General features: G+C 65.0%; 99 protein-coding genes, 1 tRNA gene, 1 other RNA gene and 1 pseudogene (1 of these 102 only partly in view). 61 read left to right on the plus strand and 41 right to left on the minus strand.

Translation table 11 applies throughout. The features are described from left to right. Positions 1–112: 112 nt before the first annotated feature. Both DX923_RS01540 and DX923_RS01545 read right to left on the minus strand, forming a co-directional pair. Complete coding sequence (locus tag DX923_RS01540; RefSeq protein ID WP_116112196.1) at positions 113–718, minus strand: CBS domain-containing protein; 606 nt, start codon at positions 716–718, stop codon at positions 113–115. A gap of 123 nt (positions 719–841) precedes the next feature. Further along, positions 842–1,606: a helix-turn-helix transcriptional regulator gene (locus DX923_RS01545; RefSeq protein WP_116112198.1), complete on the minus strand. Its 765-nt coding sequence runs from the start codon at positions 1,604–1,606 to the stop codon at positions 842–844. A 140-nt stretch (positions 1,607–1,746) separates the two neighbouring features. Between DX923_RS01545 and DX923_RS01550 the strand changes: the two genes are divergently transcribed. Then, complete coding sequence (locus DX923_RS01550; RefSeq protein ID WP_116112200.1) at positions 1,747–2,112, plus strand: DUF2249 domain-containing protein; 366 nt, start codon at positions 1,747–1,749, stop codon at positions 2,110–2,112. 33 nt (positions 2,113–2,145) lie between these two features. On the opposite strand, the gene DX923_RS01555 is transcribed toward DX923_RS01550, so the two are convergent. From DX923_RS01555 to DX923_RS01565, 3 genes are read right to left on the minus strand one after another with little or no spacing between them, the layout of a single operon-like run. Continuing rightward, entirely contained in the window at positions 2,146–2,772 is a 627-nt protein-coding gene (locus DX923_RS01555) for a response regulator (protein ID WP_116112201.1), read from the minus strand. Next, complete coding sequence (locus DX923_RS01560) at positions 2,769–4,058, minus strand: sensor histidine kinase (RefSeq protein ID WP_116112203.1); 1,290 nt, start codon at positions 4,056–4,058, stop codon at positions 2,769–2,771. Before DX923_RS01560 ends, DX923_RS01555 begins: the two co-directional genes overlap by 4 nt. A gap of 4 nt (positions 4,059–4,062) precedes the next feature. Further along, a complete protein-coding gene (locus DX923_RS01565) occupies positions 4,063–6,138 on the minus strand; it encodes an MMPL family transporter (protein ID WP_116112204.1) in 2,076 nt (691 codons plus the stop codon). 164 nt (positions 6,139–6,302) lie between these two features. Between DX923_RS01565 and DX923_RS01570 the strand changes: the two genes are divergently transcribed. After that, positions 6,303–7,220 carry a LysR family transcriptional regulator gene (locus tag DX923_RS01570; protein WP_116112206.1) on the plus strand — a complete coding sequence of 306 codons (918 nt, stop codon included), beginning with the start codon at positions 6,303–6,305 and terminating at the stop codon, positions 7,218–7,220. Positions 7,221–7,265: 45 nt separating this feature from the next. On the opposite strand, the gene DX923_RS01575 is transcribed toward DX923_RS01570, so the two are convergent. Next, entirely contained in the window at positions 7,266–8,045 is a 780-nt protein-coding gene (locus DX923_RS01575; RefSeq protein ID WP_162872703.1) for a hypothetical protein, read from the minus strand. Between the two features lie 441 nt (positions 8,046–8,486). Here DX923_RS01575 and DX923_RS01580 point away from each other — a divergent pair, with 441 nt between their 5' ends. Next, entirely contained in the window at positions 8,487–9,974 is a 1,488-nt protein-coding gene (locus tag DX923_RS01580; protein ID WP_116112209.1) for an alanine/glycine:cation symporter family protein, read from the plus strand. Positions 9,975–10,079: 105 nt separating this feature from the next. Here DX923_RS01580 and DX923_RS01585 read toward each other — a convergent pair whose 3' ends face one another. The 15 genes from DX923_RS01585 to DX923_RS01655 all read right to left on the minus strand — a co-directional run bounded on the left by DX923_RS01585 (position 10,080) and on the right by DX923_RS01655 (position 28,056). Next, positions 10,080–10,817: an aminotransferase class IV gene (locus DX923_RS01585; protein ID WP_116112210.1), complete on the minus strand. Its 738-nt coding sequence runs from the start codon at positions 10,815–10,817 to the stop codon at positions 10,080–10,082. Next, positions 10,811–12,904, minus strand: coding sequence for an aminodeoxychorismate synthase component I (gene pabB / locus DX923_RS01590; RefSeq protein WP_205413081.1), 2,094 nt, complete (start codon positions 12,902–12,904; stop codon positions 10,811–10,813). The genes DX923_RS01585 and pabB overlap by 7 nt, the downstream gene beginning before the upstream one ends. A gap of 157 nt (positions 12,905–13,061) precedes the next feature. Continuing rightward, positions 13,062–13,454 (minus strand): D-ribose pyranase, encoded by a 393-nt coding sequence (gene rbsD / locus DX923_RS01595; RefSeq protein WP_116116089.1) that lies wholly within the window; start codon positions 13,452–13,454, stop codon positions 13,062–13,064. Positions 13,455–13,515: 61 nt separating this feature from the next. Beyond that, positions 13,516–14,535, minus strand: a complete 1,020-nt coding sequence (locus tag DX923_RS01600) for a ribokinase (RefSeq protein WP_240322699.1) — start codon at positions 14,533–14,535, stop codon at positions 13,516–13,518. Continuing rightward, a complete protein-coding gene (locus DX923_RS01605; RefSeq protein WP_116112213.1) occupies positions 14,532–15,479 on the minus strand; it encodes a D-ribose ABC transporter substrate-binding protein in 948 nt (315 codons plus the stop codon). The genes DX923_RS01600 and DX923_RS01605 overlap by 4 nt, the downstream gene beginning before the upstream one ends. A 96-nt stretch (positions 15,480–15,575) precedes the next feature. Next, entirely contained in the window at positions 15,576–16,586 is a 1,011-nt protein-coding gene (locus DX923_RS01610; RefSeq protein WP_116112215.1) for an ABC transporter permease subunit, read from the minus strand. Then, positions 16,576–18,078 carry a sugar ABC transporter ATP-binding protein gene (locus tag DX923_RS01615; protein WP_116112217.1) on the minus strand — a complete coding sequence of 501 codons (1,503 nt, stop codon included), beginning with the start codon at positions 18,076–18,078 and terminating at the stop codon, positions 16,576–16,578. Before DX923_RS01615 ends, DX923_RS01610 begins: the two co-directional genes overlap by 11 nt. Beyond that, positions 18,075–19,097: a LacI family DNA-binding transcriptional regulator gene (locus DX923_RS01620; protein WP_116112218.1), complete on the minus strand. Its 1,023-nt coding sequence runs from the start codon at positions 19,095–19,097 to the stop codon at positions 18,075–18,077. Before DX923_RS01620 ends, DX923_RS01615 begins: the two co-directional genes overlap by 4 nt. A gap of 227 nt (positions 19,098–19,324) precedes the next feature. Then, positions 19,325–20,734 carry a hypothetical protein gene (locus DX923_RS01625; protein ID WP_116112220.1) on the minus strand — a complete coding sequence of 470 codons (1,410 nt, stop codon included), beginning with the start codon at positions 20,732–20,734 and terminating at the stop codon, positions 19,325–19,327. Positions 20,735–20,854: 120 nt separating this feature from the next. After that, positions 20,855–22,375: a triphosphoribosyl-dephospho-CoA synthase gene (locus DX923_RS01630; protein ID WP_116112222.1), complete on the minus strand. Its 1,521-nt coding sequence runs from the start codon at positions 22,373–22,375 to the stop codon at positions 20,855–20,857. Continuing rightward, on the minus strand, positions 22,372–23,937 hold the full coding sequence (gene citF, locus DX923_RS01635; protein ID WP_116112223.1) for a citrate lyase subunit alpha: 1,566 nt from the start codon (positions 23,935–23,937) through the stop codon (positions 22,372–22,374). The genes DX923_RS01630 and citF overlap by 4 nt, the downstream gene beginning before the upstream one ends. 6 nt (positions 23,938–23,943) lie before the next feature. Further along, positions 23,944–24,912, minus strand: coding sequence for an aldolase/citrate lyase family protein (locus DX923_RS01640; protein ID WP_205413082.1), 969 nt, complete (start codon positions 24,910–24,912; stop codon positions 23,944–23,946). Then, the gene (citD, locus tag DX923_RS01645) at positions 24,909–25,214 is read right to left on the minus strand and encodes a citrate lyase acyl carrier protein (RefSeq protein ID WP_116112225.1); all 306 of its coding nucleotides are present in this window, start codon (positions 25,212–25,214) and stop codon (positions 24,909–24,911) included. The genes DX923_RS01640 and citD overlap by 4 nt, the downstream gene beginning before the upstream one ends. A 95-nt stretch (positions 25,215–25,309) precedes the next feature. Further along, a complete protein-coding gene (gene citC / locus DX923_RS01650) occupies positions 25,310–26,467 on the minus strand; it encodes a [citrate (pro-3S)-lyase] ligase (RefSeq protein ID WP_116112226.1) in 1,158 nt (385 codons plus the stop codon). 137 nt (positions 26,468–26,604) lie between these two features. Continuing rightward, a complete protein-coding gene (locus DX923_RS01655; protein ID WP_162872704.1) occupies positions 26,605–28,056 on the minus strand; it encodes a purine-cytosine permease family protein in 1,452 nt (483 codons plus the stop codon). A gap of 393 nt (positions 28,057–28,449) precedes the next feature. Here DX923_RS01655 and DX923_RS01660 point away from each other — a divergent pair, with 393 nt between their 5' ends. After that, a complete protein-coding gene (locus tag DX923_RS01660) occupies positions 28,450–29,403 on the plus strand; it encodes a PfkB family carbohydrate kinase (protein ID WP_116112229.1) in 954 nt (317 codons plus the stop codon). Positions 29,404–29,422: 19 nt separating this feature from the next. Here DX923_RS01660 and DX923_RS01665 read toward each other — a convergent pair whose 3' ends face one another. Further along, entirely contained in the window at positions 29,423–29,992 is a 570-nt protein-coding gene (locus tag DX923_RS01665) for a LytR C-terminal domain-containing protein (protein WP_116112231.1), read from the minus strand. Positions 29,993–30,566: 574 nt separating this feature from the next. On the opposite strand from DX923_RS01665, the gene DX923_RS01670 reads away from it, so the two are divergent. Next, positions 30,567–31,526: a hypothetical protein gene (locus DX923_RS01670; RefSeq protein ID WP_116112232.1), complete on the plus strand. Its 960-nt coding sequence runs from the start codon at positions 30,567–30,569 to the stop codon at positions 31,524–31,526. A gap of 67 nt (positions 31,527–31,593) precedes the next feature. Here the strand turns inward: DX923_RS01670 and DX923_RS01675 are convergent. Beyond that, a tRNA-Ser gene (locus tag DX923_RS01675) sits at positions 31,594–31,683 on the minus strand. Positions 31,684–31,842: 159 nt separating this feature from the next. On the opposite strand from DX923_RS01675, the gene ffs reads away from it, so the two are divergent. Then, positions 31,843–31,939: signal recognition particle sRNA small type (gene ffs / locus DX923_RS01680), an RNA gene on the plus strand. A gap of 114 nt (positions 31,940–32,053) precedes the next feature. Here ffs and DX923_RS01685 read toward each other — a convergent pair. Together DX923_RS01685 and DX923_RS01690 are read right to left on the minus strand one after the other, a co-directional pair. Continuing rightward, entirely contained in the window at positions 32,054–33,457 is a 1,404-nt protein-coding gene (locus DX923_RS01685) for a GntP family permease (RefSeq protein WP_116112234.1), read from the minus strand. A 58-nt stretch (positions 33,458–33,515) separates the two neighbouring features. Further along, the gene (locus tag DX923_RS01690) at positions 33,516–34,031 is read right to left on the minus strand and encodes a gluconokinase (protein WP_116112236.1); all 516 of its coding nucleotides are present in this window, start codon (positions 34,029–34,031) and stop codon (positions 33,516–33,518) included. A 128-nt stretch (positions 34,032–34,159) separates the two neighbouring features. On the opposite strand from DX923_RS01690, the gene DX923_RS01695 reads away from it, so the two are divergent. The 3 genes from DX923_RS01695 to DX923_RS01705 all read left to right on the plus strand — a co-directional run bounded on the left by DX923_RS01695 (position 34,160) and on the right by DX923_RS01705 (position 36,892). Continuing rightward, positions 34,160–34,912 (plus strand): FadR/GntR family transcriptional regulator, encoded by a 753-nt coding sequence (locus DX923_RS01695; RefSeq protein WP_116116092.1) that lies wholly within the window; start codon positions 34,160–34,162, stop codon positions 34,910–34,912. Between the two features lie 103 nt (positions 34,913–35,015). Next, on the plus strand, positions 35,016–35,864 hold the full coding sequence (locus DX923_RS01700; RefSeq protein WP_240322700.1) for a response regulator transcription factor: 849 nt from the start codon (positions 35,016–35,018) through the stop codon (positions 35,862–35,864). Next, positions 35,861–36,892, plus strand: coding sequence for a sensor histidine kinase (locus DX923_RS01705; protein WP_116112239.1), 1,032 nt, complete (start codon positions 35,861–35,863; stop codon positions 36,890–36,892). The genes DX923_RS01700 and DX923_RS01705 overlap by 4 nt, the downstream gene beginning before the upstream one ends. 39 nt (positions 36,893–36,931) lie before the next feature. On the opposite strand, the gene DX923_RS01710 is transcribed toward DX923_RS01705, so the two are convergent. Continuing rightward, positions 36,932–38,500 carry a molybdopterin-dependent oxidoreductase gene (locus tag DX923_RS01710; RefSeq protein ID WP_116112241.1) on the minus strand — a complete coding sequence of 523 codons (1,569 nt, stop codon included), beginning with the start codon at positions 38,498–38,500 and terminating at the stop codon, positions 36,932–36,934. Between the two features lie 182 nt (positions 38,501–38,682). Between DX923_RS01710 and DX923_RS01715 the strand changes: the two genes are divergently transcribed. The 6 genes from DX923_RS01715 to DX923_RS01740 all read left to right on the plus strand — a co-directional run bounded on the left by DX923_RS01715 (position 38,683) and on the right by DX923_RS01740 (position 45,781). Continuing rightward, positions 38,683–41,109 carry a DNA polymerase III subunit gamma and tau gene (locus DX923_RS01715; RefSeq protein WP_116112242.1) on the plus strand — a complete coding sequence of 809 codons (2,427 nt, stop codon included), beginning with the start codon at positions 38,683–38,685 and terminating at the stop codon, positions 41,107–41,109. Between the two features lie 88 nt (positions 41,110–41,197). Next, entirely contained in the window at positions 41,198–41,884 is a 687-nt protein-coding gene (locus tag DX923_RS01720) for a lysophospholipid acyltransferase family protein (protein WP_116116093.1), read from the plus strand. Positions 41,885–41,970: 86 nt separating this feature from the next. Continuing rightward, positions 41,971–42,570 carry a recombination mediator RecR gene (gene recR / locus DX923_RS01725; RefSeq protein ID WP_116116094.1) on the plus strand — a complete coding sequence of 200 codons (600 nt, stop codon included), beginning with the start codon at positions 41,971–41,973 and terminating at the stop codon, positions 42,568–42,570. Between the two features lie 34 nt (positions 42,571–42,604). After that, on the plus strand, positions 42,605–43,207 hold the full coding sequence (locus DX923_RS01730; RefSeq protein WP_116112244.1) for a DUF5063 domain-containing protein: 603 nt from the start codon (positions 42,605–42,607) through the stop codon (positions 43,205–43,207). Between the two features lie 205 nt (positions 43,208–43,412). Next, a complete protein-coding gene (locus tag DX923_RS01735) occupies positions 43,413–44,699 on the plus strand; it encodes an aspartate kinase (protein WP_116112245.1) in 1,287 nt (428 codons plus the stop codon). Then, positions 44,696–45,781, plus strand: a complete 1,086-nt coding sequence (locus tag DX923_RS01740; protein WP_116112247.1) for an aspartate-semialdehyde dehydrogenase — start codon at positions 44,696–44,698, stop codon at positions 45,779–45,781. The genes DX923_RS01735 and DX923_RS01740 overlap by 4 nt, the downstream gene beginning before the upstream one ends. A 163-nt stretch (positions 45,782–45,944) precedes the next feature. Here the strand turns inward: DX923_RS01740 and DX923_RS16040 are convergent, their stop codons facing one another. Then, on the minus strand, positions 45,945–46,115 hold the full coding sequence (locus DX923_RS16040; RefSeq protein WP_162872707.1) for a hypothetical protein: 171 nt from the start codon (positions 46,113–46,115) through the stop codon (positions 45,945–45,947). A 331-nt stretch (positions 46,116–46,446) separates the two neighbouring features. On the opposite strand from DX923_RS16040, the gene DX923_RS16045 reads away from it, so the two are divergent. The 15 genes from DX923_RS16045 to DX923_RS16550 all read left to right on the plus strand — a co-directional run bounded on the left by DX923_RS16045 (position 46,447) and on the right by DX923_RS16550 (position 61,977). After that, positions 46,447–46,836, plus strand: coding sequence for a hypothetical protein (locus tag DX923_RS16045; RefSeq protein WP_162872708.1), 390 nt, complete (start codon positions 46,447–46,449; stop codon positions 46,834–46,836). Position 46,837: 1 nt separating this feature from the next. Continuing rightward, positions 46,838–47,131, plus strand: a complete 294-nt coding sequence (locus tag DX923_RS01745; RefSeq protein WP_162872709.1) for a transcriptional regulator — start codon at positions 46,838–46,840, stop codon at positions 47,129–47,131. A 750-nt stretch (positions 47,132–47,881) separates the two neighbouring features. Further along, complete coding sequence (locus tag DX923_RS01750) at positions 47,882–48,787, plus strand: ABC transporter ATP-binding protein (protein WP_116112250.1); 906 nt, start codon at positions 47,882–47,884, stop codon at positions 48,785–48,787. Then, positions 48,784–49,587, plus strand: a complete 804-nt coding sequence (locus DX923_RS01755; protein ID WP_116112252.1) for an ABC transporter permease subunit — start codon at positions 48,784–48,786, stop codon at positions 49,585–49,587. Before DX923_RS01750 ends, DX923_RS01755 begins: the two co-directional genes overlap by 4 nt. A gap of 121 nt (positions 49,588–49,708) precedes the next feature. Continuing rightward, positions 49,709–50,980, plus strand: a complete 1,272-nt coding sequence (locus DX923_RS01760; RefSeq protein WP_116112253.1) for a beta-ketoacyl-[acyl-carrier-protein] synthase family protein — start codon at positions 49,709–49,711, stop codon at positions 50,978–50,980. After that, positions 50,977–52,698 (plus strand): CoA-transferase, encoded by a 1,722-nt coding sequence (locus DX923_RS01765; RefSeq protein ID WP_116112255.1) that lies wholly within the window; start codon positions 50,977–50,979, stop codon positions 52,696–52,698. Before DX923_RS01760 ends, DX923_RS01765 begins: the two co-directional genes overlap by 4 nt. Beyond that, complete coding sequence (locus DX923_RS01770) at positions 52,698–53,711, plus strand: ketoacyl-ACP synthase III (RefSeq protein WP_116112256.1); 1,014 nt, start codon at positions 52,698–52,700, stop codon at positions 53,709–53,711. The genes DX923_RS01765 and DX923_RS01770 overlap by 1 nt, the downstream gene beginning before the upstream one ends. Beyond that, positions 53,704–54,684, plus strand: a complete 981-nt coding sequence (locus DX923_RS01775; RefSeq protein ID WP_205413083.1) for a 3-oxoacyl-[acyl-carrier-protein] synthase III C-terminal domain-containing protein — start codon at positions 53,704–53,706, stop codon at positions 54,682–54,684. Before DX923_RS01770 ends, DX923_RS01775 begins: the two co-directional genes overlap by 8 nt. Continuing rightward, entirely contained in the window at positions 54,677–55,468 is a 792-nt protein-coding gene (locus DX923_RS01780; protein WP_116112258.1) for an SDR family NAD(P)-dependent oxidoreductase, read from the plus strand. Before DX923_RS01775 ends, DX923_RS01780 begins: the two co-directional genes overlap by 8 nt. 37 nt (positions 55,469–55,505) lie before the next feature. Continuing rightward, entirely contained in the window at positions 55,506–56,282 is a 777-nt protein-coding gene (locus DX923_RS01785; protein WP_205413084.1) for an SDR family NAD(P)-dependent oxidoreductase, read from the plus strand. Further along, positions 56,279–57,592, plus strand: a complete 1,314-nt coding sequence (locus tag DX923_RS01790) for a beta-ketoacyl synthase N-terminal-like domain-containing protein (protein ID WP_116112261.1) — start codon at positions 56,279–56,281, stop codon at positions 57,590–57,592. Before DX923_RS01785 ends, DX923_RS01790 begins: the two co-directional genes overlap by 4 nt. 118 nt (positions 57,593–57,710) lie before the next feature. After that, on the plus strand, positions 57,711–58,850 hold the full coding sequence (locus tag DX923_RS01795; protein WP_162872710.1) for a beta-ketoacyl synthase N-terminal-like domain-containing protein: 1,140 nt from the start codon (positions 57,711–57,713) through the stop codon (positions 58,848–58,850). Next, a complete protein-coding gene (locus DX923_RS01800) occupies positions 58,847–60,292 on the plus strand; it encodes an SDR family oxidoreductase (protein ID WP_116112264.1) in 1,446 nt (481 codons plus the stop codon). Before DX923_RS01795 ends, DX923_RS01800 begins: the two co-directional genes overlap by 4 nt. Further along, entirely contained in the window at positions 60,289–61,059 is a 771-nt protein-coding gene (locus tag DX923_RS01805) for an SDR family oxidoreductase (RefSeq protein ID WP_162872711.1), read from the plus strand. The genes DX923_RS01800 and DX923_RS01805 overlap by 4 nt, the downstream gene beginning before the upstream one ends. A 78-nt stretch (positions 61,060–61,137) precedes the next feature. Beyond that, the gene (locus tag DX923_RS16550) at positions 61,138–61,977 is read left to right on the plus strand and encodes an enoyl-CoA hydratase/isomerase family protein (RefSeq protein WP_116112267.1); all 840 of its coding nucleotides are present in this window, start codon (positions 61,138–61,140) and stop codon (positions 61,975–61,977) included. A 58-nt stretch (positions 61,978–62,035) separates the two neighbouring features. Here the strand turns inward: DX923_RS16550 and DX923_RS16555 are convergent. Further along, positions 62,036–62,929: pseudogene (locus DX923_RS16555) on the minus strand (amidohydrolase family protein); the annotation flags it as partial. 2 nt (positions 62,930–62,931) lie between these two features. Beyond that, the gene (locus DX923_RS01820) at positions 62,932–63,690 is read right to left on the minus strand and encodes a crotonase/enoyl-CoA hydratase family protein (protein ID WP_116112271.1); all 759 of its coding nucleotides are present in this window, start codon (positions 63,688–63,690) and stop codon (positions 62,932–62,934) included. 258 nt (positions 63,691–63,948) lie between these two features. Here DX923_RS01820 and DX923_RS01825 point away from each other — a divergent pair, with 258 nt between their 5' ends. Beyond that, the gene (locus tag DX923_RS01825; RefSeq protein ID WP_116112273.1) at positions 63,949–64,740 is read left to right on the plus strand and encodes an alpha/beta fold hydrolase; all 792 of its coding nucleotides are present in this window, start codon (positions 63,949–63,951) and stop codon (positions 64,738–64,740) included. A gap of 217 nt (positions 64,741–64,957) precedes the next feature. After that, entirely contained in the window at positions 64,958–65,692 is a 735-nt protein-coding gene (locus DX923_RS01830; protein WP_116112274.1) for a metal-dependent hydrolase, read from the plus strand. Positions 65,693–65,710: 18 nt separating this feature from the next. Here the strand turns inward: DX923_RS01830 and DX923_RS01835 are convergent, their stop codons facing one another. Next, entirely contained in the window at positions 65,711–66,085 is a 375-nt protein-coding gene (locus DX923_RS01835; protein ID WP_116112276.1) for a hypothetical protein, read from the minus strand. A gap of 208 nt (positions 66,086–66,293) precedes the next feature. Here DX923_RS01835 and DX923_RS01845 point away from each other — a divergent pair, with 208 nt between their 5' ends. The 12 genes from DX923_RS01845 to DX923_RS01905 all read left to right on the plus strand — a co-directional run bounded on the left by DX923_RS01845 (position 66,294) and on the right by DX923_RS01905 (position 81,189). After that, positions 66,294–67,259, plus strand: a complete 966-nt coding sequence (locus DX923_RS01845) for a cobalamin biosynthesis protein (protein WP_116112279.1) — start codon at positions 66,294–66,296, stop codon at positions 67,257–67,259. Next, on the plus strand, positions 67,256–68,779 hold the full coding sequence (locus DX923_RS01850) for a cobyric acid synthase (protein ID WP_116112281.1): 1,524 nt from the start codon (positions 67,256–67,258) through the stop codon (positions 68,777–68,779). The genes DX923_RS01845 and DX923_RS01850 overlap by 4 nt, the downstream gene beginning before the upstream one ends. 265 nt (positions 68,780–69,044) lie before the next feature. Further along, positions 69,045–70,121, plus strand: a complete 1,077-nt coding sequence (locus tag DX923_RS01855; protein ID WP_116112282.1) for a hypothetical protein — start codon at positions 69,045–69,047, stop codon at positions 70,119–70,121. A 147-nt stretch (positions 70,122–70,268) separates the two neighbouring features. After that, positions 70,269–71,741, plus strand: coding sequence for a hypothetical protein (locus DX923_RS16900; protein ID WP_162872712.1), 1,473 nt, complete (start codon positions 70,269–70,271; stop codon positions 71,739–71,741). Positions 71,742–71,891: 150 nt separating this feature from the next. Beyond that, entirely contained in the window at positions 71,892–72,269 is a 378-nt protein-coding gene (locus DX923_RS01870) for a hypothetical protein (RefSeq protein WP_162872713.1), read from the plus strand. 45 nt (positions 72,270–72,314) lie between these two features. Continuing rightward, a complete protein-coding gene (locus tag DX923_RS01875; protein WP_205413085.1) occupies positions 72,315–73,643 on the plus strand; it encodes a S8 family serine peptidase in 1,329 nt (442 codons plus the stop codon). 46 nt (positions 73,644–73,689) lie between these two features. Continuing rightward, a complete protein-coding gene (locus DX923_RS01880; RefSeq protein WP_205413086.1) occupies positions 73,690–75,018 on the plus strand; it encodes a S8 family serine peptidase in 1,329 nt (442 codons plus the stop codon). Between the two features lie 218 nt (positions 75,019–75,236). Continuing rightward, positions 75,237–76,016, plus strand: coding sequence for a precorrin-2 C(20)-methyltransferase (cobI, locus tag DX923_RS01885; RefSeq protein ID WP_116112292.1), 780 nt, complete (start codon positions 75,237–75,239; stop codon positions 76,014–76,016). Next, positions 76,013–76,918 carry a precorrin-4 C(11)-methyltransferase gene (gene cobM / locus DX923_RS01890; protein WP_116112293.1) on the plus strand — a complete coding sequence of 302 codons (906 nt, stop codon included), beginning with the start codon at positions 76,013–76,015 and terminating at the stop codon, positions 76,916–76,918. Before cobI ends, cobM begins: the two co-directional genes overlap by 4 nt. Further along, positions 76,915–78,051 (plus strand): precorrin-6y C5,15-methyltransferase (decarboxylating) subunit CbiE, encoded by a 1,137-nt coding sequence (gene cbiE / locus DX923_RS16455; protein ID WP_205413087.1) that lies wholly within the window; start codon positions 76,915–76,917, stop codon positions 78,049–78,051. Before cobM ends, cbiE begins: the two co-directional genes overlap by 4 nt. After that, positions 78,048–79,946, plus strand: coding sequence for a precorrin-3B C(17)-methyltransferase (cobJ, locus tag DX923_RS01900; RefSeq protein WP_116112295.1), 1,899 nt, complete (start codon positions 78,048–78,050; stop codon positions 79,944–79,946). The genes cbiE and cobJ overlap by 4 nt, the downstream gene beginning before the upstream one ends. Next, positions 79,939–81,189, plus strand: coding sequence for a CbiX/SirB N-terminal domain-containing protein (locus DX923_RS01905; RefSeq protein ID WP_116112297.1), 1,251 nt, complete (start codon positions 79,939–79,941; stop codon positions 81,187–81,189). The genes cobJ and DX923_RS01905 overlap by 8 nt, the downstream gene beginning before the upstream one ends. An 87-nt stretch (positions 81,190–81,276) precedes the next feature. On the opposite strand, the gene DX923_RS01910 is transcribed toward DX923_RS01905, so the two are convergent. Together DX923_RS01910 and DX923_RS01920 are read right to left on the minus strand one after the other, a co-directional pair. After that, positions 81,277–81,936, minus strand: a complete 660-nt coding sequence (locus tag DX923_RS01910; RefSeq protein ID WP_116112298.1) for a precorrin-8X methylmutase — start codon at positions 81,934–81,936, stop codon at positions 81,277–81,279. A 482-nt stretch (positions 81,937–82,418) separates the two neighbouring features. Continuing rightward, complete coding sequence (locus DX923_RS01920) at positions 82,419–83,018, minus strand: CGNR zinc finger domain-containing protein (protein ID WP_240322701.1); 600 nt, start codon at positions 83,016–83,018, stop codon at positions 82,419–82,421. A 262-nt stretch (positions 83,019–83,280) separates the two neighbouring features. Between DX923_RS01920 and DX923_RS01925 the strand changes: the two genes are divergently transcribed. From DX923_RS01925 to DX923_RS01960, 8 genes are all read left to right on the plus strand, one after another. Then, on the plus strand, positions 83,281–83,976 hold the full coding sequence (locus DX923_RS01925) for an energy-coupling factor ABC transporter permease (protein ID WP_116112301.1): 696 nt from the start codon (positions 83,281–83,283) through the stop codon (positions 83,974–83,976). Further along, positions 83,969–84,337 carry an energy-coupling factor ABC transporter substrate-binding protein gene (locus tag DX923_RS01930; RefSeq protein WP_116112303.1) on the plus strand — a complete coding sequence of 123 codons (369 nt, stop codon included), beginning with the start codon at positions 83,969–83,971 and terminating at the stop codon, positions 84,335–84,337. Before DX923_RS01925 ends, DX923_RS01930 begins: the two co-directional genes overlap by 8 nt. After that, the gene (gene cbiQ, locus DX923_RS01935) at positions 84,338–85,177 is read left to right on the plus strand and encodes a cobalt ECF transporter T component CbiQ (RefSeq protein ID WP_205413088.1); all 840 of its coding nucleotides are present in this window, start codon (positions 84,338–84,340) and stop codon (positions 85,175–85,177) included. It abuts the gene before it with no gap. Further along, positions 85,156–85,995: an energy-coupling factor ABC transporter ATP-binding protein gene (locus DX923_RS01940; RefSeq protein ID WP_240322702.1), complete on the plus strand. Its 840-nt coding sequence runs from the start codon at positions 85,156–85,158 to the stop codon at positions 85,993–85,995. Before cbiQ ends, DX923_RS01940 begins: the two co-directional genes overlap by 22 nt. Further along, the gene (locus tag DX923_RS01945; protein WP_116112305.1) at positions 85,992–88,577 is read left to right on the plus strand and encodes a cobyrinate a,c-diamide synthase; all 2,586 of its coding nucleotides are present in this window, start codon (positions 85,992–85,994) and stop codon (positions 88,575–88,577) included. The genes DX923_RS01940 and DX923_RS01945 overlap by 4 nt, the downstream gene beginning before the upstream one ends. Before the next feature lie 109 nt (positions 88,578–88,686). Beyond that, positions 88,687–89,751 carry a FecCD family ABC transporter permease gene (locus tag DX923_RS01950; protein WP_116112307.1) on the plus strand — a complete coding sequence of 355 codons (1,065 nt, stop codon included), beginning with the start codon at positions 88,687–88,689 and terminating at the stop codon, positions 89,749–89,751. Then, the gene (locus tag DX923_RS01955; protein ID WP_116112308.1) at positions 89,748–90,563 is read left to right on the plus strand and encodes an ABC transporter ATP-binding protein; all 816 of its coding nucleotides are present in this window, start codon (positions 89,748–89,750) and stop codon (positions 90,561–90,563) included. The genes DX923_RS01950 and DX923_RS01955 overlap by 4 nt, the downstream gene beginning before the upstream one ends. Positions 90,564–90,604: 41 nt before the next feature. Continuing rightward, the gene (locus DX923_RS01960) at positions 90,605–91,603 is read left to right on the plus strand and encodes an ABC transporter substrate-binding protein (protein ID WP_116112310.1); all 999 of its coding nucleotides are present in this window, start codon (positions 90,605–90,607) and stop codon (positions 91,601–91,603) included. Positions 91,604–91,706: 103 nt separating this feature from the next. On the opposite strand, the gene DX923_RS01965 is transcribed toward DX923_RS01960, so the two are convergent. The 8 genes from DX923_RS01965 to amiA all read right to left on the minus strand — a co-directional run bounded on the left by DX923_RS01965 (position 91,707) and on the right by amiA (position 100,912). Further along, complete coding sequence (locus DX923_RS01965; protein WP_116112312.1) at positions 91,707–92,408, minus strand: CPBP family intramembrane glutamic endopeptidase; 702 nt, start codon at positions 92,406–92,408, stop codon at positions 91,707–91,709. Positions 92,409–92,677: 269 nt separating this feature from the next. Continuing rightward, complete coding sequence (locus DX923_RS01970; protein ID WP_116112314.1) at positions 92,678–94,393, minus strand: ATP-binding cassette domain-containing protein; 1,716 nt, start codon at positions 94,391–94,393, stop codon at positions 92,678–92,680. Then, complete coding sequence (locus DX923_RS01975) at positions 94,390–96,057, minus strand: ATP-binding cassette domain-containing protein (RefSeq protein ID WP_162872714.1); 1,668 nt, start codon at positions 96,055–96,057, stop codon at positions 94,390–94,392. The genes DX923_RS01970 and DX923_RS01975 overlap by 4 nt, the downstream gene beginning before the upstream one ends. A 22-nt stretch (positions 96,058–96,079) precedes the next feature. Further along, the gene (locus DX923_RS01980) at positions 96,080–97,435 is read right to left on the minus strand and encodes a hypothetical protein (protein ID WP_116112317.1); all 1,356 of its coding nucleotides are present in this window, start codon (positions 97,433–97,435) and stop codon (positions 96,080–96,082) included. Between the two features lie 70 nt (positions 97,436–97,505). Continuing rightward, positions 97,506–98,873 carry a YcaO-like family protein gene (locus DX923_RS01985; protein ID WP_205413089.1) on the minus strand — a complete coding sequence of 456 codons (1,368 nt, stop codon included), beginning with the start codon at positions 98,871–98,873 and terminating at the stop codon, positions 97,506–97,508. Further along, complete coding sequence (locus DX923_RS01990; RefSeq protein WP_162872715.1) at positions 98,873–99,979, minus strand: CocE/NonD family hydrolase; 1,107 nt, start codon at positions 99,977–99,979, stop codon at positions 98,873–98,875. Before DX923_RS01990 ends, DX923_RS01985 begins: the two co-directional genes overlap by 1 nt. Then, positions 99,976–100,701 carry a hypothetical protein gene (locus tag DX923_RS16055; RefSeq protein ID WP_162872716.1) on the minus strand — a complete coding sequence of 242 codons (726 nt, stop codon included), beginning with the start codon at positions 100,699–100,701 and terminating at the stop codon, positions 99,976–99,978. The genes DX923_RS01990 and DX923_RS16055 overlap by 4 nt, the downstream gene beginning before the upstream one ends. A 103-nt stretch (positions 100,702–100,804) precedes the next feature. Next, positions 100,805–100,912 carry a streptamidine family RiPP gene (amiA, locus tag DX923_RS16575; RefSeq protein ID WP_240322703.1) on the minus strand — a complete coding sequence of 36 codons (108 nt, stop codon included), beginning with the start codon at positions 100,910–100,912 and terminating at the stop codon, positions 100,805–100,807. A 119-nt stretch (positions 100,913–101,031) separates the two neighbouring features. Between amiA and DX923_RS01995 the strand changes: the two genes are divergently transcribed. Together DX923_RS01995 and DX923_RS02000 are read left to right on the plus strand one after the other, a co-directional pair. Next, complete coding sequence (locus DX923_RS01995; protein WP_116112322.1) at positions 101,032–102,291, plus strand: hypothetical protein; 1,260 nt, start codon at positions 101,032–101,034, stop codon at positions 102,289–102,291. A 1-nt stretch (position 102,292) separates the two neighbouring features. After that, a complete protein-coding gene (locus DX923_RS02000; RefSeq protein ID WP_116112323.1) occupies positions 102,293–104,191 on the plus strand; it encodes a prolyl oligopeptidase family serine peptidase in 1,899 nt (632 codons plus the stop codon). A gap of 16 nt (positions 104,192–104,207) precedes the next feature. Here DX923_RS02000 and ggt read toward each other — a convergent pair whose 3' ends face one another. Further along, positions 104,208–106,163, minus strand: coding sequence for a gamma-glutamyltransferase (gene ggt / locus DX923_RS02005; RefSeq protein ID WP_116112325.1), 1,956 nt, complete (start codon positions 106,161–106,163; stop codon positions 104,208–104,210). 302 nt (positions 106,164–106,465) lie between these two features. On the opposite strand from ggt, the gene DX923_RS02015 reads away from it, so the two are divergent. The 7 genes from DX923_RS02015 to ccmA all read left to right on the plus strand — a co-directional run. Further along, entirely contained in the window at positions 106,466–106,966 is a 501-nt protein-coding gene (locus DX923_RS02015; protein ID WP_205413090.1) for a hypothetical protein, read from the plus strand. A 553-nt stretch (positions 106,967–107,519) separates the two neighbouring features. Next, complete coding sequence (locus tag DX923_RS17090) at positions 107,520–107,678, plus strand: gallidermin/nisin family lantibiotic (RefSeq protein WP_116112331.1); 159 nt, start codon at positions 107,520–107,522, stop codon at positions 107,676–107,678. Positions 107,679–108,285: 607 nt separating this feature from the next. Then, positions 108,286–108,996, plus strand: a complete 711-nt coding sequence (locus DX923_RS02025; protein WP_116112333.1) for an ABC transporter ATP-binding protein — start codon at positions 108,286–108,288, stop codon at positions 108,994–108,996. Next, positions 108,993–110,519, plus strand: coding sequence for a hypothetical protein (locus DX923_RS16060; protein ID WP_162872717.1), 1,527 nt, complete (start codon positions 108,993–108,995; stop codon positions 110,517–110,519). The genes DX923_RS02025 and DX923_RS16060 overlap by 4 nt, the downstream gene beginning before the upstream one ends. A 174-nt stretch (positions 110,520–110,693) precedes the next feature. After that, positions 110,694–113,696, plus strand: coding sequence for a lantibiotic dehydratase (locus DX923_RS02030; protein WP_162872718.1), 3,003 nt, complete (start codon positions 110,694–110,696; stop codon positions 113,694–113,696). Positions 113,697–113,698: 2 nt separating this feature from the next. After that, entirely contained in the window at positions 113,699–115,021 is a 1,323-nt protein-coding gene (locus DX923_RS02035; RefSeq protein ID WP_116112334.1) for a lanthionine synthetase LanC family protein, read from the plus strand. Then, positions 115,015–115,343: the beginning of a heme ABC exporter ATP-binding protein CcmA gene (ccmA, locus tag DX923_RS02040; RefSeq protein ID WP_116112336.1), read on the plus strand. 553 nt of this gene lie beyond the right edge of the window; 329 of the gene's 882 nt are visible here — the first part of the coding sequence; the start codon lies at positions 115,015–115,017; its stop codon lies off the right edge, out of view. The genes DX923_RS02035 and ccmA overlap by 7 nt, the downstream gene beginning before the upstream one ends.

The following is a 115,343-nucleotide window of genomic DNA, read 5'->3' on the forward strand; positions in this document are numbered from 1 at the left end:
GGGGAGTCGTCGGCGCACGGAAAGGCTGACGAACCTCAATGAGGTTCAGCCTGGCTGAAGCTCACGAAATCCGGTGGCCGGGCGCCTACTGCGCCCAGCCACCGGAACCAGATCAGGAATTCGTGACGCCGTCCAGCACGACATGCACCCGACGCACACCCAACACCGACCGGGAGATGGCGACCGCGACATCGCGCTCCACGGCACTGCCCGCGCCACGGACCTCGACGACACCGTGCTCCACGGTGATCCGCCAGTGATCCTGCCCGTAGTCGTGGAAAGCCGACACCAACTCGTCCAGCAGGTCCTCATCGGACCGCCACAACGCACGCACCACGTCGCTACGGCTGACCACGCCCACCAAATCACCCTCACGGACCACCGGAAGACTCTTGAACGAGGTATGCGTGAACAGATCGATCAGATCGGACACATCAGCGCCCTCAGTGGTGGTCCGCGGGTCCGTCGTCATGATCTCCGCGACCGTCTTCGGCAACGGCTCGCTCTCGGCCAACGGAGTTGCATGAGCGCGAGCATCAGGCTCCACCGCACGACGCAGGACATCGATCTCGGAGAGGACACCGACGACCTTGTTGCCGGCGTCGACCACCGGCACCGCGGTGATACGGCGTTCGGCGAGGAGCTGGAGTGCCTCGTTGAGGTCAGCATCGGCGTGAATGCTGAAAGCCGGGGCGGTCATGATCTCGCGGACGAGCATCGGTGCGAACTCCTCGATCGGAAGGACAACTTTCGCGGACAGTCTCTCAGGAGCACCGTGCCACCGAATCGGGCGACCGTCCTGTCGACCGAACCCATCTCAGATAGAGGGCAGCTCCACGGCTCAGGACCGGGGAAGCCACGAACGACGCACCGGCTCCGGACGTGGCGGGGCCGGCGGACCCGCCGACGGATCCGGCGGGAACTCGATCAGACAACACCCCGGTAGCGCGAACGGAGTGAGCCGCATCGCCTGCGCGGCAGGCACCCCATGTGCCTCGTAGATCCCGGTCAACACGCCCTGGTGGAGCGAACAGACCACATCCTGATGCGCCCTGGCCGCGTTCAACAACGGACACTGGCGCAGACGCACCGTCCCATCCGGCGCATCCACGGGCGCATGCCCGTCCCGTGACAATGCAGCCCTGGCCGTCCGCTCGGCTTCGGCAAGCCCCTGGGCCTCCGCCGACACCGAGGAACGACCTTGCCGCACACCCGCAGCGAAAGCCCACCCCTTCGGATCCTCCTCGGTGGCCTCGACATGCGCCGCCATCGTCGTCGCCAACAAGCTGTACTCCCGGACCTGCGGACGCTGGGCGTCCAAGGGCTCTGCCCAGTACAGGATCGCGGGGCGTCCACGGCCCCGAGCCGGACCGCTCTCCCGATGGGCCAGCCCGGCCTGAACCAGGGCATCCAAATGCTCACGAACCGTATTCGGGTGCTGCCCGCACAATCTGGACAACCGAGCCACGGACGTCGGACGGGAACAGGCCCCCAGCCGTTCGAGAACGTGCGCTCGCGGGCCGGACAGCCGGGCGATCGGGTCGACCTTCGGGTTCGCCGGGCGAGGTCCCAAAGGTGCATCCGGCGAGGTGGCGTGCCCTTTCATCTCGGACCGCCTGGTTCCGTCGCGGAGGACGCGAGCTTCAGGGATGGCAGGAGAAACACTGATCTGACCCTTCTGACGGCACAGGTACGATCGCCGTACGGCGTAATGTCGTCGTGGTCACAGATTGAAGGGATATCACGATGTCCGATCCTGCTGCCAGCGCACACCAGGCCGGGGCCGAGGCTGCGGGATCGCACGGCGGGGGCTGTGGCAGCGAATCCCCGGGATGCGACGGCCAGGGTGGCTGTGGCAGCGGTGGCGGCTGCGGCGGGCATCTCGTCTATGTTCCCGAGTTGGACGCGCGGACCCTCGACCCGATGATCCGGCAGTCGGCGATCTTCGGGGTGCTGGTGGGCCTGCCGCCGGAGGAGTCCGTCACCGTGCTCACCGACCAGGACCCGACTCCGATCGCAGATCTGATGGAGGAACGCCTTCCAGGCGAGTACACCGTGGACACGGAGACCATTGAAGGCGATTGCTATCGCGTGACATTCACCCGGTCCTGAGTCGGTATCGCAACACAGGAACCGGCTGCTCGGTCAGCCGAGAAGCCCACGTTCCCTGGCCACGGTGACCGCCGCTGTGCGGTTGTCCACCCCGAGTTTGTCGAAGACATGCACCAGATGGGTCTTCACCGTGGCCTCGGAGATGAACAGGGAGCGGGCGATCGCCCGGTTCGACTTGCCGTCGGCCACCGCATTCAGCACCTGAACCTCCCGATCACTCAACGTGCTCTGTGGCCGTCGCAGCGCGGTGACCAGCCGTTCGGCGACCCCTGGGGCGAGGACGGTCTCTCCCCGGGCCGCGGCTTCCACGGCGGAGACGATGGCTTCCGGCGGGGCGTCCTTCAACAGGTACCCGGCGGCTCCGGCTTCGACGGCGCGCAGGATGTCGGCGTCGGTGTCATAGGTGGTCAGGATCAGGACCGCCGGAGGCTCGGAGTCTGCGGACAACCGCTCTGTCGTGGTGGCCCCGTCCATACCGGCACCCAGGCGCAGATCCATCAGGACGACATCGGGGTGGGTGCGGGAGACCAGGGCGAGAGCTTCTTCCCCGGATGCGGCCTGGCCCACGACGTCCACCCGATCGTCGGCGCCGAGCAGAGCGGCCAAACCCGCCCTCACCACGGGGTGGTCGTCCACCAGGATCACTCGTACCGCTGTCACCGTTCTTCCTTCCCGGATGGTGAGGGACCAGGGGACCCAGGCAAAGGGATCATCGCGGACAGCGCTGTCCCTTCGCCGGGCTCGGTCTCGACGACTACGGTGCCGTTGACATCGGCCAGGCGTTCTCGCATGGCGCGTAACCCGAAGCCGGAACCGTCAGGACGCCGGCTCTCCACGGTCCCCCGCCGAGCTTCCTCCAGGGCGAAGCCGATTCCGTCGTCGACCACGTCGAGTCCGGTGGATTCGGGAAGATAGCTCAGCGTGACCGCGACCCGGTCTGCGCGGGAATGCTGACGAACGTTGGCCAGCGCGCCTTGAGCGAAGCGCAGGAGCGCGATCTCGTGGCTGGCCGGAATGACCTGCACATTTCCGTCGACGGTGATTCCGGCCTCGATACCGCACTGTTCCTGGAAACGGGTGATGAGCCGTCTGAGAGCAGCAGGCAACGGGGTCTCCTCCAACGGAGCCGGAGTGAGGGCATGGACGACCCGGCGGGCCTCGTCGAGGTTCTCCACGGCCACGGTCTCGATCTGGGCGAGCAATGCCCGGCGCTGATCGACGTCCGGAGAGGACAGATCGCCCAGCCCGGCGCGGCTCAGCAGGATGATCGAAGAAAACCCTTGAGCGAGAGTGTCGTGGATGTCCCGGGCGAGACGTGCCCGTTCGGACAGAGCACCGGCCCGGCGCTGGGCTTGGGCGAGCTCGTCGTGCGCGGCCACGAGATCTTCCTGAGCGGAGACCAGGTCGGCCAGCAGACGGCGTCTCTCCTCCGATTCGGCGATGACCCGCTGGTAGCCGACAGCGATGCCGACCGCGACGAGAGCGCCCACAACAGGGCCGATGACCTGCCCCGGCCCGGCAGGGCCATCCGGTTGGGCGACAAGCACGGCAGCCATGATCGCGACCACAGCGGACAGCGCCCATCGAAGGGGAAGTACGTGCATGGCCAGCAGATAGAGGGCGAAAGCCACCCAGGAGAACTCACGGGAGAAGACCAGGAGACCCACCCAGCTGGTGACCAGGACGAAGAACCAGCCCGGCACGCACCAGACCGGCAACGGCCTGAGACGTGCCCGACGGCTCAGCGGAACACCGAGGACGTACCATCCGGACACGGCTGCCGCAGCGACGACCACCCACCAAGGGCGAGCTTCGTGGACGGCGCTGCGGATCACCGCCAAGGCCATCAGCAGGGCGAAGAGCGCATGCTGTCCGGCGACGAGGGCTCTTGCCGCGCCGGTTCGCTCATGTCCGGTTTCCACGGTGCTCCGGCTCAGCCCACCCATGGGGTCACGCTAGCCGTCCAGGCCGCCACATGGAGTCACCTACCAGTGCGAACAGCGCCGGGACCACGATGGTGCGGACGAACAGGGTGTCGATCAGCACGCCCAGCCCGACGACAAGACCCAGCTGACCGAGCACCACCAGGGGCAGCATGCCCAGGGCGGCGAAGACCGCGGCGAGGACCAAACCGGCGCTGGTGATGACGACCCCGGTGGCGGAGACGGCCCGGACCGTGCCGGTCACGGTGCCGTGGACCGTGGCCTCGTGACGAATGCGATGGGCCAGGAAGATCGTGTAATCGATACCGAGAGCCACCAGGAAGAGGAAAGCCAGTAGCGGCAGATGGGCGTCGAGCGCGGGGAAGGCGAACAGGTGGGTGCCCACGAAGGTGCCGGCACCGATGGCTGCCAGCGCACTGAGCACGTTGACCAGGGTGAGCAGTAGGGGCGCCACCAGCGATTGCAGCAGCGCGACCAGGACGACGAGAGCCACGAGGAGAATCAGCGGGGCGACGAGGAGCAGATCCCGGCGCCCGGTGTCTCGGGAGTCGAGCTCGGTGGCGGTGGGTCCACCGACCAGAGCCTGAGCAGCGGGAAGGGCGCGGGAGGTTTCTCGCAGGGCACGTACGGCGCTGAAAGCCTCCTCGGTGTCAGGGGCTGCGGTGCCCACGGCGGACAGCCGGACGAGCTGACCGTCGACGGAGGTACCTGTCGGGGTGACTCGGACGATGCCGGGGACCTGCTTCAGGGCTGCAGTGAGCTCTGCAGCTGCCTCGGCACGGGCGACGACGGTATGCGGCTGAGATTCTCCGGCGGGAAAATGCGCAGACAGAGTGCTCAGCCCGTTCGCGGACTCGGAGGTGACCCGGAACTTCTCGGCTTGGCTGAGCCCGATCCGGGTGCCGATCATCCCCGTGGTCAGGACGGCGAGGACAGCCAGAGAGGCGAGTAGGACGGCGAGTGGCCGACGTACGACCGCGGCCGCGGTCCGCTCGAAGAGGCCAGGACGGGCATCGCAGGAAGGCACCTCGGCCGGAACAGGCCGGGGGACGAGCGGCCAGAAAGCGGCCCGGCCGACGACTGCCAGCGCAGGCGGCAGGACGAAGAGCACCGCAGGTAGCGCGAGAGCGAGCCCGACAGCGGAAGCCATCCCGAGCCCCCGGGTCGCGGGCAGGCTTGCCAGAGCCAAGCAGAGCAGGGCCAGGACGACGGTCACATTGCTGGCGACGATGGCGCCCACCCCGGCCCGCCAGGCCGTGGTCAGCGCCTCCCGGTGGTCTTCGGTCCGGCGCAGCTCTTCCCGATAACGGGAGATCAGCAGGAGCGCATAGTTGGTCCCGGCTCCGAAGACGAGGACGGACAGGATGCCTGCGTCGAACTGCCATCCGAACTGACTGCCCAGCCGAGCCGCTGCTCCCGCCGCAGCCTGATCGGCCAGCCCGACGACGGTCAGGGGCAGTAGTAGAAGCACCGGGGAGCGGTAGGTGAGGAGCAGGAGAAGCGCGACGACACCGATGGTGACCATGAGCAGCCGCAGATCGGCACCGGCGAAGGCCCCGGCGATATCGGCGCCGAAGGCCGGCCCGCCGGTGATCTGGACCTGGAGCCCTTCGGGAGTGGCATCGCGGGCGTCCTGGCGGAGGCGTTCGACGGACTCTCGCATAGTGGTGTTGTGCGCGGCTCGTTCCACGGGGACGAGGACGATGGCAGCTTTGCCGTCCTGGCTGGGGATGGGGCCGCGCGCGGGATGCGCACTGCTGCGGGTGAGTTTCTCGACGAGCCGAGCACCGGCTGCCTGGTCTTCAGCGGTGAGGGTACCTGCGTCGGTGCGGGTCGTGACGGCGATGACGGTGGCGAGACGGGCATCGGCGAAGCGCTCGCGTAGCGCGTCCACTTGGGCTGATTCGGCAGTGTCGGGGACCTGTCGGGAGGGAGTCTCGTTGGTGGCGCCGCGTAGTGCCCCGACGAGGGAGATCAGGGCGAGGAGAGTGACCAACGCCGAGATCCACGCTCCGCGACGGGTCAGTGCCGGGTGAACGCGGTGGCGGTCTCGGGTGGGGGCGGGATCAGGTGCGGACGACATTTTTCCTCGCTGGACAGGTCGATGTGGGTGACCTGTCCAGAACACCTTCCCGCGGGGGCCGGCACATCGCCCGCGTGGTTCTCCGGGGGTCCATCGTTCGATGGATGGGGAGGACTTGCCGACGGGGCCGCGATCTGCACTCCTGCGGAGGATAAGATTTTCTGATGCTCGATCCGGTGAAGTTACGCACTCTTGTCGACATCGCGGCGCTGGGCAGTATCGCGGCTGCGGCCAAGGAATCGGGGATCACCGCATCGGCGGCATCGCAGCACATCACCGCACTGGAAGAGCGGCTGGGGACTCCGCTGTTGGAGCGTCTCCCGCGATCGACCCGGTTGACCGCAGCAGGAGCCGCCCTGGCCCGGGCGGCCTTGCCGATCCTCGATGGTTTGGACGATGCGATCCGGCTGGTCGATGACATCGCTGGGACCAGGGCCGGGCGGATCCGCTTGGGCACCTTCGCCTCGGCGGCGAACAGCTTGGTGCTGCCTGCGGTGAGCGCTTTCCTCGAGGAGCATCAGGGGGCGAGTGTCGACATCACGGAGGTGGAGCCGGGGGATATCGTCGGCGCGGTGCTCCATGGAGGGGTCGATCTGGCGGTCACTCACCGGTATGCGTTCGCCCCGGACTATCCGACCGCAGGGCTCTCGCGTTCGGAGCTCTTCCGTGATCCGCTGCTCCTGGCTGTTCCGGGCGCGCACCGGCTTGCTGGGGCGGTGCAGTGCACGGTGGCTGACACGGTGGGCGAGGCCTGGGTGGCGCCGCGTCCCCGCGAGGGTTTCCAGGCGGTGCTGACCCACCTGGGGCGGCGGGCCCGGTTCACCCCGGATATCCGGCATCGTGCGGACAGTTATGAACTCGCTCGGGAACTGGTGGCCTCGGGGCTGGGGGTCAGTTTGATCCCGCAGCTGGCGGCCGTGCCGACACCGGGGGTGGTTTATCTGGAGTTGACGGACGAGGACCTGTGCCGGCAGGTCGATCTGATTCAGCGTCGGTCGGATTCCAATCCGTCGTTGCCGGATCTGGTGGCGGCGATCATCAGGCGGGCGCAGGGCGGAGCGGCCTCCGAGACCGCCGGATGAGGACCTGGATCGATCAGACGTAGGGCATGCCTTCCCCGTGCTGGATCAGAAGGGCGTAGGCATGTGGTTCCGGCGCGGATGGGCTGTTCGGGTGGCATGTTGCTGCGGAAAGGCGACCAGGGCTCCTGGACGTCCGTCCAATGGAATATAGTTGCGTGAATAGACTTGATAAAGAAGAGGATTCGCTGCGTCGATGACGACCGCATAGCCCTGGGAGAGGTGAAGCTCGGTGACCCGCCACAAGAAGGAGATCCCGCCAGTACCGGACTCGGCAGCCAGGTGCCCCACCAGGTAGACGCCATTGATGCGGATGCGTGAGTCTGCTGCCTGGTAGTGCGCAGCGGTCTCCCAGTCGTCGTCGACATCGGTGGAATTGCCGCGGATCTGATCGCGGAGGTACTGGGCCTGATCCCGGCCTCGCATCGCGCTGGCCACGCCGAAGGCGATCGACAGACCGAAGACCACGGCGACACATCCCAGGGCGATCAGCGCCTGCGGACCGATCAACGCCGCGACCGTGGTGACACCCAAGGCCACCCAGGCCAGCGCGATACCGCGCCAAGGGGTGAGGATCGTGGCCATGCATCCCCCGTGGCGGTAGGTGTACACCTGGCCGAAATAGGTCAACAGGAGCCAGAAGCCCAGGCCCGGCAGCTCGGCCCAGGGGGTCGGACCGAGGAAGCTGCGGCCGTTGATGTCATAACGACGGGTTGCACCGAAGGCGCGTGCCATACGCAAGGCGTATGCGGCACGTCGTCCCAGCGCCCACCAGGGCAATGGTTCGACGGGCGCGGACGCACCCGGACGACGGTGTGGATTAGCCACGGAGAATCGTTCCCCCAAGCGGACGGTGACATGACCGGGCCATGTTAGTAGTGCCTTGCTCGAGGTCTGGACCGAGCGCCCTTACTTCTTCGTGCAATCCGTTGGCCGGTGCTGCCTGACGCCAGCGAGGAGATTCTCTCCCGAGCGGAGAAGTTCTTGTGCTGACAGGATTCTGGGGCGCACCGATGCGAGCATCCATAACCCGCTGAGTCCGCGTGTGCTCTCGTCCAGGTCGGTTTTCTCCGGGGCCGCTTCTCGAAGTTTTTTCGGTTTTGGGTATCTCTGGTCGAGAAACGTAGATCCCTTTCAAATCAGCTTTTTTGGCCGGGCTTACGAGGCTAATGCAGCCCGGGTGGGTCCTGCTGTGGTCAACGGCATCCGCTGCGAGCCTTAGTCTTCCCCCTACCCCTTAAATTTCGACCGAACCTTGGAGGTGCCCCCATGCAAGCCGTGGTCGACTTCCTCAACGAGTGGCTCACCTGGCTCCTCGTCGTGGTCCTGCCGTGCGCAGGCATCTACTTCACCATCGTCACCCGCGGTGTGCAGTTCCGGCATCTAGGAAATATGTGGCGCATCATCTTCTCCAGCCGCGGTAATGCCGGGGCCGGGGGGATCAGCTCCTTCCAAGCCTTCGCGATGAGCTTGGCCAGCCGGGTGGGCACCGGAAATATCGTCGGAGTCGCCATCGCCCTGACCTTGGGCGGCCCCGGAGCCATCTTCTGGATGTGGGTGATGGCCATGCTCGGAATGGCTACCGCCTGCGTCGAGGCGACGCTCGCCCAGCTCTTCAAGGTCCCACACAACGACGGCACCTTCCGTGGCGGCCCGGCCTACTACATTCAGCGAGGCCTGAAATCCCGCGTCTTCGGCACCTTCTTCGCTGCCATCTTCATCTTCACCTTCGGGTTCAGCTTCAACGGAGTGCAGGCCAACACGATCGCCGATGTCACTTCCTCCACCTGGGGGCTGGACAAGTTCAACGTGGCCATCGGCCTGACCGTGCTCACCGCCGTCATCATCTTCGGTGGCATCAAGCAGGTCGCGAAGGTCACCGAATGGCTGGCCCCGATGATGGCTCTGCTCTACGTGCTCCTTGCGATCGCCGTACTGCTGGTGCGCATCACCGACGTACCCGGTGCCATCGGCTCCATCATCGCCGGAGCCTTCGGCTTCGATCAGGCGCTCTACGGAACCATGGGCGGCATCATCGCGGCCGTGCTCAACGGCGTGAAGCGCGGCATGTACTCCAACGAAGCCGGTATGGGTTCAGCGCCCAATGCCGCCGCAGCCGCTACCACCAGCCACCCAGCTCACCAGGGCCTCATCCAGTCGGCCGGTGTCTTCGTCGACACCATCATCGTCTGCACCGCCACCGCCCTGATGATCATCCTGGCCGGACCGTCGGTCTACGCACCCGGTGTCACCCAGAAATCCTCCGCCGCCACCCTCACCCAAGCGGCAGTGGTCTCCGAGCTGGGCTCCTGGGTCGCCCCGGTGATGGCAGTGCTGATCTTCGTCTTCGCCTTCTCCACCATCCTGGGTAACTACGCCTACACCGAGATCAACCAGGACTACATCGGTGGAGGACGCTGGGGGAACCTCGCCGTGCGTGTCCTCGTGGTCTGCGCCACGTTCTGGGGCGCCATGCAGAACCTCGGCGTCGTCTGGGACCTGGCCGATGTGGCGATGTCGCTCCTGGCCGTCATCAACCTGTCCGCGCTCTTCCTGCTCGGCAAATACGCTGCTGGAGCGTTGAAAGACTTCGAGAACCAGGACGGGCCGCTGATGCAACGCGTCTTCGACCTCGACGAGAACCAGTACGTTCCCGGCGGGATCCCCGGCGAGGTCTGGCACAGCCATCACGCGCAGAAAGTCGCGAACTCACCGCACGCCGCTGCTGAAGGCTCGGTTGAAGAGGGTCGTAGCTGACCTGAAGACCTGAGGAGAAGGGCCCCGTCAAGTGTCGGTGACGGGGCCCTTCCGTATCTTCGACGGGGCGTGCCAGATCCACGCCCAGGCCCGGACCGTCTCCGGTCAGCACGAAGGCAGCGGTGCCCACCCCGACCAGAGTGCAGCCGACAATTCGTCGAAACGCCGGGAGAACGTCGGCCGGTCGCTCTCGGCGCGCAAGCCCGCTCCGGCGCTTCCCGGTTCCGAGACCAGAAGCCGCACCTGGTCGAGAGAGTTCACGATCCACGTCTCGTGACTGGACAACAGCCTCGAGTCGAGTCGGCCGCGGCGAATAGGGATGCCCCGGCGTGCGCAGATGCCGAGCAAACGCTCCTCGGTGACGGAAGGCAGCCTGGGCAGGCTGTCGTCGCGGACACACAATGTGGATTCTTCCCACCACACCACTGCGGTGTACGCACCTTCCACCACGGTTCCGTCCGGAGCGAGGATCAAGGCTTCCTGTGCACCAGCAGCCGTGGCCTGTGCACGTAGGCCGGCCAAGAGGTCAAGATCAGGGCCTTTCACCTCCGGATGACGGCGAGGATCTCCCGCAGGGGCGCACCAGAAGGTCGCCGTCGGGGGCCGCACCGGTGAAGGGCGAACTGCTTGCCGGAAGGCCTTCGTCTCGGTGTCGAATTGAAGGCGAGGGAAGAAGTCACCGTGCGCCGGGAGCTGTAGCAGGAACTCCGACCAGGCTTCCTCGAAGGCCGACACAGCCAGGTCAGGGGCATGCCGCCGACAGGACGAGAGGAAGCGTGCTCGGTGAGCATCGAGCGCCGCGATGTGCCCGTCGACCACTCGCCACGACTCGACGATCAACATTCCGGACCAGCTTCCACCTGGACCGGACTGCCAGTCAGACCGGTCAACGGGCGGGCCTTCACCAGGATCTCCTCGTACTCCTCCAACGGGTCGGACAACGCCGTCACCGCACCGCCGACGCCATAACGGATCTCTTCCCCGACCACCGTCGCCGTCCGGATCGCGATGGACAGATCGACCTGGCCGGACAAGGAGAAGTAGCCGATCGCTCCTGAATAGACCCCCCGCGGCGCTCCCTCCAAGTCATCGATCAACGCCATCGTGCGAATTTTCGGAGCACCGGTCATCGACCCACCGGGAAAAGCGGCCCGGACGACCTCAACCCGATCTGTCTCCGGAGCGAGCCGACCACAGATCGTGCTGACCAGTTGATGCACTGTGGCATAGGTGCGCAACCCGAAGAGCTCACTCACCCGGGTGCTGCCCGGCACCGCCGTTCGGGCCAGATCATGCCTGACCAGGTCGACGACCATCAGGTTTTCTGCGCGGTCCTTGACGCTGGCCCCCAACTCCTGGAGAAGCTGCTCGTCCTGTTGCCTCGTCGTGCCCCGTGGACGGGTCCCTTTGATCGGCATGGAGATCACCGTTCCCTCCTCGTCGACCCGGAGGAAACACTCCGGCGAGGTGCTCAGGACATCCACCCCGGGCATCCGGAGGAAAGCGCCGTACGGGGCAGGGTTGTCCGAGCGCAAGCAGGAGTACATCGTTCTGGGATCCCGCCCGGCCAAAGCTGTGGTCAGCATCGTCGTCAGACAGATCTCCGAGGACTGGCCATCGGCGATCAACTCCTGGCACTGCTCGACCAAGGCCAGATAATCGGCCCGGGACACCCGGGGGCGCACGACGGAAGCCGCGTGCACAGCATGGTCACCGTCTTCGGTGGCGGCTTCGACCGAGGGGAGTACGCCCTCCTGGGTTGTACCTGTCAGCCATGCCTCGACTCCGTCGAGCCAGCTCTTCTGCTCGACGGCACACCCACCGTGCGACCACGCGACCAGATGCCAGGTACCGGTGTGATGGTCGAGGGCCACGAAACGGTCGGCGAAGATCATCGCCGCCTCCGGATGCCCATCGGCGGTACGTAGGCCCCCACCGCATTCGGCCTTCGTCTCGTACCCCAGGTAACCGACCCATCCGCCGACGAACGGGAAAGGCACCGGTGGCGCTGCCCAATCTCCTCGGGATGCCAGATCCTGCGAAAGCAGATCGAGGAAGCCTCCGGCGAGCACCCGCTCTCCGTCTCGTCCGGTGACTCGTACGCATCCACCACCCAGATCGTGCACAGCCACCGAGGCCAATGGACCCGACGCATCCCCTAGGAAGGACCAACGGGACTCGCCGATGTTGACCCCGGCCGTGGCACTCGAACTGTCCAACCAGAAGGAGATCGGAGAATCGGCGAAAAGCGCACGATGCATCTGCTCCGGGTCGGTGTCGCTGCAGATCGCTCGGTGTGCGAAATCCATCTGCCGCCATGGACGATGAACGCGGTTCCACTGCGTCGCCGCAGCCAGGAAATTGCCCACCAATTCCGTACCCACCTCGGTCCCCACCGACTCCGGATGGAATTGCACGCCCCACCAGGGGGCTCGTGGATGGCGTACTGCTTGCACCCCGCCGTCCGGGCCCCATGCCGTCGCCTCCAACGACTCAGGCAGCTCGACGATCTCCAGCGAGTGATAGCGGGTTGCGCGGAACGGACCGGACAACCCGGAGAACAGCCCCTGACCGTCATGGTCCACCTCGACGACCAGGCCGTGAGCGGGCTGAGCGGAACGTCCCACCCTTCCCCCCGCTGCGACTGCTATGGCCTGATGGCCCAGGCAGACCCCGAGGACAGGCAGCAGGTCTCCCTCCAGGATGTCGAGGCAGATACCGACATCCTCGGGGACATGCGGGCTCCCCGGACCGGGGGAGAGCACCACGGCGTCATACCGGTCCAGACGGGAGATGGCCTCCCGGTCACGGTTGGTCACCACGTCGACCCGGCAACCGGCCGCACGGAACAGATCGACCAGGTTGTACGTGAACGAATCGTCGTTGTCGACGACCAGGACGGACGACACCGAAGACGGGACGGACAGCACGGACCGGACTCCTTCACCCAGGGAAGACCCCAGGCTACGGCCCGACCACGTACCGCGCCTGCGACCCACCGGGTGCCGTGCCCGACAGGGAATCGGACACGGCACCCGACGGAAGGTCTCGGCCCGCAGCAGGAGCCCGGTGCCGAGTACCTTCAGTTCAGAAAGGAACCCCGCACTCCAGCACGACATTTGCATACGCGGTGCGTTCACCCGTCCGCACCGCGAAAGCTGTGCTGTTCAGGCCCTTCTTGAACTGCTCATGGGACACCTCGTGTCGTTCGCCCATCAGATCGGCGCGCTCTACGAACCAGGAAGCAGCCGGCGAATCCTCGCATTCCGAGGCGACGGTGTGGGACTGCACGACGATCTCGTCGAGCAATGCATCGAGCACCACTTGGAAACCCAGCTGCCCGCGACCCAACGCGAGATCCACCACGGGTAGGTCGCGGGGAAGAGGCAGACCGCAGTCGGCCACGACCACCCGATCGGTGTGCCCGAGCAACCCGATCAACCGGGAGAGCTCAGCGTGCTGGATGCCATCGCGTCTCATCGCGATTCCCTTTCGATTCGTCATCGTTCCCCGCCACGGCCGCTCGTCTCGTCTCCGAGGGTCAAGCGTCCGCCGGGGTGTCCATCGCCGTAGCTACGTTCCGCTGCTCCCAGCCGGGATAGGAGTCCTGAGCTCCTTCACGGGTGACAGCGCGGGCGGCGAAGATCGTGGCTGCTGAGGCGGCCGGCAAAGCGTCGTCCCCGGCAGACAACCGGGCTACGAAAGCTCCGACGAAAGCGTCACCGGCACCGGTCGTGTCAACGGCGTCGACCTTCGGCGCCGGGACGTTCACCGGCGCGTCATCTGTCTGGTCGACCCGGTGGATCAGCGCTCCGCGACTGCCCAGAGTCATCACGACCGAGCAGACACCTGCACCGACCAGCGCGGTCACGATCTCCTCAGGAGAGAGTTCCCCTTCGCCCAGGTCAAGCCCGAGTAGCTCAGCGGCGCCCCTGCCCTCGTGTTCGTTGACGATCAACGGGTCGGCCATCCGCAGGACATCCGCGGGGAAAGGCACCACCGGGGCCAGGTTCACCACAGTGCGTGCTCGGGCGGCGTGCGCCCGGCGTACCGCTTCAGCCGCGGTCTGTACCGGGACCTCCCCCTGAACCACCAGGATGTCGCCCTCGCCCAGCGGGTCCACTGCTGCCAGATCCGCCTCGTCCTGCGAATAATTGGCACCGGGGACGACGATGATCGAGTTCTCGCCGTCCGCGGACACCGTGATCAGCGCCAAACCGGTCGGTTCAGGTACCCGGCGCACCGCGGTGACATCGCACCCGCTGCGCCGCAGGCCGCTCAGCGCGACCTCGGCATGCCCGTCGTCACCGACCGCGCCGACCATCGACACCTGTGCGCCGGCCAGTGCGGCAGCGACCGCCTGATTGGCTCCCTTGCCGCCAGGCCTGGTGTCACCGCCCCGCCCCAGGAGAGTTTCTCCCGGGGCCGGATGGCGATCGACCCGTGCGAACAGGTCGACGTTCAACGAGCCGAGGACGACGACCTGTCCTTGCCGATCCACGTGCTCACCTTTCCGGTCGGTGCCGGACTGGCCCGGCTCGATGTGCGACGAAGAACTCACTTGAGGAATTCGTCCACGTTCGAGGTCTCCACGGTCTTCACCGGGACGGGCACGGTCTTGTCGACCTTCTCGCCTTTGGCGAGCTTCATCGCCAGGTCGATCGCCTTCTCGCCGAGCAGCTTCGGCTGCTGGGCAACGGTCGCCGCCATCGTCCCGGACTTCACTGCCTTGAGCCCGTCGGCAGTACCGTCGAATCCGACGACCTTCACCGCCGACCCGGCTTTTGCACCGAGCGCCTGAATGGCACCCAGAGCCATCTCGTCGTTCTCGGTGAAGATGCCGACGATATTCGGGTTGCTCTGCAGAAGGTTCGTGGTGACATTCAGGCCCTGCGTCCGGTCGAAGTTCGCCGGCTGTTTGGAAACGACCTTGATGTTCGGGAAGGCCTTGATGCCCTCTTCGAAGCCCTGCCCCCGGTCGCGGCTGGCCGAGGTGCCGGCTACTCCCTGGAGCACCAGGATCTCGCCCTTCTCGCCGATCGCCTTGGCCAACGCCTCGGCCGCCTGCTTGCCGCCTGCGACATTGTCGCTGCTCACCAGGCTGTTCACCTCGGCGCCGTTGACGCCACGGTCGGCGGCGACCACCGGCACCTTGGCATTGAGTACCGGCTTCACCGCCGCACCGGCAGCATCGGAGTCCACCGGGTTGATGATGACTGCCGAAGGTGTCTTGGTGACCGCATCGGACATCTGGTTGGCCTGGGTGGCGGCATCGTTCTGGGCGTCGACGACGTTCAGGGTCGCCCCGGCCTTCTTCGCCGCTTCCTGGGCACCGTCGCGGACATCGACGAAGAACGGGTTGTTCAAGGTCGACAGCGCGAGAGTGATGTTCTTCCCGTCCTTGCCTCCGGCGCTGGGGGACTCACGGTTGCAGGCGGTCATCGTGAGCGTCATCGAACCGATCAGGACAGAGACGGCGACGGTGCGGCGGGTGGTGAGCTTCATGGGGTTTTCTCCAGGGATTACTCGTCGTTGAGCGATAGGTGGGTGGTGCACTGTGCAGTGTGACCGGAGGGTGTGGGATCGTGCTGGGTTTTCCGGTCAACGTTTCTGACGGATGACATCGATCAGCACCGCCAGGGCGATGACTACTCCGATGACGACCTGCTGCCAGAAAGAGGTCACGTTGAGCAGGTTCAGTCCGTTACGGATCACGGCCAGGATCAGCGCGCCGACCAGCGTCCCGCTGGCTTTACCGGTGCCACCGGAGAGGCTGGCACCGCCGATGACGACGGCTGCGATCGCATCCAACTCGTATCCGGCGGCTGCCTGTGGCTGAGCAGAAGCCAACCGTCCGGCCAGGACAAGGCCGGCGAGACCGGCGAAGAGGCCCGAGAGGGCGTAGACGACGGCGGTCAGCCGGGCTACCGGGAGTCCGGCCAGACGCGCTGCTTCGGAGTTGCCACCCACCGCGAACAGGGAGAGCCCGAAGACAGTGCGGCGCAAGACGATCGAAGTGATGATCGCGGCGACGACCAGAATGATCACCGGAACCGGAACCGGGCCGAGGTTTCCCCCGAGCACTTTCACCGCGTCAGGCATCTCGATGGGCCGCCCACCTGAGATCACCAAGGTGAGACCTCTGGCGATGGACAACATGGCCAAAGTCGCGATGAAGGCCGGCAATTTCGCATAGGCCACCGCCAGACCGCAGATCGACCCGGCAAGCAGGCCGACCGCAGGACCGACGACCAGGGCCGTCCATCCCGGCCAGCCCGCAGAGGTGACTGCCCAGCCGGCAGTGATCGCGGAGAGCGCAGCCACCGAGCCGACCGACAGGTCGATTCCGGAGGTGATGATCACGAAGGTCAACCCGAAGGCCATGACGGCGACGACCGCCGCCTGCACACCTACGTTCAACAAGTTCTTCGTGGTCAGGAAGTCGGGGGTGGCGATGAACATCGCCACACAGACCGCAAAGAGGCCGACCAAGGCTCCGTTGTCAGACAGGAAGGCGCCGATGCGCGCCCACGGGGTGAGCGCCGCAGCCGAGGCCGCAGACTCTTTCGCCGGTGCGCCGGTGTCGGCGGTTGCGCTGGTCTCAGTAGACACGGGTGGACTCGACCTCCTTGACGGCCAGGGACATGACCGCGTCCTGCGTCGCCTCGTCAGCGGGCAGTTCGCCGACCAGACGGCCACGGGCCATGACGAGGACGCGGTCGCTCATGCTGATGACTTCGGGGAGCTCGCTCGAGGCGAGCAGGACAGCGCCACCGTTTGCGGTGACCTGGTTGATCAGTTCGTAGATCTCGACCTTGGCTCCGACGTCGACGCCTCGGGTCGGTTCGTCCAGGAGAAGCACCCGGGATCCGGCCATCAGCCACCGGCCGAAGACGACTTTCTGCTGGTTGCCTCCGGAGAGACTGACGACGGGTTGGCTCATCCCGGCGCGGCGCAGACGTAAGGAGTCGGCGATGCCATGGGCTCGTTGGGCCTGCCCGGACAGATCGGCGAGGGGGCCGCGTGCGCTGGAACGCAATGTGGCATATCCCAGGTTGTCGGTGATGGACGCGTTCAGGACGAGCCCGGAGGTCTTGCGGTCTTCGGGGACCAGGCCGACCCCGGCGCGGACAGCCGCGGCGACGTCATGGCGGGGCAGTGGCTGCCCTGCGACGGTGACGCTGCCGGAGTCGTATCGGTCGGCCCCGGCGATGGCGCGCAGGACCTCGGTACGCCCGGCGCCCATGAGTCCGGCGATGCCGACCACTTCACCGGCGCGCACGGTCAACGAGATGTCCTCGAAGAGGCCGACGCTGCTGAGTTCGGTGACCTCGAGCAGCGGGTCGCCGGGGGTAGCGGGGCGGCGGGGGTAGAGGGCGTCGATCTTGCGGCCGACCATGAGCCGGACCAGCTCGGCCTCGTCGGTGCTTCCGTCGACGGTGTCGACATAGGTGCCATCGCGGAGGACGGTGATCCGGTCGCCGATCTCGGCGATCTCGTCGAGATGGTGGCTGATGAAGACCATCGCCACTCCGGCCTGACGCAGCTCACGCACGATGTCGAACAGGATGTCGGTCTCTTTGCGGGTGAGCGCCGCGGTGGGCTCGTCCAGGACGAGGATGCGGGCGTTCTGGCTGAGTGCACGGGCGATCTCGACGAGCTGCTGCCGGGCGATGCCCAGGGTTCCGGCGGGGCGGTCCACGTCGATGTCCAGGCCGACCCGGTCGAGGGCGGCTCGGGCCAGACGGCGCATTTCCTTGCGGTCGATGAAGCCGCGGCTGCGCGGGGTACGTCCCAGGGTGATGTTCTCCGCGACGGAGAGCGTGGGCACCAGGTTGAGTTCCTGGTGGATGGTGGCGATGCCGAACTGTTCGGAGGTCGCCGTGTCGGGAATGCGCACGGTTTTTCCGTCGAGGAAGATTTCGCCCTCGCTGGGTTCGTGGACGCCGGCGATCATCTTGATCAGCGTCGACTTTCCGGCGCCGTTCTCGCCCAGGAGGACGTGGACCTCTCCAGCGCGGAGTTTCAGGTTCACGCCTTGGACTGCGCGGACGTGGCCGAAGGTCTTGCCGACGCCGCGTAACTCGAGTACGCAGTCGTTCACCGGTTGCCTCCTGCGGATTCTGCTTGGGCGATGTTCTTCTCCCCGCAGGAGGTCCGGGGGATGAGGTGCATGGGGACGACGACCGAGTCGACGGCATGACCGTCGGCTTGGGCCTGGAGGAGTTCGACGGCGACCTCGCCGAGTCGGCTGACGTCCTGGGCGATGACGGTGATCGCCGGGTCGACCAGGGAGAACCAGGGGATGTCGTCGACGCAGGCCAAGGCCATGTCGTCGCCGATGCTGATGCCCTCTTGCCGGAGCACCATGATGGCACCCAGGCCCATGAGGTTGTCGGCTGCGACGATGGCGTCGAGGTCTCCGCAGGAGAGGAGCTGTTCGGTGGCGGCCAGGCCGCTCTCGAGCTGGAAGTCGCCTTCGGCGATCCGGTTCGCGGGTAGTTCGATGCCGTGTTCGGCGAGTCGGCCGCGCAGGGCTTCGAGACGTTCTCGACCGGTGGAGGTGGTCTGAGGCCCGGCGACGACACCGATGCGGCGCCGCCCCAGGGCGACGACGTGGTCGACCAGTGCGGTCATCCCGCCGTGGTTGTCGCTGGTGACCGTGGGGACGCCGGGGATGCCGGGGTCGCGGTCGACCAGGACGGTGGGGACGGCTGCTGCGGTGCGGACGAGAGTTTCGCTGGCCGGCCCTTGGGGGACGGCGATGATGCCGTCGACGTGGTGTCCGGTGAGGACGTTGAGATAGCGGTCCTGTTGGCTGGTCTGCTCGTCGGCGCTGCCCATCATGACGGCGAGCCCGCGTTGGGCGGCGGCCTTGTCGACGTGGTAGGCGAGGTCGGTGAAGAAGGGGTTGCGGATATCGGGGACGAGGAGGCCGACTGCGCGGGTGCGTTGGGTGCGTAGACCGCGGGCGAGATTGTTGACCTGGTAGTCGAGTTTCCGTGCTGCTTCGATGACGCGTTCACGGGTGTCGGTCGATACAGGGCCGGAGTGGGTGAGGGCTCGGGACGCGGTGGCCGAGGAAACACCGGCTTCGCGGGCGACATCGCGGAGTGTGGCCATGTGCTGCACCTCCTTGTGCATGGGGCTCCGGGCTGGACGCGGTGGGCTGCCTTTTCCCGCACGTCAGGGGCATGCTGCGGAGGGCAGTCGAGGTGGAATCGTTTCCACTGAAATCGATTCCACATCTTGCCGGGCGGCGACAGCCACCGTCAAGGGACCTTTGGTGCGGTGTAGGTCACACACCTGGGCGTCCGACTGGATCCTCCCCGGTAGTTTGCCTGAAGTCTTTACTGACCGTTGGCACTACGGCTAATTCGGCGAGCGATGCGCAAAGCTATCTCACGATCTTGAGCGAAAATGTACGACAGCCCTTTCGTGATGTCGGCCCCTTGCGACGGCCGGGCCACCAGCACCTGCCCCTCTCCGGGGAAGAGGGTGACGAAGACCCAGTCCTGCGCCAGGGAGTCGTCCGGATCTGTCCGCCCCCAGATCATGCCCTCCGCGGGTGCTGCCGTCAGATCCGGTGACACCGTCGTGACCGCAGCGCCCGAACGCAGCATGGCTTCGATCGCCGCCAGCGCGCGCGTCGGTATCCCCTCGATGGTCGGCATCGACAGGTAGGCATCGGCGTAGTCGCCGACGGCACACACCCGATGATGCAACTCCAGAGCCAGGTCCAGGGCTTCTCCCACTGTCACCGTTCGCGGGGTGTACAGCTTCGCAGCTACTTCGTAGGCACTCAGTTCTTCGTCGGCCCGCCGTAACTCCGGACGATCCGCCAGCTGATCCAGGCCGGACATACTCTCCCGCTCGTAGAACGGACCGCTGAGCCAGTTCGCACCGCAGGTGATCGCCGCCCATTCGTCCACGGCCGTCGACACCCCGGAAACCAGTACTTGCGGGCGCCCGGCCGCTGCCCGGAGCCGCAGCAGCTGAGGCATCCGATCGCGATATTCCAGTGGGGTGGCGCTGTCGTAGACCAAGACGTCCGGAGCCAGCTCGCGAACGATCTCCTCCTCGGAAAGGGACTCTGTCAGAGCCAACTCGGGTACTGCTCCTACTTGGTCGGCCGGTACGACGAGGTCACGCCGCGACTCGGCTCCAGCGTCATGGCCTTCGGGGAAGGTCTCCCCGCCCCCGGCTTCGTCGGTCATTCCGTCCTCGACCAGGGCGGACAGCCCTGACAGAGACACCCTGATCTGTCGGTCGCGCAGTCGTTGCACCGCCGCATGGGCTGTCGTCAGGTCGAAATCGGGGTAGCCGATGTCGAAGCGTACGAAGGAACCTGTCGGCATCACGTCCAGGATGTCGTCGTAGAAGCCCTCTGTGGTCGGACGTAGCGGCAGATTGAACGTCAACGCCGGGATCTCGTGACCGGTGGTGCTGGCCTGGCTGATGACCTGAGCCAGGTGGCGCATCCGTGCCTCGAAAAGCGGCTCCAGCTCTGGGGAAGTCAGGATCTCGGCCCGGAACAACCTCGTCTCCTGAGCTGAGCAGGCTGCCGGGTGGCCGATCAGCCAAGCGACCACGTCGCGGCTCATCGCACGCACGATGGGGCGTAGATCACTCGCTGTCGGGTTCTTCCGGAACTCCTCGATCAGTTCCTCGGGAGAGCGCGAGGGAAGGGTGTAGGCGGCTGGCCCGGCATGTTTGACCGGAGGGTGCCGTACACGTTCGAGCCAGCGGAGTCGGGCCATCGTCCCTCCCCTTCGGGTCTTTCCTCTCCTCTTCGACTGTAAGGCGTGAACTGTCTTGATGCGCAGGGAAATATATGAATTTCACGGTACGGATCGACCACATCCGGGGAGTCCGGAAGATCACGAGGCCGCTCCGCAGGTACCGTCGGCAGTCGTCTTGTCCAGGTGAGCCAAGAAAAGCGTCACCCCCAGCAGATCCGCCACCCCGCCCGGCGAGAGACCCTCCGCGATCAACTCGTCGTCGAAAGTACGCATCGCGGCCTCGTGGCCAGGAGCCAGCGTGCCGCCGGATGCCAGCAGGCCCCTGGCCCGGTTCTGCACCAGCTCCACTGCGGCAGGGCCACCCCGCGCCACCAGATTGGTGTCCTCGTTGTGCGCCATCAACTCCAGCAGGGCTTGCCCGGCTGCCGCAGCCCGGTCGCCAGAGACCGCCCAGACCTGTTCGTACGCCGGTAGCGCATGCACACGCACCGTCACGAAACCACTCGCGGCCTCTCCCCGGGCCCCGGCCATTCCGTAGGCAGCCCGAGCCGTCAACCCATGTGTGGGGCAGGTCACGTCCGGGAGGTCGGCCAGGGTCGGGGCAGCTGTCGCCGACACCAGGGAACACACCGTATCTACGTCGACCGGGTGACCGGCCGCCTTCAACCAGCCGACCGCGGCGCACAGCAACCCGAAGGCGAAGATCGCACCCCGGTGGGTGTTCACCCCGCCGGTGACCTCCGCCATCCGGGCTTCGGCGCTCAGCCCTGCTGTACGGAGCCGAGGCAGCGCGTCAGGCAGCTCGCCTCCGGCGCGGGCCTGGTCGGTGCCGATCTGCTCGCACAGGGCCAGCCCCGGCACGGTCGCTGCCGCGCTGGCCTCGAACATCGGGACATCCATGTCGTGATGCGCACCGGTGTTACGCAGATCGACCAATCCTGGTTTCGGCGTGTGGTGCACCTCGGCCAGCAGACAGTCGTAGGCCAGCAGCGCCGCGGGAGAGACCTCGCCCAGCTCCCAACGGCCGACCAGCCGACGGGCAGCCGCCAATACCTGAGGCAGCGGATGTCGTGGTGATCGCGCGCATTCGGCTGATGGGCGCCCGCAGACCAGGCACTGTCGAGGAGGGACACCCCGGTCGGACCGGGAGAGCGGTATCGGGGCCGCCACATCGGGGGAGAGCACACCTGTTCGAGCGCCGACCGCCGGGGCGTCTGCGGAGGTGACCACGACGTCCAGATCCCACAGCCGTCCTACCGGATGGCTGTCCTCCAGCGCAGTGACAACAGCTTTGACCCGTGGGCCCGGGGCCTGAAGCGCCCACAGTGCCTCCGGCCCGGTCCGAGCCACCGGCGAGAGCACACGGTCGTGGACCGGCCACCCCTGATCAGCGCAGAGACGCTCCACGGCCCGGACGGCCTCGTCGAACACCGGCCCGACCCACGGCAGGGTCTTCACCGGCCCGGGAACCACCACCGACAACGAGAGCACACAGCCCGACGGCCGTTCTCCTGCAGGCAAGAGGACCTCCGCGGCCTGGTGCGCTCCGCGCAGGGAGCACACCACGGAGAGCAACCGGGACTGGTTGGCCGCCCGGGCGTCCCGGGCGGCCAACATCTCGGCCAGGTCGATCTCCTCGTACGGTCCGGCAGCCCTCACCGGCGTGTCAAGGCGTGCACCTGCCGGACCACGTCGATCACCGAGCCGTCCCGGTAACGGATCAGCCCGACGACCTTCTCGTCGAACTCGATCGGCCGGGGTTCACCGGTGATCGACAGGGAACGTTCGTGCAGTTCCTCGATCGTGTACACCGGGAGTCTGGCTGCACGCAGCCGCTCGGCGACCTCGGGACGGGCCGGATTGACCGCGATGCCGTGGTCGGTCACCAGGACTCCTACATTCGCCCCGGGAGTGACGACGGTGGTGACTCGCCGGACGACCGTGGGGATCCGTGAACGGATCAGCGGGGCCACGATGATCGACAGGTGTGAACCGGCGGCGGTGTCGCTGTGTCCGCCGGAAGCGCCCATCATCAGTCCGTCCGAACCGGTGATCACGTTGACATTGAAGTCGAGGTCGATCTCCAGGGCGGAGAGGATGACGACGTCCATCTCATCGACCGAGGCGCCCTTGGAGGTCAAGGAGGCGTACTGGTTCGTGGAGATCTCGTGGTGCATCGGGTTCTCTCGCAGGGAACGCGCCGCCTCGGAGTCGAAGCTCTGTGTGTCCAGGATCGCCCGGATCAGCCCCTTCTCGTGCAGGTCGACCATGGCACCGGTGATCCCGCCCAGGGCAAAACCTGCCGTGATCCCCTTGCGGCGCATCTTCGCCTCCAGGAAGCGGGCAGTGGCGGTGGCCGACCCACCGGACCCGGTCTGGATGGAGAAGCCGTCGTTGAAGAAGCCGCTGTGTTCGATGACATCGGCGCTCATCCGGCTGATCAGCAGCTCGCGAGGGTTGGAAGTGATCCGGGCTGCACCCACCGAGATCTTGCCCGGATCGCCGACCTCGTCGACCTGCACGACCAGATCGACCTGGTCCTGATGGATCGATGCGGGCAGGTGCGGGTACTCGACGATCTCCTCGGTGAGGAGCACCACCTGGTCGGCGTACCGGGCGTCGACCATGGCATAGCCGAGGCTGCCGCAGGAGCTGTGCCCGGAGATGCCATTGGCATTGCCCATCGAGTCGCATTGGCTGACCCCGAGGAAGGCCACGTCGATGTGCAGCTCCCCGGACTGGATGAGATTGACCCGTCCGCCGTGGGAGTGGATATGGATCGGTTCGTCCAGCAGTCCGCCGGAGATCTCCCGGGCCAGCTGCCCCCGCATCCCGGAGGTGTAGATCCGGCTGATGACCCCGGCGCGGATGAATTCGACCAGTCCGGCATGACAGTTGTTCAACGAGCTGGAGGCCAGGGTCAGATGACGCAGTCCCAGTTCGGCGAGGGCGCGTACGACCTGGAGGATGGTCTTGTCGCCCTCTCGGAAATGGTGGTGGAAGGAGATTGTCATGCCGTTCTCCAGCCCGGTCCTACGGATGGCCTCCGGCAGCGACTCGACGAGTTTCCGGGTGCGTTTGGCCTTCGCGTCGGACAAGTGCGGGGCCAGGGCGTCGAAGGTGGTGAAGGGGCGAAGTCCCTGCAAGAAGGGGGTCTCCCGGCCGGTCACCCGGGCCAGATTGTCCGCATAGGAGTCGACGGTGTGGATGTTGTCGTTCATGATCTCTCAGGCCCCTTCTTGCTGCCGTACACCTGACGCATCGGCGTACTGCACGGTTCTGCGCGCGGCTGCCACGATCGGGGCGTCGACCATTTTGCCGTTCAGGGAGACGACGCCCAGCCCTTGAGCCTCGGCGCGGGCAGCGGCCTCGATGACGAGGCGGGCGTGGTCGAGCTCCCGTTGGGTGGGGGCGTACGCATTGTGCAGCAGGTCGATCTGCCGCGGGTTGATCAGGGATTTTCCGTCGAAACCGAGCCGTTTGATCAGCTCTACTTCGGCGAGGAAACCCTGTTCGTCGGACAGGTCCGACCAGACGACGTCGTAGGCGCCGATACCGGCCACCCGGGCGGCGTGCAGCACTGCGCAACGGGCGTAGAACAGTTCGGTGCCGTCACCCCGGGTCGTCTGCATGTCGATGACGTAGTCGAAACCGGCCAGAGCGATGGAGTCCATCCGGGGGCTGGCGGTGGCGATGGAGACGGCATTGACCACACCGGAAGCCGATTCGATGGCCGCCATCAGTCTGGTCGACCCCACAGGGCGTCCGCAGTCGGCTTCGATGGCAGCGACCCGCTCCTCCAGTTCGACGATGTCCTGGGCGCATTCGGTCTTGGGCAGACGCACGATCTTTGCCCCGGCCCGGACGACGGCTTCCAGGTCGAGCAGCCCGTACGGGGTGTCCAAGGGGTTGATCCGGACCACGGTCTCCATCGCCCGGTAGACCGGATGGCTGAGCGAGTGGAAGACCATCAGCCGGGCGGAGTCCTTCTCCCGCAGCGCGACCCCGTCCTCCAGGTCGAACATGATCGCGTCGGGGGCGAAGACATAGGCTGTGGAGAGCATCGCGGCATTACTGCCAGGGATGAACAGCATGGACCGGTGGGGCTTGTCGGTGCGGATCGTGCGACGTCCTGAGTGGGGGGCCGTTCCTGCGGTGTAGGCGTGATGCTCACCGTGATGGCCCGAGGCGTTCACAGCCGACTCCAATCGACGTTCTCCGGGGCGCCGGAGCCGCGCAGACACGCTGCCTGGACCCGGGCTCGGATGGTGCAGTCCAGGGCGCCCTTGTCCTCGACGACGATGCGTCCGGACTCCACCCCCAGACGGGTGAGCGTGTCATCCACCACTTCTCGGATCGCGTCACCGAACTGGGCCATCACATTGGAGATCACCAGTACTTCGAGGGTGGCCTCGGTGTCCTCTCCAACCGGGGCCACCCGGACGATCACGTCGCTGGACTCCAAGGTCCCGGCGACGGCCTCGCGGTCGATGCGCATCGTTCCTCTCCTGCCTGACTGCATGGGTGACGGTGTGTACTGGGACTGGTCGACATGATGTCCACGGGCGGAGCGCCCGGTGGTCTCCTGGTCGTTCAGCCGACTCCTTGCCGGTCGAAGGCGCGGGCCAGCGCGGCCAGCGCGGTCTCGTGGACTTCGGCCCGTCCGGCGGTGCGGTTGGTGATCTCGGTGGCCCGGTCACGGTCGGCCGGGGTGCCGTAGCGCTCCACGATGAAGGCGTAGGTGGTCGGCGGGACGAGGTCGTGCAGCCCGTCCAGATCGCCGTTGATGATGCGGCGGCGCACCTCGGTGGCAGAGATGGCGTCACCGTCGTGGGCGCAGCGCGGGATCTCGACGACCTCGACCGGGGGGTGGTCGTCCTTCTCGCGTTCCAACCAGTAGTGCATGTCGGTGTTGTACCGCCGCGTGACCTGGCAGAAGGGCTCGGTGCCGACGTAACGGTGGGTGATACCCAGGGCTGGTGCGATGTGTTCGCGGAAGATCCGCAGGTCCACGGCGGTTGCGGCCATGTCGATGATGCCGCTGTCCTTGATGAAGTACGTCGGGAAGGTGGTCTTGCTGACGATGTATTGCGAGCCGGGGTGGACGTGGATGCGGTCGCGTTCGGGGAGGAGCGCAACTCCGGCGCGGACGAGAGCGAGCCGGTGGCGATAGGAGAAGAAGCTGGCGTCCTCACTGACGACGAAGACGTGGAGGTAGTCGCAGTCGGCGGCGGCCTGTTGCAGGAGGTACTGGTGCCCCAGGGTGAAGGGGTTGCAGTTGACCACGCAGGCGCCGACGCGGGGCTGCTCCCGTCGGTAGAAGCTGAGCTCCTCGGTCCATTTGCTGATCCCGAAGGGGGAGTTCTCCATCAGGACGACGGTGTCGGGGACCCGCACGATGGTGTGGAAACCGCAGCCGAGAAAGGCCTGTTCGTTGGCCGGTTTCGTGTAGAGGAACAGATGGCTGATCCCGCGGTCCAGTGCGGTGTACGTCAGCTCGGTGACCAAGTGCTCCAGGACTCCGATGCTGTGGTACCGCTCACGGACGGCCACACATTTGATGACATTTCCGGAGATGCCGCCGCAGGCGATGAGCTCGCCGTGGCTGTGGGCGACGCAGAAGATGTCGACGCTGGGATCGTGGTCCAGGCCTCTGTCGGCCAGAAGATCCCGGATGTGCGCCATCGCGCCCGGCTGCAGTGTCGGTACGACAGTGTCATAGGTGATGTCGTCGAGGTCCGTCTCGTCCACGGAAGCGCTTCTTCGGCGTTGGTCTCGTCAGCGGGGATGCGGCGGCCCGGGGTCGCCGTGTTGTACACCCGTAATGAGGGGTGTCTGGCTACTCCATGTTCTCAGCCTAGGCCGCAGTGGCGCCCGGCGGGCGGGGTTTAGCTCTGCCGGGCGTGGCTACCACCGAAGGCCGCCTCAAGGCGATGGCATGAACTGACTTGGTGAATGAGGAAACTGCCGAGAAATCCAATGCTCATCGCGATGAGGACGCCGGCGCCGGAACGCGCGAGATGTCCTTCTGGGTCGCCGAACCACGGCAGGAGGAATCCCAACACGGGCAGTGTTGGATTCGTCACCAGCCCCCAGCCCACCGTTGTTCCCAGTGCCATCAGTACCAGTGGGACCAGGCGGTTCCGGTGGGGCATCTCCTCCGGAGCGGTAGCGTCGGGATACTGGCCTTGTCGTTGGGCGAAGTCGGCGAGAAATACTCCGATCCAGGCAGCCAGCGGTACTCCCAGAGCGAGGAGAAAAGCTTGGAAGACGGTCAGGAAACCGGGCGCGAACCAGACCATGTAGGCGGAACCGGCCATCATCAGCGCCCCGTCCACGGCGACGGCCTGCCACCTCTTCAGTGGCAGACCCAGGTTGAGCAGGGTCAGTCCCGAGGAATAGATGTCCAGGATCGCCCCGGAGAGCAGGCCGAGCAGAGCTACCATCGCGAAAGGCAGGACGTACCAGGTGGGGAGAGCCCCGGTGAGTGCTCCGATCGGGTCGGAGGCGATGTGTCCGGCGAGTTGTCTGTCGGAGGCACTCAGAAAAAGTCCGGTCATCACCAACGCCAGGATCGGTAATGATCCTCCGAAGACGGTCACGGAGACCACTTTCTTCCCGGAGACCCGACGGGGAAGATAGCGGGAATAGTCTGCCGCGCAGCTAGCCCAGCTCAGGCCGAAACTGGTGAGGCAGAAGACGAACAGGCCGACCATGGCACTGACGGACGCCTCAGGGCGCTCCAGCACGACCTCGGGGTGGATGTGGTCGGCGACGAGGAACAGGTAGCCGATGGTCAGGACGCCGGTGGCCCAGGTGAGACCGGACTGTATTCGCATGATCGAGGGGAACCCGCGTATCCCTGAGGCCATCACGATGATCACCATCGTGACGAAGGTTGCCGCCATGGCGAGGGAGCCGTCGCCGGCGCCGATCCGTCGGGCCACAGTGCGGGCCATGAGCGTTCCGATGGAGATCAGGACGATCTCCCAGCCGATCAGCGAGAGGTAGGCCACTGCGGTGGGGACCAGGTTTCCCCAGGGGCCGAAGGCCGATCGGGAGAGGGTCATCGTCGGGGCCGAGCCGCGTTGTCCGGCCAGGGAGATCATCCCGACCAGGAGGAAGGAAGCGAGTACTCCGAGGAAGATGGCCAGAACGGATTGCCGCAGCGAACCACCGAAGGCGGACAGCCAGGCTCCGTAGCTCAACCCCAGGACGGAGGCATTCGCTGCGAACCAGGGGAAGAAGAGGTCGCCTGCGCGACCGTACCTTTCGTCCTCGGCGATCACATTGATGCCATTGCGCTCCACCCCGGACCGGGCGTTGCCGTTGGACGTCACCGCACTCCCTTTCGTCCAGGAACCGTCAGGAAGGCGTCCGATGTGACCGGAGAGAATTTTTCCCGAGGCTCAGGCCGAGGAGAGGTCTTCTCTCTCTACTGTGCCCGAGGGAATGCTGCACGGGAACGGGGCACGCAGAAGCTGAGGTGAAGTCTTTGCGCGACCTTTTGCGATGAGGGGTGCGCCTTGCCCATCGATCGGTGGACTTCGACGGGCAGCGCAGGGTTTCTCCTTGACATATGCGTGCACATGGGGCAAACGTGACCAACAAGTGGAGTTGAATGCTACTGAAGTCCAACGCATTCGAAAATTTTTAGTGTGTGACGCCTTGGTCGGACGCCGTCGCACGAGACCTATTTCTGCCATGCGTGGACTTCGGAGGAACGGAGTGTGATGAATATCAGACCACGACGGCTTGTCGTCGCCGGAAGCGTCATCGTTGACGTCATCATGCCGGTATCCCAGCTGCCTTCCCGAGGCGGTGACGTCATGGCTCGTAGTGCGACCGCCCAAGCCGGTGGTGGTTTCAACGTCCTGGCGGCTGCGGCGAGGCTCGGCCTGCCTGGGGCTCTGGCTGGTCGGATCGGCACCGGACCTTTCGCCGGAATCGTCGCTGCAGCGCTGATCGAGGAAGGGACTGCTGAACTGATCCCCCGAGTCGTCGGCGAGCAAGGTTTCTGTGTGGGGATGGTCGAGCCTGACGGTGAGCGCACCTTCGTCACCTCTGCCGGGGTCGAATCGGAACTGACTCGCGAGGAGCTCTCGCTGGTCCCCGTTCGTTCGGACGATGTGGTCTTCGTCTCCGGGTACGACCTGACCTACCCGGGTTCAGGTCCGGCCCTGGCGACTTGGCTCGCCGAAGACGTCGGCGATGACGCCTTGGTGGTCATCGACCCCGGGCCTTTGGTCGCGGAGATTCCTGAGGATGTGGCAGATGCTGCTTTCCGACGAGCGGACGTGCTCTCGCTGAACACCCGTGAGTTCTCCTTGCTCAGTGGAGAACTCTCCCCCGTCGTGGATCCCCATGACATCCGTCGCTCAGCGGCTGTGCTCGACCTGGTCCGCCCCGATGGTTTCCTTCTTCTGCGGGACGGGGCTCGCGGCAGTCATCTGATCCGTCCTGACCGGGAAAGTCTTCACTTCCCTGCGCCGGTGATCTCGGATGTGGTGGATACGACCGGGGCTGGGGACGCCTACACAGGAGCCTTTCTCGCTGAGATCGCGAGAGGGGAGAGCCTGGAGGGTGCGGCCCGGGTGGCGACGGTGGCTGCGGCGCTGTCGGTGCGTCAGCCGATCTCGGCGGCTGGGCCGACCAGGGAGGCATTGGAGGAGGTGCTTGCCGCCTGAATCGTGCCTGCTCTGCTCCTCAGCAGCCTCCGCTGCTCGGGCCGGGGCTGATGCTGCTGAACTTCTCGCCCAGGGCGATGTCGATCGTGTCATCGCTGCGGTTGTCCTGGACTTTCACCGCGCCGACGACCCTGCTGACCAGGAAATCCGCTTTGGCTTCCCCGGAAGCTCCGAAGCGGATCTCTGCGGATTCCTCGACCTTCTTGTTCGACGGGTCGTTGGAGACCTTACCCACCGAGAAGCCCTGGTCCTTCAAGATTTTCGCTGCTGTCCCGGCTAATCCTGGGCGTTTTGTCGCGTTGAAGACGTTGACCGTGACCTTCTTCGGCGTCATCGGGGTACAGGACGGTGAGGAAGGTGGCGCAGAAGGCGGCGCAGGTGAGCCCGATGGCTGGGCGGGTTCGGTGGCCTTCGAGGTCGGGGCTGCGGGCTGGGCCACGCTCTGCGAGGGGAACCATCCGTGGATGTAGGAGAACGCGGTGAGGAAGGCGATGAGGAGAACAGACCCCAGTGCAGCCAGAGCGATGATCGAACGGCGGCGCTGGCTAGTGGATGCGCTCGGATATCCACGTCCGTCGAGGTCGGTCACGATCTCCTCCTAGTTCCCCCCCTGAATCAATCCTGCCCCGGTGCAGATCTCCATCCTCGCCCATCGTCATTCCTCGGCGTGCCGGAGACCGGCGGACGCTCTCCGGGCGGGGAGCGTTGGTCGTTGCCGAAGGTCGTCAGGAAACGGAACAGGGGTGGCGACGCTTCACTGCGTAGGGTTCGCCGCGAACGAGGGGTGCGGTCGCGCGCAGCGAGAGGTGCCGGTGAGCCAGCTGCTATCCGTAGGGAGCCGTGGGGCTCGTCGCCGGTGCAACAGGGGCCGAGGTTCCTGTGCGGCCACCGTTTCTTCGAGAGAAAAAAGGTGTGTCTCACTGGGCTTCGACTTCTCTCACCGACATCTAGGACGAATTTCCTACGCGGTACGTGCCCGGATTCGGCAACGATTAGTCACGATTTCGTGAACGGAATGCTGCAGGGGCTGTCTGGCCACACCTTCTCCGAAGGAGATCTTACCGTCGGGTAAGACATTGACCAATTCTTCGATTTTCCCGTCGAGGAACACTTCTCATCCCTGGAAAAGTGGAAGGGGCGCCCAGGTGGCCGATGGGTCACGTATGAGCGAGCTGACCCCTCCTGCCCGCGATGTCCTGGCCGTCACCGTGGGCACCGGCGGCGTCCGGGCCAGACGTACTGGGACGACCGACGCCGCGGACTCCTTCGTCGAGGTCCCTGACGCCGCGGTCGACCCCGGAGATCTTTCTGACGCGGCTGCGCTCGTCGCTGCTGTCGCCGTCCTCACCGAGCGGGGTGGCCGGCCTCCGGAAGCAGTGACCTGGGCGGTGCACCCGGGCTGGCGTGGCGGGCCGACCCTCGACCTTCTCGCCGCCTTGCACGCCGTGGGCGCCCAGCGGACGGTCGTCGTCGACGAGAGTTATGCCGCCCACGTCGGGGCTTTCGGTGGTGTGCTGCCCGGTATCTGCCTCAACCTCGGTCCCACGGCTTCCGCGCTCGTCACGGATCTTGGCGACCGCTGGCATCTCCTTGACGGGTGGCCGGTTCCCTTGGGCGGGAGAGGATCCGGGGCGTGGATCGGTGCACAGGGATTGGCCGCAGCGTTATGTCACCGCGACGGAGTGCCCGACGGTTCGGAACGGCTGCTCGCGGCAGCCCGCGTGGAGTTCGGCGACGAGCGTGACTGGTCGAGGCTGCTCGCCGAGCACGGAGACCTCGCGCTCACCCGTTTCGCGCCGGTGGTCTGTGAGGTGGCCGCTGATGACGCGCTTGCCCGGGCCATCGTGACTGCTGCCGGTGAGCATCTCGCTGACCTGGTGGAGTCGGCGCGGACAGTTCTGCCTGACGGTCCGGTGGTGGCGGTAGGCGGCTTGCTGTACCTCGACGGGGTGCGGGTGGCCTTGGCCTCTGCGTTGGGTCGACGACGATTCTTCGTCATGCCGGCGCTCGGCGGCGCATTGGAGGGGGCCCGCCTGGTCGGGGAGCATCTGCTTGCCGGGGGTGTCCTGCCGCATCGTCCGCCCTATGTGGTGCTTGACGCGCAGGGGGAGTTGTCTTCTTGACCGGGGGAAGACGCGCCCTGGAAAAGCCAAGGGCTCCGGATCGCGGACGATCTCGGAGCCCTGAGACTGGCGGAGGATGCGGGATTTGAACCCGCGAGGGGTTTCATCCCCAACACGATTTCCAATCGTGCGCACTAGGCCACTATGCGAATCCTCCGTGGACGAGCGTACCCGACAGCTCCGCAGGAACCCAATCCGGCTGCCTGAAGTCAGGATCGCAGCTCATCGCCACCGACTCCCGATGCTGCCGAGCAGGGCAGGAAGATGTGCCGGCAACCGGGATTCGAATCGAGCGGTCCGCTGGACTACAGTGGAACCCGGCCCCCCGCGTGGTGGTACCTCACCGAACTCCCCCAGGGCAGGAATGCAGCAAGGGTAAGTGAGCTCTTCCAGGTACGCGGGGGGTCCTTTCGTACCCCGGGGCTTGCTCCGCTCTGCTGCCGGGCAAGGACGTCCAGCGTGGCGAAGGGCCCGCCCCAGGAGGACAGGCCCTTCGATCGACGTGCCGGTGTCGCACACCGGTTGGTTCACATCACCAGCGACAGCACCATCACGACGGCCAAACCGGATACCGAAATGATCGTCTCCATCAACGACCAGGTCTTGATGTTCTGCCCCACGTCCAGGCCGAAGTACTCCTTGACCAACCAGAAACCGGCGTCGTTGACGTGGCTGAAGAAGACCGAACCCGCACCGATCGCGAGAACCAGCAGAGCGGTCTCATTGCCGGTCATCGACGCAGCGACCGGAGCCATCACGCCGGCTGCGGTGATCGTCGCGACGGTAGCCGAACCGGTGGCCAGGCGGATGAAGACCGCCACGACCCAGGCCAGCAGGAGAGGGGAGAAGCTCGACCCCTGGATCCACTGCGCGAGCATCGTGCCGATCCCGGTGTCCACCAGGACCTGCTTGAAGCCGCCACCGGCGGCCACGATCAACAGGATCCCAGCGATCGGGCCGAGCGAGTCACCGATCGTCTTGCCCAGGGCGCTGCCGTTCATGCCCGAGCCGCGGCCCAGGGTCCACATCGAGACCAGCACCGTCAGCAGCAGGGCGATCAACGGGGCGCCCACGAAGTCCAGCGCCTGCCGGGTCACATCGCCCTTCGGGAGGAAGATGTCCGCCAACGACTTGCCCATCATCAGGACGACCGGGAGGAGCACGGTGATCAAGGTCGCCGCGAAGCCGGGGCGACGGACCTCCTTCGTGCCTTCTTCGCCCTCGGCGGGCTGACCGGACGGGCCGAGAAAGAGATCCGGGGCGCCCACCGGGACCCACTTCGCGGCGAAGGTCGCGAACAGCGGTCCGGACAGTGCGATCACCGGGAGGGAGACCAGGACACCCAGACCCAGGGTCAACCCCAGATTGGCTTTGAGTGCGTCCACGGCGACCAAAGGCCCCGGGTGCGGCGGCACGAAACCATGCATCGCAGAGAGGCCGGCCAATGCGGGGATCCCGATCTTCATCAGGGGTAGGCCGGACCGACGAGTCACCAGGAGGATCACCGGGATCAGCAGCACCAGACCGATCTCGAAGAACATGGGCAGGCCGATCACCGCGCCCACCAGGCCCATCGCCCAGGGCAGGGCTGCCGGGCTGGCCCGATCGATGATCGTGTCCACCAACTGGTCGGCGCCGCCGGAATCGGCGAGCAGCTTGCCGATCATGGCGCCCAGCGCGATCAGCAGCCCCACGCCGGCGACGGTCGAGCCGACACCTTTCGTGAAGCTGTCGGTGGTGGCCTGCATCGAGAGCCCGCCGATCAGGCCCACCAGAAGCGAACCGAGGGTCAGGCTGAGGAAGGGGTGCAGCTTGTATTTCGTGATCAAGACGACGAGGAGGGCGATGCCGATGAGAGCGGCGGCCACGAGTTGACCGGCTGGCGCCGTCACCTTCGCGGCATCAGCCGCGATGACGGTGAAGGATGACATGTCCGATTGCTCCTGAACTGGCTAAGGGAGGGGAGGAAGTGGTGGAGAGGGACGACACTCAGTGGTGCGTCGGCACCCGGACCGCGGCATCGGCGGCGGCGACGAGGTCGTCCACGTTCAGTGCCAGGTCGAGGGTGACGCCGTGTTCGTCGGCCGACAGGTGTTCCAAGGTCGCGTACTGCGAGTCGACGAGGGAAGCGGGCATGAAGTGGTCGGTGCGGGTGCACACGCGTTCGGTGACCACCTCGGCGTCCCCGGCCAGATGGACCAGGACGATCCCGGGGGCCTGGGCACGCAACATGTCGCGGTAGATGCGTTTGAGCGCGGAACAGGTGACAACTGCTCCGGTCTGGTGGTGTTCGGACAACCAGATGCCGATCGCGGCGAGCCAGGGCGCGCGGTCGGTGTCGTCAAGGGCATGTCCGGCGGCCATCTTGTCGATATTCGCCTGGGGATGGAATTCGTCGGCGTCGGCGAAGGGAACGGAGAGTTTTTCGGCCAGGGCCTGGCCGACGGTGCTCTTACCGGATCCGCACACACCCATGACGACGACGAGTGGGGCGTCGTTGCCCATATGGCCTCCTTGGTCAACCTTGACCGCTAGCGCGCTGTCGATGCCCCCTGAGGATGCGTCAAAAGTATGATCTTTGACAACTATGTGTCTCAATCAGATGTTGGCAAGTGGCCGTTATGCTTCCTGCCATGCTCCCCGTCAAGCCTCCGGGCGCCGGTGTCGGCTTGCACGAGTGGGTGCTCGGACATCTAGGTGCGGCAGTCGTATCCGGTGAGATCCCGGAAGGGACGATCCTGCGGATCGAAGAGCTCGAGGTGCGCTACGAGGTGTCTCGCACTGTGGCTCGTGAAGCCGTCAAAGTACTCGAATCGATGTCGCTGCTCGAGAGCCGCAGACGGGTAGGGATCCGTGTGCTGCCACGCGCGCGGTGGAATGTCTACGACCCACGTCTCATCCGATGGCGGTTGGAAAGCCCCGGGCGGATGGACCAGCTGATGTCGATCAGCCAGTTGCGCCGCGGACTCGAGCCGCTGGCCGCCAGGCTCGCAGCACTTCAGGCCACCGAGGAACAGGCTCGGGCCCTGTCGTCGGCGGCTGCCGGGATGGCGATGACCGCTCGCATCCCCGACCTGCTGGCCTATCTCGAATACGACATCGTCTTCCACGAGACCCTGCTCCAGGCGTCCGGCAACGAGATGCTCGTGGCCTTGGCACCTGTCGTCCGTGAGGTGCTCACCGGACGTACGCACCACCACTTGATGCCTGAGCAACCTGAGGCCGACGCCGTCCATCTCCACGGCCGTGTTGCCGCCGCCGTCGCCACCGGTGACGCGAACACCGCTGAGATCGCTATGCGCACCATCGTGGACGAAGCACTCGGCGCGATGATGGAGATCGCCGCGGTGGAGAGCGCGCGGAATGACGGGGCCGACCCCGGATAGATGTCCTCACGCGACCTGCCCGGGACGAGGAGTGCTATTCATCCGTCGTGTTCGTGAGGTCGTCAGAAGAGGAAGGTTCCTCTCATGTGATCCTGGACGAGTGGTGGAAACGACGTCGGGCGACCCTGGCCGTGAACTGATCCTGGTCGTCGACGACGATGCGACCGTGCGGGAGGTCGTCGTCGGTTACCTGCGCGCTGCGGGCTTCGACACCTGTGAAGCCGTCGACGGCCCGAATGCGTTGGAAAAGGTCAGAGCAGCCAAGCCGCACCTTCTCGTGCTCGACCTCAACCTTCCCGGGATGGACGGTCTGGAAGTCTTCCGCCGGCTACGGGCCGACATCGGAGCGACACCGGTGGTCATGCTCACCGCACGAGGTGAAGAACCTGACCGCGTCCTCGGCTTCGAGATCGGCGCAGATGATTACGTCACCAAACCCTTCAGCCCGCGCGAACTGGTGCTCCGCGTCCGCTCGGTCCTGCGCCGCACCACGGCGACCATTCACACCAAAGAACACACCGGACAAGAAGCCCGCGCCGGTCATGGCCCCGACGGTGGCCCCGCGGATTCAGGCATCTCGCCCGGGCCTGGCTGTGCCGCAACCACTCCCATGCGGGAGATCCGGCGCGATGGCGACCTCGTCGTCGATGTCACTGCTCGCCGAGCCACTCGGGGACGCACGACCCTGACGCTGACCATGCGGGAATTCGACCTCCTCGCCCATCTGGTCGCCCACCCCGGTGTGGCCTTCTCCCGGGAAGAACTGATGCGCCAGGTCTGGGGATGGGAACACGGCGACCAGTCCACCGTCACCGTTCATGTACGTCGGCTGCGCGAGAAGATCGAGACCGGTCCTCGCCCGACCCGGTTGGTCACCGTCTGGGGTGTCGGCTACCGGTGGGACTGTGCGCCACAGGCGAGTGAAGGCGACCCTGGGGCCGGAGCGGCATGACCTCCCAGATGCACTCGGTCAGTACGGCACTGGCCGCGACCCTCGTCGTCGGTCTCTTCGGGGCCTCAGCCACCGCGATGCTCGCCCGACGGTCAATGACTGCGGCAACCGTTGCCGCGCCCCTGGTCACCGTGCTCTGCGTCGCAGCCGGAGTGCTGACCGGAGCCCGCACCATGCTCTTCGACGAAGCGCGACTACACGCCCTGCTGTCGATGATCGGGGCGACGCTGCCAGCGGCTCTCCTCGTCGGTGTCCTCATCGCCGTCCGGGTCCGCGCCGTCGACCGGGCCCTGGCCGACCAGGAATCGCACCGTCGGGAAACCGCCGAAGCCGAACGGGCCAGGCGAGAGGTCGTCGCTGCGGTCTCCCACGACCTGCGCACCCCTCTCGCAGGGATCCGTGCCATGGCCGAAGCCCTCGAGGACAAAGTCGCGACCGACCCCGACGACTACGTGCGACGCATCCTGAAAGAGATCGATCGCACCACCGCAATGGTCGACGACCTCCTCGCCCTGACCAGCCTGCACGCGGGGACGAGCGCCACCGTCATCGACGAAGTCGACCTGACCGACCTGCTCTCGGACACCCTCGCCAGCGTCGGCCCGGCCGCTCGGGCCACCGGTGTACAGCTCCACGGGCAAGCCCCAGCGTCCCCGGAACCGTTGACCGTCCGCGGAGACATCCGGCAACTCTCCCGAGCCTGCCTGAACCTGGTGGTCAACGCCGTCCAGCACAGCACCACCGGAGGGATGGTCGTGATCTCCGCCCAGCGGGTCGCAGACCAGGTCGAGCTGACCGTCGAGGACAGCTGCGGAGGAATCGCCGAAGCCGACCTGCCACGGGTGTTCACCGCAGGCTGGCGGGGCACCAGCGCGCGAACCCCCGAGAGCGGCCCCTTCCGTTCCTCAGGAGCAGGCCTCGGCCTGGCGATCGTGCACGCCGTGGCCCAAGCCCACGGCGGCGATATCGGCGTGGCCAACATGTCGACCACCGGCTGCCGATTCACGCTGCGTCTGCCTGCTGGCTGACCCGCCACGAACGAGCCCCGCAACGATGGCCGAAACATTTCATTCGCAAAGGAACTCCACGACGTGCAGGCCGGTGGCGCCGTCCGGGACCACCGGAGCCGGATCGGCGATCTGCACCGCTCCCGTCGCGTCGACCGCTCGTACCTGAACCCGGTGCACTCCTCGGCCCAGTTCCACCGGCAACCGCCACTGCCGCCAGTAGTCCACTCCGACCTCGTCACCCAACTCGGCCTCCTGCCAAGGGCCCCCGTCGACCTGCGCCTGGACGCCGGCCACTCCACGATGGTTGGCCCACGCGACCCCTGCCAGAACGACCCGCCCTGCAGGGACAGCCGAACGTGCCCGTGGCGTGTCGATCCGGGAAGAGGTCTTCACCTCACCACGCTCAGACCAGCCCCGCTTCGTCCAATACGCCTGCTCCTCGGCGAAGGTCGACACCGACAACGATTGCAACCACTTGGTGGCACCGACATAGCCGTACAAGCCAGGAACCAACAGCCGTGCTGGAGCACCATGCTGACGGGTCAACGGTTCCCCGTCGAGCGCAATCGCGATCAACGCATCCCGCCCGTCCAGAAGCACCTCCAACGGAGTGCTGGCCGTGAAACCGTCCGCCGCCCGACTGAGCACCTGGTCGGCCCCACCCCGAGGACGGGCCCGCCGCAGCAGCGGCGCGACCTCGACCCCCAGCCACCGTCCACTACCGATCAATGAGCCACCGACCACATTGGACACACAAGCCAAAGTCATGTCCCGCTCGACCATCGGCAGTGCCGTCAACTGCTCCCACGTGAGGGAGAACGGCGCGTCCACCATCCCGTCGATCGCCAACCGCCAGTCACCAGGATCCACCCGAGGCGCCGCCAAAGCGATATCGATCCGGAAGAAATCGGACTGCGGGGTCTGCAGCGGAGCCACCCCCGGGGTATCCAGACCAGCCGGAAGTTTCGCCAACGGTTCAGCCGGCCGCGGCAAGGTCACCGGGGTCTGCGGGCCCGGCACCCCCGCCACGACGACCACCACCCCGGAAGCGGCCAGCACCGCCAAACCGCCCACCGTGAACGTCCGCCGGTCGATCCCCGACGGAGTCGACGGCTGCCGATCCCCCGGCCGTGCCGCCATCTCCGAAGAGACCCGCACCGAGGCAGACCTCGGCTCAGGGGAAGGATGCAGCAGGAAAACCGCCACGGCATAAGCCACCACGGTCAGCACGACAGCCGCCAACGACGGAATCAGCAGGAACGAAGCACCATCTGTGCGATAAAGATCCGCAGCTGCTCCGAGAGCACCCACCCCCACCAGAGCGACCAGCCCCCGCAACGGGGAGGACCGTCCGAGCAACCCGCACCCCCACGCCAGGACACCCACCCCGACCAGGACCACCCCGACCAGGACAGCCTTGTCCCACAGCCCGAAAGTGTCGATCGCCCAGTCCTTCAACCACGCCGGAACCAGATCGACAGCCACGGCACCCACCGCGGTCACCGGACCGCTCGTCGGATCCGTCACCGACGCAACGAACTGCCCAGCCGCGACACCGACTCCGGCAGCGACCAACCCGGCCAGGCCATCGACCCACGGCGGTGAAGACTCTGCAGTGGTGGACATCGGTTCCTTCCTCGTCCCGCGAACGACCCCTTCCCCACCAGGCTCCGCCCGGAGGACGTCACACACCATTGCGAAGTTCTTACGAAAGGCTGACGTCCGCCCGCCGACCCCGGACCGCTCGCCGATCGCAGCCATCACACGCAGGAGATGAGCCTGACGGCCCTGGCCGATAAGGTCACACCGTGAGCACCGCCCTGTACCGCCGCTACCGGCCCCAGACCTTCGCCGACGTCATCGGGCAGGAACATGTCACCGAGCCACTCATGCAGGCACTCCGGACAGGACGCACCGGACACGCCTATCTGTTCAGCGGGCCACGCGGCTGCGGAAAGACCACCAGCGCACGCATCCTCGCCCGATGCCTGAACTGCGAACAGGGCCCGACACCGACACCGTGCGAAGAATGCCCGTCCTGCGTCGCCCTGGCCGCCGGCGGCCCCGGCTCGGTCGACGTCATCGAAATCGACGCAGCCAGCCACGGAGGCGTCGACGACGCCCGCGACCTGCGTGAACGAGCCGCCTACGGGCCCGCGCAGTCCCGGTACAAGGTGTACATCATCGACGAAGCGCACATGGTCACCCCACAGGGCTTCAACGCCCTGCTGAAGATCGTCGAAGAACCACCAGCGCACGTGAAATTCGTCTTCGCGACGACCGAGCCGGAAAAAGTCATCGGCACGATCCGCAGCCGAACCCACCACTACCCCTTCCGGCTCGTGCCACCAGCCCGGCTGACCGACTACCTGGAGCATCTGTGCCACCAGGAAGCGGTGCCCGTAGAACCCGGCGTGCTCTCCTTCGTCGTGCGAGCAGGCGGCGGATCTGTCCGGGACTCACTGTCGGTGCTCGACCAACTCATCGCCGGCTCCGGAGAAAGCGGACTGACCTACGCCGGAGCAGCCGCACTCCTGGGATTCACCGAAGTAGAACTCCTGGACGCCGTGGTGGAGGCCTTCGCCGCCCAGGACGGAGGCGGCGTCTTCCGACAGATCGACAAAGTCGTCGAGACCGGCCAGGATCCCCGCAGGTTCGTCGAAGACCTCCTGGAACGCTTCCGCGACCTGATCATCGTCGCCGCCAGCACCGAAGGCGCCGAAGCCGTCCTCAGAGGCCTCCCCGAGGACCAGAGGCAACGGCTGCACCACCAGGCCACCTCCTTCGGCGCCGCGGAACTCTCCCGATGCGCAGACCTGGTGAACATCGGCCTGACCCAGATGAACGGCGTGACCTCACCTCGCCTCCAACTGGAACTGATCTGCGCGAGGCTGCTCCTGCCCGCCGTCTCCGGCGCAGAAGGACACGGCGCACGCCTGGACCGGATCGAACGACGACTCGACACGGCTGGGCCCCTGTCCACGGCACAGGCCGGCGCACCCCCCGCCGTTGCACCCACCGGCGACGTTCTCCCGCCGGATAACCCGCCGACCGGCCACAGTCCACGGACCTCCGCGGCCACCGGCGCGCGCGGCCGTGAAGCCTTGCGCCGCGCGCACGCCGCGATGCGTGGGGCAGACCAGCCGGCACCTGCGGCCTCTGCCCCGCCGGCGCAGGAGAGCACCCCGGCTCCGGAGCGTCCGGCGGCCTCGTCTCCAGTGGCAGCGCCTCCGGTGGTGGAGCGTCCGGCGGCGGAGCCTCCCGCGACCCCGGCACCATCCGTGCCACCTGCCGATGCCGCGCGCGCGCCGGGCGCGAACCGGCCAGATGTCTCCGGGCTCCGCCAACGCTGGCCCGATGTGCTCGCCGCGATCCTGCCCGTTCGCAAAGTGACCTGGGCCCTCCTGGCCGAGCATGCCCATGTCGCCGACGTCGACACCGAACGAGTCGTCCTCGGATTCGCCAACCCAGGCCTGGTGCGTGCCTTCCACCAGGGCGGACACGCCGATATGGTCGGCCAGGCCCTGAACCATGTCCTCGGCCTGCGCCTCCGGGCCGAAGGAACAGTGCTGTCGCCTCCTGGGGCGGCGGGAGGCCCCGGCCACGGCGGTGGCACACCAGGGCCTCGCAACGGACCCGGCGCGGCAGAGCCTCGTCACCGACCTGATCCGAAGAGCCGGGACACGCCGGCGGCACCTCCTGAGCCGCCCGCTCCGGACAACCGCGGACGGGGGCAGTCCGCACCCCCACCAGCTGATGGCGGCTGGCCGGACGACCGGGACATTCCCCCGGACGACGACGTGCCTCCGGACCCCTGGGAAGACCCCGGATACGAGCCGCCACCGCCACCGCCGGTGGACCGTTCGGCCGAGCACACGCCGGCGCCGGCCCAGGCACCCCCACCGGCCCAGGCACCCCCACCGGCCCAGGCACCTTCACCGGCCCAGAGTCCTTCGGTGGCACCAGAAGCACCGCTGACCGCCCGGGGGCCGGCTCCCGACAGCGGTCGGATGAGCGGTTACCAGCGAGCCAAAGCCGCGCTTCAACAAGCTGGAGGTAGTCGCGCTGCCCAGGACGTTCGACCTGGTATGGCTCAGGCTGCCCCCTCTTCTCCGGAGAACGAGGATCCCGGTATCAGCGATGACGACGAAACCGTCGAAGACATGACCTCCATCGGGCAACCGGTGATCGCCAGGGTCCTCGGCGGAGTCGTTATCGACGAGTACGAAGGCTGACCGGGCTTCCCCGCACTGGCTCGTGGGCTCCGGCCTGGACCGCCACGGCGGTGTGCTTTGTGCGCTTATGCCCGTAGGCTCGCTCCTCGTGGAAGGAACCAGGTTCTACGAGACAGGGCGCAAGATCGCCGGGCCGGTGCTGCGCGCCATACTGCGAGCCCAGGTGGAGGGGCAGCAGCACATTCCCACGACAGGGCCGGTGATCATCGCCGCCAATCATCTGTCCTTCTTCGACAGCATCATCCTTCCGGCCACGTCGCCACGTCCGATCACCTTCCTGGCGAAATCGGAGTACTTCACCGGTAGCGGGATCTCCGGGGCGTGGAATCGCTTCTTCTTCACCGCGGTCGGGGCGATTCCCGTGGATCGGGAGGAGATCAGGGCGGCGCAGAAGTCCCTCGATCTGGCTCTGGGGGTCCTGTCCGGACAGGGTGCTTTCGGGATCTACCCGGAAGGGACACGCTCGCGGGACGGCCGGCTGTACCGGGGACATTCGGGGATCGGTCATCTGGTGTTGGAGTCAGGTGCGCCGGTGGTGCCGGTGGGTTTGCGGGGCACCGACCGGATCCAACCGGTGGGGTCTTCCTTCCCCCGGCCGGCGAAGGTGGGGGTCCGCTTCGGTGAGGCCTTGTACCTGCAGGAAAAGTACGCGGGGATGCCGAAGGGGAAGGCCCGTCGGGAGATCGCGGACGAGGTGATGCGGGCGGTTCATGCCCTGAGCGGGCAGGAGTGGGCGGGGGAGTACAACGTGCGATCGACCACGGAGACCGACTGATCCGGTGAAGATGTTCGGCTCGTCCGGTCAGCGCGTCGTCGACTGGACGCTCAACCTTGTCGGTGCGGCGTCGTAGGCTGGTCGGTGTGTACGAGGGTGCGGTTCAGGATTTGATCGATGAGCTCGGGCGGCTGCCCGGGGTCGGCCCGAAGAGCGCCCAGAGGATCGCCTTCCATCTGTTGCAGGCCGACGAGGAGGACGTCCACCGGCTGGTGGACTCCTTGGTGCGGGTGAAGAAGCGGGTCCGTTTCTGTGTGCTCTGCGGAAATGTCGCCGAGGGCGAGAAATGCCGTATTTGCTCCGACGAGCGGCGCGACGACAGCGCGATCTGTGTGGTCGAAGAGCCGAAGGACGTGCTGGCGATCGAACGGACCCGGGAGTTCCGGGGGCGGTACCACGTGCTGGGCGGAGCGATCAATCCAATGGATGGCGTCGGGCCGGACCAGCTGCGTTTTTCTGAATTGTTCGCGCGTTTGTCGGACGGACGGGTCGAGGAAATCATCATCGCGACCGACCCGAATCTGGAGGGTGAGGCCACAGCTGCTTATCTTGCGCGGCTGTTGTCCCCCTTGAATGTGCGGGTCACTCGTTTGGCCTCAGGTCTTCCGGTCGGTGGGGATCTGGAATATGCCGATGAGGTGACTCTCGGTCGAGCTTTCGAAGGGAGGCGTCTGCTCAATGTCTGATTTTTCGTCGACATCAGAGGAATCGCGTTCTGAGGTGACTGAACCAGCTGGGCCGGTCGAGGAGCCGCCGATGGTCGAGGCGCTCGATGCCGACCTGGCGCTGCTGGGGGAGGAGACAGCCCAGGAGGCGCGTCAGTTCCTCGCCGTGGTGCGTCAGGTCGGGGCTGGTGAAGTTCCGGAGCAGGCGATTCCGTTGCTGCTGCTGGCCGTTTCGCAGATCTTGGTGACCGGGGCCCGCTTGGGCGCCATCAACGATGTCGTCCCGCTCGAACGTTTCGAACCCGACCTGGGGATCGATTTCGATGTGGAGAAGCTGCGGGATTCCTTGGCTGCTTTGTTCACCGGGCTCGACGACTATGCCGAGGTCGTGGACCCGCTGACCACGATGGAGCTGTCGACCGCAACGCTCTCCGGCGAGCTCGCCGAAGTAGCATCGGCGCTGGTCCACGGGCTGCGTCACTATGCGGACGGGCGGGTCAGCGAGGCCCTGTGGTGGTGGCAGTTCAGCTATCTCTCCGACTGGGGTGCCCGGGCCTCTGGGGCCTTGCGGGCCTTGCAGTCGATCCTGAGCCATATCCGGCTGGATGCGGACGAGGACACCGTCGCTGAGGCGGAGTTCGACGCTCTTCACCGGTGAGTCGGGCGGGTCGTCCCTCGTATGGGCAGATCCGGTCGGTTCCCGCAGGTGAACGGGGTGAGCTTTCCGGATGACGGAGCCGTGAATCGTTCGATCGTCGAGATGTCGATGTCAGCGTTTAAGACGGTCACTTCGAGTGCCTTTCAGGCGCACCGATAGACTTCACCTCGTCAACCGTCGCTCGAGAATGCAGGGAGCGAAAAGCGTGAGTCTTGTCGTCCAGAAGTACGGCGGTTCTTCCGTCGCCGACGCAGAATGCGTCAAACGCGTCGCCCGACGCATCGTGGAGACCAAACGGGCCGGACACGACGTGGTCGTCGTGGTCTCGGCGATGGGCGATACGACGGATGATCTGTTGGATCTCGCCGAAGAGGTCAGCCCCCTGCCACCGGCCCGTGAGCTGGACATGCTCCTGACCGCAGGAGAACGGATCTCCATGGCGGTCCTGGCCATGGCGATCGCGAACCTGGGCTATACCGCCCAGTCGTTCACCGGCAGCCAGGCCGGGGTCATCACCGACGAATCGCATGGCAAGGCCCGGATCATCGACATCACCCCGGGGCGGATCACCAAGGCCCTGGAAGAGGGCCACATCGCGATCGTCGCCGGGTTCCAAGGCGTCAGCCAGACGACGAAGAACATCACCACGCTGGGCCGTGGCGGGTCGGACACGACTGCCGTGGCCTTGGCCGCGGCGATGAATGCCGACGTCTGCGAGATCTACACCGACGTCGACGGTGTCTTCACCGCTGACCCCCGGGTCGTCCCGGCCGCACGTCAGATCAGTCGGCTCTCCACCGAGGAGATGCTGGAGCTGGCGGCCTGCGGGTCGAAGATCCTGCACCTGCGGTGCGTGGAGTACGCCCGCCGCTATCACATTCCGATCCACGTCCGTTCGTCCTTCTCCGCGAAGGAGGGGACGATGATCACCGACCACACGATCGAGCAGCCCGAACAGCAAGGAGTGGCCATGGAGGCTCCCCTCATCTCCGGTGTCGCACACGACCGCACCGAAGCGAAGGTCACGATCGTCGGTGTGCCCGACCAGCCCGGCTATGCGGCGAAGATCTTCGCCACGGTCGCCTCGGCCGAGGCCAATGTCGACATGATCGTGCAGAATGTGTCCTCCGTGGACACCGGCCGTACCGACATCTCCTTCACCCTGCCCCGCGTCGAGGTCGACCAGGTCGTCAAGGCGCTGGACAAGACCAAGGCCGAACTGGGCTACACCGGTCTGCTGTTCGACGACCACATCGGCAAGCTGTCGCTGATCGGTGCAGGGATGCGGACCAACTCCGGTGTCAGCGCCAAGCTCTTCAAGGCGTTGTCGGACGCCAACATCAATATCGAGATGATCTCCACCTCGGAGATCCGTATTTCCGTCATCACCAGCGACGAGGAACTCGACGATGCGGTGCGCGCCGTGCACACCGCTTTCGACCTGGACTCCTCCGAAGGTGAAGCGGTCGTTTATGGAGGAACCGGACGATGAGCACACTGACCGAACGCAGCAAGCCGACCCTCGCCGTGGTGGGGGCGACCGGTGCGGTGGGCAGCGTGATGCTGTCGATCCTCTCCTCCCGTGAGGACGTCTGGGGCGAGATCAAACTGGTGGCCTCGGCGCGGTCTGCGGGCAAGGTGCTCCAGGTGCGTGGCGAGGATGTCGTCGTGCAGGAGCTCACCCCTGAGGTCTTCGACGGGGTCGACGTCGCCATGTTCGACGTCCCCGACGAGGTGTCGGCGCAGTGGGCGTCGGTCGCGGTCGAGCGGGGTGCCGTGGTCGTCGACAACTCGGGCGCTTTCCGGATGGACCCGGAGATCCCCCTGGTCGTGCCGGAGGTGAACCCGGCGCAGGTGAAGAACCGGCCCAAGGGCATCATCGCCAACCCGAACTGCACCACCTTGACGATGATGGACGCCTTGGGCGCCCTGCACGCCGGGTGGGAGCTCACCGAACTGGTCGTTTCCTCCTACCAGGCGGCTTCCGGTGCCGGACAGCCCGGCGTCGACCGGCTGTACTCCGAGCTCGCAGCGGTATCCGGGCAGAATGTGGGCACCCAGACCGGGGACGTGCGTCGCCTGGTGGAGGGGCAGCTCGGAGCCGATTCGCCCTTCCCGGCTCCGTTAGCACTCAACGTCGTCCCGTGGGCAGGCTCACTGAAGGACGACGGCTGGAGCAGTGAGGAGCTGAAGGTTCGCAACGAATCCCGCAAGATCCTGGGCATCCCGGATCTGAAGGTCTCCGCGACCTGTGTGCGGGTGCCGGTCGTCACCACCCACTCCTTGGTGGTGCACGCCACCTTCCGCAAGGAGATCACCGTCGACGAGGCCCGCGAGGCTCTCGTGCAGGCACCGAGCGTGGTCGTCCTCGACGACCCGGAGCACCAGGAATGGCCGACGCCGGCCGATGTGGTCGGCAGCGACCCGACCTGGGTGGGCCGGATGCGTCAGGCCTTGGACTTCCCGAACACCTTGGAACTGTTCATCTGCGGTGACAACCTACGCAAGGGTGCCGCGCTGAACACGGCACAGATCGCCGAGCTGGTGTGCGCGGAGCTGACCGCCCGCGACTGAGCATGATGCGTGTCCCGGGATTTCTCTGACCCTGGGGGATATGCCGACGGCGTCGGAATCGCCACCTTCGGGTGATGGATTCCGACGCCGTCGGCATATCGGGGGCTGTCGCTGCGACTTCGTCTTCGGGCCGATGTGTGGCCTTGGGCACCGTGTGCAGAGATCAGCTGTGTGTATGGGCACCGGAGCGCGGACTGCGCACTCCGGTGCGTTCTTGGTGGGTGGCCCGGCGGGCGTGGACGCGTCGTTCCTGTTGACGAGCCGAATCGACTTTCGCCTGGAGACGTAGGCGTTCTTCTTCGTCGATGGGAGCAAGGCCTTCTTCGAGCATCATGGCGATCACCTCGTGTCGTACCCCTCGGGAATGAGTGGTGGGCGAGACGGAGGGGTCACAGCAGGTTGACATAAGTGAACGGGAAGAGTCCACAGAGACATGTGTCCAGGACAGCTCGGTAAAGATACGAGGTCGGGGCGGACGACACCCCCCATCCGCTACGGCGAGAGTGCCGGGCCCCGGGGGATTCGGCCGAGCGCCTGACCATGGGCGGGCCGACCATGACCGATCGTGGCAATAAGCGTCCTCTGGTCTCTCCGATGACCCCGTAGACAACTTTTTCTGAGCGATGCACTTGCCTAGTTGGCAACAGAATTGACAGCATGACGGAATGGACGCCCACGACGACTCGCTTCTCTTCGGGGAATTGGATGACTTGAGCGCAAGGAGGCATCCTTCCTCGGTGATCACGAAAACCCTCGGTGCGGCAAGCGTCGTGGCAGGCGCCATCGTGCTTGTCGGCGCTTATGCTATGGCTAGCCCTGTGTGGTTAGCCGGGTTCTGGATTCTCGAAACGCTGTGGGTTCTTTACTATTCCATGCGTTGCAATACCCCGCGGATTCGAGGTGTCCCCTTCTATTCGTATGTGGTCGGCAGTGTCGTGCTGGTCATCGTCGCTACGAGTGACTTCGGCAAGATTCCCTGGTTCGTGTTCGGGGGCGCTTCTGTTCTCTGCGTGGCGATGTTCACCGTCATGCTCGGTAGTCTGTGGAGGCGGTGATATGGACGAATTTGACAACCTCATTCACTCGCCCACCCGTCTGAGGATCATGGCACTGCTCTCAGGGACGAACTCGGCCAGCTTCGCTTACCTGCAAGACGTTTTAGGTATCACGCCGCAGAACCTATCCAAGAATCTCAAGATTCTGGCAGATCATGGATGCATTTTCTCCATGAAAAGACGCGGAGCCTACGGTCAAGAGACGATTGTTCATGCCACCGGCAAGGGGCTGGCCGCCTTTCAGAGACACAAGAGGTCTCTCCTGCGTCTTCTCACCGATCCCGAGAACGCATAAGCGAGAACACATAAGCGGGGGTGGCGAATAGCAGCATCTGCCACCCCCTGTCCCACACCCTGCTCAGCTGGCGAGGTCGAGCCTTCGGAAAGGAGGCTCTCATCCTGAACAAGCCGCTGGGCACTCTTCGCTGCCGCTCGATCGGTCCGCTGGGGGACATGGAGTGACGGTGGGTGAAGGCATGCTGCTTCATAGTCCATGAATATGACAGTGAAATATTTTGCCTATGAAAAGTGTGCCCTGCGTTGAAGTTGTCGCAGGTCGCATGGAATTGGTGTCCAATGATGAAGTTGCGACCAAATTATTAAATTAGATTAATGATAATATATCAGACATTTAGCTCATTCAAAGTTAAAGTACCCCTCCATTGAGAAAGAAATGATGTCATGTAGGATCGAGCATGTCGGAGCTTTTGGTGCGCTTTGGAGCGACCATCAAAGCTGTGCTTTTGTGCTGGAAAAAACTGGCCTGTAGTCGATGGATAAATTATATGGATCCCAGGCTTTCGTGCCGGGCGAGGAGGTAGTTCGACTTTTTCTTGAGAATAGTTCATATCAATGATGGCTGCTCGAGTGCTTATTCCAACGACCGTTTTGTGACCTCACCCAGGGCTCGACGAGCCCCCGCCGTGCAGCCGGAAGTCTGCGCCACATGGTCTGTATGAGCATTCGGCCGGACGAGAACCCTGCTCCCCGCTTCTGATGCCCTCCATCACGACGCCACGACCGTGGCGCAGGGAAAGGAGTACAGATGACCGGGGTCATCCACTGCGAGCGGGTCACGAAGGTCTTCGGCTCGTTCCAGGCCGTTCAGGACCTCGACCTCGTCGCCGAGCCGGGCGAGGTGATCGGCTACCTCGGCCCGAACGGTGCGGGGAAAAGCACGACCATTCGCATGCTGATGGGTCTGACCAGACCGACCGGCGGGACCGTGCACCTACTCGGCCAGAACCCGGCCGAGGTGCCAGCAGTGCGTGCCCAGGTCGGCTATTGCCCAGGTGAGCTGCGTCTCGACGACCGCCTCACCATCCGCGAGACCCTGGAGACCTGGTCCATGCTCCGGGGCGGGGTCGATCGTGCTCTGATGACCGATCTCATCGAACGGTTCGACATCGACCCCGGCAAGGTCGTGCACTCGCTCTCCACGGGGAACCGCCGGAAAGTCGGTCTGGTGGGCGCCTTCATGGTGCGCCCCGACGTACTCATCCTCGACGAGCCCACGAACGGGCTCGACCCGCTGATGCAGCGGGCCTTCGTCGAGACCCTGGGCGAGGCGGTGTGGGAGGGCGCGACCGTACTGCTCTCGTCCCACGTGCTTTCCGAGGTGGAACGGCTGGCCACCCGCTTGGTCATCCTCCGCCAGGGAAAGGTCGTGGCCGAGGGGTCCGTCGCCAGTTTTCGTGATCAGGCCCAGCAGATCGTCGAGAGCGTGGTCGGCCGTGCGCCTGATATCGCGGAGCTGAACTCCTTGGCCGGTGCCAGTGACGTGGAGATCGACGGTGACATGCTGCGCCTCGCCTGGCGCGGCCCGATGGACGGTCTCATCCAGGTGCTGAGTCGGTGTCAGGTACAGAAAATGCGAATCCATGAGCCGGATCTGGAGCGCTCCTTCATGGACTACTACCGCAATGACAGCAACGACGGAGGTGGCAAGTGAGCGGTTTCACGCATCTGCTGAAGCGTGCTCTGCAAGCGCAGCAACGGGATCTCCTGCTCTGGGGAGGCTCGGTGTTACTCCTCGTGGTCAGCGTCCTGGCAGTCTGGCCGCCACTGCGTGACTCCGGCTCCCTGGGCAGCCTCACCGCCGGGATGACACCGGAAATGGCCCAAGCCATGGGCTTGGACGGGTTCGGAACGGCCACCGGCTACCTCAAAGGAAACCTGTTCGCCGTGATCCTTCCCCTCCTGATCGGGTTCATGGGTATCTCGGGTATCTCGGGGCTCCTCTCCGGGGACGAACGCAGCGGGCGCCTCGAAATCCTTCTTTCACTTCCCGTCCGGCGCTGGACGGTGGCTCTCTCCCGCCTGTGCGCTGTCGTTGTCGTGCTGCTGCTGACCAGCCTTCCCATGGCGGCGTCCGTGATTCTCGGCGCGCGTTGGCTGGACATGGATGTCGACACCCGAGGAGTCCTGGCGGTGACGACGGCCATCTTCCTGCTGGGCTTCTTCCACGCCGCCCTGGCATTCCTCTGTGCCTGTGCCGGTGCCTCGAAGGGGGCCGTGAGCGGCACGGCAGGTGGCGTACTGGTCGCGGGATATGTGGTGCAGGCGGTTGTCGCTCTCGTCCCGGACCTGCGGTGGTCGGCGAAGCTCTCCCCCTGGGAGTGGGCATTGGGCGGGGACCCGCTCGTGAACGGATGGCAGGGGGCCGGGCTGCTGCTGTTGTTGCTGACCGGGGCGGCCTGTCTTGCCGTGGGCTGTTTGTTCATCGAGCGTCGCGATATCGCCAATGCGTGATCCGGCTGGTCGCCGGAAATAAAAACTGACCTATCAGTTCTCAATTCCTTCGTTTCTTTATTCGTCGGCAGTCGAATTGAGTTCATTTCGTGCTGCCTGTGGCAATGGTGAGGATTGTTGTATGGGAAAATTCTTTGAAGAATCTATTGCCATTACCGGTATCGGGCTTGTCCTGCCAGGGACGTCAAGTGTGGCGGACTTCTGGGAAAATGTGAGTCAGGGAAAGTCGCAGATAGGTGCGCTCACCCGGTTCAATGGCACAGCAGGTGGGTTGAACGTCCACGCGTCGGCCGAGATCCGGGACTTCGATCATCGCCATGACCTTCCCGATCTCCCTGAGAAACATGCAGCGAAATACAGTCGCGAAATTCTCATCTCGATGTCTGCGATTTCTTCTGCTCTCCACGATGCCGGCCACCGGGCCCAGACGATCGCCGGGCCACGGCTCTCCATCGTCCAGTCCTCCTCACGGGGGCCGCTGGAATGGTGGCGAGGAGCCATGTCCGGCGACGGCAGCCACGCTTTCGCCGACCGCGGCGCCATGTTCCGAGGCCTGGCCGGCTGCCCCGCCTCCCTCAGCGCGGTCCACCTGGGTGCGCAAGGGCTCGTGACCACGCTGTCCAGCGCCTGCGTCGGAGGGCATCATGCCCTCGGCCTGGCCATGGACCAGCTTCGTGCCGGACGAGCAGACGTCGTGTTGGCCGGCGGACACGAATTCCCCGTGCTGGCCGAAGTAGCCCACTGCTACACGGCGATGGGCCAGGGAGTGCTCTCCAGGCAACAGGACGAACCGCATCGGGCAGTCAAGCCGTACCACCGCGACCGCGACGGATTCGCCCTTGGAGAAGGAGCCATCACGCTCTGTCTCGAACGGGAAAGCGATGCCAGGGCGCGCGGCGCTCGGATCTACGGTCTGCTGCTCGCCCACGTCCCCATGAACGAAGCCAACCACGGTACGAGCATGGACCTCGAAGGACATGTCACCGCCGATGTGCTCTCCCGCGCACTCGAATCCTCAGGTCGAGCTGCTGACGAAGTGGGCTTCGTGTGCGGACACGGAACAGCCACCCGCTACAACGACCTCGCTGAAGTCCGGGCACTGCGCACCCTCTACTCCGGTCGCCTGTCCGGAGCGCTTCCGCCGCACGGCTCCAACAAGGCGATCTACGGACACACCTTCGGGATGGCCGGTGTACTCAATGTCACCGCCACAACACTGGCTCTACACCACGGCCTGCTCCCGAAGACCGCCAACCTCGACGTCGTCGACCCCGAATGCGACATCGACCACCTCGCTGACGGACCTCGGGCGACGAAGGCAGACCTCGCACTGTCGATGTCCTTCGCCTTCGGCAGCCAGACCTCCGTCATGTCCGTGGGATCGGCCGCATGAAAATGACACCGGAAAAACGAGACTCGACATTCATCGCCGACGGACCGGACGAACTGGTCAGCGCATTGGTGCGCCCCGGTGAACATGTCCACCTAGCCGCCACGATGTCCCGCCCCAATGCGCTCCAGCGGTCCCTCGCCCGGGTTTTTCGTGGACAAAGGAATCTGGTGGTGAGCACACCTGCAGTGCACTCCAGTGCCCACGCCCTCGCGCTCTCCGGATGTTGCCGGAAACTCATCACCGGTTTTCTCGGCGACACCTACCCGACGCCGCGTCCCAACAGCCTGTACCGAAATGTCCACCAAGGGATCCCCTTCGAGGTGGAGCTCTGGTCACTCCTGACCTACACCCAGCGGCTCATGGCCGGCGCTCTCGGACAACCGTTCGCCACGACAGGCTCCGACCTCCTCGGCACGAGCCTGGGCGCAGACAAGGAAGAACATCTCACCACCGTCGAGGTCGGCCCCGAAGGCCACACCGTGACCTTGATGACCCCGCTTCGTCCCGATATCGCGCTCTACCACGGCGTCTGCGCCGACCCAGAGGGCAATATCGCGATCTGCGCCCCCTACGGCGAGGGCCCCTGGGCGGCCTACGCGGCGAAGCGAGGTGTGATCGCCTCGGTGGAATACCTCGTCCCTCGTGGGGAACTGCCCGATATCGCCGATCACATCCTCATCCCCGCTTCACGCGTCATCGGGCTCTGCGAGGCACGCTACGGGGCCCACCCCAACTCGCTGCGCGCCAAAGGACTCGCCGGCGTCGAAACATATCTGGACGACTACGACCACCTACGTCACATCGTCGAGGCCTGCTCAACAGAAGCCGGAGCCCGACGCTGGTTCGACGAATGGGTCCTGGACGGAACACACCAGGAGTACGTGCGCAAACTTCAACAGACCGGAGCCGTCACCCGGATCGCTCTACCAGTCAGAACAACCGAACCACCGCCGAACGATGACACCGTCGAGATCAGCTCGATTCCTGCGGAACCGACCAAGCAGGAACGACTCGTGATCCTCGGTGCCCGGGCCATCAAAAGACTGGTGCTGGAACGAGGCTATGACACCGTCCTCGCCGGGATCGGCACCTCACACATCGCGGCCTGGGTCGCCTGCCAGCAGCTACGGGCCGACGGACATCCCGTCGTCTTCGCTGCCGAGCTCGGCCTCGTGGCCGACGAACCTTCGACGGGCGACGTCTTCCTCTTCAGCCAACGGCACGTCGCCAAGGCACAGATGCTCACCGGCATTCCGGAGATCCTCGGCGGACTCGTCGCAGCGAACGACCGATGCCTGGGCGTCCTCTCAGCCGCCGAGGTGGACCCGGAAGGCAATCTCAACACCGTCCTCCTGCCCGACGGGCGGTGGGTGACCGGCAGCGGAGGAGCCAATGACATCGCGTCGAGCTCCGACTGCGTCGTGATCGCACCCGCCTCACGTCGACGGTACGTCCGCGAACTCGCGCACACCACGAGCCCAGGAAAACGAGTGCAAACACTGGTTTCACACGTGGGCACATTCCACCGCAGGGAGGACGGGCGTTTCGCGCTCGCCTCCTGGCTACCCGAAGACCAGGCGGAGACCCCGGCCGACGCCATGGCCCGCCTCACCAGTTGGGACCCCGAGGACTTGCCGACCCCCTGGGACGAGGAACCCATCTCCGAAACAGAGCTCGCCTGCGTGCGTGCCATCGATCCGAAAGGGGACTACCGCTGATGAATCCCGAGACCTTCCACCGCCTGGGGCAAGTGCCGCACCTACCGCCGACTCATCTGAGCGGCATCGCGCACTACTTTCCCGGTGCGCCGGTGACCAACGACTACTTCACGAACCTGCCGGATCTCGGGATCGACGAAGCCTGGATCCAGGAACACACCGGAATCCACAGCCGGCACTGGCCGGACGAGACGGTCGAACGCCCGGTGGAGATGGCCGCACACGCCGTCGAACAGGCCTTGGAACGAGCACAGCTCGAACCGACCGATATCGACCTGGTGATCGGTACCACCTCGACCACGCGACCGAGGGTGAACCCCTCCTCCCTGACCAACCGTTACATGGACATCTCCCTGCCGTTGCAGGCCCAATGCGGCCTCACCCGGGCAGTGTGTTTCGACGTCGCCGCTGTCGCCTGCGCAGGCTTCCTCTACGGGAGCGCGGTGTCGATGTCCCTCCTGGCCTCTCTGGGCATGCGCAATGCTCTCGTGGTCTGCGCAGAGAATCCGCGCCCGATCCTCAACTTCGGATACCGCTACTCGACGCTCTTCGGTGCAGGCGCGGCAGCTGCTGTCTGGTCCGCCGGCGACGGCCCCGGGAAGCTCTGCGACGTCGTGCTCCACGCCGACGGAAAGTATTTCGGTGCCTTCGACATCGACGACAACGACAAGATGCTCATGAAGGGGAAGACCATCGGCGAGGTCGGCCCGGGACTGCTGGCAGCCGCGGCACAAGAACTCATGGAACGCAACGAGCTGACGCCGGACGACATCACCTGGTTCCTTCCCCACCAAGGCAACCTCAACATGATCGACGCCGTCTGCGACCTCGTGCAGATCCCGCGCAGCGTCACACTGACCAACATCCAGTCCCGGGGGAACACCTCCAGCGTGAGTATCCCGAGCTGCCTGTCGGAGAATCTCCAATCGGGCCAGGTCAAGCCCGGTGACACCGTCCTCACCGTCGGTATCGGCCGTGGACTGAGCTGGGGAGGGATGCTGTTCCGTGCCTGAGCAGCCAAAACCCGACGCGGGGATCTGGTCCCATGCAGGGATCCAGATCATCGGCTACGGGCACAACTACCCCGCTGAACTCGTCGTCAACGATCCCGGTGAAGCACTCCGTCCTGGATCGGTGGACCAGGCGGTCATCGGCGGCATCGACGTGCGCTCACGCTATGTCACCGCCGAGAACGAGACCCTCGTCGAACTGGCCGCAGGCGCAGCACAACGAGCCCTGGCCGATGCAGCGACGCGGCCTGAGGACGTCGGACTGGTCGTGCTGAGCAACTGGACAGACCGGCAGTTCGTCCCCGAACCCGCACCGGAGCTCGCGATGGTGCTCGGGATGCCTGGCGCATTCGCCTACAACACGTGCGGTGCCTGCACAGGTTTCATCCACGGCGTGCAACAGGCAGCTGCACTGCTGATGACTGGCGGATACGGTCAGACCGCGCTCGTGGTCAGCGCCGACCGGTTCTCCCGGCGCGTGAGACCCGGCAGCAAGGGAACCCTCATCGTCGGCGATGCCGCAGGCGCGGCAGTACTGCACACCGGAGGTGCCCCAGGAACCGGACTTCTTGACACCGTCATGTTCGCCAGCGGCCTGGACCGAGAAGTCACTACGGTGCGACCCCCGGACGGATACATCCGCAGCCAACGGCATCTGCTCGAGCTTGCGGTCGCTTCCCACCGGAGGACGGTCAACGTCCTGCTCGCACGCAACGGACTGGCCATGGACGACCTCGACTGGTTCGTTCCGCATCCCGGCACCGGTGCCTTGCACCGCGCCATGCAGGAAGAACTGTCGGTTCCTTCGCAGAAGTTCGTCACCAACTACGAGGAGCGAGGCAACACCGGTAGCGCGTCCATCCCCATCATGCTGTCCGAGATGCGGGCGGACGGGCGGCTGCGCGACGGAGACCTGGTGATGACGCCGACAGTCGGCGCAGGCTGGTTCTACGGGGGGATGATTTTCCGTGCCTGACGCACCCTGGGCTTTGGTCACCGGCGCCAGCAGAGGCCTGGGCAGCTCACTCGCCGTCGCACTGGCTCGTACCGGATACCAGGTCGTGACCTGCGCGCGCTCACAAGAGCGGCTTGAAGAGCAGGCGGAAATAGCACGGGCAGCAGGCCTCACGCTGCATCCTGTCGTGGCAGATGTGACCGACGAGTCGAGCGTGGACTCGCTGTTCACCGAAGTGGAACGACTGGCCGGACGACTCGACCTCTGCGTGAACAATGCCGGCACGAACAACTCCCACCAGCTGGTTCGTGCTACATCCGATCCCGAGCAACTACATCGCTACCCGCTGCAGGACTGGCGGACCACGATCGACCTCTGCCTCACCGGAACCTTCCTGGTCGGCCGCGCCGCTGCCGCCATGATGGTTCGGCAGAGCAGCGGCGTCATCGTGAACATCTCGTCCGCGGTGCGACATGGCGCTTACGGGCAATCTGCTTACGCCGCAGCCAAAGCCGGAGTGGAGTCGCTCACGCGTACCTGGTCCTGGGAACTCGGGGAACACGGCGTCCGCGTGGTGGCGATCGCTCCCGGCGTGCTCGATGGCGAACGACTACGAGAACGCATCGCTGCAAGTGAACGCCACCGGGCCTACATGGCAGCGCTGAAGACACAAACCCCGCTCCAACGGTGGGCCGAGACGGACGACGTCTGCGACGCAGTCATCTTCGCCGCATCCCATGACTCGGTGACTGGAACAGTTCTGGAGGTTCACTGTGGAGGCATCCCCCCACGCGTCCGTATCTGACCGGACCCACCGACGCTTCGTCGGCCGGACCGCCCTGGTGAGCGGCGCAAGCAGCGGCATCGGCGCAGAAGTGGCACGAAGCCTGGCCCGGGAAGGCGCAGCGGTCGCGATCCTGGCCCGGAACGAGCAGGCACTGGCCGCAGTCGCCACACAGATTCAGGACGAAGGCGGCGAAGCCATCGTCGTCGCCGCCGATCTCCGCTACACGGACGCCGTGAAGGCCGCAGTGCAGGAGGTGAGAGAACGACTAGGCGGGCCGGACCTACTCGTCAACTGTGCCGTCGACGCCACCGACCAAGTCTTCCTGGAGGACCAGGACGACAAAGACCTGGCCCGCGGCCTGGACATCAACCTCGGGGGAGCATTCCGCCTGTGCCACGCCGTCGTGCCCGACATGACCCAGCGACAACGGGGCGGGATCGTGCTGGTCTCCTCCGTGGCCGGACTGCGCGGCCTCCCGTCCAACACCGGGTACTGCGCCGCGAAGCACGGGGTCATCGGGCTCGTGCGAGCCCTCGCCCTGGAAGTCGGACACGTGGGCGTACGCGTCAATGCCGTCTGCCCGGGGCTGGTCGATGCTCCGGGGACCACCGATGCTCCACGGTACGCCAACGACTTCATGCGCAGCCTCGCGGAACATCACGGCCCGGTCGACCTCACCTGGGAGCGTTACCTGGCCCGGGCCGTACGCTCGACAGCGCTCCGCAGACTCATCTCCCCGGGAGAAGTCGCGAGCACCATCCGCTTCCTGCTCTCGGACGATTCCGACGGCATCACAGGCCAAGCGATCGTCATCGACGGAGGCGCCTCATGACGCCACCCTCTGCCCTCGACCCGGTGATCACCGGGATGGGCTTCTGCCTTCCCGGCGACAGCGAGACACCGACGACAACCATCGACCAGCTCTGGAAGGTCGCCTCGACCGGCACCAGCAGGGTGCGCACCGGCGACTTCTTCCACGGGACAGTGCACGGGGCCGCAGCGGAAGCCGCCCGGCGATGGCCGACGATCCCCGAACACCATCTGGCTTCCTACCAGGAGGTGCACCACCTCGGTCTGGTATCCCTCCACGAGGCTCTCCACGACGCAGGGCTCGACCCCGCCGGTGAGGAAGTCCGCGACTCAGCAGTCCTCACCGCCCGAGCAGGAGTCGACTCGACCTATGACACCTACCGCGCCTGGCACGACCTGGGAACAACGGCAGACCCGCGGAACATCAAGTCACATTTCGTGCAGCTCCTCCTGGGCGGAACCTGGTCCGACGTCGGACTGATCCAGAGCGCCATGCTCCGCAGCCGCGGAACGAGCTTTGTCCTCAGCTCCGGGTGCGCCTCGTCCGCGGAGCTCCTCGGGATCGCCGCGGACCTGATCCGCAGCAGACGAGAGGACCTCGTCGTCGTCACCGGCGTAGACCATTTCAAAGCAGACCGGGTCCTCCACGGAGCCAGACTCGCCGCCAGCGTGGAACAGACGATGCCGGTGACGGCCACCCACCATGCCGACCCCCCCGCCGCTCCGCGACACGACCGGCAGATGCGCCCCTACGACGTGCACAGCGACTGCATGAACTACGGCAGCGGCGCCGCGACCCTCGTCGTGGAGTCCCGGGCACGGGCCGAGCGACGTCCTGCCCGGATACACGGGCGCATCCTCGGCCAATGCACCCGCCGCGGAGGACTGCACAGCGCAGTAGCGCTCGCGACAGACGGCTCGGCTCTTGCCGAGGCGGCCCGCACCGTTCTCCGGCGTGCGGGCCTGACGCCTAAGGACATCACGTACGTGAACGGCGGCGCCGAAGGCGATCCGCTCTTCGCTCGGCTGGAGGCGAATGCTCTCATCGAGCTGATGGGGTCTGCGCCGATGCCGCTCGTCAGCTCTCAGGAGGCATGTTTCGGACACAGCGGGGCACCCTTGGGCGCACTCGAAGCGGCACTCACGGTCCTCATGATGTCTCGAGGAGAGGTCTGCCCCACGGCGGCCTGCATCTACCCCGACCCCACGTTGCCCTTCGATCCGATGCCGGGCACATGGACACGACCGCTCGAGATGGACAGAGCACTGAGCTTCAACTACCAGGTCGGTGGCGTGTACAGCGCGTTGCTTCTCGGGGCTTCCGATGAGTGACGGCCGGTTCACTTTGCTTGGTGCCGGCGTTCTGTTCCCCGGACCCGGCGGAGGGGCGTGCACGACATTCTCCGAGGTGATGGCCTGCGTCCGGGCGTCGACGAGTTGCCTCACTCCGTTGTCACCTCACAACGGGCTGGGGAGCACCGTCCTCGGACGGATAGATGACCTCGAAGGCGCTGCGGCACTGTCACTGGACCCAGGGGAAGCGAGCCGTTACTCGCGGGCGGCGCTGCTGGGCGCTGCCGCAGTGCGGGATGCGCTACGCGAGGCAGGTGTCGACGCCGCGGACACCTCCGGACGGACGATCCTGGTGACCGCGTCGCTGCAGTTCGGGGCGAGCGAGTTGCAGGAGATGTACGAAACATTCGTGCAGGGTGATGCAGCCGATGTGGGGATGGCCTATTGGCGCCGGGGGACACCGGCTGCGCTGATCGGAGGGATCTCCGCGCTTCTAGGGCTCAGCTGGCCGACTCTCAATATCGCCGGGAGCTGCAATGTCGGTCTCCGGGCGCTGGAGGTGGGGCTGGCAGTACTCTCCGCCGGGCTGGCGGATCGGCTGGTCCTCCTCGGTGTCGACAGCTGTGTGGACGACCTCTTCCTCGCCGGGGCGCTGCACCAGGGAAGCAGCGGCTATCAGGCCGCGGTGGCCAGTCTCGACATCGAGGACGTGCGCCCGCACGACAGCGACCCGCGCGGCAATGCCAGCGGAGAGGGCGCCATCGCCTTGGTCATCGAGGCTGACACTCTGCCCGACCGGGGACGGCCGTTCCGAATCGACCTTCGCACGGTGCGGAGCTCCGGGCGGTCGACGGTGGCGACAGGGCCCACCGCACCCCTGGCCCAGGCGACCAGTGAGCTGCTCAGAGACGCCGAGATCGGTCTGGCCGACGTGGCCTTCGTCAACGACTATGCAGACGGGAACGCCTTTGTCGAGGAACATTTCGTGGCTTTTCTCGACGAACTCAGATCCCTTGAGGAGCACCGGGGGCGGCTGACGCTGGTCAACCAGGAGGGGATCTTCGGCCATGTCGCCGGGCCCGGTGGCCTGCTCCGCCTCCTCGTGACATTGGAGATGCTGGCCGAGGGAGCCGCCGCGCCGTGCCCGCACGTCCGCGCACCCCACGGGGGTCTCGGCTCGGTGAATCTCGCCGGTGGACCGTTGAACGACGCGGCGGGACCGGCCCTGATCGTGAGTTCCGGCGCGGGGGGAGACGCCACTGTCGCGCTCGTCTGGGCCGGGGGAGAAAGACAATGAAGGGAGAGACGACGATGCAGGTAGCCGTGGAGGGCCCTGACCCTGAACCCGTCTCGTTGGTCCGAAGGGCACTCGATCTCATCGGTCAGCCGGCCGGATCAGGCGACATGACAGGACAGGTCGATGCCGCATGCCTGGCGGTGGCGGTCAATGCTGCTCTGGGTGCGCCCCGTAGCGCAGCGGATATTGACCGTTCCCGTTTCGAGGCCCATGCCGCCGAGCTCGTCTCTCGGGGGTCAGGGCGGTTGATCCTGGTCTCCGACATAGGTCCGGGGAGTCGACGAGGGGGCGGTTTCCACGCCGAAGCAGCTGAGCTGCTCGGGTGGTGGGAGCAGCTGGTGGTCGACGCCGCGCGGCACGGCGTATCGGCGTGCCACATCCAGGTCGGCTACTCGCCGGAGGCGGGGCACGCTCTGACCGGGATTCAGGCGCAGCACGTCCTGCGCTACCAGCCACTCCGGCGAGGAACCCGAGCCGAGGATCTCGCCTCAGCTTTCGATCTCCTGCTCGCTCCCGCCGGTGGATACCTGGTGGGAGAGACCCTGCGGGTCGACGGCGGAGCACATCTCGGTTGTTTCCCCGCGATCCGTGGCGATGGATCCCCGGGGCCCAGCCGCGCAGAGGTGCCTGTCACCGGCAGCCCCGGCCTGTTGCAGGGGCAGGTTGCCCTCGTGACCGGAGCGAGCAGCGGGATCGGGCGGGCGATCTCCTTGGAACTTGCTGCACGGGGAGCCGATGTCGTGCTGGCTGCACGGCGCGTCGACAAACTCGACGAGGTGGCGCACGAGATCGTTTCCGGCGGTTCGCAGGCGTGGACACTCGAGACCGACCTGAGCGATCCGGCGGCGGCGGCATCACTCGTCGACAGGGCTTGGGCAGCGGCAGGCGGTCCGGTGCATCGTCTCGCCTGCTCGGCGGGTCAGCTCGGGCTGGCCGAACCAGGTGGTGAAGGCGTTCGGCGAACCACCATGCAGGTGAACTTCTTCTCTTCTGCGACGGTGACCGAGAACATGGTGACCAGATGGGTGGACCGTGGATTGCCCGGCTCCGCCGTCGCGGTCAGCTCGGTGAGTTCGACTCTGGCTCCCGTCGCCCTGCTGGAGAACTACGGTCCGAGCAAAGCTGCTCTCAGCCAGCATCATCGGGCCTTGGCGGTCTCGGTGGGACGGTGCGGAATCCGCACCAATACCGTCTGCCCCGGCATCATCCAGACCGACATGGGCGATGTGGCTGAGGAGATGCACCGCCGTGGCTGGTTGAGCAGGATCCCCCTGGGGCGAGTGGGAACACCGGCAGAGGTCGCGGCCGTCGTCGGCTACCTCCTGGCTTCAGGATCGGAGATGGTCACGGGCACCGCCCCACGTATCGACGGAGGATTCGGGCTCGGATGGGTGGCCGGTCTTCAGGACGTGCGTGCGCTGTGTGCGGGGGAGACGTCATGACGCGGCCACGGACTGCCCTGGTACTCGGTGCGTCCAGTGGAGTCGGCGCAGCGGTGGCGCGGATGCTCGCCGGTTCAGGCCATACCGTCTCGTTGTGCGCACGTCGTGAGCGTGAGCTGAAAGCGATCTGCGATGACATCACCGCCTCAGGCGGGCACGCTGTGAAGCTTGCACGGGATCTGTCCGTGCCTGGAGCGGCCGAGGAAGTGGTCCGCTGGACGCAGGACGAGCTGGGAGAGATTGACATCCTGGTCTCCTGCGCGGGGATGGCCCGGCTGTCTCCACTGCACGAGTACAGGTTCCAGTGGTGGGAGCGGCAGCTGCGCCTGAACAGCCTCGTCAACGTCGAGGCAGCGGCAGCGGTGCTGCCTTCGATGCGCGCCCGCAGATCGGGCTGGATCATCATCATCGGGTCTGCGGCCGGCCTCTCCGCGGTGCCCGGCACTGGGGGCTACGGGGTGTCGAAGGCGGCCGCACACCATGTCGCGAAAGTGCTCTGCGCCGAGAACCGCGGCCACGGCATCCATGTCCACGCGCTGTGTCCGGGGTGGGTGCGTACCGAGCTCGCTGCCGACCCGCACACACTCGGAGTGCCCGAGGAACTCCTGCTTCAGGCGGAGGACATCGCTGAGGTGGTCAGGTGGCTCGTGGCCCTTCCTGCGAGGGTGCAGATCGGGCCGGTGATCGAGGTTCAACCACTCGACCCCGCTGCTGATGCCACAGCGGGCATCGCGCGTTTCGTCGGCCACCAGCAGGAAGGCCCTTGACATGACGACTTCTTGGACCGGCGGTGACGGTTTCGTCCAGCAGCTGGCCGTACCGGATCGTCAGCGAGGGATTCCTCGATGAGACATGTCGCAGGCCCTCGTGGCGACCTGAACGCTCTGGCGGGGGACGACGACGGTATCCGTGTGTGTCGTGACGGTGCCGTCGGCGTCATCGCCCTTCACCGGGGTGGGCAGCACAACGCCCTGACAGCTGCCATGGGTCGCCGTCTGCTCGACGCGGTCGTACGGGCGGCGGCAGATCCGTCGGTGCGCTGCCTCCTCCTCGTAGGAGAAGACGGATCCTTCTGCGCGGGCGATGACCTGCACGGTGTGCAGGCGTGGAACGGCGGTAAACCCGGGGAAGCGCCCTTCGATCCGTTGACCCACGACGCCTACTACTTGCGGATCTGCGAGTCGCTGATCCAAGCGCCGAAACCGGTCGTGGCTGGTCTGACGGGAGTGACCGCCGGGGCCGGGCTCGATATCGCGTGCGCTGCCGACTACCGGGTCGCCGGTGAGCAGGCCAGGTTCGCCAGCCGCCTGATCAACGTGGGCCATGTCGGCCATGCCGTGCTGTTGCCACGGATCATCGGGGTGGGCCGGGCCACGAACTGGTACTTGACCGGGCGCCTGGTGGGTGCGCGGGAAGCCTTCTCCGCAGGGTTCCTGGACGAGGTCGTGCCTGACGACGAAGTTCATACGAGGGCCACGCGGCTTGCCCGTGAGCTGGCCTGCGCACCGACGGCATCCATCGGATTGTTCAAAGATCTGCGGGAACGGGCATGGGGTCAGCCTGTTCAGGCGGGCCTTCGCCTGCAGGACGCCTGTCATCTCGTGACCCACGATCAGGTGAGGGACGCCTCCCGGGGCATTGAGGCTGCGGCCGACGGGCACCGAGCGGACTTTCAGGGCGACTGAGGCGGAGAGCGTTGCCGGACAACCAGTCCGAGGCCACTTCGGGCGCGATGGGTAGCGAGGCCAGCTCGGCGGCGAGGACGTCGACGGGTTGCGGGTTGACCCATCTGCTGGTGCCGAAGAGGATCTTCTTCCGCAGCGGGCCGTGAGCAGCACGGATCAGCGCTCGCCACTCCGGTTCAGCACCGATGACACGGGGGCGGTGCGAGGAGAACTCCAGGTGGACGTTGGCATGTCTGCTGGCGACGAGTGTGCTTTCGAGGACTTGGGGCCAGCCGGCATGGCCGATGACGATGGTGAGTCGCGGGTGCCGGCGTGCGAGGTCGTCGATGTCACGCCAGCTGTCTGCTCCTTGCCGGTAGCGGGAGGCGAAGTGGTGGCCGGAGTGGATCCACACGGGGAGGCCTGCTTCAGCGAGCGCGCCGAAAAGGTGGGTGTTCCGGGGGTCGGTGACCGGGACGCCGTCGAGGAAAGGGATGACATTGCTGCCTCGCGCGCCGTGGGCGACCGAGTCCTCCAGGGTCTGCATGGCGCGGCTGGGATCGTTCAACGGGAGGCCGACCCAGATGTCGGTCCCCGGTTCATGTGCGAGCGCGTGCAGCATCGACTCGTTCACGGTCGCTCCGGAGCCGGTTTCTTCGGCGGAGCCCATGAGGAACTCCAGGACGACTCCGCGTTGCCGGCGCTCCTCAAGCGTGCGGCGGGTGTCGATCCGGCGGTCGACGGGGAGGAGGTAATCGACTGCGGCTTGTGGGCTTGTCGCCAGCGCTGCCTGGTACTTCTGCAGGTCACCGTCGAAGAGCCGACAGAAAGCGGCTCCGAACACTGACAGGTATTCGGGTGCTGGCTCCGCGAAGCGGAGCAGGTAGGCGCGCCAGCCGTCAGTGTCGAGGACGAGTGAGCAGGCGTCGGCGATGGACGGACGAGGACTTTCCGGTGGGGAGGGGGAGTGCATGGTCAGCGGCCCTGCCAGCGAGGCCGGCGGTGTTCGACGAAGGCAGTAGCGCCTTCGCGGGCGTCGGTGCTGTTGAGGACGGGGGAGAACCAGGTGTCCTGATGCGCCCACATGTCGGGGCTGGGGGTGTTCTGCTGACGTAGGACTTCGAGGGTCGCCCGGAGGGCCAATGGTGCCATTGTCGAGATCAGACGGCCCAGCTCCTGCGCCGTCGACAGGGCCTGCCCTGGTTCGACGAGGCGGGTGAACAGCCCGGTTCCGGCCAGATCTGCTGCGGTGTACATGCGTCCGGTGAGCAGCATCTCGGCGGCGATCGGGTGGGGAAGGCGGCGTCCCAGCCGCAAGGCACCACCTTGTGTGGCGACCAGCCCGCGGCGGACTTCCGGCAGTGCGAAGCGGGCATCTGTGGCGGCGATCAGGAGATCAGCGGTGAGCGCGATCTCGAAGCCGCCGCCGACAGCGGCGCCTTCGACTGCTGCCAGGAGGGGAAGGCGAGGTTCGTGCCGGGTGATGCCGCAGAGTCCTCGTCCTGGGATCGAGGGGCGTTCTCCTCGCGCGAAGGCGTTGAGGTCCATCCCGGCGCAGAATGCACGTCCTGCACCGGTGACCACGATCGCGTGGATGTCATCGAGCTGTTCGGCTTCGTCGATGGCTTCGGAGACCTCTGTGGAGAGGGTGCTGTCGATGGCATTGCGGACCTCGGGACGATTGAACGTGATGGTCCGGACGCCTTGAGCGTCGTCGACGAGGATGGACTGCATGCGAACTCCGCTGCCGGGTAAACGTTGAAGAAGCTTACCTCTCCATATTGTTCGTTCATTCTGGTGTCAGAAAGGCCTGACAAGCAGCGGATTTGTGGCCTTTCGGACGACGGGGTCGTTGCGGCACCCTGCGTCTTGAGTGGTGACGCAGGGTGTTCCTCTGCGGTTTATGCCAATCCTCGGGCCTGCCCTCGTCCCACCCATTACGGTGAAAGTGCCGTGGCTCAGTGGATTCGGCTGGATGCCAGGAGGGCTCCCATGGAGAGTCGGTTGAGGGTACGACGAGCTGGGTGTGAGCTCGTGGGCGAAGTACGAGGGCAGGGTCGTGACGTCGTACTCGTGCACGGGGCAGGCATGAACCGTTCCATGTTCGACGCTCAGGTCCCCGCATTGGTGGAGGGCGGCTGCCGCGTCCTGACCTTCGACCTGAGGGGGCACGGCGAGTCGCGACCGGCCACCATTTCTCTGGCCGACTGCGATGTCGTCTCGGAGGTCGTCGCCATGATGGACGAGGCAGCGATGACGAGTGCCGTACTGGTCGGGCAGTCCCTGGGTGGGAACATCTGCCAGCACGTGGCGCGATCGGCCCCGGACCGGGTGGATTCGCTGGTCGTCATCGACTCGGCGTGGAATGCCGAGGAGCTGTCACCCCTGGAGAATGCGGCTCTTCGGGCGTTGGGTCCGTTGCTGAGCTGTCTTCCGTGGCCGTGGTCGGTGAAACGGATGGCGAAGGCGAGCGCAGCCACTTCGGAAGGGGTCGGCCTTGCCCGGCGCAGCTTCGCGCAGTTGTCTCGTGAGGAGTTCGTGCAGGCCTGGGAGACGGCGCGGGGGCAGTTGACGAAGGATCGGTCGGCGCCGTCGGGAATGCCGCTGTTGTTGATCTGCGGGGAGCTGGACGGGACAGGTCAGGTCCGGCGTTCGATGCAGGGGTGGGCGACGGCAGCCGGTACGGTTCTTCATCGTGTGCCGCAGGCCGGGCATCTGGCCAATGTGGATCGCCCGGAGCTGGTCAACGAGTTGCTCCTCGACTTCATCTTTCGGGGGCCTTGATTTCGGGGCTGTTGCGTCTTCTGTGAACGGGGCGCTGTGGTGGGCCGGGCCGGTACGCGAGGGTTAGGTGTACCCGGCGAGAGGACATCAGGACGAATGTCCTGTTTACTTGTCCTGACAACACAGTGCCGAGGGTGGCCGGGGTCTCGCCGGTGGCGCCCGGATCAACGAATCGTCGTTCTCCTCCGCTGTTCACACCCGAGGAGGGCGACCGCACATGATGGGCAGCACCCACGCCACCTGTGGTTGGCTCGCAGGACTGCTCACCCTCCCCGTCGCACCGGTCAGTGGTTTCGCCGAATGCGCGGCCTGGGTGATCACCTGCGCCGGATGTGCGCTCCTGCCCGACCTCGACGAACCGAAATCGTCCATCGGCTCGATGTGGGGGCCGATCTCCCAGTCGGTGGCCACCGTTGTCCGGGTCGTCGCCCGCGGCCACAGGTGGGGTACCCATGACATCATCCTGTCGCCCTTGGCCTATGCCTTCATCGCCAGCTGGGCCACTCGCAGCACCCTCGGGTCGGCCATCCTCCTGGCCGTCGTCGTCGGGCTTTCGCTCAAAGCGCTCGGTCTGTCCGGGGTCACCAAGATCGGTCCGCTGCTCAACCTGGGACTTTCTGCGCTCATCGGAGTCCAGCTGGCCCCGCATGTCGCCGCTCACCTCGACCAGCTGGCCCTCGTCGTCGCTCTCGGTGTGCTGGTCCACTGCGCCGGTGATCTCGTCACCGAACGCGGTCTGCCCGTCCCTGTGCTGTGGATCTGGCGGCGGAAACGCTTCGCCATCCCGTTGTTCGAGACGGGGAAGAAAACCGAGCGGCGGATCGCCGTCGTGCTGAATATCGCCGTGGTCTGGCAGCTCGTCGTCGTCCTCGGCGGACCGGACCGTGCCGTGACCAATGCGCTGCACTTCGTCAAGCAGGTCGGCACCGAGCTCTTCCCCCACTTGGCGTGAGCCCGTCCCGGCCTGGATTCAACCGCCCAACCACAACCGCAGGACGTCGGCATCGGCCTGAGCTTTCTCCGGCGGGCGGGAGTCCCGCCGTTTGTCCTTCGTCACGGACAGCTGACACATCGCGATGAAATAGGCCCCGAAAGCTTCCGGTTCGCCGGCCGCTCGCAGCTTCCGGTCGTACTCCTGCATCGCCGGGATCATCTCCCCGCCGGGAGCGCCACCGAAGACCGACGTACGAATCCGTGCCATGTGTTTCGCCTGCGGAGGAGGCGTCGAACGCAGAGCCGGCCACATCACCACCTGGCCGGACACCCTGCTCAACAACGCCAGATCCGAATCGGTCAACACCAGACCCTCCGGGTCGACATGGACCCGGTCACGGGGAACCGCCACGACCCACACCTTTCACCGCGGACGAAGAATCCGCCCGACGAGCGGCGAGGAGAACCGGCTGCCGCGGATCGAACAGACCTCCTCCAGATCGACCGCGCTATCTGCGACGTGAGCTTTCACCACCGACCCGAGAACGCCGGCGATCTCGCGAAGAGCCTGGTGACGAACGGCCCTCGCTCTCCAGGGAGGCTCTGCTAGCGTCCAGCGCATGGCCTCACCCCATGCCACCCGCGCCGCCGGGCTGGCTCTCGGACTCCTTGTCGACGCCGCCATCGGCGACCCCCGCCGGGGGCACCCTGTCGCACTCTTCGGCAGGTGGGCCGCTCGGCTGGAACAGACCACTTACCGGGACAGCCGCGCCGCCGGTGCTGTCCACCTTCTCGCGGCGACCCTGCCTGTTCTCGCGCTGGGTGTTGCCGCCGAACGGGCGAGCCGACGACACCCCGCCGCTCACGTCCTCGCCACCGCCGCCGCGACCTGGGCCGTCGTCGGTGCCCGTACCCTCGCCCACGAAGGCGAAACCCTTGCTGCGGCGCTCGCCGACGGTGACCTGGATGCCGCCCGGCGTCGGTTACCGCACCTGTGCGGGCGTGAACCTTCCGACCTGGATGAAAACGAACTCGCCCGGGCCGCCGTCGAATCCCTCGCCGAAAACACCTCGGACGCGGTCACCTGCCCGTTGATCTGGGGTGCCTGCCTCGGTATCCCCGGGCTGCTCGTCCACCGCGCCGTCAACACGCTGGACGCGATGGTCGGCCACCGTCGCCCCCGTTATGCCCGTTTCGGTACTGCCTCGGCTCGCCTCGACGACCTGATGGCGCTGCTGCCCGCCCGAGCCACCGGGCTACTCGCCTGCGCTGTCGCGCCTCTCGCCGGGGGCGACCCGGCGGCGGCATGGACGACGATGCTCCGCGACCACGCCGCGCACCCCAGCCCCAACGGAGGGTGGTGCGAATCGGCTTGGGCTGGAGCACTGCACGTCCAACTCGGTGGACGCAATGTCTACTGTTCGAGGGTTGAGGAGCGGCCCTTGCTCGGCGACGGGCGACGCCCCGACGGCACCGACATCCACCGGGCCGCCCGCCTCGTCCGCGCCGTCACCGCCGCCGGAGCAGCGGTCGCCGTCACGGCCCTGGGCCTCGCCGCCGCCCGTACCCAGGAGACCCACTCATGACCGGAATCCTCATCGCCGGAACATCCTCCGACGCCGGGAAATCCCTCGTCGTCACCGGGTTGTGCCGGGCCGCCCGCCGCCGCGGCCTCGACGTCGCCCCGTACAAGGCGCAGAACATGTCGAACAACTCGATGGTCTGCGCCGACGGCACCGAGATCGGCCGGGCCCAATACCTCCAGGCCCTGGCCGCGCAGGTCGAGGCGCACTCCGGGATGAACCCGGTCCTCCTCAAACCCGGCACCGACCGCCGTTCTTTCGTCGTGCTGCGTGGACAACCCGCAGGACGTCTCGAAGCCGGTGAATATGCCACCGGGCGGAAGCATCTCGCCGAAGCCGCTTTTGCTGCTTACGAAGAGCTCGCTGCTGCGCACGACCTGATCATCTGCGAGGGCGCCGGATCACCTGCCGAGATCAACCTGCGCGCCGGTGACTACGTGAACCTGGGGCTCGCCCGCCGGTTCGACCTGCCGATGGTGCTCGTCGGCGACATCGACCGGGGCGGGCAGCTCGCCGCGCTCTACGGACACTGGGCCATCCTCGACGACGCCGACCGGGCCTGCCTGGCCGGGTACATCATCAACAAATTCCGTGGAGACGCCCGCGTCCTCCAACCCGGGTTGGACGAGATCACCCGGCGTACCGGGATGCCCGGACTGGGCGTCCTGCCCTGGGTCGACGGGGTCTGGCTCGACGGCGAGGACGCCCTCGACCTGGGGGCTTGGCGGGCACACGGCGGCCCGGAGGGAGACGACGACGAACGCCTGCGGGTCGCTGTCGTCGCTTTCCCCCGCACCTCCAATGCCACCGACGTCGACGCCCTCGCCCACGAGTTCGGAGTGGAGGTCGTCATCACCCGTGACCTGGGACGGCTCCGCGACGCCGACCTCGTCGTGCTTCCCGGTTCTCGATCGACGCTCTCCGACCTGGAGTGGCTGCGCCGTCAGGGCATCGCCGACGTGATCGTCGACCGGTGGCATCGGGGTCGTCCCGTCCTGGGGATCTGCGGCGGCTACCAGATGCTTGCCCGTACGGTCGACGACCGTGACGGCGTCGAATCACGCGGCGCATCACGCGGCGCAGGGCGGTCGGCGCAGGGCCTGGGGCTGCTACCGGTGACTGTGCGCTTCCACGCCGAGAAGACCCTCGCCCGGCCGCGCGGAAGCTGGGCCGGGCACCCCGTCGAGGGATACGAGATCCACCACGGCCTCTGCGAGGTCGACAGCGACGGGGTCGGGGCTGGGGGCTGGGGCGGGGCTGGGGGCTGGGACGGGGAGGTCGAGCCTTTCCTCGACGGCTGCCGCCGGGGAGCCGCCTGGGGCACCCTGTGGCACGGCGCCTTGGAGAATGACGACTTCCGTCGGGCCTGGCTGACCGGTATCGCCGAGACCACGGGGAACCTCTGGCGGCCTCACCAGGGACATCCTGGTTTCGGTGAGCGGCGCGAACAGATGATCGAGGCGCTCGCTGATGCCGTCGAGACGCATCTCGACCTGGACAGGTTGTTCGACATGGCCCGGTGACATCGGGGCGGGGGCTGCGGCAGTGGGTCGGATCCTGTCGACTGACAGCCCCTTTCCGGTACTGGTTGACGTGATGAAACCAGGGGGCAGTGTAGGAAATGTGGGGGCAGTGTAGGAAATGTGCTGTCAGTGGGGCGTGAGAATGCTTGTTGAGTTTGTAGATACGAGGCATACTTATTGAGTGAGTTGATCTAGTCATGCGGTCGGCCCACTTTCGCCCGTGAGTGACATTCGCTCTTGTGGCCCACGGCCACCTGGAGGAAATGTGGAATCCAAGAACACGCTGTCCGACCTGAGAGACCTCTTCCCTCCGGCCGACTCGGACTGGGTCGACCGTGCCGTCTTCACCCTGATCCGGGCCGGGGTCACCCGCACCTACGTCGAGACCGCTCTCATCGACGCCGCGATCGCCTGCGACGGCGAAGGCCGCCGCGCCGCAGACCTACACGGACCTGCGGACGACTGGGCGGCGGCCACTGTCGCCGACTGGCGTGACGAAGGCACCCCCGTCTGGGCCGTCGAAGCCACTCTCGACCTGCGAACCATGCTGGTCGGCGCCTTCTGGCTCGCTGCGACCCTGGCGCTCTTCTTCGGGCTCTTCGACCGGTTCGACGACCAGGCCATCGAGGTCACCGTGGGGTACGCGCTCCTTCCCACGCTCGTGGCGCTCGGCTGCACCGCCGGCTATGGCACCTACGAACGTGCGCTGCGGCGGTTCTCCCGCCCGGTTGCCGCGGCCTGTGCCTGCGCCGTCGCAGGGGTGGCCGTCGCCCTGGCCGTCGTACTGATCGCGGTCACCCGTGGGCACGTGCTCGGGTTGAACGGCTTTCTTCTCCATCTGTGTCAGGTCGTCGGTAACGCCGGTGTCGCCATGCTTCTTGCCGCGGTTCTCCCGCGGGAGTGGCGACGTGAGAAGCAGTCTCCTCGCGGCACCGACATCTCGGGCATGGATGACGAGGAATGGCTGGCTGTGTTCGGCCAAGAGCTGCGACGGTCGACCATGTACTCCGAAAGCCGGGTGCGTGCCCGCTGCGCCGAGGCCCGCGCTCATGCTGTCGCGACCGGCCGCACCCTCGTCACGGAGTTCGGTGCACCCACCGACTATGCGGCCGGCCTGCCACGGGACACCGAAGCCGAGTTCAAGGGGCGGGTGCGCTCCCGGGCGCTGCTCTTGCTGTTCTGGATCGGTATGGGTGTCTACAGCTTTCTGTGCAGCGACCGGTCCGACCTGATCGCGGTCGGGTTGATCGGCATCAGCCTGCTGCTTTTCCTTGATCTGGCCCGTCAGATATGGCGCAACCGTCGAGCGAAAGAGGAGCGCGCCACAGCGAAGCGCTGGTGAGTGGTGACGCCGACTCATGCACCACCGGTGCGCATGTTCTTTTGTGCAAACACAATCCGGTGAAGAAGCGGAATCGCGCCCGGTCTCGGGTTAAATTCTTGTGTCGCGTGTCAGGTGTTTCTTATCGGTGTGAGGAGTGGGTCGTCGATGTCCGGGGGTCGTCACGGTGAGTACGAGGGTCTGCGCGCGGAGCAACTGAAGGGTGTGGCGGCGAGCGTGCGCCCGGGAGAGATGATCGCAGCGGTCGACGCATTCAGAGAGGCCTCGAAGGAGGTGGAGCGGGTGTCGGGCCTGCTCCACAACGAACTGGCGCGACTGGTGGGCACGGGCTGGAGTGGTGAGGCGTCCGTGGCTGCCCTGGAGAAGGTGATTGACACCGCCTCCAAAGGAAGAGAGTTGTCGGTGGCGGCGAAGTCCACCGAAGACACGGTTGCCGTGTTCCAGACGACGATGAGCCGTTTTCAGCAGGAGATCTCAGGCATGCAGGCGCGTAAGGCCACGATGCCCGAGGTGTCCGGGACGGGGTGGTTGACCTCTCCCTTGGCTGCCTGGGAGTACAAGAAGCAGTACGACCAGGAGGAGGCCGACCGGGAGGCGCTGGTGGCGAAGGTGAAGGAGATGGACGCGGCTGCGCTGTCTTCCGGCGACAAAGCCGACGGGGTGAGGTGGCCTGGTTTGAAGTTTCAGTCGGAAGAAGAGCCTCCGGAGTCGTTGTCGGGTGGTGGGGGTTCTTCGTCGGATGGGGGGTCGGGGAGTGGGCTTGGGGTTGGGCCTGTTCGGTCGGGTGGTTCGGGGGTTGGTGTGTGGCCGGGTGGTCCTGGTGGGGGTTCTTCCGGTGGGGGTGTTGTTCCTGGGGTGCCGGGTGGTTCTGGTGGTGGGGGTGTAGTTCCGGGGTTGCCGGGTGGCGGTGGTTCTGGGGTGCCTGGTGGCTCGGGTATTCCTGGTGGTCCGGGTGGGAGTGTCCCGGGTGTGCCTGGGGTGCCGGGTGGTTCTGGTGGTGGGGGTGTGTTTGCTCCGGTGGGGGTGTTGCCGCTGCCTCCGGGTGGGGTGCCGGGTGGTCCGGGTGGTTTTGTGCCGGGTGGTCCTGGGGGTCCTGGTGGTGTGGGGGTGTTGCCGCCTGGTAGTGGGTTGCCGGGTGGTGCTGGTGGGGTTCCTGGTGGTGTGGGGGTGTTGCCGCCTGGTGGTGGTTTCCCGCCTGGTGGGGTGGTGCCGGGTGGTCCGGGTGGGGTGCGGCCGGGTGTGCCTGGTGGTGCCGGTGTCGCTGGTGGTGGTTGGGCCCGTGGGGTTGGTGGTTCTGGTGGTGTCGGCGGTAGCGCTGGGGGTGCGGGTAGCGCTGGTGGTGGTGCCGGTGGTGGTGGTTGGGCTCGTGGTGCGGGTGGGTCTGGTGTGGGGTCTGGTGGTTTTGGTGCTGGGCCTGGTGGCACCGGTGGTGGTGTGGGGTCTGGTGTGGGTTCGGTGGGTGGTCGTGGGGGTGCTGGTCAGGGTGGTGTGCCGTTGGGTGGTGGGTCTGGTGGTGAGCGTGATCGGGGGTTGCGTGCTCGTCCGGAGTTTTTGGTGGCGTCGGATGAGGTGTGGGGGGATACGGAGTTGGTGGCTCCGCCGGTGTTGGGTGATGAGTGAGTTGGGTGTGGTCGGGTTGGTTGGTGGAGCGTGTCGGGAAAGGACGTGTGGGTGATGGCGGAGAACGCGGAGAGTGCTTCCACGTGGGGTGCGTGCTGGGCTGATGGGAGAGAGACCCGGCCTCCTGAGGTGCTTTGGGACCGGCCGAATATGGACAAGGTGCGGGGGGCTAGTTTCGACCTGAAGTTCGACTCCTACCGGGAGACCTATAAGAAACTGCGTGACTTGCACAAGGAACTGGAGGCGGCGTACCAGAAAGTAGGGTCGGCGAAGGAGCGGCTGGAGGGCGCCCGACCTGGTGGGAGTCTCAAAGGTGCCGAGGACTGCTGGCGGGCGGTCCAAGTTTCGGCGAGCAAGCTGGAGAATGACGCCGAGGCCCTTGACAGCATGGTGAAGCAGGTCTTGAACGGTTTGGCTAAGTCGCATGCGAGTTATGTGCAGGCTGAGGCGCAGGGCCGAACAGGGCTGCTGCAAGCGGATGGTCAGGCGAAGTTCGCCTTCAACAAGAAGGATTCTTCTGGTTCGTAACTTCCGTGTAGTCGGTGTAGTCGGTGTGGTTGAGGGTTGGGTGTGATGGTGGGTCGTTGGGGTCGGGTGTGGTGTGCGGTTGTGGCGGTGGTGGCGGTGGGGTGTGCTCCGTTGTCGGCGGTCGCGGTGCCGGTGCCGTCTGCTGGCGTGGGGGTGTCGTCGTCGGCGAGTGTGGGGGATGGGCGGTTGGCGCGGGAGCGGGCGTGGTGGATTTCGGGGTTGGGGGTGGATCGGTCGTTGGTGGTGTCTCGGGGGGCTGGGGTGACGGTGTGTTTGGTGGATACGGGGGTGGATGCGAAGCATCCGGATTTGGTGGGGGTGCGTATTGAGGCGGGGACGGATACGTCGGAGAAAGGGGGGACTGATGGGTTGAAGCCCACGGATGAGCATGGGACGTCGATGGCGGGGTTTATTGCGGGTTTGGGGTCTGGTCCGGGGCGTTCGGAGGGGGTGTTGGGGGCGGCTCCGGAGGCGAGGGTGATTTCGGTGACGTCGAGTGCGAGTTTGGGGGTGACGTGGAGTGATTCGTTGACGAAAGCGATCAGGTATTGCGTGGGGCGGGGGGCGAAGGTGATCAATCTTTCGATGGGCGGGGGTCTGGAGGGTCACGGGAAGGTTGAGGCGTTGGTGGAGGCGCAGGAGAAGGATGTGGTGATTGTCGCGGCGGCGGGGAATTTCGGTAATACCGATGGTGGTTCGTGGGCGCGTGCGTTTGGTTTTTTGCAGGTGGGTGGGGTGATGGCGGATCTGCAGTTGGCGCCGAAGTCGAACCGGGGTGTGGTGAGGGAGCGTGGTGGTTTGCTCAATGGTCAGGGGAATGGGGTGTGTGGGCCTTTTTCGGTGAGGCCGGGGGTGCCGGTGTTGGGTCCGTTGCCGGGTGGGGGGTATTACGCGAGTGGTGGGACGTCGTCGGCGGCTGCGGTGGTGTCGGGGGTGGTGGCTGCGGTGCGGTCGAAGTATCCGGAGCTGAATGCGGGTCAGGTGATTCGTCGGGTGTTGGCGACGGCGAAGCGGGATGGGTCTGGTCCGGTGCCGGATGAGAAGTGTGGGTGGGGTGTGGTGGATGCGTATGCGGCGGTGACGGCGGATGTTCCTGCTGGGGGTAAGGAGAACCCGTTGGGCCGGTTGGAATTCCGGGCGAGGTCCAGCAAATGGAATGTGAGTTCGGTGGGGTCGATGGGGGAGTGGGAGCCGGCGTACAAGCCGGAGGCTCCGGTTGCTCCTCAGAAGCCGCCGGCTACGCAGTACGACAAGGACAAGTGGTTTATTTGGGCGGCGGTGGCGTTGTGGGGGACGGCGGCGGCTGCGGTGGTGGCCGGGGGTATCGGCGGGGTGGTGTGGTTGGTGCGGCGGAGGCGTGGGCGTTCTGGTTGATGTCGGGGTGGGTGTGTCGCGTCGGTGTGGTTGAGGGTTGGGTGTGATGGTGGGTCGTTGGGGTCGGGTGTGGTGTGCGGTTGTGGCGGTGGTGGGGGTGGGGTGTGCTCCGTTGTCGGCGGTTGCGGTGCCGGTGGTTCCTGTTGCTGTTCCTGTGTCGTCGTCGGCGAGTGTGGGGGATGGGCGGTTGGCGCGGGAGCGGGCGTGGTGGATTTCTGGTTTGGGGGTGGATCGGTCGTTGGTGGTGTCTCGGGGGGCTGGGGTGACGGTGTGTTTGGTGGATTCGGGGGTGGATGTGAAGCATCCGGATTTGGTGGGGGTGCGTATTGAGGCGGGGACGGATACGTCGGAGAAAGGGGGGACTGATGGGTTGAAGCCCACGAGCGATCACGGGACGTCGATGGCGGGGTTTATTGCGGGTTTGGGGTCTGGTCCGGGGCGTTCGGAGGGGGTGTTGGGTGCTGCGCCGGAGGCGAGGGTGATTTCGGTGACGTCGAGTGCGAGTTTGGGGGTGACGTGGAGTGATTCGTTGACGAAGGCGATCAGGTATTGCGTGGGGCGGGGGGCGAAGGTGATCAATCTTTCGATGACGGGGGGGATAGATGGTCACGGGAAGGTTGCGGCGTTGGTGGAGGCGCAGGAGAAGGATGTGGTGATTGTTGCGGGGGCGGGGAATGACGGTGATACCGATGGTGGTTCGTGGGCGCGGGTCTTCGGGGTTTTGCAGGTGGGTGGGGTGATGGCGGATCTGCAGTTGGACCCGAAATCGAATCGGGGCGTGGCTAGGCAACCGAATGGCGTGCTTTACGGTCAGGGGAATGGGGTGTGTGGGCCTTTTTCGGTGAGGCCGGGGGTGCCGGTGATTGGTCCGTTGCCGGGTGGGGGGTATTACGCGAGTGGTGGGACGTCGTCGGCGACGGCGGTGGTGTCGGGGGTGGTGGCTGCGGTGCGGTCGAAGTATCCGGAGCTTTCGGCGGGTCAGGTGATTCGTCGGGTGTTGGCGACGGCGAAGCGGAATGGTGATGGTGCGGTGCCGGATGAGAAGTGTGGGTGGGGTGTGGTGGATGCGTATGCGGCGGTGACGGCTGATGTCCCGGCGGGGAGTAAGGAGAACCCGTTGGGCCGGTTGAAGGCCGGGGCGACGAGTGATCGGTTCTCGTTTGATACGGAGTCGATGGGGGAGTGGGATCCGTCGTTTAAGCCGGATGCTCCGGTTGCTCCTCAGAAGCCGCCGGTCACGCAGTACGACAAGGACAAGTGGTTTATTTGGGCGGCGGTGGCGTTGTGGGGGACGGCGGCGGCTGCGGTGGTGGCCGGGGGTATCGGCGGGGTGGTGTGGTTACGGCGGCGGCTACGTAGCCGCGCTGGTCGGTGAGGACCTTCGACCCGGTACAGGCGCCCGATGACATGCGAAAATGGCCGGAGCGTGCGGAACGGAGGAACACCGGTGCAGCACTCGGCCAACCGGCCCAGGCGCCACTCCGGGGCGGTCCCGCCACTGTGACCGGCTGACGCGATCAATGTCTCCCGCCGGAAGCCAGGAACTCCACCGAACGCGGCATGTCATTCGGGCGGTAGACCTGAGGAGGCCAGGTGGACGGCGCGACGCCGCAGACGGCAGCACACCCACGTCGACAACTGATCGGCATCGGCGTCGGCCCCGGCGACCCCGAACTCGTCACCCTCAAAGCCGTACGCGCACTCGAAGACGCTGACGTCATCCTGGTCCCCGCCACCGAAGCCTCCCGCGGAAACGCAGGCCGCGCCGAACAGATCGTCCTCGCCTGCTGCCCACAGACAGCACCCGCGATCCGCCGCATCCCCTTCACCATGGCCGACCGCAGCGGAGTCACCGACCGGCGCCGAGAAGCCTGGGAAACCTCCGCCCAAGCGGCACTGGACGCCTACGCCGAAGGCGCATCCACCGTCGTCTTCGCCACCGTCGGCGACCCCAACGTCTACTCGACCTTCTCCTATCTCGCCGAGCACGTCATCGCCGCCCAACCCGACGTCCAGGTCCAGGTCGTCCCCGGCATCACCGCCATGCAAGCCCTCGCCGCCAGCGCCGGGACCCCCCTCGTCGAAGGCACCGAGGTACTCGCGCTCGTACCCATCACCGCAGGTGCCGAAAAGTACCGGCAAGCACTCGAATTCGCCGACACCGTGGTCGCCTACAAAGGTGGACGCCAACTGCCGCAGATGCTGCGTCATCTCACCGACACCGGTCGCACCGCCCACACCGTCATCGGGGAAAACATCGGCCTCGACCGCGAAAAGATCACCCCGGTAAGCGAACTCACCGAGAACACAGTCCCCTACTTCTCGACGGCACTCACCACCCCCACCCGCACCGAGATCGGAGGACGACTGTGACCACCGACGAAACCGCCACACCGGACACGAACCCCTCGGACCAGGACACCCGCACCGGCAAAGTCGTCTTCGTCGGCGCAGGCCCCGGCGCAGCCGACCTGATCACCGTCCGCGGCGCCCGCATCATCGCCGAAGCCGACATCGTCATCTGGGCGTCCAGCCTCGTCCACCCCGGCATCATCGCCGCCGCCCGTCCCGACGCCCTCGTCATCGACTCCGCCTCCGCCTCCCTCGAAGACCTCGAACCACTCCTGATCCGCGCCCGCGACGAAGGCCTCCTCGTCGCCCGCGTCCACACCGGCGACCCCTCCATCTACGGGGCCACCGCCGAACAACGCGACCAATGCAACCTGCTCGGCCTCACCCACGAAACGATCCCCGGCATCTCCGCCTACTCGGCGACCGCCGCCCGCACCGACAACGAGATCACCGTCCCCGAAATCAGCCAGTCCTTCGTGCTCACCCGACTCGAAGGAGGCCGCACCCCGATGCCGCCCCGCGAAACCGTCCGTGGCTTCGCCACCCACGGCACCACCATGGCGCTCTACCTCTCCGCCGCCCGGCACCGGCAACTCCAGGACGAACTTCTCGCCGGCGGATATCCCTCCGACACCCCCTGCCTCATCGGCTACCGGGTGACCTGGGAAGACGAACTGATCATGCGCTGCCGACTCGACGAACTCTCCGCGACCATGCACGAACACCACCTCTGGAAACACACCATCGTGCTCGTCGGACCAGCCCTCGCCGAAGGACCCATCTCAGCGCGCAGCCACCTCTACCACCCCGGCTTCCGCCACGAATACCGCGCCGCCGACCCGGCCGCCCAGGACGAACTACACCGACACGGTGCCCTCGGCGTCGCCACCGACCCACAACACACAGCGGAGGAAACACGATGATCGAGGTCTACGGCTACCTCGGATCACCACCCGACGACGTCCGTCGCGCCTGCGCCGAAGCGACCCTCGTCGTCGCCGGAACCCGAGCCCTCGACAGCCTGAACGTCCCCGACGAACGGCGAGTCGTGCTCGGCCGGGTACTCCCCGCCATCGAGCGACTCATCGCCCACCAGGCCGACCCCGACGCCGGGCCCGCCGTCGTCCTCGCCAGCGGCGACCCCCTCTTCTACGGTGTCGTCCGACGCTTCCGCGCCGCCGGGCTGACCTGCCGGGTCCACCCCGGAACCTCCTCCATCGCCCACGCCTTCGCCGCCGTCGGACTGCCCTGGGACGACGCCCAAGTCGTCAGCGCCCACGGACACGGCATCGGCCCGGCACTGGCGGCCTGCCGGGCCCTGCCCAAAGTCGCCCTGCTCACCGCCCCCGGCCAAGGACTCTGCGAGATCGCCGCCGGACTCGCCGACCTCCCCCGCTGGTACGTCCTCGCCGAACGTCTCGGTGAGGACGACGAACGTGTCCGCACCTTCGACGGAACAGCAGCCCGCACGCTGACCGCAGAAGACATCGCCCAACCCAACGTCGTCCTCGTCCTCGACAGCACCCCGGACAGCCCGGACGCCCTCGGCAAACCGACCGCCTACGTCGGCGGTCCCCGCCCCGCCTCCGCCGCCCTCGACCGGCACCCCGAACGCGCCGGTGACACCGTGATGCCCGCCGCCGGGCCGACCCGCGACGGACTCAGCCTCATCTGGGGGAGACACCTCCCCGTCCTCGGAGAAACAGTCTGGTGCTCAAGCGGACTGGTTGGCCAGATCCGTGGGCTGGCCGCCCGCACCGGCGCCGCCGTCCTGGAACTGCCCACCGACACGGCCGAAGCACCCGCCCCCGCAGCCGGTGAAGCCGACCTCGTCGTCCTCGACGACCCCCGCCAGGTATCCCTGCTGACCGGACGCACGCCACGCCGACTGGTCCTCCTCGCCGACGAGAACACCGCCCAGGCCTGCGCCCACGCCCTCGACGACGCAGGCCTGCCCGGCGACGCCGTCGTCGAACACCTGGCCATCACCGGCGACGCCGGAAGCACCCGCCACGACTACCTGATCACCCTCGATCTGGAGCAGGAGCAGCAGTGAACCACCCCGATGCGCAGGACGCGCCCGGAGACAGCCCCCGCATCGGACAGATCGTGGGCAGCTCACCGGCCTCCCGCGCCCGCGCAGAAGAACTCGACCAGGCCCTCGGCAGAACCACCTGGTACGAAGGACCGGCCGCCGACGCCCTGCCCCGAGCCTGGCACGACTGCGACCTGATCGTCAGCCACCTGGCGCTGGGCGCGACCACGCGGATCATCGCGCCTCTCCTGCAGGACAAGAAAACTGACCCCGGCGTCGTCGTCATCGACGAAGCAGGCCGTTTCGCGGTCCCCCTGGTCGGCGGACACGCCGGAGGCGCCAACGAACTCGCCACCCGCATCGCCCGGGCACTCGACGGCACCCCCGTCGTCACCACCGCCACCGACTCCCTCGGCATTCCCGCCCTCGACACCCTCGGCTGGGCCTACCGCGGAGACGTCGCCGGAACCACCCGGGCCCTGCTCGACGGGAAAAACATTCGCCTGGAACGTGAACACCGCTGCCCGCTACCGCCCCTGCCGGGCAATGTGATCGACGCCAGTGCTCCTGCGACGACACCCGACCACGAAGCCGCATCCGACAGCGACGAGCCCGCCGCCCGGATCGTCGTCACCGACCGCGCCGCCGAACAGATCCTCGCCGAATCCGACCTGCCCACCGTCGTCCTCCACCCGCGCACCCTCGTCATCGGCATGGGCTGCAACTCCGGCACCGACGTCGACCACCTGGCCGGACTCCTCGAAAACACCCTCGCCGAAGCCGGACTCGCCCGTGAATCCGTCGCCGCACTGACCACCATCGACCTCAAAGCCGGCGAACTCGGCCTCATCCAACTCGCAGCCCGGCTCGGGCTCTCCCTCGAGCACCACCCCGCCGAAGAACTCGCCCACCAGGACGTCCCCACCCCCAGCACCGTCGTCGACGGGCACGTCGGCAGCCCCAGCGTCAGCGAAGCCTCCGTCCTCGCCCGCGGCGCCGACCTCGTCGTCCCCAAACACAAAACCACCGACGCCACCTGCGCCATCGGACGACTGCCCGCACGCGGACGGCTCTGGGTCGTCGGGCTCGGCCCCGGAGTACGAGACCTACTCACCCCCCGCGCCGTCGCCGCCATCCGAGAAGCCACCTTCGTCGTCGGCTACGCCCCGTACGTCCGCCAGATCCGCGACCTGGTCCGACCCGGCGTGGAGATCTACGCCAGCAAGATGGGCACCGAACAAGCCCGCACCTCAGCCGCCATCGACCGTGCCCGCGCCGGAGAATCCGTCGCCCTGGTCTGCGGCGGCGACCCCGCCGTGTACGCCATGGCCAGCCCCGTCCTCGAACAAGGCACCGACGGGATCGACGTCCACATCGTCCCCGGAGTCACCGCAGGCCTGGCCGCCTCCGCGATCCTCGGCGCGCCGCTGGGCCACGACCACGCCATCATCTCCCTGTCCGACCTGCACACCACGTGGCAGGCCATCGAACGACGCGTGGTCGCCGCCGCCGAGGGCGACCTCATCGTCGCGCTCTACAACCCCCGCAGCCGAACCCGCACCTGGCAGCTGCCCCGCGTGCTCGAGATCATGGCCGACCACCGCCCCGCCGACACCCCCGTCGCCGTCGTCATGCAAGCCGAACGGGCACGGCAACGAGTGATCATGAGCACCCTCGCCGACTTCACCCCCGACGACGTCGACATGAACTCCCTGGTCATCATCGGGTCCAGCACCACCACCTATGTGACCTCGGGCGGCGGAGAGAAACGCATCGTGACCCCCCGCGACTACTCGTGGATGCCGGAGACCACGACCCAGCAGAACCCGCCCACAGGCACCCCGGAGACGACCGACCCCACCACGCCGGCCGCACCTGTGCGCGAACCATCCGCCGAGGAAGACCGCCATGAATGAACCAGCCGCCGGCGCGCTGCCGCTGGTGCTCGCCGCCCACGGGACCCGCGACCCCGAAGGCGTCGCCACCTGCCGATCCTTCGTCGACCGGGTACGACGTCACCTGCCCGGCGTCCACGTCGAAGAAGGGTACGTCGAACTGGTCGAACCGCCCATCGCCGACGCCCTCGCCGACGTGCTCGCCGCTCGGAAGGGGGACGCCGAAGACCCCCGTGCCGTCGTCGTCCCCCTGATGGTCGGCACCGGATGCCATGTGCAACAAGACATCCCCGAGGCCATCGCCGAAGGGACCTCCCGGGTTCCAGGAGGCCACGCCGCCTACGGCCGACCGCTCGGCCACGACCCGCGACTCCTCGGCGTACTACGCCGCCGCCTCGTCGAGGCCGCCGGTGACTGGGCGGTCGACGGCACCGCTGTCGTCCTGCTGGGGCGCGGGACGAAAGTGCCCCAGGCGAACGCCGACCATGCCGCACTGGCCAGGCTCCTGTGGGAGGACACCGGCGCGGCGACCGTGCTGCCCGCGTACATCCAAGTCACCCATCCGTCGCTGCCCGAAGCCTTGGACCAGTTGGCTGTGCTAGGGCACCGCCGGATCGTCGTCGTACCGAACTTCCTGTTCCCGGGGATGCTGCGCACCTGGACCCACCAGCAGTCGGCCGCGTGGAGGCAAGCGCACCCCGAGGTGACCGTTCGGGTCGGTGAAGTGATCGGCGACTGCGACGAACTCGCGGAGGTCGTCGCTGATCGCTATTACGAGGTCGCTCACGAGTGCGGCACCACCGCCACCGGTGACGCCCCGGTCTATCTGGCCGGGCTGCGGTTGAACGGGCGTACCGTCCTGGTCGTCGGCGGCGGACGGGTCGCCGAACGCCGGGTGCCTCGTCTGATCGAAGCCGGTGCTCGGGTACGGATCGTTTCCCCCGAGCTGACCACCCGACTGTCGCGATTACGCCGAGACTGTGGCCAAATTGATTGGCAACAAAGGTTTTTCGTAGATTCCGATGTGGATGGCGCATGGTATGTCCTGGCCTGCACCGACGACCCGACAATCAACGAACGGGTCGTCGACCTCGCCGGCCGGACACAGACCTTCTGCGTCCGTGCCGACGCCGCCCGATGCGGCACCGCCTGGACCCCCGCAGTAGAACGCGCCGGAGGACTCGCCGTCGCCGTCGTCGGCGACCGTGACCCGCGCCGCTCCGCCCAGGTCCGCGACGCCCTCCTCCGCGCACTGCACGAATAACCTGAACCGACGAGCCGGTGCCCGGCCGGACAGGACCCGGGCGGGCACCGGCTCGGCAACCACCAGACCGTTCGAGAAAGCGACCGGTCAGCGCTCCGAATCCGAAGCCGCCGCATTCACCGCCGCAACCGTCACCGCCGAACCACCCCGTCGGCCCTGCACCACCAGGTGCTCCAAACCCAACTCGCTCTCCACCAGCGCCTGCTTCGACTCGGCCGCACCCACGAAACCCACCGGGATCCCGAAGACCGCAGCAGGACGGGCCGACGTTTCGTGGAGGCCCTCCAACAGGTGGAAGAGCGCCGTCGGTGCATTCCCGATGGCGACGAGCGCGCCGTCGAGCAGCCCCCGCTCCACCCACCACTCCACCGCACGAGCCGTTTTCGTGGTGCCTCGTTCGCGGGCCTCCTCGGCAAGCCCCGGCTCACCCAACAGGCAGATGACGTCATTGTCGCGGGGGAGCCTGGACCGGATGATCCCGGTAGCGACCATCGTCGAATCACACAGGATCGGGGCACCGTCGAGCAATGCCGACCTGGCTGCCGCCGCGACCCCCGCGGAGAAAGCGACCTCGTCGGCGATCGACGGGTCACCAGCGGCATGACACATGCGCACCACCAGCGGCTCGACATCGGCAGGGAAACGGGACAGGTCTGCCTCGGCGCGGATGATCCGGAAGGACTCGTCATAGATGTCGGCGCCCAGGTGACGGTAGTCGTAACGAGGTACCTGCTGTGACGGCTGCATGGTGGGGCTGCCTCCTGGGCCGATGAGGGGATGCGCTTTCCGCCCAGTCTGCCAGCGCCCCCAACGATCCGGACAGGGACATCCGGCCTCGTCCTGCCCTGGATCGGGGCGTGGATCGGGGCGTGGACCGGGGTTTGGTTCGGGGTGTGGACCGGGGCGTGGATCGGGGCGTAGATCGGGGCGTAGATCGGGGTGTGGATCGGAACCTGGGCACCGTACTCGGTGCTCAGGTTCCGGTTGATGGGGGAGATCAGCGGGAAACCTTGGAACAACCTTGACCTGAGCACCGAGTACGGTGCCCAGGTTCCGAGAAGGGTGGGGAAGAGGGTGAAGAAGAGGTGGGGAAGAGGGCGCAGGAGGGAACGGGAGAGAAAGGGGTGAGGAAGAGGGTGCAGGAGGGAAGAGGGTGAGGAAGAGGGTGCAGGAGGGAAGAGGGTGAGGAAGAGGGTGCAGGAGGGAAGAGGGTGCAGGAAGGAAGAGGGTTACTCAGGACGCCGGGCGAACTCGGCCCGACGGCGACGCCGCGCCGCTGAATTGACCCGGCTCTGACAGCGAGTCGAACAGAAACGCCGATGAGCGCTCCGTGAGGCATCCAAATAGACCCGGTCACACAGCGGAGCCGAACACACCCCGAGCCGACCACCCAGATCGCCGTCCACCGCCATCGCCAGACCCGCCGCGATCCCCGCCACCCAACTCCGCCCGAACGAACCGTCCGGGCCACGGAAATACAAACCGTGACCACCACCGGACGTCGGATACAGACACGGACGGACATCACTGTCGACCAACATCCGATTGACCGTGCCCACCGCGGTCTCCTCGTCCCCCGCCTCCAAAGCCTCGAAGACCGTACGAGCCTGCGCCGCACATGCCGCGATCAGCCGGGCATCGTGCAACGAAGGCCGGGTCGCATAGTCCGGACGACGCAGCGCCTCCACGATCGCGTCGGCCAGAGCCATCCCGCTGGGTGCCTCGAAAGGATGCCCGCCGGCATGCCCAGGCGTCAGCGCATTCACCAGAGCGACAGCGGCGTCGGTGAGCCGATCGACATGGCTGTGGAAGCACATGAGCTCGTTCACCCGGCCTTTCCCCTGCGGCACTGCTGCCTGGGAAGCGTACGACGAGCACACACCCGCCGGTGCAGAGGACCGAGGACCCGGGCCGAAAATGCCCGAATATGCCACGATGCGTATATCTGATCGTTCATCTCGGAGGAAGCCGGGCGAAGCCGGCACGGTCGCGCCACTGTGAACACCGCATCGACGCGGTGGAAGTCAGGAACTCCGGAAGAACGAGAAACCGACGATCGAGACGCGTCATCTCGAGAGGAGATATCTGCTCATGCACATCGCCGAGGGATTCCTCCCTCCACTCCACTGCGCACTGTGGGCGTTGACCTCCGCGCCCTTCGTGGTCCACGGAGCCAGAGCCGTGGTCGCCGAATCCCGCGAAAACCCCGAGAACCGGCTGCTGCTGGCTGCTGCGGGAGCCTTCACCCTGGTGCTCTCCGCCATCAAACTGCCCTCGGTGACCGGCAGCTCCTCCCATCCCACCGGCACAGGACTGGGCGCAGTGATCTTCCGCCCACCGGTCATGGCCTTCCTCGGCGGGGTAGTCCTGCTCTTCCAAGCGTTGCTCCTCGCCCACGGCGGGCTGACGACACTCGGCGCGAACATCTTCTCGATGGCGATCATCGGCCCCTGGTGCGGATACGCCTGCTTCGTCGCGGCCCGCCGCCTGCGCCTGCCCGCAGAAATCGGCGTCTTCGTGGCGATGGCGGTCGCGAACCTGGCGACCTATGTGACGACCAGCCTGCAGCTGGCCCTCGCCTACCCCGACGCATCTGGTGGGTTCATTGGAGCAGCAGTGAAATTCCTTGGAGTATTCGCGCTGACCCAGATACCGCTCGCCCTCGTCGAAGGCTTCCTCGGCATCGCGGTCTTCCGGTTCCTCACCCGAGTCGCCGCCCCCGAACTGGCCCGGCGAGGACTGCACACATCCGACAGCGCACCGGAACCGGAGGCCTCCCATGTCTGAACGCCCCCGCCGCGCGCCGCGCCGAACCCCCTGGGTGAGCGCCTGCTGCCTCCTGGCCGCCGTGGCCCTGGCCGTCCTGTCCTGGTCGTTGGCGCCCCGCCCGAAAGACGACGGAGAAGAAGCCTTCGGCGGGACGGACGCCGCAGTCAGCGCCATGTTGGAGAAGGACGGCGCCCAACGGTGGTTCGAGCCACTCTTCGAGCCCGGCAGCGGTGAAGTCGAATCGGGTCTCTTCGCTGCCCAGGCCGCACTGGGCGGGCTGATCTTCGGGTACGCGGTCGGTAGGCTGCACGGGCGTCGCGGAGCTCACGAAACCCGCTCGGAGACCGGACCGGCTGCGGCATCGACAGGCCGACCCTGAGTGTCCATCCGTCTGACCTCCCTCGATGACGCCGCGTGGACCAGCCCGTGGCGTCATCGCGCCGTCCGGGACAAAGCTCTGCTGAGCGCCGGACTGATCGGAACAGCTTTGTTCGCGCCGGTGTTGCCCGGCGGTGTTCTCGCTGCGCTGGCCTCCACGGCGGTCCTGGTCGGCCCGGCCCGGGTGCCCGGACGTCTGTTCGTCGAAGCGATGGTGGTTCCGGTGCTCTTCACCGTGCTGGGTGCCGTGCCGGTGGCGGTGGCTGTCGGACCCTCGACCGCCGACGCCTGGTGGTCCTGGGGCGCGCTGTCGGTCGGTCCGGACGGTGCAGCGCGGGCCGTCGCCCTGGTCGTCCACGGCGTCGCCGGAGCTGCTGCGGTCATGGTCTTGGCGACCACGACTCCCGTGGTCGACCTGGTCACCGCAAGTCGCCGCCTGCGGGTGCCCGAGGCCTGCTTGGACGTGGCAGCGTTGATCTACCGGTGGTGTTTCGTTCTGCTCGACACCGTGGTCACCGTGCGTGAAGCCCAGGCAGGACGGCTCGGGACGGCGCCGGTGGGGCGTCCTGGCCGGTCGGTCTGGCAGGGGCGGATGGAGACGACAGGGGCGCTGGTCGGTGTGGTCCTGGTGCGTTCCTGGGCGCGGGCGGCCAGGCTGTCCGACGGTTTGGCCGGGCGAGGCTACGACGGTGATCTGATCACCCTTCCCCGGCAGCGGGAGAGCTCACCGTTCTTCCTCGCCGCCACAGTAGCCGGTCTGCTCATGATCTGGGCAGTCACCGCCTTGTGGACGTGGTACGGGCTCGGGGAGCACGCCTGGTGGGCGGGGGTATCCCGGTGACTTCTGCTGTGGTAACCGTGCACGGCCTCGTCGCCGGGCACCCAGGCGCTGAACCGGTGCTGCGCGGCTTGGACCTTCATGTCCCCGCAGGTCGACGGCTTGTGCTGCTCGGTGCCAATGGTTCGGGGAAGACCACCTTGTTGCGTTGCCTCTCCGGGGCGCACCGGCCCACATCCGGACGGATCGTTGCCGGTCACCGTACGTTGACCTACGACCGGGCAGGGTTACGCACCCATCGCACCGAGGTGCAGCTGGTCCTGCAGGACCCGGACGATCAGTTGTTCTCCGCAGACGTCGCCCAGGACGTCTCCTTCGGCCCGATGAACCTCGGCCTGCCCGTCGAGGAGGTCCGTACCCGCGTTGACGAAGCCCTCGCCCTGGTCGGGGCCTCGCATCTCGCGGAACGTCCTACGCATCAGCTGTCCTACGGGGAACGTAAACGGGTGGCCACGGCCGGTGCGGTGGCCATGCGACCCCGGGTGCTTCTGCTGGACGAGCCGACGGCCGGGTTGGATCCGGCCGGGACCGCCGCGATGCTCACCGCACTGGAACGTCTCGAAGCAGCCGGGACGACGGTCGCCCTGTCCACCCATGACGTCGATTTGGCCTTGTCCTGGGCCGATGACGCCGCCGTGGTGCACTCGGGAACGGTGACCTCGGGGCCGGTCACCGAGCTGTTGGACGATGCGGCATTGTTGGGACGTGCCGGTCTGGCGCGGCCCTGGCCCTTGGAACTGGCGCGCAGGGTGGGCCTGCCGGGGCGTCCGCGCACGCTCGAGGCCGTCGCGCAGGCCTGGACCGCTCAGGAGAGAACATGACCGAAGCCGTCACCCTTCCACGTCTGGTGATCGCGGCTCCGGCCTCCGGCCACGGCAAGACCACGGTCACCATCGGGGTGATGGCGGCGCTGCGCCGGCGCGGTCTGGAGGTGGCCCCGGCGAAGGTGGGCCCCGACTACATCGATCCCGGCTACCACTCGTTGGCCGCTGGACGGCCAGGCCGGAACCTCGACCCTTTCCTCGTCGGTGAGGAACTCGTCACCCCGCTGCTGCTCCACGGCGCGCGCACCCCGAAACCCTGCGATGTCGCCGTCATCGAAGGAGTCATGGGTTTGTACGACGGCCGCCTGGGCACTGCGGGTTTCGCGTCGACGGCGCATGTAGCGGCCTTGACCGACAGCCCGGTGGTCCTCGTCGTCGACGTCCGTCACGTGTCTCGCACCGTCGGCGCGGTCGTCCAGGGGCTGGCATCCTTCGACCCGTCGGTCACGGTGGCGGGGGTCATCCTCAACCAGGTGGGTTCGCCTCGGCACGAGGCCGAGATCAGACGGGTCCTCGACGAGATCGGGATGCCGGTCGTCGGCGCGCTGCCTCGCGACCGGAAGATCGAATCCCCTTCCCGCCACCTGGGGTTGGTCCCTGCTGAGGAACGGCCGGAATCCTCGGCCGTGCTGGAAGCGCTCGCCGACCATGTCGTCGACCGGGTCGATCTGGATCTTCTGCTCGACTTGGCCCGTTCGGCGCCACCGCTGCCCGGACCGGCCTGGGATCCGGTCGCAGCCCTGTCCGCGGACGAGACCTCCCTGGTCGCGGACGTTCAGTCCGGTGCCGGGCCGGGTGCCGCCGGATCAGATGCCGAACGTCCGGTGGTCGCGGTCGCCGGAGGCCGGGCCTTCACCTTCCGGTACGCGGAGACCACTGAGCTGCTCGCCGCCGCAGGATGTACGCCGGTCGTCTTCGACCCGTTGCGTGACCCGAGCCTGCCTGAAGGCACCCGGGGGCTCTACCTGGGTGGGGGATTCCCGGAGGTTCATGCTGCCGAACTCACCGCCAATGAGGCTCTGCGGGCGCAGATCGCCGATGCCGTGGTGGCGGGGATGCCGACGGTCGCCGAGTGCGCGGGGCTGCTCTACCTGTGCCGGACGGTCGACGGCGTGCCCATGACAGGGGCTTTGCCGGTGGAGGCGGCGATGGCGCCTCGTTTGACGATGGGTTATCGGCGGGGGGTGGCTCCAGCGGATCTGCTGGTCGCCGCGCAGGGGGAGGAGGTCGCCGGACATGAGTTCCACCGCACGCAGGTATGTCTTCCCGAGGGCGGTCTGGGCTCCGGGGCGTGGTCGGCGGCTTGGGAACTGGACGGACGGGAGGACGGGGTGTCGGCCGACCCTGCGGGGACGGGGCGGCCAACGGTCCACGCCAGTTATCTGCACACCCATTGGGCGGGATGTCCACGCTCGGTGCGGAATTTCGCGGCGGCGGTGCGGGCCTTCGAACCGGCGGCAGGCGCGCAGATCGGGCTGCTTGCGGGGGCCGGCGCAGAGGCTGCCTCGCAGGATGTCGTGTCGGTGGCTGTGGCCTCGGCCGGAGCAGTGGACCTGCACCATCACGGGGACGACGATCTTGCACCGGGGCTGGTCGATCTGGCGGTGAACGTCCGCCCGGCACGTACCCCGGACGTCTTGGTGCAGGCGGTGGTCGAGGATGCCGACTGGGCGGCCTATCCGGATGTGCGGCCGTTGCGGGAGGCCTTGGCGGCGCATCACGGGGTGCCGGTGGAGTCGGTGCTGCCCACGGCTGGTGGTGCGGAGGCTTTTACGTTGGTGGCGCGGGCCGTCGCCGCGTCGATGCCGGTGGTGGTGCATCCTCAGTTCACCGAGCCGGAGGCTGCTTTGACCGCGGCGGGGCGGCGGGTGCGCCGTCACGTGTTGACCGCAGGTCATGGTTTCCGTCTGGACCCGGGGGCGATCGCCGATGATGCGGACCTGGTGGTGGTCGGTAATCCCACGAATCCGACATCGGTCCTGCATCCGGCGTCGGTCCTGGATGCGCTGCGTCGGCCCGGCCGGGTCCTGGTGGTGGACGAGGCCTTCATGGATGCGGTGCCGGGGGAGCCGGAGTCGTTGATCCGGCCGGGTGATCTGGCCGGGGTGCTGGTGTTGCGGTCGTTGACGAAGACGTGGGGGATCGCAGGCCTTCGGGCGGGCTACGTGGTGGGCGATCCGGAGTTGGTGGCCGGGCTGGCGGCCCAGCAGCCGCCGTGGTCGGTGTCGACCCCGGCGATCCGGGCGGGGCTGGCGACGTTGACCGCGTCGGCGCAGCAGGTTGCTGCTGAGGATGCGCGTCGTCTTCCGGTGGAGCGGGACGATCTGGTGGCGCGCCTGCGCGCGGTCGGTGCTGAGGTGGTCACTCCTGCGCAGGGTCCGTTCGTCCTGGTGGATACGTCGGCCTGGGGTTCGGGTTCGGTGAGGGAGGCGTTGGCTGCTGAGGGTTTCGCTGTCCGTCGTGGGGAGACCTTCCCGGGGTTGGGGGAGTCGTGGATCCGGGTGGCGGTGCGGGATGCGGGGGTGCATGAGCGTTTTGTGGCTGCTGTGGCGCGGGTGCATTCCCGGGCGCGGGGGTGAATGCTTCCGGATCGGTGACGAGGTTTGAGAGTTCTTGATCTGTCGGGGATGACGGTGCGGGGTGGCCTTCACCTGAAAGTAATAATGATTCTCACTCTATGATGGGGCGGTGTCCTCGACCCGCCGCCTCACCCGCAGAGCCCACCTGCTGTCCGTGGTGCTCGCGCTCGCCATCCCCGTCCTGATCATCGTCTCCGGAGCGACCGGACCACTGAGGACCACCTTCACCGAAGCCGCCCAACTCGTCGCCGGACACCTCGTCCCCGGCCTGAGCTGGATGACCGACGGCAGCCTCAGCCCCGCGCAGGACCAAGCCGTCTGGAACTTCCGACTGCCCCGCACCCTCCTCGCCGGCGTCGTCGGAGCCTGCCTCGCCCTGGCCGGAGCGCTCCTGCAAGCCGTCGTCCGCAACCCCCTCGCCGAGCCCTATGTCCTCGGCGTCTCCTCCGGCGCCGGACTCGGGGCCGTCCTCGTCATCGTCTTCGGCAGCGCTGCTGTCGCCGGTCTCTCCCTGAGCGCCGCCGCCTTCGCCGGGGCCCTCCTGGCCACCGTCCTCGTCCACATCCTGGCCAGCCAGGACGGCATCATCAGCCCCCAGCGACTCATCCTCGCCGGAGTCGCGCTGGGCACTCTCCTCGCTGCCCTGACCAACTACCTCACCATCAGCACCGAAGCCCAGAACGTCTACAGCGTTCTCTACTTCACCCTCGGATCGGTCTCCGGAGCGAACTTCGAGAAAGTCATCTGGCCACTGATCGCCCTCGTCGCCGTCGCCCTCGTCGCCATCAGCCGCAGCCGCGTCCTCAACGCCATGCTCGTCGGCGATGAATCAGCCACATCCCTGGGCGTCGACGTCCAACGCACCCGGCGACTCACCCTGGCCGCCGCCGCCCTCCTCACCGGCACCTCCGTCGCCGTCGCCGGCGGTATCGGCTTCGTCGGCCTGGTCGTCCCCCACGTCACCCGGATCCTCGTCGGCTCCGACCACCGACGTACCCTCCCGGTCACCGTCCTGGCCGGAGCCGTCCTGCTCATGGTCTGCGACCTGCTGGCCCGCACCATCGCCGACCCCGTCGAGATCCCCATCGGCATCGTCACCGCCGTCCTCGGTGCGCCCTTCTTCCTGTGGATCATGCGCACCGCCGGAGCCGTCCGAGGAGGAATGAACCGATGATCCCCGCCACCATGAACATCCAGGGTGTCAGCGTCGATCTCGGCGGTCGCCGCATCGTCGACGACATCACCCTCGACATTCCTTCAGGACGCTGCCTCGGCCTGCTCGGCCCGAACGGATCCGGAAAATCCACCCTCATCCGGGCCGCCTGCGGCATGACCCGCCCCGCGGTCGGCCGGATCAATATCGACGGCACCGACATCGCCACCCTGCGCTCACGCGAACTCGCCAAGCTGGTCGCCGTCATGATCCAAGAACACAGCAGCGACTTCTCCATGCACGTCGAAGAAGTCGTCATGCTCGGACGCACCCCCCACCAGTCCGGCTTCGGAGCCGACTCCGACCAGGACCGGGACATCGTCGCCGAGGCCCTCGCCGACGTCGAGGCGACCCACCTGGCCAACCGGATCTTCAGCTCGCTCTCCGGCGGCGAGAAACAACGCGTCCTCCTCGCCCGTGCCTTCGCTCAACAGACCCCGCTGCTCATCCTCGACGAGCCCACCAACCACCTGGACGTCGGCTACCAGATCGACCTGCTCGAACGGGTCGCCGCGCGCGGGGTCACCGTGCTCGCCGCCCTGCACGACATGAACCTCGCCGCCCAGTACTGCGACATGCTCGCGCTCTTGGTCGACGGCTCGGTCGCCGCCCACGGAACCCCCGAGGACGTCCTCACCCCGGACACCCTCGACCCGGTCTTCCGCGTGACCACCCACCACGTCGTCCACCCCCGCACCGGCCGGACGGTCATCGCCGTCGACCGACCCGGGAAAACAGCTCCGATGGCCGCCTCCGGCGTCGGACCACGATGACCACGCACACTCCACTCTCCACCCCTCCTGAAAGGACCGTCATGGCCCTCGCCCGACCCCGTCCCGGCCTGCTGGCCGCACCGGCCGTCCTCGTTCTCCTCCTCGCCGGATGCGGGCAGGGCGTCGACAACGCCGGTACGAAATCCTCCTCGAACTCTGCCGCTTCCGTACAGAACTGCGGCAAGACGGTGAATCCGGCCAAGACCCCGGAGCGGATCGTCACGATGACCCCCGGGCTGACCGACCTCGTCGTGAAACTCGGTGCGGCCGACAAGATCGTCGGTGAGGCGCAGAACCGCGCCGGAAAGATCAGCGAAAGCATCACGAACGACAAAGCCCAACTGCTCAGCGACAGCAAACCACCGGCCCGGGAAAAGCTGATGTCGGTCAACCCCGACCTGGTCCTGGCGCCGACCTCCTACGAATTCAACGCCGAACAAGGCTTCGCCTCCCGGGACCAGTTGTCCCAGGCCGGGGCGAGCTCGTACATCTCCACCGGCGGCTGTACGACCCGGCGCGCCTCGGCGACGGTCACCGACACCTTGGAGGACATCAAGAACCTGGGCAAGCTGCTCGGCAAGGAGAAAGAAGCCAAAGAGCTGGCCGACCGGACGTCCGCCGATCTGGACACGGTCGACAAAGCCGTCGCAGGCAAGAAGAAGCCGACCGTCGTGCAGCTCTTCGTCGACGAGGGCAAGATCAGCGCGATCGGCGCCGGAGTCGAGTACGACATCATCAAACGGGCCGGTGGGGACAATCAGTTCACACCGACCGACGAAGAGTTCAAGAAGTTCTTCGCCGCCGCGATCTCCCCGGAGACCCTCCTGGCGAAGAATCCCGACGCCATCGTCTTCGCGACGCAGACCCCCGAGCTGGGTGCGAAGGCCCGTGACTACCTGGTCGCCACCTTCCCGCAGGTGACCGCGGTCAAGGAGAACCGCCTGGTCAACCTGAAATCCACCGATGTGATGCCCGGTGTGCTGGGGAACGTCGACGCGGTCAAAGCCGTCGCGAAGGGCCTGTACCCTGACGCCCTGTGACCCGGACGTCGAAGAGCGGTGGGGGCCGCGACCGTTCACGGTCGCGGCCCCCACCGCTCTTCGACTGCTGTCCCGGCAACCACTCGGTGGTGCCGGAAAGGGGTCAGGAACCCAAGGAGAAGGCCATCATGTCCCAGCCGGCGTGAGCGGCGGCCCCGGGCCAGAGTTTCCGGGTGCTTCGGCGCAGGAAGTAGAACAGGCTTCCCAGCAGGGCGCTTGCGAAGAACTGGATGATCACCGTGCCGATCGGTACCCCGATGAAGGCATTGGGCAGATGCCAGGAACCGAAGAGCAGGCAGCTGAAGAGCGCGGTGTGCAATTCGCTGAAACCGCCACGGCGCATCTCGTCGATGACGAAGCCCCGGCAGACGAGCTCTTCGACGTATCCGACGGCGCAGAGTGTCACCACAGCGGCCAGGGCCAAGGGGGCCTTGCCCTGGAAGATATTGCCGATCTGGAAGAAGACTCCGGCGACCGCACCGACCACGGGGATGACAGCGAGCCCGTACATCCACTTCGGGGCCTGGGGAACGCTGGTGGGTTCACGCCACAGCCGGTGGAAAGTGCCCCGGCGGAGGAGGAAGTAGGTCGCGATGATGCTGATGGTGATCATCGGGATGCCGAGCCGCAGGATGAAGAGTCGTGCGTCCTTACCGGCTTCCTCATAGGTGCCCGGAGCGAAAAGGCTGAAGAACAAGGAGACCGCGATCCAGGTGAGGCACAGCCCCATGGTGATCAGGGCGACCTTCAGCGGGGGGTACGGCGCTGGCGTGCGTTGCTCGGTGCGATAGGAGGGGATGGTCATGAGGTCTGTCCTGAAGGTCGTTGTGGGTGTGGGAATGTCCGTCCGAGTGCGGGGAAGTCCGGACGGTGGAGGCAGGAGAGGCTGGCAATCTTCTCGACCGGAGGAGTGGACGGCGTGGCGTCGAGCGCCTGCCTCGCAGCCATGGACATGGCATATATGATGCGCGATGAACCTGACGGTTCACCGGGCGCCTACTGGGATACGACTGGAAACTTCCGAAACAAATCTGGGTATATCACCGGAAAGTCACCCCCAGCCTGGGACAGAGCTCAGCTCGCCACGCCCCCGTCCGGCCCCGCAAAGCCACCCAGACGCACCACCCGGTCCATCGCCGACACCGTCGACTCCCGGTGGGAGACCACCACCACCGTCGTACTCCGATCCGTCGAACACAACCGCTCCAGGACATCGGCCTCCGTCCGGGCATCCAGACCCGACGTGGTCTCGTCCAGCACCAAGATCGACGGCTCCTGCGCCCACGCCCGCGCCAAGGCCAACCGAGCTCGCTGCCCACCCGACAAGGACAGCCCGCCCTCGCCGACCACCGTGTCCAGACCCTCGGACCATCGAGGGCCCTCCAACACCAGCCCGGCCCGCTCCAAAGAAGCCACGACCAGCTCTTCCGAAGCATCCGGACGCCCCAGTCGCACATTGTCCCGCACCGTGCCATGCACCACCGTCGACTCCTGATCGACCACCGCGATCCGGCGACAACGCACCGCAGAAGGCACCTCGGCCAAGGACACCCGCTCGCCGCCGAGCGTCGACAGCAACACCGACCCCGCATCAGGTACCCACACCCCCGACAACACATTCACCACCGTGCTCTTCCCGCACCCCGACGGGCCCACCAGAGCAATCCGTTCGCCCGGCTGCACCACCACCTCGGGAATCCGCACCGTCTCCTGCGGAAAGACCACCTCCACGCCCTCCACGGCCAGACCCCACGGACCGTCCCCGACCTTCACCGGTGACACCGGCTCAGGCAATCCCTCCACCGGCAACGCAATACCCTCGACGACCCGCCCAGCAGCCGCTCGCAAAGGCTGCAGCCGCGTCACCGTCGTCGCCGCCTCCGCCACCGGACCCAACAAGGCCAGAGCGCCGACCGTCACCGCCGACGCCACCGGCCCCGACAGACCGGACCCGCTCGACACCACCAGGACCACCAGGACCGCGACCAGGACCAACACCTCACGTACCTGGTCCTGACGTTGCTGATGCATCTCCACCCGGGCCCGCGCCCGATCGGCACGACCCCCGGCCGCCACCACGTCCTCCACGCAGCGATCCACCACCTGATGGGCGATCACCTCCCGGGACGCGCCGAAGACATCCACCGTCACCGCCGCCAAGGACTCCTTCGCCGACAAGGCCTGCTCACCCAGCACCCGAGCCCGACGAGCCCCGAGCGACCCCGCGACCACCAGGGCCGATGCCGCCGCCGGCAGCACCACGGCCAATGGCCCCGACACCGTTGCCGCCACCGCCGTACCGCCCACCAGGAGCACCCCCGCCGAGGCCAGCTGCGGCACCGTGTGGGCGTAGAAGAACTCCAAGGTCTCCACATCACCCATCGCCGTCGACGCCAGACGACCCGTGTGCTGCCCCGGCGAGCGCCGTGGCACGCCCCGGGAGAAACCACCGAAAAGCGCAGCCCGCAGATGAGCCAGTACTCGATAGGCCACGTCGTGGGAGAGGTCCATCTCGTGCCAGGTCAACAGCATCCGGGAGATGATCAACATCACGCCTGCCGCCCACAACCACCAGGGCGGCAGGGCCCGGCTGACCACCGCCTCCGCCACGGCCCAGGTCAACAACACCGACTGTCCCACCAGCAGCAGCCGGGCCAGGACGTCCACCGCCAAGGTCCAGGCCAAGGCCCGACGCTCAGGGCGGAGCCACGGCAACAACGCCCACAGCGGGTCCCTGCGGTTCTCGGACGACTCGGACAACCCCGGCGACACCGGTGACGAAAATGTCATCGCCGTACACCCTCCAGATCGAGTACCTCGTCGCACGCCGCCAAGGCATCTGCCTGATGCGCCGTCACCACCACCACTCGCCGCGCCGACTCGCGCACCAAGGTCTGCATCACCGTCGCGGATCGTTCGGCGTCCAAAGCACTCGTCGGCTCGTCCAGCACCATCACCGGACGGTCCGAGACCAAAGCCCGTGCGATGGCCAGACGTTGCCGCTGCCCGCCGGACAGCGACCGCCCCCCCTCGGCCAGTACATGATCCAGGCCGCGCTCGGCCAGCTCCGGAGCCGCCGCCGCGGCCAAAGCCTGCAGCAGGGTCTCGTCCGAAGTCCCCGGCCGGGCTGCGACCAGGAGGTTCTCCCGGATCGTCCCGGCCAGGAAGACCGGATGCTGTGAGACCACTGCGACATCCTCCGGTCGAGGCGCCCGCTCCCCGTCGGAACATTCCACGACGACACGTCCACCTGTCGGTGATAACAAGCCGCTCACGATGTCGAGCAAGGTCGACTTACCGACTCCGGACGGCCCGGCCACCCCCACCACCTGACCCTGCAACGGCCAATGCGCCGAGACCCCGGACAGCACCGGGGTGCCATCCGGCCAGGAGAAGGAGACCCCCTCGATCCGGACTGCCCGGATATCCTCGGCCTGGGCACGCCGAGCAAGGTCCTCCGACTCTCCGGTGCGCGCGAGGACCCCGGCCACCCCCTCCGGCAGCGCCTTGTCCACCTGGCTCATGAAGGACAGGCCCACATATCCCGAATGCCATTGACGGGCCAGATCACGCACCGGCCGGAAGATCTCCGAAGCCAACATCAACACCATGAACGGTGTCACCTGCGACCAGAATCCGGCCCCGCCGGGCAGCGAACCACCCGCCGCGACCACTGCCGCACACAGCCCGGACGCCACCACCCCGACCTGCACACCGCCGTCGATGACCGCCGTGCTCGCCAGGGACACCCGCATCGCCCGCACCGTCGCCCGATGCAGCGCCTGCGAACGCTCCTCCAGGAGCCGACGGCGACGCTCCACCGCGCCCACCGCCCGCAACAGGCGCATACTGCGCAGGCTCTCCAACAGATCCGCCGACAGGCCCTCGTAGGTGTCGCTGTGCTCACCGCCACGGCGCGTCATCAACCTGTCCCACCAGCGTGGGCCGGCCACTGCGATGAGCACCCCCACCGCCGCCACCACTCCGACCGCGGGGTAGGCCGAGCCCACCACCATGATCAACAACGGCGGCATCACCCACACCTGTACCACGTGCGGGATGTACAACGAGACGTACTTGTCGACCCCGTCGACCCCGTCGGTGGCCGCCAACATCCGGGCCCCCATCCGATCCTGCGCGTCATGCAGGCGCTCAGGGACCAGGCAGGCCCGCAGCACCCCCCGACGCAGGTCGGTGCGAACTGCTTCGCCCAACCGCAGAGCTGAGCGAACCTGCCATTCCCGCAGTAGTGCTCGCACCGTCAGGCATATGACCACCCCGACCGCGCCGGCCACGACCCGGTCGTGGTCACCGGCGACCACTGCGGCCAGAGAGACCGACAGGGCCACGGCCTGAACCCACCAGGACACGGTGATCAGGCACAACAAGGCGGTCGTGAGGGTGAGCCGTCCCCGGTGGGGGCGGACCGCGAGCCAGAGACGCTGGTCGATCATCGACATCCTTCGCTTCCCGCGATCACGGCCAGACCGCCAAGGCCAGCACCGGCGGCACCGTGCCGTCGGACGTCCACCCGGCCACGACCCGGGACGAGGAACGGCCCAGCCGACCCTCCGCCGAACCCGTCCGTCCGGCATGGACGTGCGCAGTCAATGCTGCCGCTTCCATCGCCGCGACCCAGTGGACCTCGGCCCGGTCGAGGAGAGCAGCAGCCGAAACCTCCGGGCGGTCCTGGACCGCCCAATGCACGAGTACCGGGGCCTGTCCTACCCACCGCTGCCCGGAACAGCGTGCCGACAGTCCCGCCCGGAAAGGGTCGTCGGTCGAGGTGACCTGAGGGCGGCAAGAAGAGCGGGCGAAGAGCCCGTCGACGTGGTCGACGAGCTCTTTTATCCAGGACAGTCCATCGGCGTCACGCTCGTCCCCGGCACCGACCGTGGCATGCCAGGGGTCGGCGCTGCGGCGGGAACACAACTGGGAGGTGTCCAACGCCGGAAGCCACCCGTGACCGGTCAACTCCACCGGATCCGGCCAGGGCAGTAGTGTCGTCCGCTCGGACAGCCCCGGAAGCAGGCGCGGGACACGCTCCTCCGCACGAACCGGGGACACCAGCGAGGACCCCGCGAGTGGAGCACGCCCCCGGACGGCAGCCCCATCCATGTCGTCGACGGCCCGCCCCGTCCCGTCGGCTCCGGCGCCCAGCACGACCCGGGCCGTCATCAGCTCCGGAGCGCTGCCCGGCCAACGGTCCATCCACCGCCGATAACCAGGCAACCCCAAGACATCAGCCGCACCGGACACGTCCGGCCGCCACCGGGCCGCCACCGAGGCCTCCTCGGCCAGCACTCCCAACCAGCACACCGCGAAGGCGGTATCTGCGATGAGCAATGGCGGACACCGGTGCCCGTACCGGCCCCACGGCCGCTGCGGCAACACCGAGAAGACGACCTCGGCGCCCGCTGCCAGACCCGCCCTGGCGTCACCTGGCAGAACTTGCTCGGACCGGGCCACGAAATCGCCCGTATCACCTTGGAAGGCGTACGTCCCCGGTGGGAGGTCACAGCCTGATCCGCAGATCACATGCGCCGTCACCGGCTGGCAGCCACCGGCCGAAGGCACTGCCCGCAGCGGTGTCGACAACAGCGTGCCCCGGGCATCCCGGTGGCATTCCTCGCTGTACAACAACTCCCGCAACCATCGCCCCACCGGGAGCTGAGCCTGCGCAGCCGGTAGCACCCCCGGACCGGACCATCGAGCAGTCCGAGGTCCAGGCGGGCGAGGACCGCCCGGATCGCGGGCGTCGAAAGCCCCGGCCAACAAGCCCGCGCTCGCATCTGCCGTGCTGGCGGGACGGACCGGGGGAAGGACGGACATGGCACGGACCTCACAGAACTCAAGAGGACGACGACGGAAGGCAGATCTCGGCCGGGCGACACCACCCCGGTCACATGTGCGGCGCCGGTATCCCCGTGACCTTCTCCGGCGACGACGTGTCCCCGTCACCCCACCCCCGAGCCTGCGCGGCCTCGGCGAACCGAGGACACCCCAGATAGGTGAACGCCGCCGGAGCATTGGGCACCAGCCCGGGAACCAGCGCCCGCACCACCCGCAGCGAGGTCTGAGCGATGTCGGAGGTCGTCAGATCGCAGGTGTGCACGCTCCGCCCGTCCGCCCGCAGCCGCTCGTACACCTGAGCCATCGTGACCGGCGCGAACTCCCCGACCGGCAACACCCCACGGGCCGGTTCGACGAACCTCCGGGCCAGATGATGGGTGCGCAGGTCCTGCCACACCTGCACATGAGCACCCAGATCGCGAACATGCTGCATCGTCGGCCCCGCCGCATCGAGATACAGGCCGTCCGCCCGATGCTCCAGATGCAGACCCTTCGCCATCAACCCCTGCTCGATCGCCCGGAAGACCCACCCGTCGGCCGTGGTCGTGCCCTGCGTGTAGATCCACGTGTGCACCGCCTCCAGAACGGCCTTACGCGCAGCCTCGGCCGGATCGAGCTTGCAGGAGAACCCCGCCGCATAGATCCCCGTCCGACGGTCGTGCACCAGCGCACCCATGCACGGCGCATACTCCGAGGGCATCTCCACGATCCAGTACGTCAACGGACACCCGGCCATCGCCTCCGCCAGACCCGGCACACTACCCGGATCGACCCCGACCGTCGGCCCGCCCAGATGCCACCACACCTCCAGGGCATCCCGCTCCAGAATCTCCAGCACCGCACGGTCCGTCGCATCCTGCACGCCCTGGCCGGTGGCGATCCCCGCATAGTTCAGATGCAACACCCGCGGCAGATGACGGAAACGCCGCTGCCGCCAGTTCAAATGCACCATCGCACTCGGCCACCAGCAGTACGTCCCGTCCTCCCGCCGACACCGTGCCCACAAGGTCGGGACATCCTCGGTCAACGGGGTGTACTCGAAGCCCGGCCGGGCGATCTGCCAGGACGCCCACGACGGCAGGTCGGACACCGCGATGACGTCCAAGCCGTCGGTGCACAACTCACGCCGGGTCCCGACCCGCAACAGATCCGGATCGAGCGACTCCGGAAGATAATTCCCGCAATACCGCTCGACGGCCTCCCCGATCGCGGCGATCCGAGCCCCGGCCGGATCACCGAAGGTCGTGCCCAAGGAGACCCGATCAGCCGGCCAATCACCCAGATGCCGGGCATCAGCCACCGACGCCGTCATCGAGGTGTACCCCGCCGGGGCATGCTCCGGGGTGAGGACGTCTTTCACCGAACGGATCACACCGGTCAACGGATCGACGAGGGTTTCGATCGGGAGAGCACTCATCACAGGGACCTTTCTTCCCGGGGCGGAACAACGGGCCGGACGGCGGCGTCCAGATAGTCGGACAGCGGTAGGACATGGGCGCGCCCGTCAGGGGCGACGACGGTGGCCCTGCCGTCCTCACCCCCGACGAACACGTGCTCGGGAGAGGACGACGGACAGGACAGCGGCGCCTGGCCGTCGTTGACGAGCCGACGATTCAACCAGGCCAACAAAGGCGCTCGCAGACCCCCTCGGGCGCGGATTGCCGCACCGACCGGGCCATCGGCCGGGAGATCAGCCAGGAGACGATGCCCCCACGGTCCGTCCAAGACGGTGACCGACCTCCCCGCAGCGGACAATTCACGTACGAGCCGATGGGCGTCGCTGCGCAGCGGACAGTGCGCACCGGTCACGACCAGGACGGGCGCGCTCCCCGGGCGTGCCCACCGCTTCAGGTCGGTGCGCGGCGCCGACCACAACCGCATCCAGGCGCGGTGCGCTCCCGGGCCGTAGTCCTCGTCGGCGAAGAGGGCATCCGGCCCTTCGGACTCGCCGACAGCGACCCTGCGGGTGAGCTCGTCCGCGCAGAGCGGACACCGAGGGGTCCGGGAGAAGCCGTGCTCGTGCCACCAGCCGATGCGCTCACGCCACCGAGGGGTGCCGTCGGCATGGTGGGCGGTCTCCCAGAGACCGAGTGCGGGCACCATGACCACGACGGCGATGATCCGGTCGGCGTGACCGGCGTCGAGGGCGGCGCGCTCGCCTTCCAATGCGGTGAAGCCTTCGTAGGAGGATCCGGCAAGGATGATGGGACGCCGATGGTCGATGGTGCGGAGGCTGTCGAGGGCGGCTAGCCCGTCTTGGTATTCATGGTCGCTGTAGGGAATCCATGCACCGGGGGAATCATGTCGTCCGCGGACGTCCTGGGCGATCAGGTCGAGACCGTGGCTCTTCCAGGAGAGGACGGCGGGGGAGCGCCGCCCGTAGGGGGTGCGCAGCAGGATGCTGCCAGGCGAGCCGGGGATCAGGTGATGGTCGGTGGCGAGCCTTGCCTCGGTGGAACTGTTGGTCGAGCAGGCTGGTGCTGTGGGCTGTCTGTTTCCGGTTCCGACGGCGGCCGGGGTCACGTGGCGGTGGCGCGTGGGGGCAGGGGCGCGGGTTCGGGGAAGCTCAGCACGGGGTGGGTGCTGGTGGTTCCGGTGATGCGGTCGTGGCGCCACAGGGTGCGGCGGTGGGTCGGCCGTGGGCTGGGGTCGGACCATTCGGCGTGGAGGATATCGACGATCCGGTGGACGATGCGCCAGGTGGTGGATTCGTCGAGGTGCTCGCGGTCGTCGCCGGCTTCGTGGTCCTGCCACCAGGTGAGTTGTTCGCGGGGGGCTTGGCTGGCGGCGAGGCGTCGTCGGATGACCTGGCTGGCGTTGGGGTCGTCCGGGGCGACCCGTAGGGGGTCGATGAACCAGAGGTCGCCTTCGCGGTAGATGTGGGTGCTGGCGTGTCCGGTGGGGAGGGGGCGTGCGGCGCGGCGGGTGTGGTCGTGGTCGAGGATGACGGTGGCGTCGGCGGGTTGTGGGGGGAGTTCGCCGAGGGTGACGGTGACCTGGTGCTGTTGTAGGGCGTCGGCGATCCGGTCGAGCAGGGGGTGGGTGTTGTTGTCGGGGGTGTGCAGGTGCAGGTGGCGGTTCCCGCAGGTGGCCCAGCTCGCTCGTTCGTCGTGGAGGTGGCGTATCTGGGTGGTGATCTGTTCGGGGGCGGGTTCGCCGTGGAGGCGGAACCAGCGGCCGTCGCCGGTGCGGACGACGGTGCCCTCGGGGGTGCGGACGAGGTCGGGTGCCGGGGTTGCCTGCATGCTCTGGCCTCTCGTGGGGTGGGCTGTGGGGTGGACCCCCGGGAGACACAGGACGTTTCCCGGGGGTCCGATCGGTTCCGGCTGGGGCCGGTTCATGACCCGATCAGTCGAAGGGGTTCTCCACGAGGGCGTTGGAGTGGCTGGCGGATTCGTGGGCCAGCTGCTCGGTTTCCTCGATCTCGGTCATGACCTGAATGACATCGTTCTGCATGACGTACTCCTTCTGGTTTCCTCGATTCCCGGTCGGCCTCAGGGTTGAGGGCCTGCGGTCCCGGGAGTCGAGGCCGCCACTCTAATGAGAATGAATCTCGTGTGCAATAAGGTGATTCCATGCCGAACGCCGACCAGTCCACCCCCCGACTCCTCGTCGCCGACCACTGCGCGGGCACCATTCACCTCATCGACCCAGCTCACCCCGTCGTCGATGAAAGTACACGCCTATTAGGGAAATTCGGACTCTCCGAACATGCCGGCGTCCTGCAACTCCCAGATGGCGCCGTCGCTTTCGTTGACGATCTCATCGGTCGGACAATCCTGGTCGACCCCCGACGGCCCGCAACCCACGCGATCACCGCCACCATCCCCGTTGCCACCCCAGCTGAACACCTCGCCGCCGACCCCACCGGCCGCCACCTCGTCGTCACCACCGGCCTCGGCGCCAACCCCGAACCCTGGAGCGACCTGCTCACCGCCATCGACCTGACCGACCCCGCGCAGCCGGACGCCCGCCGCATCCGCTGCCGCACCGGCGAACCCGGCGTCGTCATCCACGGAACCGGAACCGACGCCCGCCTTATCCTGCGCCACCGTGAACCCGGCAGCCTCGAAATCCTCCACCTCCAGGACGTCCTCGCCGCACCCAAAGGCAACCCCCGCCTGCGCGGCAGCGAACATCCCGGGTCCGACGACAGTGCCCACGGCGACCTTCTCCTGCCCGGCACCGACCACCTCCTCGTCGCCGAGACCACCGGCGTCCGACGCTGGACACTCGCCGACGACACCCCCCGCCACGACTGCACCCTGCCCTGGCAAGCACCCGGCCGCGGCTGGTTCCTCCGCTGGTCGCACACCCTCCACCGGGCCCTCAGCATCGTCCGCTCCGGGGGTGGTGACCCCCACACCTGGCAGAGCTGGGGTAATGCCCTGTGGGTCCACGATCCTCGCTACGACCGCACCCACGCCATCGATCTCGGCCCCGGACTGATCTTCCGCTGTGCACCCCTCGCTGGAGGCGTTGCCGTCGCCCGCGTTCACCCTGACGGCGACGAGATCGTCGTAGCCAGCATCCCCGAGGACAGCACCAGCGCATCCCAGGTCGCCCGTCGCATCCCCCTCCCACCGATGAGCTCCCCGCCCCGCCCGGGAGAATCCCCTTGGGAGAACGCCCAACGACGATCCATCACCGCCGACCCCCACGGCTCCCTCGTCGCCGTTACCTCCGGTGGAGACGGACTCGTCCACCTCGTCGACACCGCCGACCCTCGACACGGACACCGGCAGCTGCCCTGGCCTACCTCCCTCGACCTCGGCGGGATCCTCGCCTGGTGTGACGCCCGCCCCCACCCGCAGGTCGACTCCGTAGGGCGGTGACATGGGAGCTGACGAGGTTGACATCCCCCCGATCTGCGCCCGCATCATCGCCGACTGGGCAGCCAGGCCCCGCGCCGAAGCCCCCGTCACCGTCGGTGACCACGTCATCCACCTTCATCGACCGTCCTGCGCGGATCACTCGATCGTCCGCCACGGACGTGTCCTCGGAAGCGACTCCGTCACGGACCCCGTCGATCCCTGGCCCGACCTTCCCCGGGTCGAGCTGCCCGCTGGGCACGTCCCCCGCCGCGCCGATCTGCACCATGACGGCACCGGATATGTGACTGCCGTCCGCCCCGGCCAGGACATCGGCCTGCTCACCGTCCTGCATCCCGGAACGCTCACCGCCAAGGCGGTCCCCAGGCTCACTGTCCGGTCAGCCCACCTGGCCGTGCACCCCGTAGATGGCCGAGCACTCGTCCTCGACGGACACACCCTGGTTGCTGTCCACCCCCACGGCGGATACACCCGGATCCCCCTGCCCAGTGCCGGGCCCGGCACCACCTGCCGAGTGACCGCCCACCACGACACGGCCACGGTCTGCCTCACTGCGCACGGACGGGTCGACATGTGGGAGCTCCCCACCGGCAGCGATGAACTCCACCCGTCCCCGATCCTCATCCCCCCGGGGACCACCCGGATCCTGGCCACCACTCACGGATATGCCTTCGCCGATGGACACCCCGGACGACTCGTCACCAGCGACCCCCACGGCCAGACCGCAACCCTCCCGCTGCCCACTGACATACACCCCGACCGGATACGACGACTCCTCGACGACAGCGAAAACCGGATCTTGACCACCGTCGACGACGACGGCCTCACCGCCCTGTTCGTCATCCCATTGACGACCGGACGTCTCCGCGACGACCTCGACCCGACCGACTGGGAAGCACGCTGGCAAGGGCATCCCGGCGAACAGCTCACCGGCTGCGCCGTCGTCGCCGGCCACATCTGGTGGGCGACTGCCTCCCCGCTCGACCCTTGCCGGGCACGCCTGGAATCCCTGACCGCCACACCGCCGGGTGAGGGCGACCAACTTGACGAAAGAGCACGACCCCGCGAGAGCACCCGGTCGTTCGCATCAGGCCAGCAGCACCCACCACACCCGCAAGCGACCCCGCCCCCGGCGATCATGACGACAGTGGTCACTGCTCGCGACAGCACACGCCTCACCGTACGTCGAGCCGTACCCATCGGTTCACCGGTCGATGCACCGATCCTGCTGACCTGCTACGGCGGCTTCGGGGTGATCCACGATTTGGAAGCTGCACCGACAGCACTCGCCTGGGCAGCCCTGGGCGGTGTGACTGCGGCAGCCCGGGTGCGTGGCGGTGGTGAACACGGCCCGGCGTGGTATCGAGCCGGGTCAGGGACGGCAAAGAAAAAGGCGGTCGACGACCTCGTCGACGTGATCGACGCCTTGAGCGTCGGTGGTTCACCGATCGTGCTGGTCGGTGCCTCCCACGGCGGCTGGCTCGCCGCCTCGGCTGCTCTGCGACGCCCTGGTTTGGCCGGGATCGTGCTGACCGCACCGCTGCTGGATGTGTCTGACCTCCGCAGACGTCACCCCGCAGGCTCGGCCTGGGAACGAGAATTCGGGGTAGGCGAACCCGGGGTCGATCTGGCCGCGCTGTCCCCGCTGCTTCTGCTCGAAACAGCGGGCGACGACCTCGTTCCGCCGCCCTGCCTGGTGTTTTCCCCCCAAGATGACCGCAGGGTCTCCCCGGAGGATGCCGATCGGTGGGTCAGGGAGTCGGCGCGGCGCGGCGCGGAGGCCACGCTGCGGGCGACTTCGGTGGGGCATAGCGGAAATGGCCGGGTTGCAGCAGATGCCAGGTTGTGGGAGATCCTGCACTGGGCGGCGCGTCAAAGCACACGGGTGACCGCCTCGACCTGACGCGCCGCCCTGGGAGTCAGCGGGGGTCCTTCACCGGCGCGTCCGGACGTACCACCATCGCTGAACCGCCACCGCCTCGGGTCGGTTCGGCCCCGGCGTCGAACCGACCGCCGCCCAGGATGCGGATCGCCGTGCCCCGGCCGATGTGGTCGACTGGTTTCATCGGTTGCCCCCACGCCTTCAGCGAGTTCCCGACCGGTCCGTTGATCAGCGCAGGTTCCGCGGTGGCACCGGTGTTCCGGGAAGAGATCCGTGGCGCTCCGAGCGCATGCATCGCGTCATGGCGTCGGTCGATGATTCCGGCGATGGTCTGCGCGGTCGTGGTGATGATGGTCGCGCCTCCTGCCGCACCTGCAGCGATCACCGGCCGACCGTCCTTGAACAGGATCGACGGGCTGATCGAGGAGCGAGGACGTTTGCCCGGCCCGGGCAGGTTCGGGTCTGGTACTCCCGGGGTCATCGGCGCGAGGTTGAAATCGGTGAGCTCGTTGTTGAGCAGGAATCCGTAGCCGGGGACCACCATGCCGCTGCCGCCGAACTGTTCGATGGTCAAGGTGTACGAGGCGACATTGCCCCACTTGTCGGCGACGGTCAGATGGGTGGTGGCCTGCCCGTCGTTGACCTTGCCGGGTTTGCCTTTCGCCGGAGGCTCGCAGCCGCCGTATTTCCCGTCGGGGTTGCCGAAGGCGATCGGGCGGGGCTGAGCTTTTTTCGGGTTGAAACCGCAGGCGCGTTCATCGGCGAAACCTTTGGAGACGAGTTCGCGTTGTGGCACGCCCGGGATGTCGCCGACCCACCGGTTGCGGTCGGCGAAGGCCGTCGCGGTGGCTTCGGCGAACCGGTGGTAGTACTGGGCGTCGTCGACCTGGGAGAGCGGGACACCGGTCCGTTTCTCATAGGACTCCAAGAGGTTCAAGGTTTCGGCGACGGCGATCCCTCCTGAGGAGGAGCCGCCCATCCCGTAGTAGTCGTGCCCCTTGTATGTCGTCCGTACCGGTGCGATCGACTTGGTGCGATATGACGACAGATCGCTCATGGTCATGCCGCCCTTGGGCACGGTTACTCCGGGGGCGGTGCGCGGGGCGTTGACCGTGTTGACGATCGCCTTGCCGATGTCGCCCCGGTACATGGCGGCCGGTCCGTGACGGCGCAGTTCGGCGTAAGCGCGGGCCAGGTCGGGTTGGCGCAGCACGTCGCCGATTTTCACTGGTTTTCCGCCGGGTAGGAAGATCTTCGCGGTGTCGGGGAACTGGGCGAAACGGCGGGCGTTTTCGGCGGTGGCTTTCTCGAAGTCGGCGTCGACGACGAAACCTCGCTGGGCGATCTGCTCGGCGGGGGCGAGCATGTCGCCGAAGCTTCGGGTGCCCCAGGAGTCGAGCACGTGCTTCCACGTGGCGGGGGTCCCTGGGACGCCGACGGACAGGCCGGAGTTCACGGCTTTGTGGAAGTCCATCGGGACGCCCTTTTCCAGGAAGGAGGTTGGGGTCATGGACCGGGGCGCGCTCTCCCGTCCGTCGACGGTGGAAATTTTATTGCGGGTGGCGTCGTAGTAGACGAAGAATCCTCCTCCGCCGATTCCGTTGGCATAGGGTTCGACGACTCCCAGGGCGGCCGCGGTGGCCACTGCTGCGTCAGCGGCATTTCCGCCGCGGGCGAGGACGTCGATGCCAACCTGACTGGCGACCGGGTCGACGCTGGCCACGGCGCCTCCGCTGCCGGTCATGGTGGCGACCTTGGGGGCGCGTTCGATGACGGGCCCGGGGCGGGTCGATTGCTGGGCTTTCGAGGAGGTTCGTCCCGGGGTGGCTGAGTGGTTCTCCTGGGTGGTTTGAGCAGCGGTGGGAGGGGATCCGGTGCCGGCTGTCATGTCCAGGGCGGCGGCAGTGGCGGAGGCGGGCAGCGCCAGGGCGAGGGCCAAGGTGCCGGTGAGAGCGGCGGTGCTCCGACGACGTGCAGTTTTCCGGGCGGTCATGGCGTGACATTAGATCTGCGAACCCGCTAGGTAAAGAGGTAAATTCACTATTCGGTCAGTGATTTCGCCGAGGATGCGATCGTTTCGGGCGATATCTCCCGAAACGATCGCGGGTTCGGGGTGATCGTCGGTGATACCGGGTGGACTTTCGGATTGGTGTGGCATGTCGCACCGGATGGGAAACAGCTGACCTGGTATCGCTCGGTGGGTGCGGTTCCTGCGTTGTTGAAGGGGCGTAACGAGGATTTCGACTACCACTTCGGCGAGGGCGCAGCGGGTAAGGCGTGGGCGACGAAGGATGTGTGGTCTTCGTTCCCGGTGCGAGGAAGGCGGAGGGCGTGGCCGCCCGGGCAGCGGTAGCGGCGGGTGTCGTCTGCGTGTTGGCTTTGCCCTTGGTTGAGGACGGCCGGGTCGTCGGGGTGCTCGAGTTCGTGGGGAACAGCCCGCAAGATCCGAGCATCGTCCCGGTGATGAACATCGTGGGGTGCACCTTGGGCCAGACGTTGACCCGGTTGCACGCAGTGGAGCGGATCGAGGCCTCTCGGGTTGACCTCAAGGCGACTAGCGCTGTTCTGCACAACGTGAATACTGCTCAGGAGGAGCGATCTGCGATGCGTGCTGCCTTGGACACCATTCGTACCGAATTCGGGTGGGCCTACGGGTCGGTCCTCGTAGTCCTCACCACCCAACGGCGACCGATGGTGAGAAAATCTCAATGTCGAAGGGCACGCAGCACACCGGTCCCGCTCACCACCGCCACCAGTGCACAGAGCACCCAGCTGCTCAAAACATACGGTGTCTGACCGACCCACTCCCGCCCAACCACCGCATATGTCCATGCCAACAGAATCGATACAAGGGGAAGAAGCACCACTGTGCAGGCCACACGCAGCGTGGCACCCGAAAGACACATCACCCACACCGTGTCCTCGCGGAACTCTCTGGGATAGGGACCGGGCATGATGACATCCTCCCCGCCAGCGCCTCTTGGCACTAACGATCAGTTGTCACCGATTCGTTCCTCACGCCCGATCATGACCTACGGCCTGACTCTTATGCGATATTTAACCTAACCAGGATTAACTGAATGATATAGCTATATCTACATATATACAGTAAAGCACTGCATAGCGCCCAAATCGCCACCATTTGAACTTTTAGGATAGATGATCCTATATAAAATTTTTTAGTGTTTACGGTGTACTGAGTTCTACTGCATGTAACAATCGATCCCGTTAGATCGCTTTGACCTCTAAAAATTCTTGGTGGTCGAGCGAAGTTATGGACTCTGTCGACCATCTCCGAGGTCGTCAGAAGCGAAAGAGACACGGCGCACTACAGAAAGCGAGGAAGATTATGGATGACAAATTTGACCTTGAGGTGAACGTTCATGAGACCTCACCCCGGACGGGCGGTTGGGTTACGTCAAAGTCTTTGTGTACTCCAGGCTGTATTACAGGATTCATGATGTGCAACGAGGTCACTAAGGGGTGCACGATCCGCATCACGGGTTAATATATCCAGAAGATCTGGTCCTTATTCAGGCTATCTGAAAGGGTCTGGATTATCTATGGAATCTTTGTTGCGAGTGAATCTGAGGGCATCATTCACGATGCCATAAGAACGCAACTGTCCGACCTGTGAAGCAGTGAATTCGCATTTGTAGGTGTGCTGAGATATGAAAATGGCGCTCGTCTTAAGAGCCGTCAGCTATCAGGCTCAAGCTCGGAAAAGGTGACTGGCATGTTACTACTCTTGAGTGGAACTTAATCGGCAGAGGACCTTAGGAAATATTGGGTCTTCCGCTGATAACTGTTGTTCACTAGGTGTCGAAATTTGGTAAGTATACCTGGCACCGCAGGAGTGGTTATTTTCCCTCTCGGGTCACTCCGCAATCGCTTGGCTCAAATGCCATTTTTGTGGAGGTGAATTGACTAGCATCCTATGACCCACTGCTTCACAGGTATGCAGCGTCTTTACCAGTTCAGGATCAAATTTTTTACATGATTTGATCCTGGGCCCAGACTGGTTTAAGATAAAGAATTGTTTGAGATTAATCTCAACAAGCGAGTTGAGTCCTCCATAAAGATTTCCAGAGATTCTTCCGATCGGAGAGCACCTTATGTTTAATGATACTCCTATTATAGATACAACGAAAGTCAGCCATAGATATGGCAAAAAAATGGCTTTGAGTCAGATTGATCTTGAAGTTAATTCGGGACGTATATACGGGCTAATTGGCCCAAACGGGGCTGGAAAATCAACACTCCTTAGCATTCTGTTGGGCCTCACGGTTCCTACCACCGGATCGGTTCGAATTTTTGGTAAACCCTGGTCGTCTAATTCTCTTGATCATATCGGCGCGAGTATTAACGGCCCCGCTTTTTACCCACATTTAACAGCAACGGAAAATATGCAGGTGCATGCCTATTTAATTGGCGCCAGCAAAGATGAGATTAATTCAATTCTAACTCACGTTGGGTTAGCGAATACTGGCAGGAGTAAAGCACGTTCTTTTAGTACTGGCATGAAAGCTCGCTTGGCTTTAGGTATAGCTTTACTTGGAAATCCTTCAATACTCATCCTTGATGAACCTCAAAATGGTCTGGACCCAGAGGGGATTCAAGACCTTCGTCGAACTTTGCGTGACTATGTAGCCACTGACCGGACAGTGATTATTTCAAGCCATCTTCTTGATGAAGTTTCTCATGTGGCAGATGACATAGGAATTCTAGATTCAGGACAGCTCCGCTGGCAAGGACCAATGGAAGACTTATCTGAATACGGGACTCTTGAGGATGCTTTCTTTGAGATTCTGCGAGGGAACAAATGAACACGACCCATGTTTCATTCGGCAAATTGCTGAAAGCGGAAGAGCTGAGATGGCGACGTAGCTTGCCGCAGAACCTTATCTATCTTGCGGGTTTTTATGGAGTGATAGTTGGATTTCTTTACTATCTCTCTGGAATGCAGCGTTCCTGGCAAGGTGTTCTTAACTGGAGCAACATGTGGGTCGCTTTTGTGGGACCGCTCTATGCTATTTTTATCGGGGTTTCAATGATCTCGATGGAGGGCCGCACAAGGAGTGGCGGAACCCAGTGGAGGAATATTAATCAACGATTCATTTCTTCTGCAAGAACAGTAATTCTTTGCGCTCATGTTCTCGCCACTAATTTCCTTGCTTTAACGGTTCCGTGCCTCATCTTTTTATTAACTGGGAAGTCCCAGGGATTTCCTTCAGGAACCGTTTTCGCTCTCATCTTTGTATCCGCATTCTCTCAAATTTTCTTGGCTACTCTTTCCGTTCTAGTGGCGAGGTTATTTAACAGCTCCCTCTCCTTGCTGACTTGCTCAATATTTTATTTATCTTGGATATTTGTTGATACCGTTGAGGCGTCCAATTGGATGCTTTGGCCGCCTAACTGGGCTTTGCGGCCGACTCTTCCACTTATTGGCACCCATGCTAATGGGGTTGCGATCGCGCCCCATCATGAACTATGGGGAATCTCTTTGTGGTCAGCTCCGCTCTTATCGATAGCTTTGACAGTTTTGTTGACTTTATGTCAATTTATTATCCCAAATCGTTCACTCCTATCGCATGTACACCGCTTTACTGACTCTTCAGTGGAAACTTTTGACAAGAGTAGTACTCTCGGGATGAGTGACTCCAGCGTATCGCGCGCAAGCGAGACTTCAAAAGCTCATCAGAGATTTCAAACTTATCGAGTAGTGTGTTCACTGCTGATAATTACCGCTCGAAGCCGGGCGCTCTGGGCAAGTCTCATGATCATGGTCTTAAGCCTAATATTTTTACGCTGGCAGTCACCAGTGGGTGTTGCTCGGGTTCTTGTCTCGATTTCTATTCCTATAGCTGTTTCTGTACTACCTATCTACTTATGGATCATGATTATGCCAGGGTGGCGAATTTTTGCCACTCGTAGACCTCGCTTTATTTTTCCTGTAATTCTACTTACCCTTGGCGTGGTCGCTTTTCTAAGCGTTGGCATAGCATTTACTTTTGCAATTCTGGCATTTAAAGGTCTGAGTGTCGCTATCTCGATACAGTTATGGATGAGCTGTACTCTTCTTGCCGGCACAGTTGTTCCAATAATTATTTGGATTACTAGTCGCTTAGGATCGTTTGCGGGGGCGGTGATAAGTATCTTTGGAGTAATTTTCGGGGTGTTGATTAGCGGCACCCCACTCGGTGGCACGCTTTGGCCATTTGTTCCGTGGGCGTGGGGTGGGCTAAGCGACCCATCTCAGCTTGTCTTAGCAACAGCAATTTTTCTGGTGTCTAGCCCGACTCTTGTTTTCCTAGCAGGAAAATCAAGCGTAACCGGGATTTCCAGATAGTTTTCTAAATATTGAGACTGTCCCAAGAACTATGGAAAGAGCAGATACCTTCTTGGTAGAAGACACTACTTACGCGGAAACACTTTCTTTTCATAGAAAGTCTTAAACTTGCTCTTACAAGATTCCTTTTGAGCAGGGAACACATACCACCTGAATTATATTCAGCCACAAAGAATGAAGAGGAAAATGGGTCATATTTTTTCGAAGTCGTCAACATCTTCCTCTGCCGACAGATGGCAGGCTGATCCTTCTTTAGCCGTTCGCACATCTACTCAAGAGACCAATAAATATCCAACTAATATCAACACTAAAGAACCTCTAGATCTGATTAGAGAGCTTTGGCTTGACCCAATTCTGCAGGAGGCCGTAATTTTAGCGAGTCCTAATCTTGCCAACGCGATAAACAAAGTCTTACGAGATGAAGAGTCTATCCCGAATAAAAAAATTATGACACTCCGCAGGAGCCTACTGAAGTATGCTATTAGGATCTCAACTCGACCGACTCCATTTGGCCTATTTGCTGCCGTTTCAAGCACTTCTTTTGGAAATGAATTTCTTGTTATCTCCAACGAGGGAGTGAAGTCGGCAAGGATTGCTCAATCAATAGTAATGAAATTGCAAAATAAAGCTGAAATGACCTTAGAGAATTTTTGTGTATCCATAAATCCCACAACATTTATTCATGGAGATCGGCTCCATGCGGCACTGAGTAATCTTAAAACCGAGAGTACCAACTCTCGAGTAGATGTTCGCATCAATCCTGCCTTAGATTTCATTCTTAATGAAAACCCTAATTCTATGGAGATAGGTACACTAAGAACACTTTTAATTCAGAAATTTGGTGAATCGAATAGAGATAAAATCCACGGACTGCCGAAGGAGCTAATTAGAATCAATGTGCTTGTTACTGATATTTCTTCGTCTGCCTTTGATTCAGACCCTGCAGAAAAACTCATAAAATTTTTTCCAGATGAACTTGACCCTTTAATTGATCTAATCGATAGGTATTCTGCCACGCCCTTAGGGAGCGGGCAGGGGGAACTCTTATTGATTTTAGAAAAGCTAGGTAAATTTCATATTTCTGAAATTCAACGAGGTATCCAAGTAGATTATCAAGCTAGACTTGAAGGAAACGTTCCGAATAGTCTTAAGGAAATTGTACCAACCGTATTTGACGGGCTCTGCAGATTGACCTCTATCCCTTCAGGATCTCCCAATCTCTCGGCACACGCAGATAGATTTTTAGAAAAATATGGGGAAACTGAAGTTTCTTTACTTGATGCATTAGATTTAACTGCGGGGATTGGAATGCCTGCAGGATATGAGACATCTTCCCATAAACAAGAAAGAGTTTCTCATAGGACTACCCCTGAGCTCACCTCGCTTCTGTCCTATTTGATAGAAGAATCAAGAAGTTGCAGGAAGGAGAGCGTAGAGATATCACCTGAACTAGTTTCAAAAATTCCATACGCAGGTAAATTACCTAGTTCAGCAGATTTATTCATTGAAATGCATGAGAACAATCAAGAAACGCAATATGCGCTAGGCGCTACTGGAGTTGCCTTCCCAGCAGGTAGGTCTATAGGTCGTTTTGGATGGGGAAATAAAATCTTTAAAGATCAAGTAAAGAAGTACGCAACGCATGACCAAAAATACAATAGCTCTGATCTAATATTACAGTTAGAGTATTTAACAAATAGTGCTGTCGCTAATGATCTTTTCTTGTCACCGTTAGCGTATGATAACGTCCTTATCTTGACCAAACCAAGCTCAGAGGCATGCTCAGTAAGAACCGTACATGATCTTTTGCTGGGTGTTCATGATGGAAAATTCTATGTTCGTGATATTTTATCACAAAAACGTGTAATCTTTCGTCGCTTAAATCTAGTCACTTCCGAATTAACCACTGACTTAGTGAGATTTTTGGAAGATATAAGCAATGATGGATTCTGTAAACCATCCTGGTCATGGGGGGCTTTGGAAGGACTTCTAGATTTCTATCCAGGAGTCACTTATGCTGGAATCCAGCTTTCTTCGGCAAAGTGGAGAATTCCTACAGAAGTGAAAAATACCAAGGATCTCAAAGACTGGATGCAAGCTAAAAGAATCCCGCGCTATCTCCTCGCCGGAGAAGGAGACAATCAACTTCTTGTAGATTCTCAAGATGAGACTCACCTGGACCTTTTAATGCGCGAAGTTAAGCCAGGGTATAGTTTAGTCCAGAAAGCTTTAGATCCTAAAATGCTTGGTTACGCCAGATCCAAGGAAGGAGAATCCAGTCTTTCAACAGAAGTTATAGTATCTGTATTGAATTTAACTCCTAATGAGGAAATCAACGATCCTTTACCGAAATATAGGAAGAGATACGATCCCGCAGTAACCTCACGCTTCCTTTCGCCAGGCGATGATTGGTGGTATTTCAATATCTATTGTGATCCACAAAATTTCCGCAAACTTTTTGAGTCTGTCTATAAATCTTCATCATGCGTCGGGTTCTTTGTTCGATACAATGATGGAAAAGATCACCTCCGCCTTCGACTCAGGGACACCGGATCCTTCCCTCTGGAAGTATCTAATCTATTAGTTACATTAAAAGACGAAAGGCAGATATCTGAATGGACTATCTGTTCTTACGAAAGAGAGATTGAAAGATATGGAGGTCCTGAAACAATTAAAAATTGTGAGAGTTTATGGTGCATAGAGTCAAAGATAGTTGCACTTCACGAAGCTGCGAGTTTCGTGGACTCAGCCAAAAATGAGGAAGATCGGATTATGTTCGGTGTTCCTTTGGTTCTCTCTTGGCTCGATAGCCTTCAAATTTCGGATCGAGAGCTCCATGAGATGCTTTTGCTAGCCATCGCGGGATATAAAAATGAGTTTTCACCACAGATCTCCGAGCTAAATAAAAAATCCAGAAAATTTAACAAAAAGCTGGTAATTTTACCTGACATCTCTGGTATGTTAACACCTTATCAGAAAAGAATTAGCTATACGATGAATAATAGTAAGGAAAGAATCTCTTCGAAAGAGAATTATGTTGAAAAAGTATCAATGAATTTGAGCCTACTTCACATGTGGTGTAATAGGCTTGGATTTAAGAGACACGAGGAGTATGTGCTGGCCGTAATTGCAGATAAAATTATTCGTGACAGAATTTATAAAATAAAGGATATCTGAGAATGAGAGATTTCACGCAAGAAGATAAACATAAAGCTGAAGCAGTAGCGCGTGGGTGGGAGATTCTAGATCGAATTAGAAAAAATTGGGAGTTAACAAAAAATGAGGGGATCCGTCATCCTCTTATTCGTAGCAGTGTTGTGCCCTGGCACCCGTTATCGCTAGAAGCTGGAGATTTAGGATTATGCCTAATATATTCTAGTGCTGATAGATTTGATCCAGATGGGCAATGGGATTCGCTTGCGCATAAGCATGCATCAGTTGCTTTCGACTATTTCTGCAATACATCTGATTTAAATATTGGATTATTTTCTGGAGCTTCAGGTCTAGCTTTCGCATTGACGTCTCTTTCTAGAGAAGGACGTCGCTATAAGAATGCTTTAAAATTTATTAATGAAACTTTGATACTTAAGACACGAGCTCTAATTAGCAACTTAAATCCAAATCAAGGCATTCCTACAGATAGCTATGATATGGTTAATGGCCTATCTGGAGTAGCGTGGTACATTTTACACCGATCTACTTTATATGGGGGTGCAATAAAATCATCCGAAGACAGTAGACTGGAGAAACTTCTGGAAGATATTCTAGAAGAATTTAAGAGAAGGGCAAGCTTACTTCCTTATTTAAAAATGGGATTTTTTACAGATTCTACTCAGATAACAAATGTGGAGCAAGCATATTATGGTCACTTAAAAAGTGGCTATATAAATGTAGGATTTGCTCACGGCTTAGCCGGAGTATTAGCAGTACTAGGTGAGGCAAAAAAGCAAGGATGGCGCGGGTTATCTGATTCAATCCTTCGCATTAGAAGTACTTTAAACAGATCCATTGTATACACTAAATATGGTCCGGATACTGACTACTATATTTATCCACAGTCAAATGGCAGATATCAAGAATTTACCAGATCTGCATGGTGCTATGGAAATCCAGGATTAGCCATCGCAGTGAATTTAAGTGTACCAAGCCATCCGGATACACTACCCAGTGCTAAGTCTTTAATTGCATCTTGCATTAAACGACCTTCGAGTATTCAGCAAATAGACAACCCTTCGCTCTGTCATGGATATTCAGGGCTCCTGCTTTCATCTGCCAATTTGGGAGTATCAGATGATAAATCGTTGGATAAAATTTTATTAAACTGGAATGCTAGTCGCACTTATGGATTAGATGTGGAGCATAGTCAAGATTACTGCGTCGACTCTCCTGGGGTTCTTGAAGGGTCTGGCGGAGCTGCAGTAGCACTCCTGCATATAGGCGAGTACGGAGATATTGATTCACCAGTTCGACTTCAACTTTTTGGAAGGCGTTCGGCATGTTAAAAGTAGCGAATATTTCGATGAGATATCATCGAGCAGAAAAAAGTGTCTTCTCAGATGTTAGCTTTGAGTTAAATAGCTCAGAAATAATGCCGTTGATTGGAGGAAACGGGTCAGGAAAGACTACATTACTACGAATTCTTGCAGGAATAATTCGGCCGGAAAAAGGTTCTGCTTGCATTAATGGAGTAGATATTCTGTCGAGAACAATTGAGGCGCAGAGATCAATTGGGATTTCTCTTTATCCAGAAAGAAGCTTCTATTATAGATTAACGGGAAGGCAAAATATTGAGTATTTCGCCTCTTTGAAAGGAATTTTTGGAAA

The organism is Austwickia chelonae, assembly GCF_003391095.1.
GTDB classification, from domain to species: Bacteria; Actinomycetota; Actinomycetes; order Actinomycetales; family Dermatophilaceae; genus Austwickia; species Austwickia chelonae_A.

Excerpts from the sequence above, each read along its gene's own strand:
- rbsD (WP_116116089.1), bottom strand. The coding sequence starts at position 13,454 with ATGAGACGCGATGGCATCCAGCACGCTGAGCTCTCCCGGTTGATCGGG.
- DX923_RS01790 (WP_116112261.1), top strand. The coding sequence starts at position 56,279 with ATGACGCCACCCTCTGCCCTCGACCCGGTGATCACCGGGATGGGCTTC.
- DX923_RS02030 (WP_162872718.1), top strand. The coding sequence starts at position 110,694 with ATGAAGAGGAAAATGGGTCATATTTTTTCGAAGTCGTCAACATCTTCC.
- DX923_RS01760 (WP_116112253.1), top strand. The coding sequence starts at position 49,709 with ATGGGAAAATTCTTTGAAGAATCTATTGCCATTACCGGTATCGGGCTT.
- DX923_RS01565 (WP_116112204.1), bottom strand. The coding sequence starts at position 6,138 with ATGTCGTCCGCACCTGATCCCGCCCCCACCCGAGACCGCCACCGCGTT.
- DX923_RS01740 (WP_116112247.1), top strand. The coding sequence starts at position 44,696 with ATGAGCACACTGACCGAACGCAGCAAGCCGACCCTCGCCGTGGTGGGG.
- DX923_RS01570 (WP_116112206.1), top strand. The coding sequence starts at position 6,303 with ATGCTCGATCCGGTGAAGTTACGCACTCTTGTCGACATCGCGGCGCTG.
- DX923_RS01870 (WP_162872713.1), top strand. The coding sequence starts at position 71,892 with ATGGACAAGGTGCGGGGGGCTAGTTTCGACCTGAAGTTCGACTCCTAC.
- DX923_RS01745 (WP_162872709.1), top strand. The coding sequence starts at position 46,838 with ATGGACGAATTTGACAACCTCATTCACTCGCCCACCCGTCTGAGGATC.
- DX923_RS01695 (WP_116116092.1), top strand. The coding sequence starts at position 34,160 with ATGCTCCCCGTCAAGCCTCCGGGCGCCGGTGTCGGCTTGCACGAGTGG.
- DX923_RS01750 (WP_116112250.1), top strand. The coding sequence starts at position 47,882 with ATGACCGGGGTCATCCACTGCGAGCGGGTCACGAAGGTCTTCGGCTCG.
- DX923_RS16060 (WP_162872717.1), top strand. The coding sequence starts at position 108,993 with ATGAACACGACCCATGTTTCATTCGGCAAATTGCTGAAAGCGGAAGAG.
- DX923_RS01850 (WP_116112281.1), top strand. The coding sequence starts at position 67,256 with ATGACCGGAATCCTCATCGCCGGAACATCCTCCGACGCCGGGAAATCC.
- DX923_RS01670 (WP_116112232.1), top strand. The coding sequence starts at position 30,567 with ATGAGCGAGCTGACCCCTCCTGCCCGCGATGTCCTGGCCGTCACCGTG.
- DX923_RS16550 (WP_116112267.1), top strand. The coding sequence starts at position 61,138 with ATGAGACATGTCGCAGGCCCTCGTGGCGACCTGAACGCTCTGGCGGGG.
- DX923_RS01925 (WP_116112301.1), top strand. The coding sequence starts at position 83,281 with ATGCACATCGCCGAGGGATTCCTCCCTCCACTCCACTGCGCACTGTGG.
- DX923_RS01625 (WP_116112220.1), bottom strand. The coding sequence starts at position 20,734 with ATGGCCCGACTCCGCTGGCTCGAACGTGTACGGCACCCTCCGGTCAAA.
- DX923_RS17090 (WP_116112331.1), top strand. The coding sequence starts at position 107,520 with ATGGATGACAAATTTGACCTTGAGGTGAACGTTCATGAGACCTCACCC.
- DX923_RS01905 (WP_116112297.1), top strand. The coding sequence starts at position 79,939 with ATGAATGAACCAGCCGCCGGCGCGCTGCCGCTGGTGCTCGCCGCCCAC.
- DX923_RS01995 (WP_116112322.1), top strand. The coding sequence starts at position 101,032 with ATGCCGAACGCCGACCAGTCCACCCCCCGACTCCTCGTCGCCGACCAC.
- DX923_RS01620 (WP_116112218.1), bottom strand. The coding sequence starts at position 19,097 with ATGGCCACACTCCGCGATGTCGCCCGCGAAGCCGGTGTTTCCTCGGCC.
- DX923_RS01910 (WP_116112298.1), bottom strand. The coding sequence starts at position 81,936 with ATGCAGCCGTCACAGCAGGTACCTCGTTACGACTACCGTCACCTGGGC.
- DX923_RS01980 (WP_116112317.1), bottom strand. The coding sequence starts at position 97,435 with ATGTCCGTCCTTCCCCCGGTCCGTCCCGCCAGCACGGCAGATGCGAGC.
- DX923_RS01580 (WP_116112209.1), top strand. The coding sequence starts at position 8,487 with ATGCAAGCCGTGGTCGACTTCCTCAACGAGTGGCTCACCTGGCTCCTC.
- DX923_RS01965 (WP_116112312.1), bottom strand. The coding sequence starts at position 92,408 with ATGACCATCCCCTCCTATCGCACCGAGCAACGCACGCCAGCGCCGTAC.
- DX923_RS01970 (WP_116112314.1), bottom strand. The coding sequence starts at position 94,393 with ATGACATTTTCGTCACCGGTGTCGCCGGGGTTGTCCGAGTCGTCCGAG.
- DX923_RS01585 (WP_116112210.1), bottom strand. The coding sequence starts at position 10,817 with ATGTTGATCGTCGAGTCGTGGCGAGTGGTCGACGGGCACATCGCGGCG.
- DX923_RS01825 (WP_116112273.1), top strand. The coding sequence starts at position 63,949 with ATGGAGAGTCGGTTGAGGGTACGACGAGCTGGGTGTGAGCTCGTGGGC.
- ggt (WP_116112325.1), bottom strand. The coding sequence starts at position 106,163 with ATGACCGCCCGGAAAACTGCACGTCGTCGGAGCACCGCCGCTCTCACC.
- citD (WP_116112225.1), bottom strand. The coding sequence starts at position 25,214 with ATGCGCATCGACCGCGAGGCCGTCGCCGGGACCTTGGAGTCCAGCGAC.
- DX923_RS01845 (WP_116112279.1), top strand. The coding sequence starts at position 66,294 with ATGGCCTCACCCCATGCCACCCGCGCCGCCGGGCTGGCTCTCGGACTC.
- amiA (WP_240322703.1), bottom strand. The coding sequence starts at position 100,912 with ATGCAGAACGATGTCATTCAGGTCATGACCGAGATCGAGGAAACCGAG.
- citF (WP_116112223.1), bottom strand. The coding sequence starts at position 23,937 with ATGAACGACAACATCCACACCGTCGACTCCTATGCGGACAATCTGGCC.
- DX923_RS01830 (WP_116112274.1), top strand. The coding sequence starts at position 64,958 with ATGATGGGCAGCACCCACGCCACCTGTGGTTGGCTCGCAGGACTGCTC.
- DX923_RS02035 (WP_116112334.1), top strand. The coding sequence starts at position 113,699 with ATGAGAGATTTCACGCAAGAAGATAAACATAAAGCTGAAGCAGTAGCG.
- DX923_RS01765 (WP_116112255.1), top strand. The coding sequence starts at position 50,977 with ATGAAAATGACACCGGAAAAACGAGACTCGACATTCATCGCCGACGGA.
- DX923_RS01710 (WP_116112241.1), bottom strand. The coding sequence starts at position 38,500 with ATGTCCACCACTGCAGAGTCTTCACCGCCGTGGGTCGATGGCCTGGCC.
- DX923_RS01930 (WP_116112303.1), top strand. The coding sequence starts at position 83,969 with ATGTCTGAACGCCCCCGCCGCGCGCCGCGCCGAACCCCCTGGGTGAGC.
- DX923_RS16055 (WP_162872716.1), bottom strand. The coding sequence starts at position 100,701 with ATGCAGGCAACCCCGGCACCCGACCTCGTCCGCACCCCCGAGGGCACC.
- cbiE (WP_205413087.1), top strand. The coding sequence starts at position 76,915 with ATGATCGAGGTCTACGGCTACCTCGGATCACCACCCGACGACGTCCGT.
- DX923_RS16040 (WP_162872707.1), bottom strand. The coding sequence starts at position 46,115 with ATGATGCTCGAAGAAGGCCTTGCTCCCATCGACGAAGAAGAACGCCTA.
- DX923_RS01800 (WP_116112264.1), top strand. The coding sequence starts at position 58,847 with ATGAAGGGAGAGACGACGATGCAGGTAGCCGTGGAGGGCCCTGACCCT.
- DX923_RS01685 (WP_116112234.1), bottom strand. The coding sequence starts at position 33,457 with ATGTCATCCTTCACCGTCATCGCGGCTGATGCCGCGAAGGTGACGGCG.
- DX923_RS01540 (WP_116112196.1), bottom strand. The coding sequence starts at position 718 with ATGCTCGTCCGCGAGATCATGACCGCCCCGGCTTTCAGCATTCACGCC.
- DX923_RS01820 (WP_116112271.1), bottom strand. The coding sequence starts at position 63,690 with ATGCAGTCCATCCTCGTCGACGACGCTCAAGGCGTCCGGACCATCACG.
- DX923_RS01660 (WP_116112229.1), top strand. The coding sequence starts at position 28,450 with ATGAATATCAGACCACGACGGCTTGTCGTCGCCGGAAGCGTCATCGTT.
- DX923_RS01955 (WP_116112308.1), top strand. The coding sequence starts at position 89,748 with ATGATCCCCGCCACCATGAACATCCAGGGTGTCAGCGTCGATCTCGGC.
- DX923_RS01770 (WP_116112256.1), top strand. The coding sequence starts at position 52,698 with ATGAATCCCGAGACCTTCCACCGCCTGGGGCAAGTGCCGCACCTACCG.
- DX923_RS01605 (WP_116112213.1), bottom strand. The coding sequence starts at position 15,479 with ATGAAGCTCACCACCCGCCGCACCGTCGCCGTCTCTGTCCTGATCGGT.
- DX923_RS01705 (WP_116112239.1), top strand. The coding sequence starts at position 35,861 with ATGACCTCCCAGATGCACTCGGTCAGTACGGCACTGGCCGCGACCCTC.
- DX923_RS01960 (WP_116112310.1), top strand. The coding sequence starts at position 90,605 with ATGGCCCTCGCCCGACCCCGTCCCGGCCTGCTGGCCGCACCGGCCGTC.
- DX923_RS01805 (WP_162872711.1), top strand. The coding sequence starts at position 60,289 with ATGACGCGGCCACGGACTGCCCTGGTACTCGGTGCGTCCAGTGGAGTC.
- DX923_RS01550 (WP_116112200.1), top strand. The coding sequence starts at position 1,747 with ATGTCCGATCCTGCTGCCAGCGCACACCAGGCCGGGGCCGAGGCTGCG.
- DX923_RS01545 (WP_116112198.1), bottom strand. The coding sequence starts at position 1,606 with ATGAAAGGGCACGCCACCTCGCCGGATGCACCTTTGGGACCTCGCCCG.
- DX923_RS01945 (WP_116112305.1), top strand. The coding sequence starts at position 85,992 with ATGACCGAAGCCGTCACCCTTCCACGTCTGGTGATCGCGGCTCCGGCC.
- DX923_RS02000 (WP_116112323.1), top strand. The coding sequence starts at position 102,293 with ATGGGAGCTGACGAGGTTGACATCCCCCCGATCTGCGCCCGCATCATC.
- DX923_RS01690 (WP_116112236.1), bottom strand. The coding sequence starts at position 34,031 with ATGGGCAACGACGCCCCACTCGTCGTCGTCATGGGTGTGTGCGGATCC.
- DX923_RS01975 (WP_162872714.1), bottom strand. The coding sequence starts at position 96,057 with ATGATCGACCAGCGTCTCTGGCTCGCGGTCCGCCCCCACCGGGGACGG.
- DX923_RS01985 (WP_205413089.1), bottom strand. The coding sequence starts at position 98,873 with ATGAGTGCTCTCCCGATCGAAACCCTCGTCGATCCGTTGACCGGTGTG.
- DX923_RS01560 (WP_116112203.1), bottom strand. The coding sequence starts at position 4,058 with ATGGGTGGGCTGAGCCGGAGCACCGTGGAAACCGGACATGAGCGAACC.
- DX923_RS01875 (WP_205413085.1), top strand. The coding sequence starts at position 72,315 with ATGGTGGGTCGTTGGGGTCGGGTGTGGTGTGCGGTTGTGGCGGTGGTG.
- DX923_RS16900 (WP_162872712.1), top strand. The coding sequence starts at position 70,269 with ATGTCCGGGGGTCGTCACGGTGAGTACGAGGGTCTGCGCGCGGAGCAA.
- DX923_RS02025 (WP_116112333.1), top strand. The coding sequence starts at position 108,286 with ATGTTTAATGATACTCCTATTATAGATACAACGAAAGTCAGCCATAGA.
- DX923_RS01880 (WP_205413086.1), top strand. The coding sequence starts at position 73,690 with ATGGTGGGTCGTTGGGGTCGGGTGTGGTGTGCGGTTGTGGCGGTGGTG.
- DX923_RS16045 (WP_162872708.1), top strand. The coding sequence starts at position 46,447 with ATGGACGCCCACGACGACTCGCTTCTCTTCGGGGAATTGGATGACTTG.